The 111,577-nt window shown below is 61.0% G+C and carries 109 protein-coding genes and 1 pseudogene; 50 read left to right on the forward strand and 60 right to left on the reverse strand.

The window, feature by feature from the left end; all coding sequences use genetic code 11:
• Positions 1 to 207: 207 nt before the first annotated feature.
• Entirely contained in the window at positions 208 to 1,443 is a 1,236-nt protein-coding gene (locus OK411_RS11395) for a M20/M25/M40 family metallo-hydrolase (protein ID WP_130889028.1), read from the forward strand.
• A 357-nt stretch (positions 1,444 to 1,800) separates the two neighbouring features.
• Positions 1,801 to 2,103: a hypothetical protein gene (locus OK411_RS11400; RefSeq protein WP_264364899.1), complete on the forward strand. Its 303-nt coding sequence runs from the start codon at positions 1,801 to 1,803 to the stop codon at positions 2,101 to 2,103.
• A gap of 105 nt (positions 2,104 to 2,208) precedes the next feature.
• Here OK411_RS11400 and OK411_RS11405 read toward each other — a convergent pair whose 3' ends face one another.
• From OK411_RS11405 to OK411_RS11440, 8 genes are all read right to left on the reverse strand, one after another.
• Positions 2,209 to 3,078 (reverse strand): isocitrate lyase/PEP mutase family protein, encoded by an 870-nt coding sequence (locus tag OK411_RS11405; protein WP_016774123.1) that lies wholly within the window; start codon positions 3,076 to 3,078, stop codon positions 2,209 to 2,211.
• A 154-nt stretch (positions 3,079 to 3,232) separates the two neighbouring features.
• On the reverse strand, positions 3,233 to 4,267 hold the full coding sequence (gene astA, locus OK411_RS11410; protein ID WP_136494013.1) for an arginine N-succinyltransferase: 1,035 nt from the start codon (positions 4,265 to 4,267) through the stop codon (positions 3,233 to 3,235).
• A 49-nt stretch (positions 4,268 to 4,316) separates the two neighbouring features.
• Complete coding sequence (locus OK411_RS11415; RefSeq protein WP_123441710.1) at positions 4,317 to 5,333, reverse strand: arginine N-succinyltransferase; 1,017 nt, start codon at positions 5,331 to 5,333, stop codon at positions 4,317 to 4,319.
• A 118-nt stretch (positions 5,334 to 5,451) separates the two neighbouring features.
• Positions 5,452 to 6,801 (reverse strand): APC family permease, encoded by a 1,350-nt coding sequence (locus OK411_RS11420; RefSeq protein WP_264364900.1) that lies wholly within the window; start codon positions 6,799 to 6,801, stop codon positions 5,452 to 5,454.
• A 54-nt stretch (positions 6,802 to 6,855) separates the two neighbouring features.
• Positions 6,856 to 7,608 (reverse strand): N-formylglutamate amidohydrolase, encoded by a 753-nt coding sequence (locus OK411_RS11425; protein ID WP_136494015.1) that lies wholly within the window; start codon positions 7,606 to 7,608, stop codon positions 6,856 to 6,858.
• On the reverse strand, positions 7,592 to 8,923 hold the full coding sequence (locus OK411_RS11430) for a glutamine synthetase (RefSeq protein WP_264364901.1): 1,332 nt from the start codon (positions 8,921 to 8,923) through the stop codon (positions 7,592 to 7,594). The genes OK411_RS11425 and OK411_RS11430 overlap by 17 nt, the downstream gene beginning before the upstream one ends.
• A complete protein-coding gene (locus OK411_RS11435) occupies positions 8,920 to 9,564 on the reverse strand; it encodes an isochorismatase family cysteine hydrolase (protein ID WP_110645847.1) in 645 nt (214 codons plus the stop codon). Before OK411_RS11435 ends, OK411_RS11430 begins: the two co-directional genes overlap by 4 nt.
• Positions 9,565 to 9,566: 2 nt before the next feature.
• Complete coding sequence (locus OK411_RS11440; protein ID WP_056784613.1) at positions 9,567 to 10,421, reverse strand: MurR/RpiR family transcriptional regulator; 855 nt, start codon at positions 10,419 to 10,421, stop codon at positions 9,567 to 9,569.
• Between the two features lie 318 nt (positions 10,422 to 10,739).
• Here OK411_RS11440 and OK411_RS11445 point away from each other — a divergent pair, with 318 nt between their 5' ends.
• Both OK411_RS11445 and cobF read left to right on the forward strand, forming a co-directional pair.
• Complete coding sequence (locus tag OK411_RS11445; RefSeq protein WP_217879738.1) at positions 10,740 to 11,309, forward strand: histidine phosphatase family protein; 570 nt, start codon at positions 10,740 to 10,742, stop codon at positions 11,307 to 11,309.
• Positions 11,309 to 12,064 carry a precorrin-6A synthase (deacetylating) gene (gene cobF, locus OK411_RS11450; RefSeq protein WP_217879739.1) on the forward strand — a complete coding sequence of 252 codons (756 nt, stop codon included), beginning with the start codon at positions 11,309 to 11,311 and terminating at the stop codon, positions 12,062 to 12,064. Before OK411_RS11445 ends, cobF begins: the two co-directional genes overlap by 1 nt.
• Positions 12,065 to 12,283: 219 nt before the next feature.
• Here the strand turns inward: cobF and OK411_RS11455 are convergent, their stop codons facing one another.
• The 3 genes from OK411_RS11455 to OK411_RS11465 are packed head-to-tail and all read right to left on the reverse strand — an operon-like array spanning position 12,284 to position 14,865.
• Complete coding sequence (locus tag OK411_RS11455; RefSeq protein ID WP_264364902.1) at positions 12,284 to 13,465, reverse strand: acetyl-CoA C-acetyltransferase; 1,182 nt, start codon at positions 13,463 to 13,465, stop codon at positions 12,284 to 12,286.
• Positions 13,466 to 13,476: 11 nt separating this feature from the next.
• Entirely contained in the window at positions 13,477 to 14,142 is a 666-nt protein-coding gene (locus OK411_RS11460; protein ID WP_016774134.1) for a CoA transferase subunit B, read from the reverse strand.
• 24 nt (positions 14,143 to 14,166) lie between these two features.
• On the reverse strand, positions 14,167 to 14,865 hold the full coding sequence (locus OK411_RS11465) for a CoA transferase subunit A (protein ID WP_016774135.1): 699 nt from the start codon (positions 14,863 to 14,865) through the stop codon (positions 14,167 to 14,169).
• A gap of 295 nt (positions 14,866 to 15,160) precedes the next feature.
• Between OK411_RS11465 and OK411_RS11470 the strand changes: the two genes are divergently transcribed.
• Positions 15,161 to 16,096, forward strand: coding sequence for a LysR family transcriptional regulator (locus tag OK411_RS11470; protein WP_073475336.1), 936 nt, complete (start codon positions 15,161 to 15,163; stop codon positions 16,094 to 16,096).
• A 44-nt stretch (positions 16,097 to 16,140) separates the two neighbouring features.
• Here OK411_RS11470 and OK411_RS11475 read toward each other — a convergent pair whose 3' ends face one another.
• Both OK411_RS11475 and OK411_RS11480 read right to left on the reverse strand, forming a co-directional pair.
• Positions 16,141 to 16,758 (reverse strand): DNA-3-methyladenine glycosylase family protein, encoded by a 618-nt coding sequence (locus OK411_RS11475; protein ID WP_264364903.1) that lies wholly within the window; start codon positions 16,756 to 16,758, stop codon positions 16,141 to 16,143.
• A 58-nt stretch (positions 16,759 to 16,816) separates the two neighbouring features.
• On the reverse strand, positions 16,817 to 17,899 hold the full coding sequence (locus tag OK411_RS11480) for a bifunctional transcriptional activator/DNA repair enzyme AdaA (RefSeq protein WP_264364904.1): 1,083 nt from the start codon (positions 17,897 to 17,899) through the stop codon (positions 16,817 to 16,819).
• Between the two features lie 109 nt (positions 17,900 to 18,008).
• Here OK411_RS11480 and OK411_RS11485 point away from each other — a divergent pair, with 109 nt between their 5' ends.
• A complete protein-coding gene (locus OK411_RS11485) occupies positions 18,009 to 18,440 on the forward strand; it encodes a VOC family protein (protein ID WP_024012478.1) in 432 nt (143 codons plus the stop codon).
• Here OK411_RS11485 and OK411_RS11490 read toward each other — a convergent pair.
• On the reverse strand, positions 18,422 to 19,540 hold the full coding sequence (locus tag OK411_RS11490; RefSeq protein ID WP_264364905.1) for a carboxylate-amine ligase: 1,119 nt from the start codon (positions 19,538 to 19,540) through the stop codon (positions 18,422 to 18,424). The two genes, OK411_RS11485 and OK411_RS11490, sit on opposite strands and share 19 nt — an antisense overlap.
• Positions 19,541 to 19,701: 161 nt before the next feature.
• Between OK411_RS11490 and OK411_RS11495 the strand changes: the two genes are divergently transcribed.
• The 4 genes from OK411_RS11495 to OK411_RS11510 all read left to right on the forward strand — a co-directional run bounded on the left by OK411_RS11495 (position 19,702) and on the right by OK411_RS11510 (position 23,781).
• On the forward strand, positions 19,702 to 19,977 hold the full coding sequence (locus OK411_RS11495) for a hypothetical protein (RefSeq protein WP_071171834.1): 276 nt from the start codon (positions 19,702 to 19,704) through the stop codon (positions 19,975 to 19,977).
• Positions 19,978 to 20,171: 194 nt separating this feature from the next.
• Positions 20,172 to 20,777 carry a biliverdin-producing heme oxygenase gene (locus tag OK411_RS11500; RefSeq protein WP_016774141.1) on the forward strand — a complete coding sequence of 202 codons (606 nt, stop codon included), beginning with the start codon at positions 20,172 to 20,174 and terminating at the stop codon, positions 20,775 to 20,777.
• Positions 20,774 to 23,011, forward strand: a complete 2,238-nt coding sequence (locus tag OK411_RS11505; RefSeq protein ID WP_136494019.1) for an ATP-binding protein — start codon at positions 20,774 to 20,776, stop codon at positions 23,009 to 23,011. The genes OK411_RS11500 and OK411_RS11505 overlap by 4 nt, the downstream gene beginning before the upstream one ends.
• 182 nt (positions 23,012 to 23,193) lie before the next feature.
• Entirely contained in the window at positions 23,194 to 23,781 is a 588-nt protein-coding gene (locus OK411_RS11510) for a LysE family translocator (protein ID WP_217879743.1), read from the forward strand.
• Positions 23,782 to 23,925: 144 nt separating this feature from the next.
• Here the strand turns inward: OK411_RS11510 and OK411_RS11515 are convergent, their stop codons facing one another.
• Positions 23,926 to 24,759: an AraC family transcriptional regulator gene (locus tag OK411_RS11515; protein ID WP_217879744.1), complete on the reverse strand. Its 834-nt coding sequence runs from the start codon at positions 24,757 to 24,759 to the stop codon at positions 23,926 to 23,928.
• A gap of 34 nt (positions 24,760 to 24,793) precedes the next feature.
• Positions 24,794 to 24,871: pseudogene (locus OK411_RS11520) on the reverse strand (VOC family protein); the annotation flags it as partial.
• A 55-nt stretch (positions 24,872 to 24,926) separates the two neighbouring features.
• Between OK411_RS11520 and OK411_RS11525 the strand changes: the two are divergent.
• Positions 24,927 to 25,319 carry a GFA family protein gene (locus OK411_RS11525; protein WP_217879745.1) on the forward strand — a complete coding sequence of 131 codons (393 nt, stop codon included), beginning with the start codon at positions 24,927 to 24,929 and terminating at the stop codon, positions 25,317 to 25,319.
• Between the two features lie 309 nt (positions 25,320 to 25,628).
• On the opposite strand, the gene OK411_RS11530 is transcribed toward OK411_RS11525, so the two are convergent.
• Entirely contained in the window at positions 25,629 to 26,459 is an 831-nt protein-coding gene (locus tag OK411_RS11530) for an alpha/beta fold hydrolase (RefSeq protein WP_110599003.1), read from the reverse strand.
• Between the two features lie 248 nt (positions 26,460 to 26,707).
• Here OK411_RS11530 and OK411_RS11535 point away from each other — a divergent pair, with 248 nt between their 5' ends.
• Genes OK411_RS11535 through OK411_RS11550 form a run of 4 tightly spaced genes read left to right on the forward strand, consistent with a single transcriptional unit; the run spans position 26,708 to position 30,945 of the window.
• Positions 26,708 to 27,163, forward strand: coding sequence for a (2Fe-2S)-binding protein (locus OK411_RS11535; RefSeq protein ID WP_010459764.1), 456 nt, complete (start codon positions 26,708 to 26,710; stop codon positions 27,161 to 27,163).
• 22 nt (positions 27,164 to 27,185) lie between these two features.
• Positions 27,186 to 29,348, forward strand: coding sequence for a xanthine dehydrogenase family protein molybdopterin-binding subunit (locus tag OK411_RS11540; RefSeq protein ID WP_264364906.1), 2,163 nt, complete (start codon positions 27,186 to 27,188; stop codon positions 29,346 to 29,348).
• Between the two features lies 1 nt (position 29,349).
• The gene (locus tag OK411_RS11545) at positions 29,350 to 29,928 is read left to right on the forward strand and encodes a hypothetical protein (protein ID WP_264364907.1); all 579 of its coding nucleotides are present in this window, start codon (positions 29,350 to 29,352) and stop codon (positions 29,926 to 29,928) included.
• A gap of 54 nt (positions 29,929 to 29,982) precedes the next feature.
• Positions 29,983 to 30,945, forward strand: a complete 963-nt coding sequence (locus OK411_RS11550) for a sensor domain-containing diguanylate cyclase (protein ID WP_071171843.1) — start codon at positions 29,983 to 29,985, stop codon at positions 30,943 to 30,945.
• A gap of 239 nt (positions 30,946 to 31,184) precedes the next feature.
• Here OK411_RS11550 and OK411_RS11555 read toward each other — a convergent pair whose 3' ends face one another.
• From OK411_RS11555 to gloB, 9 genes are all read right to left on the reverse strand, one after another.
• Positions 31,185 to 34,307 (reverse strand): hypothetical protein, encoded by a 3,123-nt coding sequence (locus OK411_RS11555; protein ID WP_264364908.1) that lies wholly within the window; start codon positions 34,305 to 34,307, stop codon positions 31,185 to 31,187.
• 150 nt (positions 34,308 to 34,457) lie between these two features.
• Positions 34,458 to 35,252 (reverse strand): enoyl-ACP reductase FabI, encoded by a 795-nt coding sequence (gene fabI / locus OK411_RS11560; RefSeq protein ID WP_003202751.1) that lies wholly within the window; start codon positions 35,250 to 35,252, stop codon positions 34,458 to 34,460.
• 19 nt (positions 35,253 to 35,271) lie between these two features.
• The gene (locus tag OK411_RS11565) at positions 35,272 to 36,882 is read right to left on the reverse strand and encodes an ABC transporter ATP-binding protein (protein WP_039763245.1); all 1,611 of its coding nucleotides are present in this window, start codon (positions 36,880 to 36,882) and stop codon (positions 35,272 to 35,274) included.
• Position 36,883: 1 nt separating this feature from the next.
• Entirely contained in the window at positions 36,884 to 37,903 is a 1,020-nt protein-coding gene (locus tag OK411_RS11570) for an ABC transporter permease (RefSeq protein ID WP_016774153.1), read from the reverse strand.
• A 1-nt stretch (position 37,904) separates the two neighbouring features.
• Positions 37,905 to 38,978: a microcin C ABC transporter permease YejB gene (locus OK411_RS11575; RefSeq protein ID WP_016774154.1), complete on the reverse strand. Its 1,074-nt coding sequence runs from the start codon at positions 38,976 to 38,978 to the stop codon at positions 37,905 to 37,907.
• A gap of 4 nt (positions 38,979 to 38,982) precedes the next feature.
• Positions 38,983 to 40,824, reverse strand: coding sequence for an extracellular solute-binding protein (locus OK411_RS11580; RefSeq protein ID WP_264364909.1), 1,842 nt, complete (start codon positions 40,822 to 40,824; stop codon positions 38,983 to 38,985).
• Positions 40,821 to 42,653: an extracellular solute-binding protein gene (locus OK411_RS11585; RefSeq protein WP_024012490.1), complete on the reverse strand. Its 1,833-nt coding sequence runs from the start codon at positions 42,651 to 42,653 to the stop codon at positions 40,821 to 40,823. The genes OK411_RS11580 and OK411_RS11585 overlap by 4 nt, the downstream gene beginning before the upstream one ends.
• A gap of 330 nt (positions 42,654 to 42,983) precedes the next feature.
• The gene (locus tag OK411_RS11590) at positions 42,984 to 44,447 is read right to left on the reverse strand and encodes a transglycosylase SLT domain-containing protein (protein ID WP_122610190.1); all 1,464 of its coding nucleotides are present in this window, start codon (positions 44,445 to 44,447) and stop codon (positions 42,984 to 42,986) included.
• Positions 44,448 to 44,546: 99 nt separating this feature from the next.
• The gene (gene gloB / locus OK411_RS11595; RefSeq protein WP_264364910.1) at positions 44,547 to 45,314 is read right to left on the reverse strand and encodes a hydroxyacylglutathione hydrolase; all 768 of its coding nucleotides are present in this window, start codon (positions 45,312 to 45,314) and stop codon (positions 44,547 to 44,549) included.
• Between the two features lie 66 nt (positions 45,315 to 45,380).
• On the opposite strand from gloB, the gene OK411_RS11600 reads away from it, so the two are divergent.
• The 4 genes from OK411_RS11600 (at position 45,381) to OK411_RS11615 (ending at position 48,567) form a co-directional block, all read left to right on the forward strand.
• On the forward strand, positions 45,381 to 46,139 hold the full coding sequence (locus tag OK411_RS11600; RefSeq protein WP_024012492.1) for a class I SAM-dependent methyltransferase: 759 nt from the start codon (positions 45,381 to 45,383) through the stop codon (positions 46,137 to 46,139).
• Positions 46,140 to 46,229: 90 nt separating this feature from the next.
• Positions 46,230 to 46,700, forward strand: coding sequence for a ribonuclease HI (rnhA, locus tag OK411_RS11605; RefSeq protein ID WP_007910572.1), 471 nt, complete (start codon positions 46,230 to 46,232; stop codon positions 46,698 to 46,700).
• A 201-nt stretch (positions 46,701 to 46,901) separates the two neighbouring features.
• A complete protein-coding gene (dnaQ, locus tag OK411_RS11610; RefSeq protein ID WP_024012494.1) occupies positions 46,902 to 47,660 on the forward strand; it encodes a DNA polymerase III subunit epsilon in 759 nt (252 codons plus the stop codon).
• A 292-nt stretch (positions 47,661 to 47,952) separates the two neighbouring features.
• Entirely contained in the window at positions 47,953 to 48,567 is a 615-nt protein-coding gene (locus OK411_RS11615; protein WP_264364911.1) for a GNAT family N-acetyltransferase, read from the forward strand.
• Here the strand turns inward: OK411_RS11615 and OK411_RS11620 are convergent.
• The gene (locus tag OK411_RS11620) at positions 48,533 to 49,426 is read right to left on the reverse strand and encodes a LysR family transcriptional regulator (RefSeq protein ID WP_264364912.1); all 894 of its coding nucleotides are present in this window, start codon (positions 49,424 to 49,426) and stop codon (positions 48,533 to 48,535) included. The two genes, OK411_RS11615 and OK411_RS11620, sit on opposite strands and share 35 nt — an antisense overlap.
• 85 nt (positions 49,427 to 49,511) lie before the next feature.
• Complete coding sequence (locus OK411_RS11625) at positions 49,512 to 49,742, reverse strand: hypothetical protein (protein ID WP_071171849.1); 231 nt, start codon at positions 49,740 to 49,742, stop codon at positions 49,512 to 49,514.
• 183 nt (positions 49,743 to 49,925) lie between these two features.
• On the opposite strand from OK411_RS11625, the gene OK411_RS11630 reads away from it, so the two are divergent.
• On the forward strand, positions 49,926 to 50,483 hold the full coding sequence (locus OK411_RS11630; RefSeq protein ID WP_024012496.1) for an NADPH-dependent FMN reductase: 558 nt from the start codon (positions 49,926 to 49,928) through the stop codon (positions 50,481 to 50,483).
• A 150-nt stretch (positions 50,484 to 50,633) separates the two neighbouring features.
• On the forward strand, positions 50,634 to 51,917 hold the full coding sequence (locus OK411_RS11635; RefSeq protein WP_136494211.1) for an arsenic transporter: 1,284 nt from the start codon (positions 50,634 to 50,636) through the stop codon (positions 51,915 to 51,917).
• A 116-nt stretch (positions 51,918 to 52,033) separates the two neighbouring features.
• Here the strand turns inward: OK411_RS11635 and OK411_RS11640 are convergent, their stop codons facing one another.
• Positions 52,034 to 52,984, reverse strand: coding sequence for a DUF1853 family protein (locus OK411_RS11640; protein ID WP_136494212.1), 951 nt, complete (start codon positions 52,982 to 52,984; stop codon positions 52,034 to 52,036).
• A gap of 114 nt (positions 52,985 to 53,098) precedes the next feature.
• Here OK411_RS11640 and OK411_RS11645 point away from each other — a divergent pair, with 114 nt between their 5' ends.
• The 6 genes from OK411_RS11645 to pepN are packed head-to-tail and all read left to right on the forward strand — an operon-like array spanning position 53,099 to position 59,617.
• Entirely contained in the window at positions 53,099 to 53,989 is an 891-nt protein-coding gene (locus OK411_RS11645; protein ID WP_016774212.1) for an NAD(+) kinase, read from the forward strand.
• Complete coding sequence (locus OK411_RS11650) at positions 53,989 to 54,960, forward strand: metallophosphoesterase (protein WP_264364913.1); 972 nt, start codon at positions 53,989 to 53,991, stop codon at positions 54,958 to 54,960. The genes OK411_RS11645 and OK411_RS11650 overlap by 1 nt, the downstream gene beginning before the upstream one ends.
• On the forward strand, positions 54,957 to 55,826 hold the full coding sequence (locus OK411_RS11655) for a rhomboid family intramembrane serine protease (RefSeq protein WP_123441680.1): 870 nt from the start codon (positions 54,957 to 54,959) through the stop codon (positions 55,824 to 55,826). The genes OK411_RS11650 and OK411_RS11655 overlap by 4 nt, the downstream gene beginning before the upstream one ends.
• A gap of 35 nt (positions 55,827 to 55,861) precedes the next feature.
• Positions 55,862 to 56,122, forward strand: coding sequence for a YeaC family protein (locus OK411_RS11660; protein ID WP_264364914.1), 261 nt, complete (start codon positions 55,862 to 55,864; stop codon positions 56,120 to 56,122).
• Complete coding sequence (locus OK411_RS11665; protein WP_016774216.1) at positions 56,119 to 56,949, forward strand: DUF2797 domain-containing protein; 831 nt, start codon at positions 56,119 to 56,121, stop codon at positions 56,947 to 56,949. Before OK411_RS11660 ends, OK411_RS11665 begins: the two co-directional genes overlap by 4 nt.
• A 10-nt stretch (positions 56,950 to 56,959) precedes the next feature.
• Positions 56,960 to 59,617: an aminopeptidase N gene (gene pepN / locus OK411_RS11670; RefSeq protein WP_122708264.1), complete on the forward strand. Its 2,658-nt coding sequence runs from the start codon at positions 56,960 to 56,962 to the stop codon at positions 59,615 to 59,617.
• A 183-nt stretch (positions 59,618 to 59,800) separates the two neighbouring features.
• On the opposite strand, the gene katG is transcribed toward pepN, so the two are convergent.
• Both katG and OK411_RS11680 read right to left on the reverse strand, forming a co-directional pair.
• The gene (gene katG, locus OK411_RS11675) at positions 59,801 to 62,077 is read right to left on the reverse strand and encodes a catalase/peroxidase HPI (RefSeq protein ID WP_264364915.1); all 2,277 of its coding nucleotides are present in this window, start codon (positions 62,075 to 62,077) and stop codon (positions 59,801 to 59,803) included.
• A gap of 218 nt (positions 62,078 to 62,295) precedes the next feature.
• On the reverse strand, positions 62,296 to 64,506 hold the full coding sequence (locus OK411_RS11680) for an LTA synthase family protein (protein WP_264364916.1): 2,211 nt from the start codon (positions 64,504 to 64,506) through the stop codon (positions 62,296 to 62,298).
• 327 nt (positions 64,507 to 64,833) lie between these two features.
• Between OK411_RS11680 and OK411_RS11685 the strand changes: the two genes are divergently transcribed.
• A complete protein-coding gene (locus tag OK411_RS11685) occupies positions 64,834 to 65,850 on the forward strand; it encodes an ABC transporter substrate-binding protein (protein WP_264364917.1) in 1,017 nt (338 codons plus the stop codon).
• 59 nt (positions 65,851 to 65,909) lie between these two features.
• Here the strand turns inward: OK411_RS11685 and OK411_RS11690 are convergent, their stop codons facing one another.
• The 4 genes from OK411_RS11690 to OK411_RS11705 form a co-directional block, all read right to left on the reverse strand.
• Positions 65,910 to 66,125 (reverse strand): helix-turn-helix transcriptional regulator, encoded by a 216-nt coding sequence (locus OK411_RS11690; RefSeq protein ID WP_073475280.1) that lies wholly within the window; start codon positions 66,123 to 66,125, stop codon positions 65,910 to 65,912.
• Positions 66,122 to 66,496, reverse strand: a complete 375-nt coding sequence (locus tag OK411_RS11695) for a hypothetical protein (RefSeq protein ID WP_073475277.1) — start codon at positions 66,494 to 66,496, stop codon at positions 66,122 to 66,124. Before OK411_RS11695 ends, OK411_RS11690 begins: the two co-directional genes overlap by 4 nt.
• Before the next feature lie 166 nt (positions 66,497 to 66,662).
• Positions 66,663 to 67,142, reverse strand: a complete 480-nt coding sequence (locus OK411_RS11700; RefSeq protein ID WP_136494217.1) for a copper chaperone PCu(A)C — start codon at positions 67,140 to 67,142, stop codon at positions 66,663 to 66,665.
• Entirely contained in the window at positions 67,142 to 67,747 is a 606-nt protein-coding gene (locus OK411_RS11705) for an SCO family protein (protein ID WP_016774221.1), read from the reverse strand. Before OK411_RS11705 ends, OK411_RS11700 begins: the two co-directional genes overlap by 1 nt.
• A gap of 273 nt (positions 67,748 to 68,020) precedes the next feature.
• Between OK411_RS11705 and OK411_RS11710 the strand changes: the two genes are divergently transcribed.
• The 3 genes from OK411_RS11710 (at position 68,021) to OK411_RS11720 (ending at position 70,051) form a co-directional block, all read left to right on the forward strand.
• Positions 68,021 to 68,947 (forward strand): Gfo/Idh/MocA family protein, encoded by a 927-nt coding sequence (locus tag OK411_RS11710; protein WP_264364918.1) that lies wholly within the window; start codon positions 68,021 to 68,023, stop codon positions 68,945 to 68,947.
• A gap of 129 nt (positions 68,948 to 69,076) precedes the next feature.
• Positions 69,077 to 69,706, forward strand: a complete 630-nt coding sequence (gene ycaC, locus OK411_RS11715; protein ID WP_264364919.1) for an isochorismate family cysteine hydrolase YcaC — start codon at positions 69,077 to 69,079, stop codon at positions 69,704 to 69,706.
• Between the two features lie 144 nt (positions 69,707 to 69,850).
• Positions 69,851 to 70,051 carry a hypothetical protein gene (locus OK411_RS11720; protein WP_207807298.1) on the forward strand — a complete coding sequence of 67 codons (201 nt, stop codon included), beginning with the start codon at positions 69,851 to 69,853 and terminating at the stop codon, positions 70,049 to 70,051.
• A 70-nt stretch (positions 70,052 to 70,121) separates the two neighbouring features.
• On the opposite strand, the gene OK411_RS11725 is transcribed toward OK411_RS11720, so the two are convergent.
• Positions 70,122 to 70,748 carry a helix-turn-helix domain-containing protein gene (locus OK411_RS11725; protein ID WP_016774227.1) on the reverse strand — a complete coding sequence of 209 codons (627 nt, stop codon included), beginning with the start codon at positions 70,746 to 70,748 and terminating at the stop codon, positions 70,122 to 70,124.
• Positions 70,749 to 70,794: 46 nt separating this feature from the next.
• Between OK411_RS11725 and OK411_RS11730 the strand changes: the two genes are divergently transcribed.
• Entirely contained in the window at positions 70,795 to 71,490 is a 696-nt protein-coding gene (locus tag OK411_RS11730; protein ID WP_024012509.1) for a B3/4 domain-containing protein, read from the forward strand.
• 549 nt (positions 71,491 to 72,039) lie between these two features.
• Here the strand turns inward: OK411_RS11730 and OK411_RS11735 are convergent.
• The gene (locus OK411_RS11735; RefSeq protein WP_024012510.1) at positions 72,040 to 72,777 is read right to left on the reverse strand and encodes an SDR family oxidoreductase; all 738 of its coding nucleotides are present in this window, start codon (positions 72,775 to 72,777) and stop codon (positions 72,040 to 72,042) included.
• Between the two features lie 126 nt (positions 72,778 to 72,903).
• Positions 72,904 to 73,785 carry a helix-turn-helix domain-containing protein gene (locus tag OK411_RS11740; RefSeq protein WP_264365069.1) on the reverse strand — a complete coding sequence of 294 codons (882 nt, stop codon included), beginning with the start codon at positions 73,783 to 73,785 and terminating at the stop codon, positions 72,904 to 72,906.
• Between the two features lie 258 nt (positions 73,786 to 74,043).
• Between OK411_RS11740 and OK411_RS11745 the strand changes: the two genes are divergently transcribed.
• Both OK411_RS11745 and OK411_RS11750 read left to right on the forward strand, forming a co-directional pair.
• Positions 74,044 to 74,808 (forward strand): SDR family NAD(P)-dependent oxidoreductase, encoded by a 765-nt coding sequence (locus OK411_RS11745; protein ID WP_264364920.1) that lies wholly within the window; start codon positions 74,044 to 74,046, stop codon positions 74,806 to 74,808.
• Positions 74,809 to 74,982: 174 nt separating this feature from the next.
• The gene (locus tag OK411_RS11750; protein WP_125915957.1) at positions 74,983 to 75,900 is read left to right on the forward strand and encodes an AraC family transcriptional regulator; all 918 of its coding nucleotides are present in this window, start codon (positions 74,983 to 74,985) and stop codon (positions 75,898 to 75,900) included.
• Here the strand turns inward: OK411_RS11750 and OK411_RS11755 are convergent, their stop codons facing one another.
• Entirely contained in the window at positions 75,901 to 76,830 is a 930-nt protein-coding gene (locus OK411_RS11755) for a LysR family transcriptional regulator (RefSeq protein ID WP_264364921.1), read from the reverse strand.
• A gap of 94 nt (positions 76,831 to 76,924) precedes the next feature.
• Entirely contained in the window at positions 76,925 to 77,635 is a 711-nt protein-coding gene (locus tag OK411_RS11760; protein WP_016774234.1) for an SDR family NAD(P)-dependent oxidoreductase, read from the reverse strand.
• Between the two features lie 265 nt (positions 77,636 to 77,900).
• On the opposite strand from OK411_RS11760, the gene ycaC (OK411_RS11765) reads away from it, so the two are divergent.
• Positions 77,901 to 78,530, forward strand: coding sequence for an isochorismate family cysteine hydrolase YcaC (gene ycaC / locus OK411_RS11765; RefSeq protein ID WP_016774235.1), 630 nt, complete (start codon positions 77,901 to 77,903; stop codon positions 78,528 to 78,530).
• A gap of 193 nt (positions 78,531 to 78,723) precedes the next feature.
• Here ycaC (OK411_RS11765) and OK411_RS11770 read toward each other — a convergent pair whose 3' ends face one another.
• From OK411_RS11770 to OK411_RS11780, 3 genes are all read right to left on the reverse strand, one after another.
• Positions 78,724 to 79,422, reverse strand: a complete 699-nt coding sequence (locus OK411_RS11770) for a tRNA (adenine(22)-N(1))-methyltransferase (RefSeq protein ID WP_319636908.1) — start codon at positions 79,420 to 79,422, stop codon at positions 78,724 to 78,726.
• Positions 79,423 to 79,552: 130 nt separating this feature from the next.
• Entirely contained in the window at positions 79,553 to 80,602 is a 1,050-nt protein-coding gene (locus OK411_RS11775; RefSeq protein ID WP_264364923.1) for an NAD(P)-dependent alcohol dehydrogenase, read from the reverse strand.
• 148 nt (positions 80,603 to 80,750) lie between these two features.
• The gene (locus tag OK411_RS11780; protein ID WP_110645810.1) at positions 80,751 to 80,978 is read right to left on the reverse strand and encodes a hypothetical protein; all 228 of its coding nucleotides are present in this window, start codon (positions 80,976 to 80,978) and stop codon (positions 80,751 to 80,753) included.
• Positions 80,979 to 81,142: 164 nt separating this feature from the next.
• On the opposite strand from OK411_RS11780, the gene OK411_RS11785 reads away from it, so the two are divergent.
• Entirely contained in the window at positions 81,143 to 81,352 is a 210-nt protein-coding gene (locus OK411_RS11785) for a DUF2945 domain-containing protein (protein ID WP_136494225.1), read from the forward strand.
• Here the strand turns inward: OK411_RS11785 and OK411_RS11790 are convergent.
• The 5 genes from OK411_RS11790 to OK411_RS11810 all read right to left on the reverse strand — a co-directional run bounded on the left by OK411_RS11790 (position 81,349) and on the right by OK411_RS11810 (position 87,824).
• On the reverse strand, positions 81,349 to 82,602 hold the full coding sequence (locus tag OK411_RS11790) for an NAD(P)/FAD-dependent oxidoreductase (protein ID WP_264364924.1): 1,254 nt from the start codon (positions 82,600 to 82,602) through the stop codon (positions 81,349 to 81,351). The genes OK411_RS11785 and OK411_RS11790 overlap by 4 nt on opposite strands.
• Positions 82,592 to 84,184: an aldehyde dehydrogenase (NADP(+)) gene (locus tag OK411_RS11795; RefSeq protein ID WP_136494227.1), complete on the reverse strand. Its 1,593-nt coding sequence runs from the start codon at positions 84,182 to 84,184 to the stop codon at positions 82,592 to 82,594. Before OK411_RS11795 ends, OK411_RS11790 begins: the two co-directional genes overlap by 11 nt.
• 63 nt (positions 84,185 to 84,247) lie before the next feature.
• Complete coding sequence (locus tag OK411_RS11800) at positions 84,248 to 85,195, reverse strand: dihydrodipicolinate synthase family protein (RefSeq protein ID WP_110599051.1); 948 nt, start codon at positions 85,193 to 85,195, stop codon at positions 84,248 to 84,250.
• Between the two features lie 54 nt (positions 85,196 to 85,249).
• Positions 85,250 to 86,176 carry a 4-hydroxyproline epimerase gene (locus tag OK411_RS11805; RefSeq protein ID WP_264364925.1) on the reverse strand — a complete coding sequence of 309 codons (927 nt, stop codon included), beginning with the start codon at positions 86,174 to 86,176 and terminating at the stop codon, positions 85,250 to 85,252.
• A gap of 22 nt (positions 86,177 to 86,198) precedes the next feature.
• Complete coding sequence (locus tag OK411_RS11810) at positions 86,199 to 87,824, reverse strand: APC family permease (protein ID WP_130000026.1); 1,626 nt, start codon at positions 87,822 to 87,824, stop codon at positions 86,199 to 86,201.
• Positions 87,825 to 88,045: 221 nt separating this feature from the next.
• Here OK411_RS11810 and OK411_RS11815 point away from each other — a divergent pair, with 221 nt between their 5' ends.
• Positions 88,046 to 88,816 (forward strand): AraC family transcriptional regulator, encoded by a 771-nt coding sequence (locus tag OK411_RS11815; RefSeq protein ID WP_207807289.1) that lies wholly within the window; start codon positions 88,046 to 88,048, stop codon positions 88,814 to 88,816.
• Here the strand turns inward: OK411_RS11815 and OK411_RS11820 are convergent.
• Positions 88,813 to 89,409 carry a LysE family translocator gene (locus tag OK411_RS11820; RefSeq protein ID WP_264364926.1) on the reverse strand — a complete coding sequence of 199 codons (597 nt, stop codon included), beginning with the start codon at positions 89,407 to 89,409 and terminating at the stop codon, positions 88,813 to 88,815. The genes OK411_RS11815 and OK411_RS11820 overlap by 4 nt on opposite strands.
• A gap of 54 nt (positions 89,410 to 89,463) precedes the next feature.
• Positions 89,464 to 90,300, reverse strand: a complete 837-nt coding sequence (locus OK411_RS11825; RefSeq protein WP_264364927.1) for an AraC family transcriptional regulator — start codon at positions 90,298 to 90,300, stop codon at positions 89,464 to 89,466.
• A gap of 1,033 nt (positions 90,301 to 91,333) precedes the next feature.
• On the opposite strand from OK411_RS11825, the gene OK411_RS11830 reads away from it, so the two are divergent.
• On the forward strand, positions 91,334 to 91,630 hold the full coding sequence (locus OK411_RS11830; protein ID WP_264364928.1) for a hypothetical protein: 297 nt from the start codon (positions 91,334 to 91,336) through the stop codon (positions 91,628 to 91,630).
• Between the two features lie 77 nt (positions 91,631 to 91,707).
• Here the strand turns inward: OK411_RS11830 and OK411_RS11835 are convergent, their stop codons facing one another.
• From OK411_RS11835 to OK411_RS11845, 3 genes are read right to left on the reverse strand one after another with little or no spacing between them, the layout of a single operon-like run.
• Positions 91,708 to 92,946, reverse strand: a complete 1,239-nt coding sequence (locus OK411_RS11835; RefSeq protein WP_264364929.1) for a nucleoside permease — start codon at positions 92,944 to 92,946, stop codon at positions 91,708 to 91,710.
• A 42-nt stretch (positions 92,947 to 92,988) separates the two neighbouring features.
• Positions 92,989 to 94,071 carry a sugar phosphate isomerase/epimerase family protein gene (locus tag OK411_RS11840; RefSeq protein WP_264364930.1) on the reverse strand — a complete coding sequence of 361 codons (1,083 nt, stop codon included), beginning with the start codon at positions 94,069 to 94,071 and terminating at the stop codon, positions 92,989 to 92,991.
• A complete protein-coding gene (locus tag OK411_RS11845) occupies positions 94,061 to 95,224 on the reverse strand; it encodes a Gfo/Idh/MocA family protein (RefSeq protein ID WP_217879770.1) in 1,164 nt (387 codons plus the stop codon). The genes OK411_RS11840 and OK411_RS11845 overlap by 11 nt, the downstream gene beginning before the upstream one ends.
• Before the next feature lie 203 nt (positions 95,225 to 95,427).
• Between OK411_RS11845 and OK411_RS11850 the strand changes: the two genes are divergently transcribed.
• Entirely contained in the window at positions 95,428 to 96,441 is a 1,014-nt protein-coding gene (locus OK411_RS11850) for a LacI family DNA-binding transcriptional regulator (protein ID WP_264364931.1), read from the forward strand.
• Positions 96,442 to 96,446: 5 nt separating this feature from the next.
• On the opposite strand, the gene OK411_RS11855 is transcribed toward OK411_RS11850, so the two are convergent.
• Positions 96,447 to 98,828, reverse strand: a complete 2,382-nt coding sequence (locus OK411_RS11855; RefSeq protein WP_264364932.1) for a DUF3772 domain-containing protein — start codon at positions 98,826 to 98,828, stop codon at positions 96,447 to 96,449.
• Positions 98,829 to 98,993: 165 nt separating this feature from the next.
• Here OK411_RS11855 and OK411_RS11860 point away from each other — a divergent pair, with 165 nt between their 5' ends.
• The 6 genes from OK411_RS11860 (at position 98,994) to OK411_RS11885 (ending at position 102,149) form a co-directional block, all read left to right on the forward strand.
• Positions 98,994 to 99,503, forward strand: coding sequence for a CinA family protein (locus OK411_RS11860; RefSeq protein WP_264364933.1), 510 nt, complete (start codon positions 98,994 to 98,996; stop codon positions 99,501 to 99,503).
• Positions 99,500 to 100,018, forward strand: coding sequence for a hypothetical protein (locus OK411_RS11865; protein WP_264364934.1), 519 nt, complete (start codon positions 99,500 to 99,502; stop codon positions 100,016 to 100,018). The genes OK411_RS11860 and OK411_RS11865 overlap by 4 nt, the downstream gene beginning before the upstream one ends.
• Positions 100,019 to 100,025: 7 nt before the next feature.
• Entirely contained in the window at positions 100,026 to 100,481 is a 456-nt protein-coding gene (locus OK411_RS11870; RefSeq protein ID WP_024012534.1) for a DUF421 domain-containing protein, read from the forward strand.
• An 86-nt stretch (positions 100,482 to 100,567) separates the two neighbouring features.
• The gene (locus tag OK411_RS11875; protein WP_024012535.1) at positions 100,568 to 100,795 is read left to right on the forward strand and encodes a PLD nuclease N-terminal domain-containing protein; all 228 of its coding nucleotides are present in this window, start codon (positions 100,568 to 100,570) and stop codon (positions 100,793 to 100,795) included.
• Positions 100,796 to 100,836: 41 nt separating this feature from the next.
• Positions 100,837 to 102,006 (forward strand): zinc-dependent alcohol dehydrogenase, encoded by a 1,170-nt coding sequence (locus OK411_RS11880; RefSeq protein ID WP_264364935.1) that lies wholly within the window; start codon positions 100,837 to 100,839, stop codon positions 102,004 to 102,006.
• The gene (locus tag OK411_RS11885) at positions 102,003 to 102,149 is read left to right on the forward strand and encodes a hypothetical protein (protein WP_016774259.1); all 147 of its coding nucleotides are present in this window, start codon (positions 102,003 to 102,005) and stop codon (positions 102,147 to 102,149) included. Before OK411_RS11880 ends, OK411_RS11885 begins: the two co-directional genes overlap by 4 nt.
• Positions 102,150 to 102,261: 112 nt before the next feature.
• On the opposite strand, the gene OK411_RS11890 is transcribed toward OK411_RS11885, so the two are convergent.
• A complete protein-coding gene (locus OK411_RS11890) occupies positions 102,262 to 103,488 on the reverse strand; it encodes an MFS transporter (protein WP_264364936.1) in 1,227 nt (408 codons plus the stop codon).
• A gap of 107 nt (positions 103,489 to 103,595) precedes the next feature.
• Between OK411_RS11890 and OK411_RS11895 the strand changes: the two genes are divergently transcribed.
• The gene (locus OK411_RS11895) at positions 103,596 to 104,051 is read left to right on the forward strand and encodes a winged helix-turn-helix transcriptional regulator (protein WP_264364937.1); all 456 of its coding nucleotides are present in this window, start codon (positions 103,596 to 103,598) and stop codon (positions 104,049 to 104,051) included.
• Positions 104,052 to 104,209: 158 nt separating this feature from the next.
• Positions 104,210 to 104,635, forward strand: coding sequence for a VOC family protein (locus OK411_RS11900; RefSeq protein WP_264364938.1), 426 nt, complete (start codon positions 104,210 to 104,212; stop codon positions 104,633 to 104,635).
• On the opposite strand, the gene OK411_RS11905 is transcribed toward OK411_RS11900, so the two are convergent.
• Positions 104,636 to 105,550 (reverse strand): LysR family transcriptional regulator, encoded by a 915-nt coding sequence (locus OK411_RS11905; protein ID WP_264364939.1) that lies wholly within the window; start codon positions 105,548 to 105,550, stop codon positions 104,636 to 104,638. It lies immediately after the preceding gene.
• A gap of 202 nt (positions 105,551 to 105,752) precedes the next feature.
• Between OK411_RS11905 and OK411_RS11910 the strand changes: the two genes are divergently transcribed.
• From OK411_RS11910 to OK411_RS11920, 3 genes are all read left to right on the forward strand, one after another.
• The gene (locus tag OK411_RS11910) at positions 105,753 to 107,093 is read left to right on the forward strand and encodes a nucleobase:cation symporter-2 family protein (RefSeq protein WP_264364940.1); all 1,341 of its coding nucleotides are present in this window, start codon (positions 105,753 to 105,755) and stop codon (positions 107,091 to 107,093) included.
• A gap of 33 nt (positions 107,094 to 107,126) precedes the next feature.
• A complete protein-coding gene (locus OK411_RS11915) occupies positions 107,127 to 107,636 on the forward strand; it encodes a nucleoside deaminase (RefSeq protein ID WP_016774265.1) in 510 nt (169 codons plus the stop codon).
• 178 nt (positions 107,637 to 107,814) lie between these two features.
• A complete protein-coding gene (locus OK411_RS11920; RefSeq protein ID WP_122750668.1) occupies positions 107,815 to 108,549 on the forward strand; it encodes a class I SAM-dependent methyltransferase in 735 nt (244 codons plus the stop codon).
• On the opposite strand, the gene OK411_RS11925 is transcribed toward OK411_RS11920, so the two are convergent.
• The 4 genes from OK411_RS11925 to OK411_RS11940 form a co-directional block, all read right to left on the reverse strand.
• Positions 108,546 to 108,794, reverse strand: a complete 249-nt coding sequence (locus tag OK411_RS11925; protein ID WP_041480580.1) for a DUF6555 family protein — start codon at positions 108,792 to 108,794, stop codon at positions 108,546 to 108,548. The genes OK411_RS11920 and OK411_RS11925 overlap by 4 nt on opposite strands.
• 84 nt (positions 108,795 to 108,878) lie before the next feature.
• Entirely contained in the window at positions 108,879 to 109,085 is a 207-nt protein-coding gene (locus OK411_RS11930; protein ID WP_050977883.1) for a hypothetical protein, read from the reverse strand.
• A 178-nt stretch (positions 109,086 to 109,263) separates the two neighbouring features.
• A complete protein-coding gene (locus OK411_RS11935) occupies positions 109,264 to 110,196 on the reverse strand; it encodes an MBL fold metallo-hydrolase (RefSeq protein ID WP_016774269.1) in 933 nt (310 codons plus the stop codon).
• A gap of 39 nt (positions 110,197 to 110,235) precedes the next feature.
• Positions 110,236 to 111,438 carry an NAD(P)/FAD-dependent oxidoreductase gene (locus tag OK411_RS11940; RefSeq protein WP_264364941.1) on the reverse strand — a complete coding sequence of 401 codons (1,203 nt, stop codon included), beginning with the start codon at positions 111,436 to 111,438 and terminating at the stop codon, positions 110,236 to 110,238.
• Between the last annotated feature and the right edge of the window lie 139 nt (positions 111,439 to 111,577).

The following is a 111,577-nucleotide window of genomic DNA, read 5'->3' on the forward strand; positions in this document are numbered from 1 at the left end:
ACGTTAATCGTCGGCAGCGTCAGATGTGTATAAGAGACAGGCGCTGGGTCAGTCGGTATCAATATCGTTTGCCACGACGCCTTCGCGAGCAGGCTCGCTCCCACCTGGGTATGTGTTGTCGGTTAGATCAGTGTCGCATCCGCTATAGAGCCTTGCGCCGATGTCGGTTACGGTTGAATCCCTCCGACACGAAACAAGGACTGCTTCATGACGTTCTCATTTCCCCGCTCTCTGATGGCCGCCAGCCTCGGTCTGTCCCTCGCATTCTCGGCCGCAAACGCCGCCGAACCGCACAAACAAGTGCTCGCCGATGCCGAGCAGTATCAGCCCGAAGCCCTGAAATTGTTGGAGCGACTGGTCAATATCGACTCCGGCTCAGGTTATGAACCGGGCCTGAAACAGGTCAGCGAGATCGCCATTGATGAGCTGAAGAAACTCGGCGCCACCATCGAGTTGGTACCCAACACCCCGGAAAAATCCAACCACGTGCTGGCCACGCTCAAAGGCACCGGCAAGGCGAAAATCCTGCTGATGGCGCACATGGATACGGTGTTCAAGGAAGGCTCCGCGGCCGAGCGGCCATTCCACATCAAGGACGGCCGTGCCTACGGGCCGGGGGTGATGGACGACAAGGGCGGGATCGTCGCCGGCATCTACGCGCTGAAAGTGCTGAAGAACCTCGACTTCAAAGACTACGCGCAGATCACTTTCCTGCTGGACGCCAGCGAAGAAACCGGCTCGGACGTCGCCACCGACCTGATCAAGAAAACCGCCAAACAGCACGATGTGACCCTCAACCTCGAACCGGGCCGCCCCGCCGATGGCCTGGTGGTGTGGCGCAAGGGCAGTGCGACGGCGCTGGTCGAAGTCAAAGGCAAGGCCGCCCACGCCGGCGTCGCGCCAGAGCTTGGACGGAACGCGGCGATGGAAGCGGCGCACCAGATTCTGCAACTGGGCAAGCTCGGCGATGAAGCGAAGAAAACCACCATCAACTTTACCGTGCTCAAGGCCGGCGATCGCACCAACGTGATTCCTGATCAGGCCACGGCCAAAGCGGATGTGCGTGCGGCAGTGCCGGAGGAATTTGATCGCATCGAGAAGGATCTGGCGCGGGTATCGCAGGACAAGTTGATTGCCGATACCGAAGTGAAAACGTCCTTGCAGCGCGGTTTACCGCCGATGCCGCAGACCGCTGAGTCGGATCGCTTGATGGCCATGGCCCAAGGCATTTACGGCGAAATTGGCCGCAAGCTCACCGAGGAGGGCAGTGGTGGCGCGGCGGATGCCAGTTTGTCCGCAGGCGTAGGAACGCCGACGCTGGATGGCTTCGGCATTGTCGGCGGCAATATTCACACGCCGGAGGAATATGCCGAAGTGGCGAGCGTGGCGCCGCGGATTTATCTGTTGTCGCGGATGATCATGGAGTTGGCGAAGCCGCGGTGAAGGAGCGATCGTTCCCACGCTCTGCGTGGGAATGCCTCAACGGACGCTCCGCGTTCGGCTTTGTGTGGGACGCAGAGCGTCCCGGGCTGCATTCCCACGCGGAGCGTGGGAACGATCATTAGTAGCTCCCGAGCATCCCCCAATCGGTTCCTTCTCCCTCCGGGAGAGGGCTAGGGTGAGGGGCTTTTTGTGGGAAGTGTGGAAGTCGAGGGCGGCGTACAAAAAATACCGAAAAGTCCGACAGAAGCTCTGGTTGCGGCCGTTGGGCGCGACTTTTATAGTCTCCGTTCGCAGATAACTCTGCGACGATCTTGGCCGGTCGAATACAGCACCAGACCCCTCTTTGGAGTGAACTTTATGACCGACCAAGTAATGCCGCGCTATCTCCCCATCGACACCTACGACGCCGAATCCCCGGTGCTCTTCATCAATACCCACACTGAACTCAGCGACATGGCCGCCTGTGCGATGCACCGGTTTGTGGTCGTGCGCGATCTGGCCGACACCGTTGCCAGCCTTAACCTCAAGGGCATTTCCGATTGTGATCTGACGCGGGTGACCAGCGCGGTTCATCTGCTGATGCGCGAGGGCTGCGCGATTTTGAATGTGATTCAGGCGCGGGCGGCGCAGCGGGAGGCGGGGTACAAGGCGCCGGTTTAGCGGTGTAGCGGCTGTCGCTATCGCGAGCAGGCTCGCTCCCACAGGGGAGTGCATTTCAACTGTGGGAGCGAGCCTGCTCGCGAAGGGGCCGGTACAGCGTATGCATCACTCCTTGACGCTCATGTATTCCTTGGCCCAGAGGATGTATTCCTCCGGCTGGGTATAGGTGTGGGTCAACTCGGTCGCGCTCAGATCGGAGGCCTGGGTGAAGATCTGCCGCTGTTCGCGCAGGCTGTCGTAGGTTGCCTTGATCGCGGCGAAGTAGGCGCCGTGGCCGTCGATGGTCACGCGTACACCGAGTTCGGCCAGGCGTTTGTCGTCGCGCAGGGCCGGGTTGCCGTAGGTGACCAGCATCAGCGGCACGGTCAGGTGCTCGGCGATTTGTTCCAGTTGATCAAAGTCCTGCACGCCGACCATGCAGATGCCGTCAGCGCCCGCCGCCTGATATTGGCGGGTGCGGCTGATGATTTCCTGGTTCGGCAGAATGCCGGCATTGGTGCGGGCGATGATCGCCATTTCCGTATCGACCCGGGCTTCCAGCGCCGCGCGGATCTTGCCGACGCCTTCGGCCACGGTGATCAGGTCGGTGGATTTGCGCCCGAATTGCGCGGGCAGCAGGGTGTCTTCGATGGTCAGTGCAGCGACGCCGGCGCGTTCCAGTTCGACGATGGTGCGCATCACGTTGAGGGCATTGCCGTAGCCGTGGTCGGCGTCAGCGATCACTGGCAATTGGGCGACGCGACCGATGCGCGTGGCCTGTTCGGCGAATTCGCTGAGGGTGATCAGGGCGAAGTCCGGTGCGCCAAGCACCTGCAGCGAGGCCACGGAGCCGCCGAGGATACCTACTTCAAAACCCAAGTCAGCGGCGATGCGGGCCGACATCGGGTCGAACACCGAAGCGGTGTGGTAGCAGGTGTCGGAGGCCAGCAGCTGACGGAAATTGCGGCGCAAATCTTGATGGGAAAGCCTGGTCATACGAGTTCCACCAATACATAAGGAATGGAAAGGCTTGAGCAAAGGTGTCAACGCCGAAGAATGAAAAGGCTATCACGCGAATGGGTCAAGAATCATGACGAATTTGCGCGGCAGGACTGGCGGCTGAAAGGTTTAATCTCCCGTGCTGGAAATATCAGGCCGCCACGGCATGTTGCTGTTGATGGGGCAGGAGCACCGCACGCACCGAATTGCCCGGCTGCAATTGCAGGCGTTTGGCGGTGAGACGATCAACCACCAAGCTGTTGCCCACCAGTCGACCGCGGGCCGCGGTGATGCGGCAGTTTTCCAGCCGGCGGTTGTGAATCAGCCACAGCGGCGCCTGCTCGTCGGGGGTGCCGAGGCTCAGGGTCAGTTCGAGGCTGTCGCGCACCGTGCGGATGCTGCGGATTGGCGCCTCGATGACCGGGCCACCGTCGAAAATGTCGATGTAGCCTTTGTGCGCAAAGCCTTCAGCTTGAAGAATTTTCAACGCTGGTTGAGTGTTCGGATGCGTCTGGCCGATCGCCGCCTGCGCCTGTTCGGTGAGCAGGCAGGTGTACAGCGGCTGGCGCGGCATCAGTTCGGCGATAAAGGCTTTGTTGCCCAGGCCGGACAAGTGATCGGCGTGGGTGAAATCCATCTGGAAAAAGTGTCGGCCCAGGCTGTCCCAGAACGGCGAGCAACCGTTTTCATCGGCACTGCCGCGCAGTTCGGCGATCATCTTCTCGCCAAACAGGTGCGGAAATTCGGCGACGAACAGCAAGCGACCCAGCGACAACAGGCGGCCATTGCTGCCGTTGCGCTGGTCATGGCGCAGGAACAGCGAGCACAGCTCCGATTGGCCGGTCAGTTCATTGTTGAGGAACAATGTCGGGATCTGCCGCTGAATGCCCAGGTCCGGTGCCGAACTGACGGTGACGCCGAGCCGGTAGTTGTACCAGGGCTCGCGCAAGCCAACGGCGCCGGCCATCGCGCTGACACCGACCACGCGCTGCTCATCATCCTCGAGGACAAACAGGTAATCGGCATCGGCGCGCTCCACCTGTTCTGCGAACGCCCGTTGTGCCCAACGCACCCGGTGCGCCAAGCGGTCTTCGTTGGCAGGAAGGGTGGTGAAACCTGGCCCTGCCTGTTCGACGAGGGTCATCAAGGCAGGCAGGTCGCTGACTTTTACCGGACGGACAATCATGCTCCAACTCCTTTGGCGTACCGATTCAGGCGCGGATGGCTAACGCGGCTCACAGAGCGACCAGCCGTATCGAGCTGCCATCGCTGACCTTCAGCGCCGCGCAGATGGCGGGTGTCAGGGACAGCGGCTGACCGGGGTGATAGTCGAGTTCGGTGACCATCGCGCGGTAGTCATGCAGGGCGTCGTTGCTCAGCAGGTAACGGCCACGGGCGTCGGTCGATGCTTGTTGGCGGACGCTGGCGGTCTGGCTGTCGGCGATCGAGCGAATGTTCGCGGTGCGCGCATACAGGGTCGGGCCGGCGTCGAACAGGTCGATGTAGCTGTTGGTTTCGAAGCCTTCCCGCGCGAGGATGTCGAAGGCTTCCTGGCCGTCCGGGTGCACGCGGCCGATGCAGTCCTGCGCCGCTGGCGGCAGCATCGGCACGTAGATCGGGTATTGCGGCATCAGTTCGGCAAGGAACGTGCGGCTCTGCAAACCGCAAAGACGCTCGGCTTCGGCGTAGGGCAGGTCGAAAAAGTGCTTGCCCAGCGCATCCCAGAATGGCGAGTGACCCTGCTCGTCGCTGTAGCCGACGATTTCGGTGATCACCGCCTCGGAGAAGCGTTGTGCATGCGCAGCAATGAACAGCAGGCGCGCCCGCGACAGCAGTTCAGAAAACGGCGTGCGCACCAACGCGGCATCAATGTGGAAACCGCGCAGCAAGGTATGCCCGCTGAGGTCATGGCACAGCGACAACGCCGGTACGCCGTGCTCGATGTTCAATTCCCGCGAAGCGCTGGTGAAATGGCGGTTGCGCAGGCTGTAGAACGGCTCCTTGAAGCCGGCGGTGGCAAGGATTTCCGAGCAGCCGACCAATTGCCGGCGTTCGAGATCTTCCAGCACGAAGAAGTAGTTCTCCGGCCCCTGCGCCTGAGCGGCGCTATCGAAGGACGCGCACGACGCGGCGATTTTTTCGCGCAGGTGTTCGCTGTCATCCGGCAGCGAGGTCACGCCGATCAGGCTCTCGCGGGCCAGGCGCTGTAGCTGGGGCAGATCATTCTGCTCGACTGGGCGTAAGACCAGCATGGATGTACTCCTGTATCAAAAGGTTCGGCCCATTCGCCGAACCTGACTATCACTGTCGGTTTCCACGCGTTGAATCGGCGGTCGCCTGATTTGTTGTCAGACGCCGCTCTTTTTCTTGTCAGCCTTTGCTCGGATCGGGCAGCGCTGTGCTGGCGCCGAGCTTGTTGAGGAAAAACAGGTACACCAGGCCCAGGGCAATCCAGATCAGGCCGAGTTTCTGCGCATCGACGCCCATGTTGTACATGATGGCGGCAACGATGACGAAGCCGATCACCGGGCAGAGCAGATGGCGCACAAACTGCCGCGACTTCTGCCGACGCCAGTAGTGGTTGATCACCGTCAGGTGCAGCAGCATGAAACCGCTGAGGGCGCCGAAGTTGATCAGTGAGGTGAGAATGTCGACCGCGTCGATGAACAGGTAGCAGATCAGCAGCGACAACACCGCCACCAGATAAATGCTCAGGTACGGCGTGTTGTGTTTCGGGTGGACCTGGGCCAGCACCTTCGGCAGCTTGCCGTCGCGGGCCATGCCGAACAGCAGGCGCGAGACGGCGGCCTGCGAGGTGATCGCCACCGCGACGCCCCAGGCCAGCGCCGTGGCGACGGCGGTCAGGGTCGCCAGCCAGCTGCCGGCGGCGATTTCAGCGATTTCATAGAACGCGGTGTCGGCGGATTTGAAGCCCATGCCCGCTGCCAGATCGGTGGCTATCCACGTTTGTACGACGAAAATCGTGCCCATCACTGCCAGAGTGATCAGCGCTGCCTTGCCGACACTGCGGCCCGGATCTCCCTTGATTTCTTCGGCGAGGGTGGAGATCGCGTCGAAGCCGAGGAACGACAGCACGGCGATCGACACGGCTTGCATCAGCAGGGCGAAGTTTAAGGTTTGCGGGTGATACAGCGGCGCCAGCGTCAGCTCACCGTTACCGCCACCGTTGTGCAGGGCGTTCCAGGCGTAGAACAGGAAGATGCCCAGCACGACCAGTTGTGCCAGCAGGAACAGCATGTTCATCCGCGCGGTGAAGGTGATGCCGCGCAGGTTGACGAACGTCGCGCTGACCAGAAACGCCAGGATGAAGCCGACCTTGGGAATGTCCGGGTACAAATGGTTGAGCGCCATCGCCGAATACAGGTACAGCAGCGGTGGAATCAGCAGGTAATCGAGCAGCATCAGCCAGCCAGCGATGAAACCGACATGTTGATTGAGGCCGCGCTGGGCGTAGGAATATACGGAGCCGGCAATCGGAAAGGCCTTGGCCATGCTGCCGTAACTCAGCGCGGTGAACAGCATTGCCACCATGCCGATGATGTACGCCAGCGGCACCATCCCCGGTGCTTCGGCGTTGACGTAGCCATACACACCGAACGGGGCGATGGGGATCATGAAGATCATCCCGTACACCACCAGATCGGTCAGCGTCAGGCTACGTTTCAACTCTTGCTTGTAGCCGAATTCTTCAATTTCCATGAAGCGCAACTCCTTGTCAGCCATCGGTCGGTTTATGTTTTATCGGTCCGTCATTTACAGCAAAGGTGCGAGGTAACCTGCCCAGCGCGAAACCGCTTCGGGACTGCGCAGCAGATCATTGCGCACCTCGATCAGCACCGCCTCAAGGCCCCTGGCATCACCGTGCACGGGCACGGTCATGTCGCCCAAGGGATCAATTTTGTACGGCTGGTTGCCCGCGACTTTAAGCGGGTGCGCTTGCAGCCCGTCGAGCAGGCGCTGAGCATAGTCCTGGGCCTGGCCGAACAACACGCCGACTTCCAGTGGTCGCGGCTGGCCGTAATACACCGGGGTGAAACTGTGAACACCGACCACCCGCACCGGCAGACCTTTGGCAATGCGCTCGTCGATCAACATCTGCAAGCGCGCATGAAAAGGTTTGAACAACGTCTGGCGCCGGTACTCGCGGGTCGCCTCATCCAGCTCGCGATTGCCAGGTATCGGGTAGATCTCGCTCTGCAGCGGGATGCTGTCCGGCGCATGGCGCGGGCGGTTGAGGTCGATCAGCAGCCGTGAATAACTGGCGCTGAGCAACGTGGCGCCGAGTTGTTCCGACAACTGTTCGGCCAGTTGCAGCGCACCGATGTCCCAAGCGATATGTTCGCGCGCGGCCGCCTCGTCCAGGCCCAGATTGTTCAGGGCTTCGGGAATGTAGCGACTGGCGTGTTCGCACACCAGGATCAACGGATTCGTCGAGTCCTCGCGGCTCAGGTTGTAGACCGGGCGGGTATACAACCCCAGCTCAGCGGATTCAGTACAGGCGTGCATAGTGCTCACACAAGTCAGCGGGCGAGAGCTGTTCCGTCAGCGCCAGTTCCTCGGTTTTCAGGGCGTAATAAGTGTCGAGCAACGGCTTGGGCAGCCATTCGTTGAAGGCTGCGCTGTCACGCAGGCAATCCAGCGCCTGGGCCAGCGAGGCGGGCAGGGCGACGATGCCCCGGGCCTTGCGTTGCTCGTCGTTGAGTGAATCGGGAATATCATCGGTAACCGCGTTCAGCGCCAGACGCTGTTCGATGCCCAGCCGCCCGGCAATCAGCAGCGCGGCCATGGCCAGATGCGGCGAGGCAGTGGCGTCCATGGCGCGGAATTCCAGGTTGAACTGCTGCGCGGCAGACTTGCCGCCCAAGGTCACAGTCGGGCAGATGCGCAGCGCCGCTTCACGGTTCTGCTGCCCCAGGCATGCATACGACGCGCTCCAGTGGTGCGGCTGCAAACGCTGGTAGGACAGCGGCGTCGGCGCGGTGAACGCGCACAGCGCCGGCAGAAAATGCAGGACTCCGGCAGCCCAGTGCTGGCCGATGCTCGACAGGCCGTTGCTGGTGCCAGCGTCGTAGAGCATCGGCTGGCCGGCCAGATCGAGCAGGCTGACGTGCAGATGGACACCGTTGCACACCGCCTCGGCGGCAGTCTTCGGCGCAAAACTCAGATCCAGGCCCATTTGCCGGGCGATTTCCCGGGTGATTTCGCGCACGTTGACCGCGCGATCCGCCGCCGCCACGCCAAGCGTCGGGCGGCAGGTGATTTCGTATTGGTGCTTGCCGTATTCCGGCAGGAACATTTCCGGCTCGACGCCGCCGGCGCGCAGGGCGCTGAGCAGCCAGCCGCCGAATTCGGCGCCTTGGCGCTGCGCCTCGAGAGAGAACGCCGCGTGTTCGGCAATACCTGCGTGCAGGTTGAATTCATGTTCGAAGGCGGCGTTGACCTGCAACCCCAGCTCATCGTGATAGCGCTCGATTTCATCGCGCAGCAATGTGCGTGGGCAGGCGCCCCATGCCTGGCCGTCGGTCTCGCGAATATCGGCGTGAATGAAATCCAGCACCGGCGCATTGGCATCCGGACCGCTGCCGACAGTGACGCGGCTGCTCAGATCGGGAATCAGCCGCAGGTCGCCATACGCGCCCCACGGATTGCTCGAAGCGATGATGTCTTGCGGCGTCAACGCACTGTTGGCCGGTACCCAACCGCAACCCGCGGCCTGATAGTGCTCCAGCTCATCGCTGGGAAACGAGCGGCCACGGGTGATGCCGATCAGGTCGGTTGTCACCAGCGTGGTCATCGGTAAAGGCGTCAGGCGCGGGCTCATGGCTGCATCTCCTGCAAGCGACCGAGCACGGTGTCGGTGTCGGTGATCCAGCAGTAACCCTTGATCGCGTTGAGGCAGGCGTGATGGCGTTCAGCTGTGTAAGTGGCGCAGGCATCCTCCACCAGCGTGACCAGATAGCCACGGTCGGCGGCGTCGCGCACAGCCATGTCGACGCACTGGTCGGTGACGATGCCGGCGATGATCAGATGCCGGGTTTGCAGATTGCGCAGCACGTAATCGATGTTGGTTGAATTGAACACCCCGGAGGAGGTCTTCGGCAGCACGATTTCGTTTTCGGTCGGGGTCAGTTCAGCGATGACCTGAGCTTGCACGCTGCCCTTGGGCAGGTGCATGTCCGACAGTTTGTGATCCAGCGAGCGGTCGCGACCGTCGGCGGTCAGGCTTTCGATAATCGTGTGCAGCACGTTCTGCTGCGCCTGACGAAAGGCGCCAAGCAGACGCTGTTGGTTGGGCACCACCTGGCTGCGCGTGCGCTGGAGAAAATACTCGGCATCCGGCTCGCTCAGGTGCGGGTCGAATTGCGGTTCGAGCCAGGCGCGCTGCATGTCCACCAGCAACAAAGCGGTATGGTCGGTCGCAAACGGCAGGTCCCGAGGCGAGCGGTGGGGAAGGCTGAACATCCTTATTTGTCCTCCAGCAGGTGAGTCGCAAAGTCGTTGCGCAGGGCATCGATGCCTTCCAGGCGATCCGCCGGGTCCGGCACGCGCAAGGTCAGGCAGGCGATCAACGCCTCGACCTGCGCCAGCGCCGGCACCATGGTGTCGAACGGCGACGCCGATTCCACCGGCGCGCTGATGATCAGGTCGGCCAATTCGCGCAGCGGCGAGGCGTAGACATCGGTGAACAGCACCACTCGCGCGTTGTTGTTTTTCGCCGCCTGCGCAACGCGCAGGGCTTGGGTCTGGTAGCGCCGGTAGTCGAACACCAGCACCACGTCCTGACGTTGCAAATCGTACAAACGGTCGGGCAGCAGGGCGTTGTCTTCCAGGGCGAAGCAGCCGGGGCGCAGCAGACGCAGGTGGTTGAGCAGGTAATTGGCCAGCAGAATGCTGAAGCGGCCACCGAAACAGTAGACCTGATGGCGGCTGTCGAGCAGCCATTCCACGAGGATGCGCACGTCCTCAGGCTGGGTCAGGGCTTGGGTGTCGATCAGCAAGCGCTGGCTGTCCGCCAGGTAATGCGCCCAGGCATCGTCCTTGTTCTGCTGCGAGCGCGGCTGCAACAAGGTGCGCGGTGAACGCAGGCGATGGTCCATGTCGCTGAGCAGGGCTTCCTGGAATTCGGCATAACCGCCGAAACCGAGCTTTTTCACCAGACGCACGATGGTCGGATCGCTGACGCCGGCATGTTCGGCCAGTCGCGCCATAGGCCCGAGACCGTTGCGTGGATACTGATCGAGCAGGGCGCGAACGACTTTGCGCTCCGATGGCGTCAGGTCCAGGCCGGGGTCGGTGATCAGGTCTCTGAGAGGGGGCATCCGGGCTCCTGCTGGATGGGGTGTCGAATTCGTTTCACAATCCGTTAAACGAGTATTTAAGTAATGGGTGTTACATGTCTAGCTAATTTTTGTACAGGTTTTTCGAGCACCAAAAGTGTGCAAGGTGCCCGTGTAATAAGGGCTACGTCGAAGTAGCGCGCTGTTGTAGTCCTTTGCCGATTGCTGTGTCAGACATTACCTATCCCAAGCTCAGCGACGCGCCGGTGACAACCCTGAACGCCGAGGTTTTACGGCACAATGCGACGCGTATCGGCTGTGTGCCATTGTTTGTTTTATCTTTCGACCGAGAACCTGCTTGTGCCAAGTAGCCGTTTGACACTGATTTGCCATGCGCGAACCGTCGCACAGAAACTGGCGCGTTTTCCTACGGACGAGCCTGTTGAAAATCTGGCTGTTCCGTCCGACGCGTTCAGGGCGCGATTGGCGGTAACACGGCGGCTGGTGTGTGCCCCGGAGTTGAGAACTCAGCAAACGGCGGCATGGTTTGGCGTCGATGCGCAGATTGATCAAGCCCTGCGCGATTGCGATTGGGGACGCTGGCACGGCCAGTCGATCAAGGATCTGCAAGCCAACGAAAACCAGGCTTTGCAAGCCTGGCTGGCCGATCCTGAAGCGGCATCCCATGGCGGCGAATCAGTCAGGCAACTGACGCAGCGGGTGGCAAAGTGGCTGGACACAATCGCTGCAACGCCTGGACATGTCGTGGCGGTGACTCATCCGTTCGTCATGCGCGCGGCGCTGATGCAGGTGCTGCAAGGCGCGGCGTTCCACGCAATCGACGTTGAGCCGCTGGCGATGATCGACTTGCGCTTCAATGGCATCTGGCGACTACGCTTGCCGGGCATGGCCCTTGACGAGGAATCCTGATGAAACAGCTGCTGGTCATCGGCATTGGCGCCGGCAATCCGGACTACATCACCATGCAGGCGGTGAAAGCGCTGAATCGGGTCGATGTGTTCTTTCTGCTGGATAAAGGCCAGAGCAAGCAGACGCTGATCGACCTGCGCCGAGAGATCTGCGAGCGCTACATCACCGACCACGCTTATCGCTTTGTCGAAGCCAGCAGCCCAGAGCGCGAGCGCGGCGATGTCGACTACACGGCGAGCGTCGATGCACTGAATCGCGCCAAGCAGCAGACATTCGAACAGCTGATCAATGAAGAATTGTCCGACGGCCAGTGCGGCGGATTCCTGATCTGGGGCGATCCGGCGTTATACGACAGCACATTGCGGATTCTTCAGGCGATTCAGGCATCATGCCGCTGTCAGTTTGAATACGAAGTGATACCGGGGATCACCAGCGTTCAGGCCCTGGCTGCGCAGCACAAAATATCCTTGAACTCGATTGGTCGCTCGGTAGAAATCACCACAGGCCGGCGATTGGCGGCGGGGCAGGTGAGTGAAGCGGACAGTCTGGTGGTGATGCTCGATGCCGAGGATTCCTACCAGCGGGTGGCGGATCGGCAGACCGAGATTTTCTGGGGCGCTTACCTGGGCACACCGGACGAGATACTGCTCAGCGGCCGGCTGGCGGATGTCGCCGATGAGATCGAACGGGTGCGCAAAGCGGCGCGGGCGGAGCATGGGTGGATCATGGATACCTATTTGCTGCGCAAGCCTTGAATTCTCGGTGGCTGATCTGGCTCCTTCGCGAGCAAGCTCGCTCCCACAGGGAAATGCGTTGCAGAATGTGGGAGCGAGCTTGCTCGCGAAGAGGCCAGAACATTCACCACCGATTTGGGACAGGCAAAAAGAAACCCGGTGCAACGCAAATCGCACCGGGCTTTTTGTTGCCAGCCAACAGCGGATGTCGTGGATCCGCCGTCAACCTTGAACTCTTTATCAGCCGCGTTCCAGCGCCAAAGCCACGCCCTGACCGCCGCCGATGCACAAGGTCGCCAGACCTTTCTTGGCATCGCGCTTGAGCATTTCGTGCAGCAATGTCACCAGCACGCGGCAGCCTGATGCGCCGATCGGGTGGCCGAGGGCAATGGCGCCGCCATTGACGTTGACCTTGTCCAGATCCCATTGCAGGTCCTTGGCCACGGCCAGCGATTGCGCAGCGAACGCTTCGTTGGCTTCGATCAGGTCGAGCTGGTCGATGTTCCAGCCGGCCTTATCGAGGCAGCGGCGGGTCGCCGATACCGGGCCGATGCCCATGATCGCCGGGTCGACGCCAGCGTTGGCGTACGCAGCAATTTTCGCCAGAACCGGCAGGCCCAGCGCTTTGGCTTTCTCGGCACTCATCAGAATCACGGCGGCGGCACCGTCGTTCAGCGACGAGGCGTTGCCAGCGGTGACGCTGCCGTCCTTTTTGAACGCCGGACGCAGTTTTGCCAGAGATTCTGCGCTGGTATCGCCGCGTGGCTGCTCGTCGACCTTGAACGCCACCGGATCGCCTTTGCGCTGCGGGATCAGGATCGGCGTGATTTCATCAACGAAGCGCCCGGCCTCGATAGCGGCGGCGGCTTTCTGCTGAGACGCGGCAGCAAAGGCGTCCTGCTGTTCGCGGCTGATCTGGTATTTGTCGACCAGATTCTCGGCAGTGATGCCCATGTGGTAATCGTTGAACGCATCCCACAGGCCATCGCTGATCATGGTGTCGACGATTTGCGCGTGGCCCATGCGCAGACCGGTGCGCGCGCCCGGCATGATGTAGTTGGACAGGCTCATGTTTTCCTGACCGCCGGCGATGATCACCTCGGCGTCGCCGCAACGGATCGCTTGCGCGCCCAGGTGCAGAGCCTTGAGGCCCGAACCGCAAACCTTGTTCAGGGTCATGGCCGGTACGGCGTGTGGCAGGCCAGCCTTGATTGCGGCCTGACGTGCCGGGTTCTGCCCGGCGCCAGCGGTGAGCACCTGGCCCATGATCACTTCATCGACCTGCGTCCCGTCGAGGCCGGTCTGCTCGAGCAACTGGCGGATCACCGCCGCGCCCAGGTCTACAGCGGATACATTGGCCAGGGAGCCCTGAAAACTGCCGATCGCGGTACGCGTGGCGGCAACAATGACGACGTCTTGCATGTGCGAATTCCTCACTGGGCAGCGAACTGCATTTCCGGTACATGATCCGGGACGATCAGTTTACCAGCGGTTTTGGCGACGATTTCCTCAACACTGACGCCAGGAGCGCGTTCCTTGAGGACAAAAGCGCCATTTTCGATTTCCAGATAGGCGAGGTCGGTCAGCACGCGCTTGATGCAGCCGGCACCGGTCAGCGGCAGGCTGCACTTGGCCAGCAGCTTGGACTCACCGTCCTTGGACGCGTGGGTCATGATGACAATGATGTTGTCGGCGCCGGCCACGAGATCCATCGCACCGCCCATGCCCTTGACCAGTTTGCCGGGGATCATCCACGAAGCGATGTTGCCTTCAACGTCGACTTCAAATGCACCAAGGACGGTCAGGTCGACATGGCCGCCGCGGATCATCGCGAAGGATTCGGCGGAATTGAAGATCGACGCGCCGATCCGCGCCGTCACCGTTTGTTTACCGGCGTTGATCATGTCGGCATCGATGGTTTCTTCGGTCGGGAACGGGCCCATGCCGAGCAGGCCGTTTTCCGATTGCAGCATGACTTCCATGCCTTCGGGGATGTAGTTGGCGACCAGGGTCGGAATGCCGATGCCGAGGTTGACGTAGTAGCCGTCCTGCATTTCGCGGGCGACGCGTTGAGCCATTTGTTCGCGGGTAAGTGCCATGTTGTTGTTCTCCGTAGGCCTGAATTATTTGCGGATGGTGCGCTGTTCGATGCGTTTTTCGAACGTGCCGCAAATGACCCGGTCGACGTAGATGCCCGGGGTGTGGATCTGCGTCGGGTCGAGTTCGCCGGGCTCGACGATTTCTTCGACTTCGACCACGGTGATCTTGCCGGCGGTCGCGGCCAGCGGGTTGAAATTCTGCGCGGTGTGACGGTAAACGACGTTACCGAAATGGTCGGCCTTCCAGCCTTTGACGATGGCGAAGTCGCCGGTGATGGATTCTTCCATCAGGTACTTTCGACCTTTGAATTCGCGTACTTCCTTGCCTTCAGCAACCGGGGTGCCAACGCCAGTGGCGGTGAAGAACGCCGGAATGCCGGCGCCGCCCGCGCGCATTTTTTCGGCGAGGGTGCCTTGCGGGGTAAGGATGACTTCGATCTCGCCCTTGAGCAGTTGCTCTTCGAACAGCTTGTTTTCGCCGACGTAAGAGGCGATGACCTTGCTGATCTGGCGGTCGGTGAGCAGCACGCCAAGGCCGAAACCATCGACGCCGCAGTTGTTGGAAACGACGGTGAGATCACGCGTGCCCTTGCGCTTGATCTCGGCGATCAGGTTTTCCGGAATGCCGCACAGGCCAAAGCCGCCGGCGATAACGGTCATACCGTCTTCCAGTCCGGCCATTGCTTCCTCGTAGGAATACACACGCTTGTCGAAACCTGCCATAGGCACCTCTTTTATTATTTGCGGGCGGCTGGCTAGCCGAATGACTGGAGTGTCTCTCTGTGGAATATATTTGTTAAGTTGATTTTTGCGGTTGATTGATTGATAAATCTCACTAATACGCGTTCGTCGATGATCGTTCCCACGCTCCGCGTGGGAATGCCTCCAGGGACGCTCCGCGTCCAGTGACGCGGAGTGTCACGGGCTGCATTCCCACGCAGGAGCGTGGGAACGATCAGGGCCATCGCATCACGGCTTGCAGCTTGACGCTTGCAGCTTGCAACTGGAGCAAAGCGACATGACCATCAAACAGATCCGTGCCTTTCTCGCCGTGGCCCATAGCCTGAGCTTCGCCGTGGCCTGCGAGCGTCTGCACCTGTCGCAGTCAGCGCTGAGCCTGACCATCAAAGCGCTGGAAGAGGGCCTGGGCGGGCGCCTGTTCAGCCGCAACACGCGTAACGTGGCGTTGACCCCGGAAGGCGAGTCCCTGCTGCCGCTGGCGCGCCGCTTGATCGCCGATTGGGACAACGCCGAAGACGAGATGCGCCAGCGTTTCAGCCTGCAACGCGGACGCGTGACGCTGGCGGCGATGCCGTCATTTGCCGGCAATCTGCTGCCGCCGATTCTCAAGAGCTTCCGCGCGCGTTATCCGAACGTCAACGTGACGGTCAACGACGTGATCAACGAGCAAGTGCTGGAAATGGTCCGCGATCGTCAGGTTGAACTCGGTGTGGCGTTCGCGCCGATGCAGAGCACGTCGATGACATTCACGCCGCTGTATGTTGATCGCTTTGTCGCCGTTGTGCCGGCCGATTCAGCGCTGGCCGGTCGCGCCGACATCGATTGGCAGACTTTGCTGGAGCAACCGTTCATCACCCTGCAGCGGCCATCGACCGTGCGGGTCATGCTCGAAGAGCATTTGCAGGCGCGCGGAATGAAGTTGCCGGTGGAGTTCGAAAGTCATCAATTGGCGACGGTTGGCCGAATGGTTGCCAGCGGGCTTGGGGTCAGCGCGGTGCCGGCATTGTGCGCGGGGCAGATGCGCGAGCTCGGTGCGCATTGCCTGACCTTGAATGATTCTGTCGAACGGGCGATTGGCGTGTTGACCGAGCCGGGCAATGAGCTGTCGGCGGCGGCGCAGGCGTTGTTCGAGATTCTCAAGGCTGAAGATTTGCAGCGCCAGTTCGATTTCCCCCTCACTCCAGAAGCGCGGAAACAGAGCGCCGAACGCTGATTCAGTGTGCGAGCGAGCCTGCTCGCGAAGAACGATAACGCGGTCTAAGCCTTGGCCACGCGCCACAGATACCAGGCTGCAACCGTCCGATAAGGCTTCCACGCCTGGCCAATCTCGATCATCTGCTTGCGCGTCGGCTGCACCTCCAGTCCCTTCAAGCGCCGATATCCCTCACGCACGCCAAAATCATCCGCCGGCAGGACGTCCATGCGTTCGAGGCTGTAGATCAACAGCATCTCCACGGTCCAGCGGCCGACACCGCGCAAACTGGTCAGGCGTTCGATCAGGGTTTCATCGTCCATCGCCCGTGCAGTCGGGTAATCGGGCACCACGCCGTCCAGCGTCGCCTGGGCGATCCCTTGAATCGTCGCGATCTTGCTGGCTGAAAATCCGCAAGCGCGCAGTTGCTCGACCTCAGTCGCGAGAATCTGCTCCGGGCGTGGAAACACCTGACCGGGAAACAACCCCACTAAACGCCCAAGGATCGCATCGCCGGCCATGGCGTGCAGTTGCTGATAGGCAATCGCCCGTACCAGCGATTCATACGGGTCGCGCGCCGGATGTGGCTGATGCAGACATGGGCCGACGGCGCTGACATGGCGCTGCCAGTCAGTGTCTATCGCGGCCAGAAAAGCGCTGGCCATCTCATACATGTCAGCCATGTTGCGGTGATTCGGACATACCCATCGAAATCCCTGTTTGCGTGTTGGATTGCATGGCTCAAAAAGCCAATTGTTGAGTCATTTGCAGTGCGGCGTTTTCCAGCCTGAGCAGGAACGCCTTGCGCGGTTGTCCGCCACCATAACCGGTCAGCGAGCCGTCTGCGCCGATCACTCGGTGGCACGGGACCACGATCGACAGCCGATTGTGCCCGTTGGCCAGGCCGACCGCACGGCTGGCGCCGGGTTTACCCAAGCCCGCCGCGATGGCGCCGTACGTGCTGGTGTGGCCGTAGGGAATTTGCAGCAGCGCCGCCCACACCTCGCGGGCGAACGCGCTGCCGGGCAGGTGCAGCGGCACGCTGAATCGACTGAGTTTGCCGGCAAAGTAATCCGCCAGTTGCACCTCGATCTGCTGCAAGTGGGCGTTGTGCCCCGGCGCAACCGCGTAGCCGTAACGATTTTGCAGCGCTTCAACTTCACGGGTCAGCGCCGGGCGATCGAGAAATTCCAACAACACCAGCCCACGGCGCTCGGCCATGGCGATCATCGGCCCCAGCGGCGTGGTCAGGCGGGTGAACAGCAACGGTTCACTATTGGCCGCGCGGCCCGGGGTGATGTGGAAGGACTTCTGAAACGCGTCGCGAAAACCACTGAGCGATTCATAGCCGGAGTCGAACGCGGCGTGATCGATCGAAGTGCCTTGCCTGATTCCGCCCAGAGCCATGCCGAGGCGCCGTGTGCGCAGCCAGGCGTGGAAAGTCATACCGAAGTGCTGCTTGAACCAGCGTCGCAGTTTCAGCGGTTCGATGCCCTCGGCGAGCAATTGCGCATCGCTCCAGCGCCGTTCGGGATCGGCGTCCACCGCATTGAGCAGGCGCTGCACCCAGTCAGGGGCGATGGCCGCTGCGTCCAGCGGTTTGCAGCGCAGGCAGGCGCGGTAACCGGCGCACAGGCACTCGTCGGCGTGGGCGAAGAATTCGACGTTCTCCGGTTTCGGCTTGCGCGCCGTGCAACTGGGACGGCAAAAGATCCCGGTGGTTTTCACGGCGGTGAAGAACACGCCTTCATAGGCAGTGTCGCGCTCGAGCATGGCGCGAACCATTTCGGCGTGGGGCGGCAGGACAGCGGCTGGTATGTTCATGGCCAGAGAGTAAATCCGCTTTGTCGATGGCTCCACCGAAAAATCGACAGTGAATTTTTTCCCTTGTGCAGCACAATGAGCGGGTCGCCGCTTTCGAGGAAGCCAAACCATGCAGCCGTTTTCCATTCAGCGCATCGATCATATCGTCCTGCGCGTCGCCGACCTGCAACGCAGCATCGATTTCTACGCCAGGGTGTTCGGCGCCGAAGTGGTCAGGCACAACCAGCCGCTGGGGCTGGTGCATTTGCGCGCTGGTACGTCGATGATCGATCTGGTCGACTTGCACGGCGAACTCGGGCGCAAGGGCGGTGGCGCGGCGCAGGCGCAGCGACGCAATGTCGACCACTTCTGCCTGCGCATCGAACCGTTCGACGAAGCCGCGCTCATCGCTCACCTGCAATCGTTCGGGCTGACCGTTGAACAAGCCGCCAGGCGTTTTGGCGCCGAGGGTTACGGCTTGTCGCTTTACTGTTTCGACCCGGACGGCAATCAGGTCGAACTCAAAGGCCCGTCCGAGAGCGATCAGCCAGCGGTCTCCTGAAGCAGCAGCTCGGCCACTTGCCCGAGGGCCGAACGGCCGTTTTGCGGTTGTTCAGACGCCAGGTTGAATAGCGCCAGTTGCCGATCGGCGCTGGTGCCGCTGTCGATGATCGTCCGCGCACGCTCGAACAACTGCGCCGCGCCCAGTATCTGCGCCGTCTCGGCAAAGCGCTGCTCGGCCAGCTCCAGCCACTGCGCGAGCGAACAGTCGCCGTCGATGCCTTCGACCAGAAAGCGCGCATGAATCCCCTGATGTTTGGCCCGCCAGCGATTTTCCTCCAGCATCGAACGCGCGGTCTGGTCGTACAGCAAACCGGGCCGCCGCTGTGCACTGGCATGAGCCACCAATACGCGGAAAAACGCCGCCAGGGTCAGCGCATCGTCGACCCGAGGGCAAGCGTCAGTCATACGCAGTTCCAGGGTCGGAAAACGCGCGGCCGGACGCACGCCCCACCAGCACTCGCCGGGCTGGCTGATCGCGCCGATGCGCGTGAGAAACGCCAAGTGCTCGTCGTAATGGCGCTGATCGGCGAACAGCGGCGGGATGCCCATGCGTGGCCACTCGTCACACGCGGTCTGCCGGTAGCTCATGAAACCGCTGGCGGCGCCGTCCCAGATCGGCGACGAACAACTCAGCGCCAACAGCAGCGGCGTCCACGGCAGCACTTCGTTCATCACGGCGATGCGATCCAGCGGCTCTGCCACCTCGACGTGCACATGCAGGCCCGACAGCGCGCTGCGCCGGGCGACATGGCCGTAGCGCTCGAACAGATACCGGAAATGTTCCTCGTCGGTCGGAACCTGCTCGCGCCAGTCGGCCAGCGGATGACTGCCGGCGCTGAGCATGCCCAGAGCAAATGGCTCCAGGGCCGTGCGCAAGACCTGACGGCTGCCACGCAGAAAATCACTGGCGTGTTCGAAATCGCTGAATACCGGCGAAGCCACCTCGATCTGGCCCTGAAACATCTCCGTGGCAAACCACACACCCAGCGCCGCCCGGCAAGCCTCGATGGCCTGTGGCGGCGGACTACCGATCATGCGCAGGCTCTGCAGGTCAGTGAGAAAGTACTCTTCCTCAATGCCGAATCGCGGGTGGCTCATGACAGTGCTCGAGCAAGTGTTTCTCTTGAGAACCGTGCGCCGTTGCGGTGGTTCACGCCAGGCGACCAGTGCCCCGCGAATGCACCGTTGGTCTTGTCCATTGCACTTGAGCGGCCAAGGCATTTCCAAACTAGTCCGATCAACGTGTTCTGGAGGCAGACATGAGCAACCCATCCAGCAACGACAAAGCGCTTAACCAAACCGTCAATCCCAACGACGACGGCTTCGCCATCGGCACGGCCGGGCGTGATGAAGACCCCAACGCCACCACCGACTGGGACGTTAGTCGCGATAACGAGGATGTCATGACGCCGGACGATACTCGCGGTCTGCCCGGTTATCCCGGGGCCGAAAAAAACAATCCTTCGAAACCCGTTGTCGACAGCAGCGTACCGGCCAACGGCGATCCATCGGTGCAGAACGACGGCGCTGATTGAGGTGGTCAGCAGTGGCAGGATAATGGCGTCGGTCGAACTTTTCTGATCCGGCGCCACTCTGAACCTGTCATAGGGTCGCAGTTCGACAGAAAAAACGCTTCGGCAGGCAGAAAAAGCTGCGTGGCGTGATAAATTCCCCCCACGTCGAGCCCACCCAGAATGGCCCCTGCCGGGTCCCACCAAGAGCGATCTACATGCAAGCAAAGGCCCGTGAGGTTTATGTGCCACCGGTGCTGCAAGATCTGCGGGCCGGCACAGCCGAACTGCACATCGCACTGGAAAAACGCCTTCCTTTTTTCTCCGACACCCTCGATACCCCCGCTTTCGAGCGCTTGATGCAGGCCTATTACGGGTTCTATCAGCCGCTCGAACAGGCGTTGCTCGCCAGTGGCGCGGTCCCGGACGATTTCAATCTGCTGCCTCGTCTGAAGGCTGACACCCTGCGCGCCGACCTGCGCGCACTGGGGGCAACCGCTGATGATTTGCCGCTGTGTGAAGATCTGCCAGTCATTGACTCCAGCGCCGCCAGTCTCGGTGTTTTGTACGTGCTCGAAGGCGCGACTCTCGGCGGGCAGATCCTGCGTCGCGAGATCGCCGCGCGGCTGAATCTGGACGCCGACAATGGCGCTGCCTTCCTCGATGTCTACGGCGCGGCCACCGGGCGGCGCTGGCGCGAGTTCATCGAATACCTGAGCAACCGGCCCATGGCGGCCAGCGAACGCGCGGCCGTGGTCAGCGCAGCACAAATCACATTCAGCTGTTTCGAGCAGTGGCTCGAGCGCCAGGAGGTACTGGCATGAACCCGCAAGACCAACAAGCCTTTGAAGAACTGCTGGCCAACTGTGCCGACGAGCCGATCCGCTTTCCCGGCGCGATCCAGCCCCATGGTCTGCTGCTGACCCTGACCGAGCCTGCGCTGCAGATCATCCAGGTCAGCGCCAACGTCGAAACCCTGCTGGCCCGCGCGCCCGAATCCCTGATCGGCCAGCCGCTGCACAGCCTGATCGGCGCCGAACACACCGCGCAAGTGCTGCAAGCCTTGCAACAGGCGACGTTCTCCGAGGCGGCGCCCCTGCGTTTCGAGCTTAACGGCACTGAATTCGAAGGTTTGCTGCACCGCCATCAGGGCGTGCTGATTCTCGAGCTGGAAATTCACGTGAAGAATTTCCAGCCGCGCAACGTCGCCGGGGTCAATACCCACTTGGGCCGCATGCTCCAGCGCCTGCAAGCGGCGACCACGCTGCAGGCCCTGTACGACATCAGCGTCAAGGAAATCCAGGCGATGACCGGTTACGACCGGGTGCTGATCTATCGCTTTGAGGAGGAGGGCCACGGTCAGGTCATCGCCGAAGCGTCCGATCCATCGATGGAAGTGTTCAATGGCCTGTTCTTCCCGGCCTCGGACATTCCCGAGCAGGCGCGCGAGCTGTACCGCACCAATTGGCTGCGGATCATCCCCAACGCCGATTATCAGCCGGTGCCGCTGGTGCCGAAGCTGCGCCCGGACACGCAGACGCCGCTGGACCTCAGTTTCGCCACGCTGCGCAGCGTCTCGCCGATTCACTGCCAGTACATGAAGAACATGGGCGTGCTGTCGTCGATGAGCATTTCCCTGCTCAAGGGCGACAAGCTCTGGGGCCTGATCAGCTGCGGCAACCGCCAGCCGCTGCACGTGCCGCATGAATTGCGCATGGCTTGCCAGACCATCGGCCAGGTCCTTTCATTGCAGATCAGTGCCATGGAAACCCTTGAACTGACCCGCCAGCGTGAAGAGAAGGTCGAAGCGCTGGCGCGGCTCAATCAGGCGATGGTCGATTCGCCGCAAAATGTTTTCGACGGCCTCGCCCAGCAGCCAGCGACGCTGATGGCGCTGGTCAATGCCGGCGGCATTGCGATCATCGAAGACAAGCAGTTGCACCGTTACGGCAACTGCCCTGAACCGGAAGAAATTCGCGCGCTGCACAAGTGGTTGCAGGCGCGCGGCGAGCCGGTGTTCGCCAGCCATCACCTGTCCAGCGTTTACCCACCTGCGGCGCAGTATCAGTCGGTAGCCAGTGGTGTGCTTGCCATGAGCCTGCCGAAACCGGTGGACAACGGCGTGCTGTGGTTCCGTCCGGAAGTGAAGGAAAACATCAACTGGAGCGGCGACCCGCGCAAGCCGCTGGATCTGGAAAACTCCGACGCCGGGATGCGCTTGCGTCCGCGCACCTCGTTCGAGATCTGGAAGGTCGAGATGGCCGGGATCTCCGCCAAGTGGAGCCACGGTGACCGGTTCGCCGCCAATGACCTGCGCCGTTCGGCGCTGGAAAACGATCTGGCCCGCCAGGTCCGTCGCGAGCAGGCGGCTGTGCAGGCGCGCGATGATCTGGTAGCGGTGGTTTCGCACGACCTGCGCAACCCGATGACGGTGATTTCCATGCTCTGCGGCATGATGCAGAAAGCCTTCAGTTCGGAAGGTGCGCACACCTCACGGCGCATTTCCACGGCGATCGACACCATGCAGCAGGCCACGGCGCGGATGAACACGTTGCTGGAAGACCTGCTCGATACCTCGAAAATCGACGCCGGGCGCTACTCCATCACCCCGCAGGCGCTGGAGGTCGGGCACATCTTTGAAGAGGCCCAAGCGTTGCTGTCGCCGCTGGCCCATGACAAGGACATCAGCATTTCCTTCCAGGCCGATCCTGACCTGCGCATCCACGCCGACCCCGAGCGGCTGTTTCAGGTGTTGTCGAACCTGGTGGGCAACGCCATCAAATTCACCCCGCGCATGGGCACCGTCGGCGTGCACGCGAAATCGGTGGGCGACGAGATCGTGTTTATCGTGCGTGACAGTGGCGAAGGCATTCCCAAGGAGCACTTGCCGCATGTGTTTGATCGCTACTGGACGATAAAGGAAGGCAACCCGACCGGAACGGGCCTGGGTTTGTACATCACCCAAGGCATCGTCGAAGCCCATGGCGGGCAGATCGTCGCCGAGAGCGAGCCGGGGCAGGGCAGCGAATTCCGCTTCACCGTGCCGCGCCTGGCCTGATTGCCCCTTGTAGGTTTCGATCGTTCCCACGCTCTGAATGGGACGCAGAGCGTCCCGGGCTGCATTCCCACGCAGAGCGTGGGAACGATCAGATTCGCATCCTCAGGGTCATTTTCTTCAATACCGCAAATCCCCCGCTCGCTACCGTAGCCACCTCGTTCCTCGTTTGAAGCAGGTGTGCAATGAGTCTGATTCTTTCCATGGCGGCGTTTGCCCTCGCCGCATCCATCACGCCGGGGCCGGTCAATATCGTCGCCTTGAGTTCAGGCGCGCAGTACGGTTTCCGTGCCAGCCAGCGGCATGTCGCCGGGGCGACGCTGGGGTTTGTGCTGTTGCTGGTGCTGATGGGCCTGGGCCTGCATGAAGTTCTGCAGTTGTGGCCATTCATGACCCGCGTGGTGCAATGGGCCGGAGTGGCGTTTCTGTTGTTCATGGCCTGGAAACTGGCCAGTGATGACGGCCAACTGAACACCAGCGAGTCCGGCCGTGCGCCGTCGATGCTCTATGGTGCGGTGATGCAATGGCTCAACCCCAAGGCCTGGCTGGCATGCGTGGCCGGGATGGGCGCATTTGTCGCCGACGGCGAGGCGCTGCTGGTCTGGCAATTTGCGGCGGTGTATCTGGTGATCTGCTATCTGTCGGTGGGCTGCTGGGCGTATGCCGGGACGTTCTTGCGCGGGTATCTGAGCAATGCCGCCGGGATGCGCTGGTTCAACCGGTTGATGGCGTTGTTGCTGGCGGTGAGCGCGCTTTATTTGCTGTTCACTTGATTGGCGGGTCAATTACAAAACCCTTGTGGGAGCGAGCCTGCTCGCGAATGCGGTGGATCAGTCAGTGAAGTGTTGAATGACACACCGCGTTCGCGAGCAGGCTCGCTCCCACAAGGGGGGCAGGGTTCAACTTCGAGTATGGAGTCAGCCGCGATACTGCCCCGGCGTCGCCGCCAGATGTTGTTTGAACGCTCGTTGAAAATGCGCCTGATCGGCAAACCCGGCCTGGAGCGCGACATCGGCAATCAACTGGCCGCTGCGCAAGCGCTCGCGGGCGAACTGGATGCGCTGGTTGACCAGGAAGGCATGGGGCGTCATCCCGTAGCGCTGTTTGAACGCACGAATCAGGTATGACGGCGACAGTTGCGCCGCCGCGCAAATTGCCTCGAGGCTCAGCACTTCGGTGCAATGTCCACGGATGAAATCAGCGGCGCGCTCCAGCTTGAAATTCGGCTCGGCAACGGGCTCGTCCGCTGGATTCAGGCGGACCTGCAAATCAATGAAAAACTCAACCGCTGCGCTGTGTTTCGCCAGCGTTTCCATTTGGTCGTCGAGCAAAACCTCATACAACCCCATCAATTTGCCAAACAGCTCGGCATCAGTCAGATGCGTGTCGCTAAACCGGCGAAATTCCAGCTCCCCGGCAAACCCCAATTGATGCTGCAAATCCGTCAGCCACGGCGTTTCGACATACAACATCACGTACGACCAGGGCTGATCATCGATCGGATTGCAGGCATGCACATCGCCGGGATTCATCAGCACCACGGTGCCGGCCGCCACCTCATATTGCGCGTACTCATGCACATAGGTGCTGCGCCCGGCGGTGATTGCGCCGATAGAAAAGTGCGCATGGGAATGCCGCGCATAACAGACTTCACGCCCATCCGCGATGGCCCGCGCTTCGATGAAGGGCAGGGCGTCGTCGCGCCAGAAGCGCGGGGCTTTCTCGGGGTTTTTCGCTCTGGGGTGTTTCATCGTGATCGTCCCGGCAGGTCAGCGTCTGAGTGTATTAGCTCTGGCCGGCGAATGCCCGTTGCAGTGTCGCCACATCAAGCTTTTTCATCTGAAACATCGCCTGCATTGCAGCACCGACTGTTATAGGCTCTGGGGGCGTGACACTACGAGCGCGATGGAGCTGAACCATGACTGCATTTACCGGCGGATGCCTGTGCGGCGATGTGCGTTTTCGAGCCTCTGGCGAGCCTTACCGAGTTGGATTGTGCCATTGCCTGGACTGTCGCAAGGTTCACGGCGCGCTGTTTCATGCCTCGGCGATTTTTCCTGAGGACGCGGTGACCATCAGCGGTGAAACCCATGAGTATCAAGGGCGGCACTTTTGTCCGCGCTGTGGTTCTTCCGTGTTCAACCGCAGTGGTGATGAGGTCGAGGTGAACCTCGGCGCGCTGGATGCGCCGGATCAGTTGAAGCCGACCTATGAGAGCTGGATTGTGCGGCGTGAATCGTGGTTGCCGGATTTTCCGCTGGCCAGGCATTACCGTGGTGATCGTGAAGGCAAAGGGCGGGCAGAGGGGTAGGGGATTGATTCAGCCTTCAGCACGCTTGCGATTTCTGTGGGAGTGAGCCTGCTCGCGATAGCTATCTCAAAGATACGAATGAATAGCGGATCTACCCTGATCCCTGTGGGAGCTTGCTTGCCAGCGATGGCGGCCTTCCAGCCGACCAGTCTCTGACGGGCATACCCAATTTCAACTGTGGGAGCGAGCCTGCTCGCGAAGGCGTTGGGTCAGTCAATACGTAAGTGGCTGAACGAACGCTTTCGCGAGCAGCTCGCTTTCACAATTTGTTTTGTGCTGTCCGCTGCTATGGGTACATCCTCAGCTCTGTTACCCGCGAATAAACGCCAACAAATCCGCATTGATGGTTTCAGCCTGCGTCGTCGGCATGCCATGCGGGAAGCCGGGATACGATTTCAGCGTGCCGTTGGGCAGCAGTTTCGCCGATAACGGTGCGGAGTTGGCGTAGGGCACGATCTGGTCATCCTCGCCGTGCATGACCAGCACCGGCACGGTGACTTTTTTCAGGTCTTCGGTGAAGTCGGTCTGCGAGAACGCGACGATGCCGTCGTAATGCGCCTTGGCGCCGCCGATCATGCCCTGGCGCCACCAGTTGGCGATGATCCCTTCCGCCGGCTCGGCGCCCGGGCGGTTGTAGCCGTAGAAAGGTCCGCTCGGCACATCGCGATAAAACTGCGCGCGATTCGCCGCCAACTGCGCTTGAAAGCCATCGAACACCGATTTCGGCAAGCCGCCGGGGTTGCTTTCGGTCTGCACCATCAGCGGTGGCACGGCGCTGATCAATACCGCTTTGCTGACTTTGTCCTGACCATGCCGGGCGATGTAATGGATCACTTCGCCGCCGCCGGTGGAATGGCCGACGTGCACCACGTTGCTCGTACCCAGATGATTGACCACGGCCAGCACATCGTCGGCGTAGTGGTCCATGTCGTGGCCGTCCCAGACCTGGCTCGATCGGCCGTGTCCACGTCGATCATGGGCAATCACCCGAAAGCCCTGCGTGAGAAAGAACAGCATCTGCGCATCCCAGTCATCCGAACTGAGCGGCCAGCCGTGGTGGAAGTGGATCACCGGCGCGTCGCGCGGGCCCCAGTCCTTGTAGAAGATATCGACGCCGTCTCGAGTGGTGACAAAGCCCATATTCGTTACTCCTGACCTGTGATGGACAACCGCGATGTACGCGGACCGTTTGCGCAGAGGTACGACGACTCAGTGCGAGCCGTTATCAACTGTAGGAGCAATGCCGGGGTCTGCATGACCGCTGGTCACAACGTCTGGCTTCAAGCGCAAATTAGGCTTTGCTGAAAGGGATAAGCGCGGGCGTCCGTAGGTTTTTGCGACCACAGCGACGCCCCTTCGCACCACCGTGAGCCTGAGGAAATCCGCCGATGCTGACCCTGAATATCAATGGCAAGGATCAGGAGCTCGATGTCCCCGCCGACATGCCGCTGCTCTGGGTTCTGCGCGATGTCGCGCACCTGACCGGAACCAAGTTCGGTTGCGGCATGGCCCAGTGCGGCGCCTGCACCGTGCACGTCGACGGCGCGCCATTACGTTCCTGTATCACTCCGGCGACTGCCGTCGCCCACGGGCAGAAAATCCTCACCATCGAGGGCCTTTCCACCGATGGCTCGCACCCGGTGCAGCAAGCCTGGGCCGAGCTGGACGTGGTGCAGTGCGGTTACTGCCAGTCCGGGCAGATCATGTCCGCCGCCGCGTTGCTGGCGAAGATTCCCAAGCCCACCGACAGCGATATCGATCAGGCGCTCTCCGGCAATATCTGCCGCTGCGGCACCTATCCGCGCATTCGCGCAGCGGTCAAACGCGCCGCCGAAATCGGCTGAGTCATTCTCTGGGAGAGGAACGATGAACAGTCCCGTATCGCGTCGCGGGTTTCTCAAGGGCAGCGCACTGTTAAGCGGCGGCTTGATGGTGGCGTTCGTGGTGCCCGGGGCCAATCGCTTTGCCCGGGCGGCAGAAAATCAGAACAAGACCTTCGCGCCCAACGCGTTCCTGCGCATCGCGGCGGACAACAGCGTCACCGTGCTGCTCGGCCATTCGGAAATGGGCCAGGGCATCTGGACCGGCCTGACCATGCTGATCGCCGAAGAACTGGACGCCGACTGGTCGAAAATCAGCGTGCAACACTCGCCAGCCTCGGCGGCCGATTACGGCTTGCCGGCGTTTGGCGGCATGCAGATCACCGGCGGCTCGACGTCGACCTGGATGGAATTCGACCGCTACCGACTGGCCGGGGCGACGGCGCGGCAGATGCTCGTGGAAGCGGCTGCGAAACGCTTCGACGTCGCGCCGTCGACGATTCGCACGGAGTCCGGCGTGGTCATCGCCGGGAATCAACGCGCGACCTACGGCGAACTGGCCGATGCCGCCGGGCAACTGCCGGTGCCGGATCCGAAAACCATCACCTTCAAGGAGGCCAAGGACTGGAAAGTCATCGGCAAACCGACCAAGCGCCTCGACACCCCGGAAAAGATCACCGGCCGCGCCAAGTTCGGCATGGACGTGCAGTTTGAAGGCCTGATGACCGCGATGGTCGCCCGCGCCCCGGTGTTCGGTGCCACGGTGAAATCCTTCGAAGGCGCCGCAGCGCTGGCGATTCCCGGCGTGCACAAGGTGGTGCAGGTACCCAGCGGCGTGGCGGTGGTGGCCGAGCATTTCTGGGCGGCGAAGCTGGGCCGTGATGCGCTCAAGGTTGACTGGGATCTCGGGGCGCTGGCCGACATGAGCAGTGAAAAACTGCTGGAGAGTTTCCGCAAACTGGCGGCGACGCCGGGCACTTCCGCCACGCAGGCCGGGGACGCCAAGGCCAATTTCGGCAAAGCCGCGAAGAAAATCGAGGTCGAATACAGCGTGCCGTATCTGGCCCACGCGCCGATGGAACCGCTCAATTGCACGGTAAAAATCAGCGCCGGCAAATGCGAGATCTGGACTGGTACGCAATTTCAGACGCTGGACCAAATGGTCGCCAGCAAGATCACCGGGCTCAAGCCCGAACAGGTCGAGATTCATACCGAATTCCTCGGCGGTGGTTTTGGTCGCCGCGCCAATCCGACCTCGGATTTCGTCGCCGAAGCCGTGCAAGTGGCGAAAGCGGCGGGCCTGCCGGTGAAAACCGTGTGGGCGCGCGAAGATGACATTCGCGGCGGCTACTACCGCTCGATGTATCTGCACAAGGCGCAGGTCGGGCTGGGCGCCGATGGTTTGCCGATGAGCTGGCAGCATGTGCTGGTCGGCCAGTCGATCATGGCCGGGACGATGCTTGAGGCGACGATGGTCAAGAACGGCATCGATGCCACCTCGGTCGAGGGCGTGGCTGACAGTCCGTACATCAAGGATCTGCCTCATCATCAGGTCGACCTGCATTCGCCGCAGACCGGCATCAATGTGTTGTGGCTGCGCTCGGTGGGCCATACCCACACGGGTTTCGTCATGGAATCGCTGATCGATGAACTGGCGACGGCGGCGGGCAAGGATCCGGTGGAGTACCGGCGAACGTTGCTAAAGGCGCACCCGCGCCACCTTGGCGTGCTCAATCTGGCGGTGGAGAAGGCCAACTGGGGCGCGCCGTTGCCGGACGGGCATGCTCTGGGCGTGGCGGTACACGAGTCGTTCGGCAGCTACGTGGCGCAAGTGGCGGAGGTGTCTCAGGACAATTTGGCGATCCGCGTGCATCGGGTGGTCTGCGCGGTGGACTGCGGCATTGCGGTGAATCCGCAGAGCATCGCCGCGCAGATGGAATCGTGCATCACCTTCGGTCTCGGCATGGCCTTGCACAGCAAACTCACCGTCAAGGACGGCGGCGTCGTGCAGTCCAACTATCACGATTATCAGGTGTTGCGGCTCAACGAAATGCCGGCGGTGGAAGTGCATATCGTCGCCAGCAGCGAAAAACCCGGCGGCATCGGCGAGCCCGGCGTGCCACCGACCGCGCCGGCCGTGGCCAACGCCGTGTTCGCCTTGACCGGGCAACGCCTGCGCGAACTGCCACTGCAACTGTCGGGGGTGTGAGATGAAACGACATCTTGTGTTGGGCACCGTCGTTTTGCTCGGTCTCGGTGGCTACGCCTCGGACCTGTTTGCCGAAGATCAGGAAGCTCTGAAAGCCTTTGGCACGGTGCAGAAAGTCTTTCAGAGCCCGCGCTGCCAGAATTGCCACATTCCCGGCGATTCGCCGTTGCAGTTCGACGCCGGCATCCCCCACGCGATGAATGTGGTGCGCGGCATGGACGGCAAGGGCGCCGCCGGTTTGCCCTGCGCGACCTGCCACGCCGAAAGCAACCCGCCGGCCAGTTACGGCCCTCATGCGCCGCCGGGTGCGCCGCACTGGAGCCTACCGCCGGCGGCGCACAAAATGGCCTGGATCGGCCTGCCCTCGGACAAGCTCTGCGCGATGATCAAGGACCGTGCGAGCAATGGTGATCGGGATTTCGCCGCGCTGTTAAAACACGTCAGCGAAGACAGACTGGTGCTCTGGGGCTGGAATCCCGGGGCAGGGCGCGCACCGGTGCCAGTGCCGCACGATATTTTCGTCGCGCAATTCAAACTCTGGGCCGATGCCGGCGGGCCGTGTCCGGTGGCGCAAATGTGAAGCCTCGGCGATTTAGCGCTACGCTCAACGCATGACTGTCTACGGAGTGTGCGCATGCTGGTGCCCGGAAAGCCTGCCAATGAAGCTGCACGTATCGACGCGCTGCATGGCCTCAACCTCGACTCGGCCCCTGAAGAGCGCTTCGATCGTCTGACGCGCCTGGCCAAGCGCCTGTTCAACGTGCCGATCGCCCTGGTCACGCTGGTCGACACGGATCGCCAGTGGTTCAAATCCTGTGTGGGCCTGGATGTCAGCGAGACATCGCGCGATGTCTCGTTCTGCGGCCATGCGATTTTGCAGAACGAGCTGATGCTGGTCCCCGATGCGCTGGAAGATCTGCGCTTCCATGACAATCCGCTGGTCACCGGCGCGCCGAATATTCGCTTTTACGCCGGGTACCCACTGACCGTGCCGGACGGTAACAAAATGGGCACCTTGTGCCTGATTGATACCAAGCCTCGCCATCTCGATGACGAAGAGCGCGCGCTGCTGCGTGACCTCGCGGAGATGGCCGAGCAAGAGTTGATGGCGGTGCAAATGGCAAGCATGGACGAACTGACGCTGCTGTCCAATCGCCGTGGTTTCAAGCAACTGGCCCAGCATGCACTGGATGCCTGCGCGCGTCTGAACCGGCCGGCGACGCTGCTGTTTTTCGATCTCAACGACTTCAAGCAGATCAACGATCTGTATGGGCATGCCGAAGGCGACAGTGCGCTGAAGACCTTCGCCGATGTGCTGCGCATTGCCTTTCGCGAAAGCGACGTGGTCGGACGCCTGGGCGGCGATGAGTTCGTCGCATTGCTGACTGGCTCCAGCCACGTTGAAACCACGCGGATCATGGCCCGGCTCAAGGAAATCCTCGAAGAGCGCAACGCCACGCTGCACCGTGGTTATGCGATTCGCTTCAGCGTCGGCCAGATCGAATACGACCCCACGCGCCACGAAACCGTTGATCGGCTGCTCGCCGATGCGGATGGCGCGATGTATGCGCACAAGCAAGCTCTGAAAGGCTGCTAGCACCGCCACCATCGCTGGCGAGCCAGCTCCCACAGACTCCCTTGAATCCCGTGGGAGCGGGCTTGCCCGCGATGGCGGTGGGTCAGGCAATTTGATGCTGGCTGATCGAATGTCTTCGCGAGCAGGCTCGCTCCCACAGGTTTCGATGGCGCGGAGGATTTTTCAGTTCAGCACCATCTCTGTGGGAGCGAGCCTGCTCGCGAAGGCGTCAGCCGATTCATCGCCGGATTCGCCAGTGCTCAGCGCTTGGGCGGGCTCAGCTTCTGGTAAAACGCCAGCCATTTCTCGTGACTGGCCGCGGCATCCTCGAGTTCGGGCATGCGCAACGCGTCTTGCAAGGCTTTCGCTGCATAAGCATCGAACAGATGCCGGACGGCGGTGCTGGCAATGGCGTTGACTCTGTTGGAGGCGAAGGTATCGGGCACGGCGGTGCGTGCCTGTTGCGCCAGTGGTGCGCCCTCAATATCGAGGCGAGTGATAAACGCCTTGCAGGTGGCGTTCAAGCGAGGCTGGGAGCCGTTTTTGTAGGCTTCGGCGTCGAGGGGCAGCGTTTTCGCCGCTTCTTTCGCCACCGATGGTTTGAGTAATGCGATGTCGATATCGCGACGCAGCACCACTTCATCTCTGCTGGTGAAAATCTCGAAGACTCTGGTTGGCCGCCCATGCAGCAGTGCCAATATGCCAAACGGCGCCGTGCCGGCCTTGGCAAGTTTGTCCGTGGCTGCCGATACTGGCCGCAGGGCGAGCAATTCCAGCGTGTTGTCTTCGAGGTCGAGCCGTTGCGCCAACGGCAACCGGCAGAACGCCTCCTTGAGAATCGCGACATGCGCGTCCTTCATATGCTTGAGGCGCGCCGCCAGCGCTGCATGAAAAGCGCTTGCCACGTTGTTCAGTCTGGGCAGCGAGGCAATCATCGATGGCAGTTGCAATTGTGCATTGCTCGATTGCCATCCCTGCATGTCACCCGTTAGCTTGCCGGCGATGTGTAATTGGCTCAGGGAATAATGTGGCCCGGTTGTATCAGCGTCCGAGGCTGGAACAAACAGCGCCTTCTCTGTCAGGTGAGGGGAATCAGCGAAGATCTTGCGCAGATCCGCGAGGGCAATAGTGGCGGGGGTGGGTGGTGACGACTGGAAGGCCCGGCGGTAAAAATCGTAAATCAGACGATTGTGGTTGCGAAAGAGCAGATCGGCTTGCTTGAGCGTGGCGGCGTCATAGACCGTGACTTGAAAATCGGCATCGCGCTGGATTAGTCCTCGTGCAACCGCCCAGTCCACTACGACCGAGGCACACGGCTCCTCGCGCAGAAACTTGTAGAAATCAGCCGGCGCCGGGCCTTTCGTCAGCTCGCGCAATTGCTCGTAGGTCATCAAGCGCGCCGCGCCCGGCAGGCGTCTTTCGATATACAGCACGACCTGTTTCAGCCTCACCCAGCGCAGGCAACTCATATAAGGCAGTGATCGAGGAATGCCCCGGATGAGAAACTCCGGCGAGATGCCGGACAATAACAGGTGGGTCGCCAATGTCTTGTTCTTGACCAGTGCGAGTTGGGGTTGCCGGTCGATGAACCGGCGCACTTCGTCATAACTGTCGCCCCAGAAATCACTGCCCTCCAAGCGCTGGGCGACGATTCGGTTTATATCCTCACCGGCGCTCGGTTCCAGGTTGAGAATCAATGCAGCGAGCAACAGGCGTTCGCGGTTGGTGGCCAGAAGGCGTTTTTTGTGAGACGGCGCTCCGAGGTTCTTCACCAACTGATTGCCCAGCGTCCGTGCGCGCGACGTGATCAGGATACGACTGATCAGGTAGTCGGCTTTTGCCTTGAGGGTATTGAGCGGCAGATCGGTGTCGACCCCTTCACTGAGGTAGTCGATCAGTGGCGGCGAGTCTTCGGGCAAAAAAGCCTGGGTGGTGTCGATGATGCTCTGGCGTTGCTGCGCGGTGAACCGCTCGGTCTTCGTCCAGGGTTGACCCAGCAGATACCACTGATTCATGTGCCCGGGACGCATGTGCAGATTGATCTTGTCCCATTTCGCCAGGGACAGGGCTTGCTCGACAGTTTTTGGCAACGGTAGCTCGTAGAAACGCAACATTTGCCCGAGGGTGACTTTACCGCTCGAGCGCAGGGCGCCGCCGGCTTCGCCTGCCTGAGCTTTAAGCTGGTCGCGATGAAGTTTCAGATCGGAATGCTTTTCCACCTCAGTCGTCAGGTTGACCCAGCCTTTGGCGCTGGCCGTGCCGACATGACCGGACTCGGTCACCAGCAATTGACTGTCGGCGGGTAACCCGTGCTGTTGCAAGATGGCTTGAAAATCCGCGTTGGAGCTGAATATCTGCAAGCGCTCCTGGCCCAGCGCCATCTGCACCGCGAGCGTTGAATCCGGATGAGGCTCGCTGAATTCCTCGTAATCGATTCTGGCTTTGGGTGCCTTGTTCCAGCTCAAAACTTCCAGGCGTCGCACAATATGCCGGACGTCCTCCAGATCGCCGAAGTCTTCGCGATAGCTGCGGATAGGGGTGCCGGTCTGCACGTAGTCACTGACGTAGGGCAGCTCAGGCCAACTGTGCTGTCGCAGGCGTTGCGCAAGCGCTTTGGCTTGTCCCGCATCTTCCGGCAGCGCAAATTCATAGCGACGCAGCAGCTCGCCCAATTTCAGGCGCGGGCCTCTGACAGGAGCGGAAACAGAGGCCGAAGCAAGCGTTACCGGCGTATCGAGAAAGCCTCGTTGCTCAAACGGATCGCTCGCCAGCAACACCGCATCGATTCGATCGGCGATCGCCCTGAAATCCTCCAGTTGCGCGTTGCGTTCCTTCACCACAGCCGACGTGCTGTGGCCGTTTTCATCGATGGCAGCCAGCCCGGTTTTCTTCAGTTCGGTGAGGATGACGCGGGCCTGAATCTGGTTTTGCGGTTCCGGGTAACCGTAGAACGCCAGCACCACTTGCCGTGGGAAGCGATACAGCGGGTTGGCGGATTTACCGCCGATATAGGGCAGGCCCAGCCCCGCAGGATCGATACGCTGGGAAATCGACAGCAGCATCGGCGCCATCTGCCACCAGCCCGAATCATCTTCCAGAGTGAACGTGCGAACGTCGCTGGAACCGTTCGAGGGTGTTTGCGCTTGCAGGGTATCGCCTTTGATTTGCAAGGTATCCAGGTCGATGTGAAAACGACTGGCCCAGTCGAGAAACTCGGGGCGTTCGAGGGCGGTCCAGTAAAGCTCCATCCATTCGCGCAGCAGGCATGGACGAGGAACCTCCAGCGTGCGTGCCGGCGTGGCGGCGGTGACCACCGGTACGGCGGTCAATTCTGCGATGAGATTGTGGATCAGCGTCTGTTCATGTACCGGTGTGTCGTTCATCTGCGCCTCCCTGGCGGCTGATAAGCATCGAGCGCCGAGTATCAAAGGCAGGGCAGGGTCGGTGGCGGTACATATGTAGTGCGGCAACCGTTCTGCAGGCATAAAAAAACCCGCCGGATCCGGCGGGTTTTTCTATTGGCTACAGGAAGATCACTCTTCGATGTTGCCCATCGCGGTGGTGTTGAAGCCGCCGTCGACGTACATGATTTCACCGCTGATGCCCGACGCCAGGTCGGAGCACAGGAAGGCGCCGGCGTTGCCGACTTCTTCGATGGTGACGTTGCGGCGCAGCGGAGTCTGCGCTTCGTTGGCAGCCAGCATCTTGCGGAAGTTCTTGATGCCGGAAGCGGCCAGGGTGCGGATCGGGCCAGCCGATACGCAGTTGACGCGGGTACCGTCCGGACCGAGGGAACCGGCCAGGTAACGGACGCCGGCTTCCAGCGAAGCCTTGGCCATGCCCATCACGTTGTAGTTCGGCATGGTGCGCTCGGCGCCCAGGTACGACAGGGTCAGCAGGCTGCCGTTGCGGCCTTTCATCATTTCGCGGCCGGCTTTGGCCAGGGCCACGAAGCTGTAGGCGCTGATGTCGTGAGCGATGCGGAAACCTTCACGGGTAGTGGCTTCGGTGAAGTCGCCGTCCAGTTGATCGCCCGGGGCGAAGCCGACGGAGTGCACGATGCAGTCCAGGCCGTCCCACTTCTTGCTCAGCTCTTCGAAGACCTTGGCGATTTCTTCATCGCTGGCCACGTCGCACGGGAAGCACAGCTCAGGGCTCGAACCCCAGCCTTGTGCGAATTCTTCGACGCGACCCTTGAGTTTGTCGTTCTGATAAGTGAAGGCAAGCTCAGCGCCCTCGCGATGCATGGCGGCAGCGATGCCGGATGCGATGGACAGCTTGCTGGCGACACCGACGATCAGTACGCGCTTACCGGCGAGAAAACCCATGTGTTGCTCCTCTTTCAGGTTATTGCGCAGTGGCTGGTGCCAGAAAAGCGGCTTCCAGCAACTGCTGTGTATACGGATGTTGGGGGGCGGCAAAGATACTTTGCGCGTCTCCCTGTTCGACCACTTGGCCATGCTTGACCACCATCAGCTGGTGGCTCAGCGCTTTGACGACAGCCAGGTCATGGCTGATGAACAAATACGTCAGGTTGTACTTGGCTTGCAGTGAACGCAACAGCTCCACTACTTGCCGCTGCACCGTGCGGTCGAGCGCCGAAGTCGGCTCGTCCAGCAGGATCAGCGCCGGTTTCAGCACCAAGGCCCGGGCAATGGCGATTCGCTGCCGTTGCCCTCCGGAAAATTCGTGGGGGTAGCGGTGCCGGGTTTCCGGATCCAGACCTACCTCCTTCAATGCCGCAATGATCGCCGCTTCCTGTTCGGTCGCGGTGCCCATCTTGTGTATCCGCAGGCCTTCGCCAACGATGTCATTGACGCACATGCGCGGGCTCAGGCTGCCAAACGGGTCCTGAAACACCACCTGCATCTCCCGCCGCAGCGGGCGAACCTCACTCTGCGTCAGGCAGTCTAGCTGCTTGCCTTCAAAGCGGATCGCGCCTTTGCTGCCGATCAGCCGCAAAATCGCCAGACCAAGGGTGGATTTGCCGGAACCGCTTTCGCCGACGATCCCCAGGGTCTGCCCCTGCGGCAGGCTGAAATTGATGCCGTCCACTGCCTTGACGTAATCCACCGTGCGCTTGAGCAGGCCTTTCTTGATCGGGAACCAGACTTTGAGGTCCTCGACTTCGAGCAGCGGCGCGCCGATTTCATTGCTCGCCGGGCCGCCGCTGGGCTCCGCGCCGAGCAATTCCCGAGTGTACGGATGCTGCGGCGAACGGAACAGCTCTGCGCACGATGCCTGTTCGACGATGCAACCGCGCTGCATGACACATACGCGATGCGCAATTCTTCGCACCAGGTTCAAATCGTGACTGATCAGTAACAGCGACATGCCCAATCGAGCCTGAAGATCCTTGAGCAAATCGAGGATTTTCAGCTGAACGGTCACGTCCAGCGCGGTGGTCGGTTCGTCGGCAATCAGCAATTCCGGCTCGTTGGCCAGGGCCATGGCAATCATCACCCGCTGGCGCTGGCCGCCGGACAATTCATGGGGCAGGGCCTTGAGACGCTTGTGCGGCTCGGGGATGCCGACCATCTCCAGCAGCTCCAAAGTGCGCTTGGTCGCCACTTTGCCACTCAGGCCCTTGTGGATGCCGAGCACTTCGTTGATTTGCTTTTCGATCGAATGCAGCGGATTGAGCGAGGTCATCGGCTCCTGAAAGATCATCGCGATGCGGTTGCCACGAATATGGCGGATGGTCTTCTCGCTCAAATCCAGCAGGTTCTGCCCGGCGTAATTGATGCTGCCGGCCGGATGCCGCGCCATGGGGTAGGGCAGCAGGCGCAGGATTGAATGCGCCGTGACCGATTTGCCCGAGCCCGATTCACCGACCAGCGCCAGGGTTTCGCCGCGCTTGATGTCGAAGCTCACGCCCTCGACCACGCGGTGGACGCGCTCGCCGAAACCGAATTCGACGGCGAGGTCGCGCACTTCGATCAGATTGTCCTGATTCATTTCACTTCCTCGGGTCGAAGGCATCGCGAGCGGACTCGCCGATAAACACCAGCAGACTCAACATCAGCGCCAGCACGGCAAACGCGCTCATGCCCAGCCATGGCGCCTGCAAATTGGATTTGCCTTGCGCAACCAGTTCGCCCAGCGACGGGCTGCCGGCCGGCAGGCCGAAGCCGAGGAAGTCCAGCGCGGTCAGGGTGCCGATGGCGCCGGTGAGGATGAACGGCATGAAGGTCATGGTCGAGACCATGGCGTTGGGCAGGATGTGGCGGAACATGATCGCGCCGTTCTGCATGCCCAGCGCGCGGGCGGCGCGCACGTATTCCAGATTGCGCCCGCGCAGGAACTCGGCGCGCACCACATCGACCAGGCTCATCCACGAGAACAGCAGCATGATGCCCAGCAGCCACCAGAAATTCGGCTGGACGAAACTGGCGAGGATGATCAGCAGATACAGCACCGGCAGCCCCGACCAGATCTCCAGAAAACGCTGCCCGGCGAGATCGACCCAGCCGCCATAAAAGCCCTGCAGCGCCCCGGCAATCACGCCGATGATCGAGCTCAGCACGGTCAGCGTCAGCGCAAACAACACGGAAATGCGGAAACCGTAGATCACCCGCGCCAACACGTCGCGGCCCTGATCGTCGGTGCCCAGCAGGTTATCCGCCGAGGGTGGCGCCGGGGCCGGGACTTTCAGGTCGTAGTTGATGCTCTGGTAGCTGTAGGGGATCGGCGCCCACAGAATCCACGCGTCCTTGGCCTTGAGCAGCTCACGGATGTACGGACTCTTGTAGTTGGCTTCCAGCGGGAATTCGCCGCCGAACGCGGTTTCCGGGTAGCGCTTGATCGCCGGGAAATACCAGTTGTTGTCGTAATGCACGACCAGTGGCTTGTCGTTGGCAATCAGCTCGGCGCCCAGACTCAGGCCGAACAGGATCAGAAACAGCCACAGCGACCACCAGCCACGCTTGTTGGCCTTGAACAGTTCGAAGCGCCGGCGGTTGAGAGGGGACAGGTTCATCTCAATGCTCCCGGCTGGCGAAGTCGATACGCGGATCGACAAAGGTGTAGGTCAGATCGCCGATCAGTTTCACCACCAGTCCGAGCAGGGTGAAGATGAACAGCGTGCCGAACACCACCGGGTAATCGCGATTGATCGCCGCTTCGAAACTCATCAGGCCGAGGCCGTCGAGGGAGAAAATCACTTCCACCAGCAACGAGCCGGTGAAGAAAATGCCGATGAACGCCGAAGGAAAACCGGCAATCACCAGCAGCATGGCGTTGCGGAACACGTGGCCGTAAAGGACGCGATGGCGGGTCAGGCCCTTGGCCTTGGCGGTGACCACGTACTGTTTGTTGATCTCGTCGAGAAAGCTGTTTTTGGTCAGCAATGTCATGGTCGCGAAGTTGCCGATCACCAGCGCCGTCACTGGCAATGCCAGGTGCCAGAAATAATCGAGGATCTTGCCGCCCAGGCTCAGCTCATCGAAGTTGTTCGAAGTCAGCCCGCGCAGGGGGAACCAGTCCAGATAACTGCCGCCGGCAAATACCACGATCAGCAGGATCGCAAACAGGAACGCCGGGATCGCATAGCCGACGATGATCGCCGAACTGGTCCAGACATCGAAGTGGCTGCCGTGCCGCGTGGCCTTGGCGATGCCCAGCGGGATCGACACCAGGTACATGATCAGTGTGCTCCACAGCCCCAGCGAGATCGACACCGGCATCTTTTCCTTGATCAGGTCGATGACCTTGGCGTCGCGGAAGAAACTGTCGCCGAAATCCAGCTGCGCGTAGTTCTTGACCATGATCCACAGACGTTCCGGGGCCGATTTGTCGAACCCGTACATGTGCTCGATTTCCTTGATCAGCGCCGGGTCCAGCCCCTGCGCGCCACGGTAGGACGAGCCGGCCACCGCCACTTCGGCACCGCCGCCGGCAATCCGGCTGGTGGCGCCTTCGAAGCCTTCGAGCTTGGCGATCATCTGCTCGACCGGCCCGCCGGGCGCGGCCTGAATGATCACGAAGTTGATCAGCAGGATGCCGAACAGGGTCGGGATGATCAGCAGCAGTCGCCGAAAGATATACGCCAGCATCTGATTACTCCGTGCCCGCAGGGTCGGCTTGCAGTTGGGTTTCGACTTCTACGGCAGGCTTGGCGTCAGGCTTGACCCACCAGGTGTTGATGCCGATGTCGTACTTGGGCGAGGTTTTCGGGTGGCCGATGTGGTTCCAGTAGGCCACGCGCCAGCTCTTGATGTGCCAGTTGGGCACCACGTAGTAGCCCCATTGCAGTACGCGATCCAGCGCGCGGGCGTGGGCCACCAGACTTTTGCGCGAGTCGGCGTTGATCAGGCTTTCCACCAGTTGGTCAACGGTCGGATCCTTCAGACCCATGCTGTTGCGGCTGCTCGGTTTGTCGGCGGCGGCGCTCATCCAGTATTCGCGCTGCTCGTTGCCCGGCGAGTTGGATTGCGGAAAGCTGCCGACCATCATGTCGAAATCCCGCGAGCGCACGCGGTTGATGTACTGCGAGACGTCGACGCGGCGGATCACCAGATCGATACCGAGGTCGCTGAGGTTGCGCTTGAACGGCAGCAGCACGCGTTCGAATTCGGTCTGGGCGAGGAGGAATTCGATCACCACCGGTTTGCCGGTGGCGTCGACCATTTTGTCATCGACGATTCTCCAGCCGGCCTCTTGCAGCAGTTGATAGGCCTCGCGCTGCTGGGTGCGGATCATGCCGCTGGCGTCGGTCTTGGGATTTTCGAAGGCTTCGCTGAATACCTGAGCCGGCAGTTTGCTGCGGAACGGTTCGAGGATCTTCCGTTGCTCGGCGTCGGGCAGGCCGGTGGCGGCCATTTCCGAGTTCTCGAAGTAACTGCGGGTGCGCACGTAGGCGCCGTTGAACAATTGCTTGTTGGTCCATTCGAAATCGAACAGCAGCCCGAGAGCCTGACGCACGCGCACATCCTGGAACACCGGGCGGCGCAGGTTGAAGACGAAGCCCTGCATGCCGGTCGGGTTGCTGTTGGGGATCAGTTCCTTGATCAACCGGCCCTCGGTGACCGCCGGAACGTTATAGGCGCTGGCCCAGTTCTTCGCGGTCATCTCCAGCCAATAATCGAACTGCCCGGCCTTCAGCGCTTCGAGGGCGACGGTGTTGTCGCGGTAGTAGTCGGTGGTCATCGTGTCGAAGTTGTAGAAGCCACGGTTGACCGGCAAGTCCTTGCCCCAGTAATCCTTGACCCGCTCGTAACGTACCGAACGGCCGGCCTTCACTTGGGTGACCTTGTACGGGCCGCTGCCCAGCGGGATTTCCAGATTGCCCTTGTTGAAGTCGCGGCTGGCCCACCAGTGTTTCGGCAGGACCGGCAACTGGCCGAGGATCAGCGGCAGCTCGCGGTTGTTGCTGTGCTTGAACTTGAACAAGACCTTCAGCGGGTCTTCGGCGATGGCTTCGGCAACGTCGTTGTAGTAGCCGCGAAACATCGGCGAGCCTTCCTTGGTCAACGTTTCGAAGCTGAACACCACGTCTTCGGCGCGCACCGGGTGGCCGTCATGGAAGCGTGCTTCCGGGCGCAGGTAGAAGCGCACCCAACTGTTGTCGTCGGCTTTTTCGATCTTGCTGGCAATCAGGCCGTACTCGGTGAACGGCTCGTCGAGGCTGTGTTTGGTCAGGGTGTCGTAGATCTGGCCGATGTCATCGGCGGGCACGCCTTTGTTGATGAACGGGTTGAGGCTGTCGAAGCCGCCGAACCCGGCCTGACGAAACACGCCGCCCTTGGGCGCATCGGGATTCACATAGTCAAAATGCTTGAAATCGGCCGGGTATTTCGGCGGCTCGTTGTACAGGGTCACGGCGTGTTGCGGGGCGGCCCAGGCCAGCCCGGCGAACAGCAAGCCGCCGGCCTGCACGAGCAGGGTGCGCACAGCGTTCATCGATCTTTCTCCGAAGACTTCAGCCACCATGCGCTCAGGCCCAGGGTGTAGGGCGGCGTGGTGACAAAGGCCAACCGGTTGCGGTAGGCCAGACGGTGATAATTGAGGTACCAGTTGGGAATGCTGTAGTGCTGCCAGAGCAGCACGCGGTCGAGCGCCTTGCCGGCGGCGACCTGCTCGTCGCGGGTGCGCGCGGCGAGCAACTGTTCGAGCAGGTGATCGACCACGGGATTGGCGATGCCCGCGTAATTCTTGCTGCCCTTGACGTTGACCTGGCTGGAGTGGAAGTACTGCCACTGCTCAAGGCCCGGGCTCAGGGTCTGGCCGAGGGTCATCGAGATCATGTCGAAATCGAATTGGTCGAGGCGCTGTTTGTACTGGGCGCGATCAACGGTACGCAGGCGCGCGTCGATGCCGATGCTGTTGAGATTCTCGATGTACGGCTGATAAAGCCGCTCCAGGCTCGGATTGACCAGCAGCAGTTCGAAACGCAGCGGCTGGCCGTCTTTGTCTTGCAGGCGCTGGCCGTGGAGCTTCCAACCGGCCTCGGCGAGCAGGGCGAGGGCTTTACGCATGGTCTCGCGCGGGATGCCACGGCCGTCGGTTTTCGGCAGGGTGAACGGCTCGGTGAACAGCCGGGCTGGCAACTGCTCCTTGTAAGGCTTGAGCATCAGCCATTCATGCCCGACCGGCAAACCCGAGGCGCTGAATTCACTGTTGGGATAGTAGCTGGTGGTGCGTTTATAGGCATCGCTGAACAGCGCGCGGTTGGTCCATTCGAAGTCGAACATCAGACCCAACGCTTCGCGCGTCCTGACATCGGCGAAGGTCGCGCGGCGGCTGTTCATGAACAGGCCTTGAGTCTGGGTCGGGATCTGATGCGGGATCTGCACCTTGATCACTTCGCCACGACGTACAGCGGGGAAGTTGTAACCGTTGACCCAGTTCTTCGCCTGATGCTCGATGTAGATGTCGAACTCGCCGGCCTTGAACGCTTCGAAGGCGACATCGCTGTCGCGGTAGAACTCGACTTCCATGCGATCGAAGTTGTACTTGCCGCGATTGACCGGTAAGTCCTTGCCCCAGTAATCCTTGACCCGCTCGAAAATCAGCTGCCGACCCGGCGTGACCGACGTGATGCGGTACGGCCCGCTACCCAGCGGCGGCTCGAAGGTGGTGGCTTTGAAGTCGCGGTCTTTCCAGTAATGCTGCGGCAGTACCGGCAATTCGCCCAGGCGCAGGATCAACAGCGGATTGCCCGAGCGCTTGAACACGAAACGAATGCGTTGTTTGTTGAGGATGTCGACCCGTAGCACTTCCTGCAGGGCCGTGCGATACAGCGGATGACCGTCCTTGAGCAGCGTTCGATAGGAGAACGCCACGTCGTAGGCGGTGACAGGCGCGCCGTCGTGAAAGCGCGCTTCGGGGCGCAAATTGAAGACGACCCAGCTGCGATCTTCGCTGTACTCCACCGATTGTGCGATCAACCCGTAACTCGACGCGGGTTCGTCGCCGGACGGCGAATACTGCCCGGTGCCAACCATCAGCGGCTCGTTGAGCTCGTTGATGCCGTACTGGAGAAAATTGGCGGTGGTGACCGGGCTGGTGCCCTTGAAAGTGTACGGATTGACCGTATCGAAGGTGCCGAACGCCATCACCCGCAACGTACCGCCCTTGGGCGCTTGCGGGTTGACCCAGTCGAAGTGGGTAAATCTGGCCGGGTACTTGAGCGTGCCGAACTGCGCATAACCATGACTTTCGGTAATCGTCGCGCTTGCGGGTGAGCTCAAGGCCAGGCTGATCAGGAGCAGGGAGAGGGCACGCTTCAAGTCAGATCCGATCCAGCGGCTTGGGCTTTGTGGGCCGTACAGTAACAGCTTGTCTGGACAGGAAAAAGATGCGGGTTAATGCCGGGTTAATCGTTTGCGCGAAGAGCCCCTCACCCTAACCCTCTCCCGGAGGGAGAGGGGACTGATCGTGGTGTCTGGGCGAATTGCACCGAGGTGCGATACCGAGTCGAACTCAGTTTCTGAAAAGCCCCCGATCGGCTCCCTTTCCCCCTCTCCCCCTTGGGGGAGAGGGCTGGGGTGAGGAGGATGGATCTAAAGCACACCAAAAACTTCATCCAAAAAAAGCCCCTGAATTCAGGGGCTCTTCTGTCAGTGCGGCTGATAAACCGTAAGCATCTGCCCCGGCTTCAACGCCTTGCCCGCACCCGGGTTCCAGCGCTTGAGATGTTGCATCTCGACGTTGAAGCGCTTGGCCACCACATACAGGGTGTCGCCGCGCTTGACCTTGTACCGGGTCTGCTGCTTGCTCTCTTCCTTGCCTTTGCTCTTGGTATTCGCCGCGACCACGGTGTTGACCCGGCCGGACTTGCGCGCCGGTGCACGCTTGGTGTTGTCCTGCATGACCAGCGTCTGGCCAACCTTGAGGTTCTTGCCGGTCAGCTTGTTCCAGCGCTGCAGATCCTTGACTTCGACCTTGTTGGCCTTGGCGATGGAGCCGAGGTTGTCGCCACGCTTGACCCGATAGGCGCGTTTGAGCTGTGCCACTTCCGACGGATCGGCGCCTTCGAACACCGGTTTCAGCGAGCGCGGGCTGATCAGTTCGTCCGGGCGCATGGTCTGCAGACTCGCGGTCAGCAGTTGCGCCTTGGACGTCGGCACCAGCAGATGCTGCGGGCCGTCGATGGTGGTGCGCTGTTTGAACGCGGGGTTGAGCTGGAACAGTTCGTCTTCATCGATGTTCGCCACCGCAGCGACCTTGGACAGGTCCATGCGCTGGTTGATTTCGACGACCTGGAAGTACGGCTCGTTGGCGATCGGGTTGAGGTTGACGCCGTAGGCTTCCGGCGCCAGTACCACTTGCGACAGTGCCAGCAACTTCGGCACATAGGCCTGGGTTTCCGCCGGCAGCGGCAGGTTCCAGTAGTCGGTGGGCAGGCCGAGCTTCTCGTTGCGCTCGATCGCACGGCTGACGGTGCCTTCACCGGCGTTATAGGCCGCCAGAGCCAGCAGCCAGTCGCCGTTGAACATGTCGTGCAGGCGAGTCAGGTAATCCATCGCTGCCGTGGTCGAGGCGGTGATGTCGCGACGGCCATCATAGAAACGCGTCTGGCGCAGGTTGAAGTAGCGCCCGGTGGACGGAATGAATTGCCACAGGCCCACCGCATCGGCGCGGGAGTAGGCCATCGGGTTGTACGCGCTCTCGATCACCGGCAGCAGGGCCAGTTCCAGCGGCATATTGCGCTCTTCGAGGCGTTCGACAATGTAATGAATGTAGAGGCTGCCGCGTTCGCCGGCATTCTCGAGAAAAGAGGGATTACTGGCGAACCACAGGCGCTGTTGCTCGATGCGCGGGTTGACGCCAAGGCCTTCCTGCAACTGGAAGCCCTGGCGCATGCGTTCCCAGATGTCCTGGGGCGCCACGGGAGTGGGCTTCTCGGTCAGCCAGATCGGCTTCTGCTTGGCTCGCGCAGCAATGTTCGGCGTGTGCGTCGCTTCAGTCTGCGGAGCGTGGCTGGAGCAACCCGCCAGCGTGGCGGACACAGCCACCGCGATGGCTTGCGCCAGGCGGGTCAAAGCATCTGAATTGACGGACTTACGTATGGATGACGACATTGGCTGGAAGTAAGTTCCGGGCAAAAATGTCGGGCGATTCTAGAAAGCGCACCCCCTGCGGTCAACCATTGAGAATTTTTGTCCCGGCCGGCGTGGTCGTCAGAACTTGTCTTTCCATGCTCGCAGAGCCGCAAATACCTCGCTCGGCTCCCGGTTTTGAGCGCCTTCCCGTTCGTCCACTTTTTGTGTAACCAATGTTTCAGAAGTGCGTAAAAACGGATTGGTAAGCTTTTCCAGGGCCAAAGTCGACGGCAATGTCATCACGCCGTTCTGCCGTTGCTGGGTGACCTTTTCCAGACGGGCGGCGATGTCCGGGTTGCCCGGCTCGACGGCGGCGGCAAATTTCAGATTGCTCAAGGTGTATTCATGGGTGCAGTAAACCAGCGTATCTTCCGGCAAGGCCGCAAGACGGCTGAGCGAGCGGTACATCTGCTCGGGTGTGCCTTCGAACAACCGGCCGCAACCGGCGGCGAACAGGGTGTCGCCGCAGAACAGCAGGCCATGGTGGTAATAGGCGATGTGCCCCAGGGTGTGACCGGGCACCGCATAGACGTCGAAGTCCCAGCCGAGCACGCTGACGCTGTCGTTGTCCTTGAGCGCTACGTCACGCGCCGGAATGCTTTCGCTGGCCGGGCCGTAGACCTTGGCGCCGGTCGTGGCTTTCAGGCGCTCGACGCCGCCGACATGGTCATGGTGATGGTGAGTGATCAGAATATCGCTGAGCACCCAGCCCGGATGCGCATCAAGCCACGCCTGCACCGGGGCGACGTCGCCCGGATCGACCACCGCACAGCGCTGGGTCTGATGATCCTGTAACAACCAGATGTAGTTGTCGGTGAACGCGGGCAGGGCACTGATCTGTATCATCGTCGGAATTCGCCAAGCGGAAAACATTGGCGCATCTTAGTAGTTCCTGGCGCGTTGGAGAATGACATGACCGATAAAGCGTTCGCTCAGGCCGATCCCGACTGGCTGGCATTGATCAGCGCCGCCCGCGAATGGCTGTCGGGGCCGCTCGGGCAATTTCTGCTGGATGAAGAGCGGCGCATGCTCGACGACGAGCTCGGCCGCTTCTTCGGCGGTTATCTGGTGCATTACGGGCCGTCCGCCGAAACCCCGCCGGCCGCGCCGCAAGTGCAGCGCAACGTGCGTCTCGGCGCACCGTTGCCCGGAGTCGAGATCGTTTGCGAAGAGCAGGCCTGGCCGTTGAGCGAGCACGCCGCCGACGTGGTGGTGATGCAGCATGGCCTGGATTTCTGCCTGTCGCCCCACGGTTTGCTGCGTGAAGCAGCGAGCAGCGTGCGCCCCGGCGGGCATCTGCTGATCATCGGCATCAACCCCTGGAGCACTTGGGGGCTGCGGCATTTCTTCGCCAATGATGCCCTGCGCAAGGCGCGCTGCATCTCGCCGTCGCGGGTCGCCGACTGGCTCAATCTGCTGGGCTTCGCGCTGGAGAAACGCCGCTTCGGGTGCTATCGTCCGCCGCTCGCGTCGGCCAAGTGGCAGCACCGCCTGGCCGGCTGGGAACGCAAGGCCGGTGACTGGCAGCTGTCCGGCGGTGGCTTCTATCTGCTGGTGGCGCGCAAGATCGTGGTGGGGCTCAGGCCGTTGCGCCAGGAACGCCGCGAGCCGATGGGCAAGCTGATTCCGCTGCCGATGGCCAAGGTCAACCGCCGCCGCATCGAACCGTAAATCTTCTTTTATTTGTGGCCGGGCTTGTCCCGGCCGCGGTCATTGTCGATCCGTGATTGGCAGGACAGGCATTTTTCTGGAAAGACTGGCATGAGCGAAAGCGTGGAAAGCGTCGACACCGTAGAACTGTTCACCGACGGTGCCTGCAAGGGCAACCCCGGCCCCGGCGGCTGGGGCGCGCTGCTGGTGTGCAAGGGCGTCGAAAAGGAACTGTGGGGCGGCGAGGCCAACACCACCAACAACCGCATGGAGCTGCTCGGCGCGATTCGTGGCCTCGAAGCGCTCAAGCGCCCCTGCGAAGTGCTGCTGGTCACCGACTCGCAATACGTGATGAAAGGCATCAACGAGTGGATGGCCAACTGGAAGAAGCGCGGCTGGAAAACCGCTGCGAAAGAACCGGTGAAAAACGCCGATCTGTGGAAAGAGCTGGACGAGCAGGTCAATCGCCACAAAGTCACCTGGAAATGGGTGCGCGGGCACATTGGCCATCATGGTAACGAGCGGGCGGACCAACTGGCCAATCGCGGCGTTGACGAAGTGCGTGGTTACAAGCAGAGCTGATTTCGCTTCTAACCGTGGCGTGGCCGTTCGCGAGCAGGCTCGCTCCCACAGGGAAATGTATTCCAGGCCTTGAATTGGAATGCACTCAGTGTGGGAGCGAGCCTGCTCGCGAAGGACCCGCCACGGTCTGACTGAAACACCCCGCCGAGCGTGTTAACATCCGCGCCTTTGCCCGATTGACCCGTTGAGAGCTGAGCACTGATGGCCACCAGATCCGTTGTACTCGATACCGAAACCACCGGCATGCCGGTGACCGATGGTCACCGGATCATTGAAATCGGTTGCGTCGAACTGATCGGTCGGCGCCTGACGGGCCGGCATTTCCACGTTTACCTGCAACCGGATCGCGAGAGCGACGAGGGTGCGATCGGTGTGCACGGCATCACCAACGAATTCCTCGTCGGCAAGCCGCGCTTTGCCGAAGTCGCCGACGAGTTCTTCGAGTTCATCCAGGGCGCACAGCTGATCATTCACAACGCGGCGTTCGACGTTGGCTTCATCAACAACGAATTCGCCTTGATGGGCCAGCACGATCGCGCTGACATCACCCAGCATTGCACGATCCTCGACACCCTGATGATGGCTCGGGAACGTCACCCGGGGCAGCGCAACAGCCTCGATGCGTTGTGCAAGCGTTACGGCGTCGACAACTCCGGCCGTGAACTGCACGGCGCCTTGCTCGACTCGGAAATTCTCGCCGACGTCTACCTGACCATGACCGGCGGCCAGACCAGCCTGTCGCTGGCCGGCAACGCCTCCGATGGCAATGGCACGGGCGAGGGTGCCGACAACTCGGCTACCGAAATCCGCCGCCTGCCGGTCGATCGTCAGCCAGCACGCATCATCCGGGCGACTGAAGAAGAACTGGCGGCGCATCTGGTGCGGCTGGAAATCATCGCCAAATCGGCGGGAGCGCCGGCGTTGTGGACGCAGATTGCCGAGGCTGATGCGCAGGCCTGAAAAAACCGAAGATCAAAAGATCGCAGCCTTCGGCAGCTCTTACCGGGATTGCATTCCATAGTGGGGACCAGGAAGGCAGCGATTTTTTGCGTTTGGCGACATGGAGCCAAGTTGCCACTCTCGCCACATTCGTCGCAACCCTCTACCCTGAGTGCACTGGTCAGGTGCAAATCTGCCGCCTCAGGACACTGAGCCTCATGTACAAAGAGTTCAAATTTGCGCTGGCAATCATCCATCGCGACAGCAAGGTCGACACTGTCGGCTGCGTCAAGGAATGAGGACTTTTCCCAGTATGCAACCGGTCATGAATCCGAAATACCCAGGGTTGTCGGTGCGGGTCGCCGATGAAGGTTTTGCGCCGTATATCTGGGGCAGCGACTTCAGTTTCGAGGTGGCCGCCTATGGCGCTGCCGTGATCGGCAAGCCGGTCGAGCAGTGGCCGGTGACGCCAATCGTGCCGTACCGCAAGTGCTACGGCATCGATCCGGAAGAGTTCAGCGCCTTTCACAACGCGCCCGACAGTGCGATTTTCATGGCGTACCTGGACGACGAGCCGGTCGGTCACCTGGTGATCAGCACCAACTGGAACGGCTTTGCCCACATCGATGAACTGGCGGTGCATGCCCCGGCCCGTCGTCACGGCGTGGCCAAGGCGTTGCTCGATGTCGCGCAGTTCTGGAGTCGCAAGAAGAAGCTGCCGGGCATCATGCTCGAAACCCAGAACAACAATCTCGGCGCCTGTCGGCTGTATGAGCGCTGCGGTTATGTGATCGGCGGCATCGACCAGTTGCGCTATCGCGGCATCGATCCGCACACCGCCGAAGTCGCATTGTTCTGGTATCGCCTGTTCGATAATCCGCTGGAAAAACCACTCAGCTCGACAGCATCGCCTCGGCTTGTTCCGTGACGATGGTCAGCAGTGTCTGAATCGCCGCCGACGGCGTGGCATGTTTGAAGGTCAGGGCGTAGAGGTTGATCGGCACAGCCGGTGAGAGCGGGCAGACGTCAAGCCCACCGGCGCGGGCGCCCACCGCGGTGAAGGGGTCGACGATCGCCAGGCCTTCGCCGGCCTCGACCATGCTGCGCATCATCTGATGGGTCTGCACGCGGGTCTGAATGCTTGGCGCCGGGCGCAAGGCCTGGAGTTTGTTTTCCAGTGCCGGGCTCAGCGGATCATGCCCTTCGAGACCGACCATGGCCTGACCGGCCAGATCTGCCAGGGATATGTATTTCTGTTTCGGTTGCAGCCAGCCGTGCGGCGCGAGCAATTGCAGCTTGCCCTGGGCCAACGGCTGGCAATGGATATCGGGATGTTCGGGATCGTGCAGGCTCAGACCCAGATCGCTTTCGCGCAGTAACAGGCTGCGGACGATGTCGCGAGTCGGCGCGCTGAGCAGGCTGCACGGTGCGTCGGGCAGGCGTCGACGCAGAGTCGCAAGGCTTTGTGGCAGCAATTGCTGGGCCAGCGGCGGGGTGCCGATGATGCGCAAGGGCGGGGCGAGGTATTGCTTGAGGCTGCTGGCCAGACGCTGCACCGGTTCCAGCGCCTCATAGATGTGCGCGATTTCCACTTGCAAGGCGCGCGCTTCAGGGGTCGATTGCAAACGCCCGCGAACGCTGGCAAACAGCATGAACCCCAGCTGACTCTCGGCTTCGCGCAAACGCTCTTCGACCTCGGTCACCGGCAGTTGCAGCCATTCGGCGGCGGTGCCCAGGTGACCGGTCTGCAAGAGCGCCTGAATCACTTCGATGTGGCGTAAACGCATGCGTGAAGTCCATGTTCAGCAGGTGGGGTCAGACGCTGAATCCTACCCCAAGTCCGCTCGCATGACTTCTGCTCATAACGCTGGGTTATTGAGCGACGGTTGGCTCAGGTTCGCGAATCAGGGTAATGCCTGATTGAACCAGGAGAAACTCGCTGTCACTGACCTTGTTGACCCGATCGCCAATGGCGAGTTTGTAAATGGGCTCCGAGCCAGTGGATCCGTCTGCAGACGGGTTCGATTCCTGGAATTCATGCACGGAATAAACGCGGCCTTCCGCATCTCTTGCATGAAACTGACCGACGAGTACTGCTGCCATCTGCTTAGAACCTCTGGAGATAAAACGCTTGATTTGCGGCTTTGTAGACCGTCACCAAGCTCGGTAAGTTTTCCTACAGGAAAAAAATATTCGCCGCGCAGGAAAAACCAATGACCACTGGTGAAAATGTCACTGGATCATCTATAACTAGCGACTCTTCCCACGGACCATCGAGAGTCATCCATGAGCAATGTCTACAACGTCGCTGTAGTGGTCGGTAGCCTGCGCAAAGCATCGATCAATCGCAAAGTCGCACTGGCCCTCGCCGAACTGGCACCGGCCAATCTCAAGCTCGAGATCGTCGAAATCGGTGAGCTGCCGCTGTACAACGAAGACATCGACGGCGCTTCTCCGCCGGCAGCCTACAGCACTTTCCGTCAGAAAGTGGCGTCATCCGACGCGGTGCTGTTTGTTACCCCCGAGTACAACCGCTCGATCCCGGCACCGTTGAAGAACGCCATCGACGTCGGTTCACGCCCTTATGGCCAGAGCGCTTGGAGCGGCAAACCCGGTGCGGTGATCAGCGTATCGCCAGGCGCCATCGGTGGCTTCGGCGCTAACCAGCACCTGCGTCAGACATTCGTTTTCCTCGATATCCATTGCCTGCAACAGCCGGAAGCGTATCTGGGGGGTGCGGGCAACGCGTTTGATGAAGCGGGCAAGCTGAGCGACTCGGTGAAACCGTTCCTGCAGAAATTCATCGATGCGTACGGCCAGTTCGTCGAGCAACACAAGAAATAACCGCGTACACAAAACCTGTGGGAGCGAGCTTGCTCGCGAAGGCGTCGTCAGCCGTTGCAAAATTGCTGATTGACCTACCGCTTTCGCGAGCAGGCTCGCTCCCACATTTGTTCGATTTCCACCCGTTTCGCTATTTGAAGGCTTCTGCGAATGCTCGCTGCGTCACTGATTTTCCTGCTGACCATCACTCTCGTCATCTGGCAACCCAAAGGTCTCGGCGTCGGCTGGAGTGCAACGCTGGGCGCCGTGCTGGCGTTGATTTTCGGCGTCGTTCACCTCACGGATATCCCACTGGTCTGGCAGATCATCTGGAACGCGACCGGCACCTTCGTGGCGCTGATCATCATCAGCCTGTTGCTCGACGAGGCTGGCTTTTTCAATTGGGCAGCGCTGCACGTGGCGCGTTGGGGGCGGGGCAGTGGGCGCAAACTGTTTGCCTTCATGGTGCTGCTTGGTGCGCTGGTCTCTGCGTTGTTCGCCAATGACGGCGCGGCGCTGATTCTCACGCCGATCGTGATTTCGATGCTGTTGGCGTTGCGCTTTTCACCGGCGGCGACGCTGGCCTTCGTCATGGGCGCCGGGTTCATTGCCGACACGGCAAGCCTGCCGCTGGTGGTATCGAACCTGGTCAACATCGTTTCGGCGGATTTCTTCCACATCGGCTTCAACCGCTATGCAGCTGTGATGGTGCCGGTCAACTTCGTCAGCGTGGCGGCGACGCTGGGTATGTTGCTGTGGTTTTTTCGCCGCGACATCCCGGCGGCGTACGATCCTGCACAACTGGAAAACCCGCAAACCGCGATCCACGACAAGGCGACGTTCTATGCCGGTTGGGCGGTGCTGGTGATCCTGTTGATTGGCTGCTTTGCCCTCGAACCGCTGGGCATCCCGATCAGCGCAATTTCGGCGGTGTGTGCTGCGCTGCTACTGGGCATCGCTGCGCGCGGCCACAAGATCTCCACGCGCAAGGTTATGAAAGAGGCGCCGTGGCAGATCGTGATTTTCTCGCTGGGCATGTACCTGGTGGTGTACGGCCTGCGCAACGCCGGGCTCACCAGTTACCTCGCCGGGTGGCTGGACGTGTTCGCCGGTCACGGGGTTTGGGGCGCGGCCATGGGCACTGGGGTGCTGACGGCGCTGCTGTCGTCGATCATGAACAACTTGCCAACGGTGTTGATTGGCTTGCTGTCGATCGACGCCAGTCAGGCCAGCGGGGTGATCAAGGAAGCGATGATCTACGCCAACGTGATCGGCAGCGACCTGGGGCCGAAGATCACTCCGATCGGCAGTCTGGCGACCTTGTTATGGTTGCATGTGCTGGAGCGCAAGGGCATTCACATTGGCTGGGGCTATTACTTCCGCGTCGGGATTGTGCTGACGGTGCCGGTGTTGCTGGTGACGTTGGCGGCGTTGGCGGTGCGGTTATCCCTATAGATCGAGTTGCTCTTTTCGCGAGCAGGCTCGCTCCCACAGGGGATCGCATTCCACATTTGAAATGCATTCTCTGTGGGAGCGAGCCTGCTCGCGAATTGGGTCGGACACCACAAATCTCAGGTTTGGCCGGGCACATTCGGCCAAAGATCCGCCACCAGAAACAACCGCTCCGCCTCTTCCCATTCGCCCAGGGCATTCTCGGTCAGGCGCACCATCAACTGCGCCGGGGCCAGTGCTGGCAGGTCTGCCAGCCACAAACGCAGGTGCTCATCTGTCCAGACCTGATCCGCCGGGTAATGCGCCGGCGCCAGCCACGCATGGCGGGGCAGGGGTTGCCAGCGGCCCGGCGGGCGCTGCGCGACAAACGCCGGCCAGTCCTTCTGATGCAGCCAACTGCCACGCAGATGTTGCGGATGGGCGCCGTGCGGTGAGTCGGCCTGCCCGGGCCACGGATACAGCAGATAACCGCCCAGCCACAGCTGCGCGCTGAAGGTTTCGATATCCAGCGCCGCGAGCACTTCGCGGCTTTCCGGGCGCGCCGAGATCGGCAATTGATGCTCGGCCAGATGCGCCAGTTTGCGATCCAGCCGATCATGACAACCCGGCCCCAGCCACTGCGCGGGATCGCGGCCATTGCCATCCTGCGGGCCAAGGTAGAGCTTGATCGCCAGTTCCAGATGATGCACGCCGTCGCGGTCACGCAGCAGCATGTCCAGCTCGCCGAGGGTGTGCCCGGCGCGGCGGATTGGCAGGTTGGCGGCGACCAGTTCGATGCCCGGCGCATGCGAGACGGCGAACTGCCACAGGCGCTCGTAATACAGACCCAGACGGCGGGTGCGCGCCTGCGCCAGCCATTGCAGCAGGGCGTAACTGTCGAGGTCGAGCTGGCGCAGCCAGTGTTCGAGGCGCTGTGGGTCTTGTACCCAGTCGCTGCCGGCGAGCGGATGGCGCTGCGGCCATGGCGTGGCGGCGAGCATCGGCGGCGCGAGGATCACCCACGCCAGGTCCCGCACTTCGGGATGGCGTAACTGATGGGGCAACTGCAACAAATCGGGAAACAGGATCATCTTGCGAGCATAGCCTTAAACCTGAGCGCACCCTTGAGGCTGAAAGGATTTTGTCTATCTGGCGCTTTCGCCCATAATCGGGTTTTCGCGTTTTCGATTGTCCGCAGAGGTCCCATGGAGCAATTTCGTAATATCGGCATCATCGGTCGCCTGGGCAGCTCCCAGGTGCTGGATACCGTCCGCCGACTGAAACGCTTTCTGCTCGACCGTCACCTGCATGTGATCCTCGAAGACACCATCGCTGAAGTCCTGCCCGGCCACGGCCTGCAAACCTCGTCGCGCAAGATGCTCGGCGAAGTCTGCGACATGGTCATCGTCGTCGGCGGTGACGGCAGCCTGCTCGGCGCTGCGCGGGCGCTGGCCAAACACAATATTCCGGTGCTCGGCATCAACCGTGGCAGCCTCGGCTTCCTCACCGATATTCGCCCGGACGAGCTGGAAATCAAGGTCGCCGAAGTGCTCGACGGCCACTATCTGGTAGAAAACCGCTTCCTGCTGCAAGCCGAAGTGCGTCGCCATGGCGAGGCCATCGGCCAGGGCGATGCGCTCAACGACGTGGTGCTGCACCCGGGCAAATCGACGCGGATGATCGAATTCGAGCTGTACATCGATGGCCAGTTCGTCTGCAGCCAGAAGGCCGACGGGCTGATCGTCGCCACGCCCACCGGCTCCACTGCCTACGCCTTGTCTGCCGGCGGGCCGATCATGCATCCCAAGCTCGACGCTATTGTGATTGTGCCGATGTACCCCCATACCTTGTCGGGACGGCCGATCGTGGTCGATGGCAACAGTGAGCTGAAAATCGTCGTGTCCAAAGATATGCAGATCTATCCGCAGGTGTCCTGCGACGGCCAGAACCACTTCACCTGCGCACCGGGCGACACCATTACCGTGAGCAAAAAGGCACAGAAGCTGCGCCTGATTCATCCGCTCGATCACAATTACTACGAGGTGTGCCGCACCAAGCTTGGCTGGGGCAGCAAGCTGGGGGGCGGAGGCGACTGATGCTCGATCCCGCGCGCAGTTACGACCTGATCGGTGACGTGCACGGATGCGCTTTGACCCTCGAACACTTGCTGGACCGTCTCGGTTATCACAAGCAGGGCGGGGTCTGGCGGCATCCGTCACGCATGGCGGTGTTCGTCGGCGACATCATCGACCGTGGCCCGCGCATTCGCGAGGCGTTGCACATCGTTCACGACATGGTCGAAGCGGGGCAGGCGCTGTGCATCATGGGCAACCACGAATTCAACGCGCTCGGCTGGGTCACCCCGGCGCCACCGGGCAGCGGCAAGCAGTTCGTGCGCGAACACACCAAACGCCATGCGCGGCTGTTGCAGGAAACCCTGACTCAATTTGAAGACCATCCCGGCGACTGGCATGACTTCCAGCAGTGGTTCTACGAGCTGCCGCTGTTCGTCGATGCCGGTCGCTTCCGCGTGGTGCATGCGTGCTGGGATGCCGGTCTGATCGAGCCGTTGCGGGCGTTGTTCCCCAATGGCTGCGTCGATGAGCATTTCCTCCAGGCCTCGGCGGTGCCCGGCAGCTTCGCCTGCACCGTGTTCGATCGCCTGCTGCGCGGCACCGACATGCGCCTGCCTGGTGGCCTGACCATGACCAGCGGCGACGGTCTGGTGCGTTCGTTCTTCCGCACCAAGTTCTGGGAAGACGACCCGAAAACCTACGGCGACATCGTCTTCCAGCCCGATGCACTGCCGGAACCTGTCGCGCAGACGCCGCTGACTTCAACCGAAAAGAATTCCCTGCTGCGCTATGGCGTCGACGAGCCGTTGCTGTTCGTCGGCCACTACTGGCGCAGCGGCAAACCGGCGCCGATCCGCCCGAACCTCGCGTGCCTGGATTACAGCGCCGTGCTCTACGGCAAACTGGTGGCCTATCGTCTGGACCAGGAAACGCGCCTGGATCCGCAAAAATTCGTCTGGGTCGATGTCGAGCGGCCGGAGGTCCTGCGATGAGTGCGGTAGCGGTATTGCGCCTGCCGTTGGCGGTGGATTTGAGCGGTTTTGTCAAACTGCTGCAACGCATGCAAGTGCCCCATCGGGTCAGCGAAGAGGCGGGCGAACAGGTGTTGTGGGCGCCGGAGGAAATCAGCGAGGACGTGCGCTCCTTGTACGAGCGCTTCCCGGCCGGCGACCCGGATCAGCAACTGGACATTCCCGTGGGCCAGACCTTCAAACGGCCAAGCTTCGCCGAACAGCTGAAACACGCCAAAGCCACCGGATTGATTCTGCTGTTGAGCCTGATCGTCGGTGGTCTGACCTTCCTCGGCGAAAACCTGGAAACGCTGCGCTGGCTGACCTTCCTCGATTTTCGCGTGATCGGCGAGTACATCCACTTCACGCCCCTGGCCGACAGTCTGGCGGCAGGGCAGTGGTGGCGGCTGGTCACGCCGATGCTGATCCACTTCGGCATCCTCCATCTGGCCATGAACGGCATGTGGTACTGGGAGCTGGGGCGGCGTATCGAGTCGCGCCAGGGCAGCATCAACCTGATCGGCCTGACGCTGCTGTTCAGTCTGGTGTCCAACTACGCGCAGTTCGTCTGGAGCGGGCCGAGCCTGTTTGGTGGGCTGTCCGGCGTGCTTTACGGCTTGCTCGGGCATTGCTGGATTTTCCAGCTGCTGGCGCCGAACCCGGCCTATCGTCTGCCGCGCGGCGTGCTGGTGATGATGCTGGTGTGGCTGGTGGTGTGCATGTCCGGGCTGATTTCGCTGATCGGTTTCGGCCAGATCGCCAACGCCGCGCACCTGAGCGGGTTACTCATCGGATGCTTCACCGGTTTGTTGGGCGGTTTGTATAACCGCCGTAAACTGGCCGTCTAACATTTTTTGTTTCAGCAAAGAGCACGGAGACCCTGATGTCCTCTTTCAACGACATGATCAACAACATCACCCCGGACATCTACGAAAGCCTGAAACTGGCCGTGGAAATCGGCAAATGGTCCGACGGCAACAAACTCACTGCCGAACAGCGCGAGCTGTCGTTGCAGGCGATGATTGCCTGGGAAGTCCAGAACCTGCCTGAAGACCAGCGCACCGGTTACATGGGCCCGCAAGAGTGTGCGTCGAAGTCGATCGAAGTGCCGAACATCCTGTTCAAGTCGGATGCCATCCATTGATCGAGATTGGCCGCGGTGCAATCAGCAAAATGTCGGCGCGCCTGGACGGGTCGAACGTGCAATACGCGTTTCGTCTGGATGACGTCGAGGTGCCGGTCAATCCGTTGATCGGCAGCACGTTGCGTCTGGAATTCCTGGGGGCGATCCACTGCACCCATTGCGGGCGCAAGACCAAGACCAGTTTCAGTCAGGGTTATTGCTACCCGTGCATGACCAAACTGGCGCAGTGCGACCTGTGCATCATGAGTCCGGAGCGTTGCCACTTCGACGCCGGCACCTGCCGCGATCCGGTGTGGGGCCAGCAGTTCTGCATGACCGATCATGTGGTTTATCTGGCCAACTCGTCGGGGATCAAGGTCGGCATCACCCGTGCCACGCAGTTGCCGACCCGCTGGCTCGATCAGGGCGCGAGTCAAGCCTTGCCGATCATGCGTGTGTCGACACGCCAGCAATCGGGCTTTGTCGAGGACCTGTTCCGCAGCCAGGTGGCGGACAAGACCAACTGGCGCGCATTGCTCAAGGGCGATGCCGCGGCGGTGGATCTGGCGCAGGTGCGCGATCAGTTGTTCGAAAGCTGCGCCGAAGGCCTGCAAGGGTTGCAGGAGCGATTCGGCCTACAGGCGATTCAGACGATTGCCGATGTCGAACCGCTGGAAATCCGCTATCCCGTCGAGCAATACCCGGCGAAAATCGTCAGCTTCAACCTGGACAAGAACCCGATTGCCGAAGGCACGCTGCTGGGGATCAAGGGTCAGTACCTGATCTTCGACACCGGCGTGATCAACATTCGTAAATACACGGCTTATCAGCTCGCCGTGCATCAATAAGGATTCCAGCATGCGCACCGAACAACCGAAGATGATTTACCTCAAGGACTATCAGGCGCCCGAGTACCTGATTGACGAAACGCACCTGACCTTCGAGTTGTTCGAGGACCACAGCCTGGTTCACGCGCAACTGGTGATGCGCCGTAATCCTGAACGTGGCGCCGGACTGCCGCCGCTGGTGCTCGACGGCCAGCAACTTGAGCTGCTCTCGGTGACGCTGGCGGATCAGGAACTGAGCGCTGCTGACTATCAAGTCTCGGACAGTCACCTGACCCTGCAACCGACCAGTGAAACGTTCACCCTCGACACCAGCGTACGCATCCACCCGGAAACCAATACCGCGCTGGAAGGCCTGTACAAGTCCGGCACGATGTTCTGCACCCAGTGCGAAGCCGAAGGCTTTCGCAAGATCACCTATTACCTCGACCGCCCGGACGTGATGAGCAAGTTCACCACCACCGTCGTGGCCGAACAGCACAGCTACCCGGTGTTGCTCTCCAACGGTAACCCGATCGCTTCCGGCCCCGGCGAAGATGGCCGGCACTGGGCGACTTGGGAAGACCCGTTCAAGAAACCGGCGTATCTGTTTGCGCTGGTCGCCGGTGATCTGTGGTGCGTCGAAGACACCTTCACCACCATGAGCCAGCGCAACGTCGCGCTGCGCATTTATGTCGAGCCGGAAAACATCGACAAGTGCCAGCACGCGATGAACAGCCTGAAGAAGTCCATGCGCTGGGACGAAGAGGTCTACGGTCGCGAGTACGATCTGGACATCTTCATGATCGTCGCCGTCAACGATTTCAACATGGGCGCGATGGAGAACAAGGGCCTCAATATCTTCAACTCCAGCGCCGTGCTGGCCCGCGCTGAAACCGCCACCGACGCCGCGCACCAGCGGGTCGAGGCGATTGTCGCCCACGAATACTTCCACAACTGGTCGGGCAACCGCGTCACCTGCCGCGACTGGTTCCAGCTGTCGCTCAAGGAAGGTTTCACGGTGTTCCGCGATGCCGGTTTCTCCTCGGACATGAACTCGGCGACAGTCAAGCGCATTCAGGACGTGGCGTACCTGCGTACCCACCAGTTCGCCGAAGATGCCGGGCCGATGGCCCACGCGGTGCGCCCGGACAGCTTCATCGAGATTTCCAACTTCTACACCCTGACCGTGTACGAAAAGGGCTCGGAAGTGGTCGGCATGATCCACACCTTGCTGGGCGCCGAAGGCTTCCGCAAGGGCAGCGATCTGTACTTCGAACGCCACGACGGCCAGGCCGTGACCTGCGACGACTTCGTCAAGGCCATGGAAGATGCCAATGGCGTTGACCTCAGCCAGTTCAAGCGCTGGTACAGCCAGGCCGGCACACCGCGTCTGGCCGTCAGCGAGTCCTACGACGCTGCGGCGAAAACCTACAGCCTGACCTTCCGCCAGAGCTGCCCGCCGACCCCGGACAAGGTGGAAAAACTGCCGTTCGTGATCCCGGTGGAGCTCGGCTTGCTCGACAGCCAGGGCAATGAAATCGCTCTGCGTCTGGCTGGCGAAGCCTCGGCACAAGGCACCACTCGGGTGATCTCGGTGACCGAAGCCGAGCAGACCTTCACTTTCGTCGACATCAACGAACAGCCGTTGCCGTCGCTGCTGCGCGGCTTCTCGGCGCCAGTGAAATTGAGCTTCCCGTACAACCGCGATCAACTGATGTTCCTGATGCAGCACGACAGCGACGGTTTCAATCGCTGGGATGCCGGTCAGCAACTGTCGGTGCAAGTGCTTCAAGAGTTGATCGGCCAACATCAGAAAGGCGAGAGCCTGAAGCTCGATCCGCGTTTGGTGTCGGCGCTGCGCACGGTGCTGTCCGACGAGTCGCTGGATCAGGCGATGGTTGCCGAAATGCTCTCGCTGCCGGGGGAGGCCTATCTCACCGAGATCAGCGAAGTGGCTGACGTCGAGGCGATTCACGTCGCTCGCGAGTTCGCCCGCAAGCAACTCGCCGAAGGCTTGTTCGAAGCGCTGTGGCTGCGTTATCAGGCCAACCGCGATCTGTCGAAAAAGACTCCGTACGTCGCCGAGGCAGAGCACTTCGCTCGTCGCGCCTTGCAGAACATTGCCCTGTCGTACCTGATGCTCAGCGGCAAGCCGGAAGTGCTGGCGGCGGCGCTGGAGCAGTTCGAGACCGCCGACAACATGACCGAGCGCCTGACTGCCCTGGCGGTGCTGGTCAACTCGCCGTTCGAAGAACAGAAGGCCCTCGCCTTGGCCAGCTTCGCCGAGCACTTCAAGGACAATCCGCTGGTCATGGATCAGTGGTTTAGCGTGCAGGCTGGCAGCACCTTGCCGGGCGGTTTGGAGCGGGTGAAGGCGTTGATGCAGCACCCGGCATTCAACATCAAGAACCCGAACAAGGTGCGGGCATTGATCGGCGCGTTCGCCGGGCAGAACCTGATCAACTTCCACGCGGCGGACGGTTCAGGTTATCGCTTCCTCGCCGATCTGGTGATCGAACTGAACGGCTTCAACCCGCAGATCGCCTCGCGCCAACTGGCCCCGCTGACCCGCTGGCGCAAATACGACAGCGCGCGCCAGGCTCTGATGAAGGCTGAGCTGGAACGCATTCTGGCGTCCGGGTCGCTGTCCAGTGACGTCTATGAAGTGGTGAGCAAAAGCCTGGCGTAACCCGTTCCGGTAGGAACCGTCGAGTTGATCGTTCCCATGCTCTGCGTGGGAATGCCTCTCTCGACGCTCTGCGTCGGCTTTGGGACGCAGAGCGTCCCTTGCTGCATTCCTTTGCTACGCGTGGGGACGATCAACAAAAAATGCCGCTCAACGAGCGGCATTTTTATTTGGCACAACAAACAGCTATTTGCGCAGATCAAACCGATCCAGATTCATCACCTTCGTCCATGCCTTGACGAAATCGTTGACGAACTGCGTCTTGGCATCGGCGCTGGCATACACCTCGGCCAATGCGCGCAATTGCGCATTGGAGCCGAACACCAGATCCACCCGAGTCGCCGTCCACTTTGGCGCCCCGGTCTTGCGGTCACGGCCTTCGAACTCATCTGCATCCCTTGAAGTCGGCGTCCACTCCACGCCCATGTCCAGCAGGTGGGTGAAAAAGTCGTTGCTCAGCGTTTCGGTTTTGTCGGTGAACACGCCATGCCGCGTCTGGCCGACATTGGTGTTCAATACCCGCAAACCACCCAGCAGCACGGTCATTTCCGGTGCCGTGAGCGTCAGCAACTGCGCCTTGTCGATCAGCAGGGTTTCCGCCGCAACCGTGTATTTTCCTTTGCTGTAATTGCGGAAGCCATCGGCAATCGGTTCGAGGAAGCCGAACGATTCGACATCGGTCTGCTCCTGCGAAGCATCGACGCGGCCCGGTGAAAACGGCACCGACACTGAATGCCCGGCGTTCTGCGCGGCTTTTTCCACTCCGGCATTACCGGCCAGGACGATCAGGTCCGCCAGCGAGATCTTCTTGCCGCCAGCGGCCGAACCGTTGAACTCGCTCTGAATGCCTTCCAGTTTGCTCAGCACCTTGTCCAATTGCTCGGGCTGGTTGGCCTGCCAGAACTTCTGCGGGGCCAGACGCAAGCGTCCGCCGTTGGCGCCACCGCGCTTGTCCGAACCGCGGAAGGTCGATGCTGCAGCCCACGCGGTCGAAACCAGTTGCGACACTGACAACCCTGAAGCCAGCACCTTGTTTTTCAGCGCAGTGGCGTCGCTGTCATCGATCAGCGGGTGCGTCACGTCGGGCAGCGGGTCTTGCCAGAGCAATTCCTCTTGTGGCAATTCCGGGCCGAGGTAGCGAGAGAGCGGACCCATGTCGCGATGGATCAGCTTGTACCAGGCGCGGGCGAACGCGTCGGCGAGCTGATCGGGATTGGCCAGAAAGCGCCGCGAGATTTGTTCGTAGGCAGGATCGAAGCGCAACGCCAGATCGGAGGTGAGCATGGTCGGCGAGAGCTTCTTGTTCGGATCGTGAGCGTGGGGAACGGTGCCTGCACCGGCGCCGTTTTTCGGTTGCCACTGATGGGCGCCCGCCGGGCTTTTGGTCAGCTCCCACTCGAAGCCGAACAGGTTTTCCAGATAGTTGTTGCTCCACTGCGTTGGTGTGGTGGTCCAGGTCACTTCCAGACCACTGGTGATGGTGTCGGCGCCTTTACCGGTGCCGAAGGCGTTTTTCCAGCCCAGACCCTGTTGCTCCAGACCGGCCGCTTCCGGCTCTGGGCCGACATTGTCGGCCGGGCCGGCGCCATGGGTCTTGCCGAACGCGTGGCCGCCGGCGATCAGCGCCACGGTTTCTTCATCGTTCATGGCCATGCGGCCGAAGGTTTCGCGAATATCCTTGGCCGAGGCCACCGGGTCCGGGTTGCCTTCCGGGCCTTCCGGGTTGACGTAGATCAGACCCATCTGCACGGCGGCGAGGGGATTTTCCAGATTGCGTTCGCCCTGATCGGTGCGGCTTTCTTCACGGCCATGCAGATCGGGCTCAGCCACCAGCGTGCCGTCGCCGGGCTCTTGCACCGGGCCATTGCTCTTGCCGTAACGGTTATCGCCGCCCAGCCACTCGGTTTCCGAACCCCAGTACACGTCTTCATCCGGTTCCCAGACATCGGCGCGGCCCCCGGAAAAACCGAAGGTCTTGAAGCCCATGGATTCCAGCGCGACGTTGCCGGTAAGCACGATCAGGTCGGCCCAGGAAATATTGCGTCCGTATTTCTGCTTGATCGGCCACAGCAGGCGGCGGGCCTTGTCGAGGCTGACGTTGTCCGGCCAGCTGTTGAGCGGGGCGAAGCGTTGCTGTCCGGAGCCGGCGCCGCCACGGCCGTCGGCGGTGCGATAGGTCCCGGCGCTGTGCCAGGCCATGCGCACGAACAGCGGGCCGTAATGGCCGAAGTCGGCTGGCCACCAGTCCTGAGAATCAGTCATCAGTGCTTTGATGTCTTGTTTCAGCGCCTGGAAGTCGAGGCTTTTGAAGGCTTTGGCGTAGTCGAAGTCCTGGCCCAGCGGATCGGACTTGGGGGAATGCTGGCTGAGGATTTTCAGATTGAGTTGATTCGGCCACCAGTCACGGTTTGTCGTACCGCCGCCGGCGGCGTGGTTGAACGGGCATTTCGATTCGTTTGCCATGTTCGGATCCCTATCAGGTCTGCGGCCGGCTCGTGCCGACTTCGGACTGGTAAGGCTAGACCCGAGTTGGCAAGTCGGCTAATAGCCCGACTATTGGATACCGATAGGCAAACTCTTTCACCGCACAGGCAGGAGCTGCCGAAGGCTGCGATCTTTTGATCTTTGTTCACCAAAAAATCAAAAGCAAAGATCGCAGCCTTCGGCAGCTCCTACAGGGGTTAGCTCGATTGTGCGGTGTCGTCCTCTGGCACGTCGTCGAGGATGTCTTCCTGGCCGGGCAGTTCAGTGATCACGCTGAAGTCCGAGACCTCGACCGCGCCATTGCCATACCCCAGCAAATGAAACGAGAACGCTTTGCGCGGCTGGGGGTTTTCAAAGCTGAAGTCCAACTCCAGTGGCTGGTCCGCCGTGGCGACCATTTCCGTAGGCAGGCCCAGTTGCACGTCCTGTTCGAATTGCTTGGCCTTGAGCTGAATGTACGCCGCCTGCTGCGGATCGACCGAGCGCACGGTCAGGCGCACGCGGGTGTGCGAGCCTTTGGGCATTTCCAGGTATTGCGCGCCGATCAGGTTGTCGGCCCAGTCATCCTTGATCTGCGCTTGCAGAGGGATGATGTTGTTGCTGCCGAACTGGTAGCGATGATTGAGCGGTGTGCGCAGCAAGGACAGGTCCAGCGCATCGGCGCGCGCGGCGATCTGCCGGGCCGGGTGGCCGCTGTAGGTGCCTTTGTAGGTGGCACTGTCAGCAATGAAACCGGTGCTTTGGTAATAGCGGCAGCGGCGCGGCAGGTCGCACTCGGAGAAGATGCCCTGACCGTTGTGGTAACGCAGTTTGCCGTTGGTGAACGAAATGATCTCGCGCCCCGAATCGTAGTCGCGAAACAGCGAGCGGCCGCTCAGCGCAGTCGGCACCGGCAGGTCGAAATAGTCGAGGATCGAGGTGCTCAGATCTACGTGGCCGTAGACTCCGGCATTCAGACGCGGCAGTTGCGCCTGCTCCGGTGCCAGCGTCAGGTTGAAACCCCACGAGGAGGCCAGTCGCACACCGTCGATGCCGTGGGATTCATCCGAGGTGATCACCACCAGTGTGTCCTTGAGAACGCCCTGGCGCTCAAGTCCGGCAAGAAACTGATCCAGCGCATCGTCGAGATAACCGACGGCAGCCTGCTTGGGCGTCTCATAACGCTGCAGATAATCGTCCGGTGCCGAGTAGGGCTGATGGGTGCCGACCGTCAGCAGCGTGAGCATCCACGGCTGTTTTTGCTTCTTCAGTTGGCCGACGTAATCCAGCGCACCTTCGAAAAATGCCCTGTCATCCTTGCCCCACGGGAACTCCAGATAGTTGCTGTTGCTGAACCATTCCAGGCCATGGGTCGCATCGAAACCGATGTGCGGCATGATCTTGTCTTTGGCCATGAAGCGCAGGCCGGCGCCCTGCAAGTAATGAGTGCTGAAGCCGTGTTCGCGCAGCTGCGCCGGCAGGCAGGCCTGATTGCGTTCGTTGAGGGTGAGCATTTCCACGCCTTTGGGCGTGCCATTGTTGAGCTTGTCGTAGTCACCGCACAGCATGGCGTACAGACCGCGAATGGTCTGATGGGTGTGCAGCACGTAATCCGGGGTGTTCATGCCGCGCTCGGCCCAGCGGCTGAGGTTGGGCATCAGATCTTCCTGATAATGACTGCCGATCGCCTCACGGTTGGCACGGATGTAGGCGCCGGGAATGCCTTCGAGCGCGATGATCAACACATTGCGCGCCTGGCCTGGCGCGGCGAGCAGCTTCTGGCCATTGAGATCGACGTCGGTGAGCCCGGCCATCGCCGGTGTGGGTTCTTCAACGTCGCCGTCGAGCCATTCCTCGGCCTGGATCTGCAGGTCGGCGACTTCACTGGCGAGCAACTGATGCGGCAGGTTGTACAGGCGCCAGGCGTCGCCGTCATTCGGCCACAGGTTTTGCGCGCCCCAATGGGCGGCGAACAACACAATAGGCGCGGCCCAGACGGAGCGAGGCAGAGCAGGGCGAGACAAGCCGCGACCAACAAACTGAGTCAGCAGCCAGAAAGCCAGGGCACCCAGCAAAGCCATGGCCAGGGCAGGGTGCGCAAGTCCGCCGCCAGTGGAGTTTTCGACGAATTGCGGGTCGATCAGGTAGTGAATATCCGAAGGCGTCGGCAGGCGGCCGACGGCGCTGACCAATTCTGCCGTGGCGATCGCCAGCAGCGCCCAGAACATCAGCACCGGCAAGGCCAGCCACCATGCGCGGCGATGCAGCGTTACCACCAGCAAACTGCCGACGGCCAGATCCGACAAAAAGCCCAGCGGGTTCGACCAGCCCAGCGCCGCCCGCAGGCACACCGGCACGACCAATACCAGAACGATGAGAGAAAGAAGGCGGGCATTCGGCCGCCGCAGCCAGTTGAAAAGAGCGCTCACAAAAAAGGCCTGCTTGTCATCAAAGGGTCAAAAAAGTGTGGGTGATGATACCAAGGGCAGAAAGGCTGATCGGCTTTTAAAACCTGCGGCTGGCGATCGCTGAAACGGCGCGTGCCCATAGCGGGCGTGGGTTGTGGGACGTATGGCTGTTTTTCGGAGGGGCAGTTTTTTGTTTCAGACTGTTGTAGGTCCATCCACTGCTCCTGAATTTCAGCAGCAGACGCTAAATCGCGGAGCGCTATCGATATTCGATAAAGATATTTAATTTACGTTTGTTATAGCTATAAAGTCATGCCTTTCAGCCCACCCCCATGCTGCGAGGTTGTCATGGCCACACCGTTCAAACGTTCTGCGCTGACTCTGTTGGCCGCTACTCTGGCAGCGGGCGCGCTGTTCAGCAGCGGCGCCCAGGCCGAGGGCAAGATCAGCATCGCCCAGCAATTCGGTATCGGTTATCTAATCCTCGATGTCGTGCGCGATCAACAGCTGATCGAGAAACACGGCAAGGCCCAGGGCCTGAAGATCAAGGTCGACTGGAACAGCATTTCCGGCGCTACGGCCATGAATGAGGCGCTGCTCACCGGAGCGCTGGACGTCGTCTCGGCCGGCGTGCCGCCGATGCTCACCGTGTGGGATCGCACCAAGGGCAAGCAGAACGTCAAAGCCATCGCCGCGCTGGGGTCGATGCCCAATTACTTGCTGACCAACAACCCGAACATCAAAACCCTCAAGGACTTCAGCGACAAGGACCGTATCGCGGTGCCGGCCGCAGGCGTAGGCTTCCAGTCGCGTACCCTGCAGATAGAAACCGCCAGGGAATTCGGTGATGACCAGTTCAAGAAGTTCGACAACATTTCGGTCAGCCTGCCGCACCCGGACGCCACCGCTGCGCTGATCGCTGGCGGCTCGGAAATCAACTCGCATTTCTCCAGCCCACCGTTCCAGTACCAGGCGCTGCAAAACCCCAACGTGCATAAAGTGCTCAGCTCCTACGACATCCTCGGCGGCCCGGCGACGTTCAACGTGCTCTACACCACGGAAAAATTCCACGACGAAAACCCGAAAACCTACAAAGCTTTCTATGACGCACTGGCGGAAGCGGAGAACATCATCAAAGCCGACAAACCCGCCGCCGCCCAGGCCTACATCCGTGTAGAGCAATCGAAACTGCCGCTGGCCCTGGTCGAGCAAATCGTCAAAGACCCGGAAATCGACTTCACCGTTGTACCGCAACGCACGTTCATCTACGCCGAGAAACTGCAGGAACTGGGTGTGTTGAAAAACAAGGCGGGGAGCTGGAAGGATTACTTCTTTGAAGAAGCGCATGGTGGTGCGGGGAGTTGAGGGGAGGGGAGTGCGGCAGGCTCCTGTGGTCTGCCGCTAATACTCGTCAGTGGCAGCGCTCACAGCGAGTCGGAAATGGACGTTTCCCCATCCTCGAAAATGCTTTCAATCGGCAACCCGAACGCTCGCGCGATCTGGAAGGCCAGCGGCAGGCTTGGGTCATAGCGTTCATTTTCGATGGCATTGATGGTCTGACGGGAGACCTTCAAGCGCTGCGCCAGATCGACCTGTGACCACTTGCGCTCGGCGCGCAGCGCCTTGAGGTGATTTTTCATTGATAGCGACGTCGGGCGATTTGCAGACCGAGGATCCACATTGCGCCCATCACCGGCCATACGCAGGTCCACGGGATGTGCGGGGCGCCGATATTTTCGAGAAAGCCATAGCTGAACGTCAGCAACGCGGAAGCGGCGAACGCAAAGCCCAGCGCTTCAAACTGGATGCGCAGGTGCATCTCATCCAGGCGCCGCAGGTTGCGCACGATAGCCCAGCACATCAATCCGGCGGGGATCATCGGCGCCAGCGCGACGGCTGAACGCAACAGCAGATGGGCGTCCAGCAAATGTTGGCTGGCAACCACCGAGGCGATCAGCACGAGTGTGTACAGCGTCAATGCGGCGCCCATTTCGAGGTAATAGCGATTCATGTTTAACTCCATGTAAAAGACCCTTTACATCCTCGTCGAAATCTTTGCTTATGTAAAGCAAGCTTTCCATTCGGTCAGAGCATCGCTTCCATAAAAAACGGGGCGGCACGATCATCGATCAAGCCGCCCCGCTTATTTGTCGGGCGAACAGTCTTTCAGTCAGCGATCAATGCATCTTGCTGTGATCGTGGCCGCCCATGTTGGTCAGCGCGCGAACCGGTGCTTTGACTTCGATGGTTTCTTTCTCGCCCTTGGCGTTTTCCACGGTCAGGGTCAGCGGCACGCTGTCGCCTTCCTTCAACTGACCGCTCAGGCCCATCAGCATGACGTGGTAGCCGTTCGGATCGAAGCTGACAGCTTTGCCAGCCGGCAGCTCAACTGATTTCACCGGGCCCATGGTCATGACGTCGTTCTTCATGCTCATTTCATGAATCTGCACGTCATTGGCCACTGGCGAGGCAACGCTGAGCAGCTTGCTGTCGCTGTCGGCAGTGACGGTCATGAACGCGCCGCTGGCGGACTGGGTCGGCACGGTGGCACGGACCCAGGCGTCGTCGACTTTGGTCTGCGCCGACGCCTGAAAGGCCAGGCCGAGCAGGGACAGTGCACATACGGTGCGTTTGAGGTGATTCAGAACGGGATGCATCAGCAGACCTCCATAACAGTAAGCAAATCTTCCGTGCACTCTTGGGCTGTCAGCGAAGTGGACAGGCCCAGGCGCAACTCACCACGCGAGTCGTAGACATAGCTGGTGGACGTATGGGAGATGGTGTAGGTGTCGCCGGCCGGGACTTTCTCGTAGAACACGTCGAATTCCTTGGCGGTGGCCTTGGTTTCCTCAAGCGTCCCGTACAGCGCGACGAAGCTCGGGTCGAAGGCTTTGACGTAGGCGTCGAGGATCTGCGGCGTGTCGCGTTCCGGGTCGAGGGTGATGAACACCACTTGCAAACGGTCGCCGTCGCGGCCCATCAGTTTTTTGATCTGTGCGGCGCGGGCCAAGGTAGTGGGGCAAACGGCCGGGCACTGGGTGAAGCCGAAGAAGATCATCGGCATCATCCCGCGAAAGCTCGACAGCGACATGGTTTCGCCTTCGGGATTCTTCAGCTTGAATGTGCGTCCGAGAATCTTGTCGCTCAGATCCTTGCCGTACTTGTACGACAGTTGGCCACGGGTATCGCAACCGGCGAGCAGGCCGAGCCCGAGCACGCCCATTCCCGCAAGTACCTTGCGGCGAGTCAACAAAGCCGTCATCTAATACCGCCTTTTGCAGCCCGCCAGTCGGCAGGACTGGCGAGGGGTTAACCGTAAAAGCGCCGCATGATAGCAAACTGAGGCTGATCGCCGGCTGCCGATCGCCGCGCGGTGCGGGAGTGGACGACAAAAGGTGTAAGAAGAAATGACGAATAAGCCATGCGTTCGCCGCGATCAAACTTGATTTAAATAGTATGACGATTGGAGGCGGGCGCAGAAACACGTACTCTTGCCGCTGCGCTGCAAAGACCAAAACAACAACAGGAGTCTGTAATGCAACCGATTCGTCTCGGCCTGGTGGGCTACGGCAAGATCGCCCAGGATCAACACGTTCCCGCCATCCTCGCCAACCCGGCGTTCCAGTTGGTGGCGGTCGCTACCCAGGGCAAACCTTGCGCCGGGGTGGAGAACTTCCAGTCGCTGGGCGAACTGCTCGAAAACGGCCCGACTGTCGACGCAATTGCGTTCTGCACGCCGCCACAGGGGCGCTTCGCACTGGTGCAACAGGCGTTGGCGGCCGGCAAGCACGTGCTGGTGGAAAAACCGCCCTGTGCGACATTGGGCGAGGCCATGGCCCTGGTCGATCAAGTCGCCGATCAAGGCGTCAGCGCTTTGTTCGCCTGGCATTCACGCTACGCACCGGGCATCGCCGCCGCCCGCGACTGGCTTGCCAGCCGCACCCTGCAACGCGTGCAGATCGACTGGAAGGAAGACGTGCGCAAGTGGCATCCGGGTCAGGCATGGATTTGGCAACCGGGCGGCCTCGGCGTCTTCGACCCGGGAATCAACGCGCTGTCGATCGTCACCCACCTGCTGGCGCTGCCGCTGTTTGTCGAAGCCGCCGAAATGCGCGTGCCGAACAATTGCCAGTCGCCGATTGCCGCCTCGATCAAAATGTCTGATGCACATCAGCTCGACGTACGAGCCGAGTTCGATTTCGACCATGGCCACGATGAACTGTGGAGCATCGAAATCCGCTGCGTCGAAGGCGTCCTGCGCCTGGACAATGGCGGCGCGGTGCTGAGCATCGACGGCGTGCGCCAAAGCGTCTTGGAGGAGGGCGAGTACGCAGCGGTCTACCGCCACTTCCAGCAATTGATCAGCGACAAGGCCAGCGACCTGGATCTGCAACCGTTGCGCCTGGTGGCGGACAGTTTCTTTGTCGGTAGTCGGGCGTTGGTTGAACCGTTCTACGATTGAAGTGGATTGTCCGGTTTGAGTGGACGGTGTAACCCTTTTCAAGCGATTTATCCCTTTGCTGTGCGTCAGTAATCTGTACCCAACTTGAACGCAACAACAAAACTCCAAACTTGAAAAGGGACGCACACCATGACCACTCCAACCTACAACCGCCTGAACAAAGACGACGCTATCGTGCTGCTGGTTGACCACCAGACCGGTCTGATCTCGCTGGTGCAGGACTTCTCGCCGAACGAGTTCAAGAACAACGTGCTGGCGCTGGCGGATCTGGCCAAGTTCTTTGACCTGCCGACCATCCTCACCACCAGCTTCGAACAAGGCCCGAACGGCCTGCTGGTGCCGGAGCTGAAAGAGATGTTCCCGGACGCGCCGTACATCGCTCGTCCAGGCCAGATCAACGCTTGGGACAACGAAGACTTCGTCAAGGCAATCAAGGCCACCGGGCGCAAGCAGATCATCATTGCCGGTGTGGTCACGGATGTCTGTGTAGCGTTCCCGACGCTGTCGGCGCTGGCGGAAGGGTTTGATGTGTTCGTGGTCACCGATGCGTCCGGCACCTTCAACACCACCGTGCAACAAGCCGCATGGAGCCGCATGACTCAGGCCGGCGCGCAGATGATGAACTGGTTCTCGGTGGCCTGTGAGCTGCACCGCGACTGGCGCAACGACATTGAAGGTCTGGGTAACCTGCTGTCGCAGCGCATTCCCAACTACCGCAACCTGATGAACAGCTACTCGGCGTTGACGCAGCAGAAGTAAGCGTTAAATCCAAAGCGAAAGCCTGCCTCGAAAGCAGGCTTTTTGCGTTTTCTACAGAACGCCGTTCGTCCATTGTCGGGCACTTGTCACGCAAGGGCATTTCACACGTTCAGGTACTTATCGCTGAACACCTCGGAGAACGACATGGACATTGATGAAAACGCACCGGGCAACCAGTCGCAACAAGCCGTGACGCGCCCCACCGACAATGAGACCGGGCACGATCCCAAGCGCGAAAACTCCGAGGTGCCTTTGCCGCCGGACGATGAGGCGCCTGTAGAAGAAGACATGTCGGATGTGGATGCGGCCAATTCGGTTTCGACGGAGCATCCGCCGTCACGCTGACCGTGCTGTTTGAAGGGGAACGCTCCCTGTGATGGTCAACCCGGACAGTTCCCTCTCCTCGGGGAGAGGGCTAGGGTGAGGGGCTTTCCCTGGCACCCTGATGCAGTTCAGTCACCGACATCGTGAAAACCAGTTTCGCTCGCCCATGGTTGGCATACCCATGCGCCACATCGGTCCGCGCCACCGCCGAACACCCAGGCCCGACAATCAGCTCGGCATCGCCAACGTGCAAATGCAACGTGCCTTTCTCGACATGAAACAGCTCTGTGGTGCCATTCGGGTGACCGGCTGAAGAAAACGACTCGCCGGGAAACAATTCCCAGCGCCACAACTCGAGCATGTTCGGGCCGCTGGTGCCGGCCAGCAGGCGCGCCGATCCGCCCAGTTCACCGGTCCACAGCGTGGGGATGTCATCACTGTCGATCAGATGCGCCGCCGGAGTGTCGGCGACATTGACGAAGTCCGCCACGGACAAGCCCAGCGCTGCGGCGATTTTGCACAATGTCGCGATGCTTGGGTTGGCCGAGCCTTTCTCGATCTCGACCACCATGCCTTTGCTCACGCCCGAGCGTCGGGACAGTTCGTCGAGGGTGATGCCCTGTTGTTTGCGCGCCTGTTTGAGCGTGCGCGACACCGCCGCGCTGACGGTCTCGACGTCGGCGCCGGCTTCGGTCGATATATTGACTTTCTTGGTCATTGATCGCTAGCATCGTTTGAAATTCGGGTATGAGGGGGATTCTGGGATGCTGTCTGTCGTGCCGTCAATCGATCCGGCTGTTGCGCAACTCGCGCCGGGCTTCAGAGCGCTGAGTATTGTCGTGCAAGCGGCGCCGATTACTCAGGCATACGTGGCCGGTGAAGCACTGGCCAAAGCCTGCCAGATCGTCGCCGACGGTGGCCCGTCATGGGCGCCCGCGCACTTGCAGGCCTGGGCGGACGTGTTTCGCCAGTTCGGTGCCAAGCCGCAGCGCACGCCTTGCTCGGCCGAGGCTCTGCGCAAACGGGTGTTGCGCGACGGCGAGTTGCCGAGCATCGATCCGGTGGTTGATCTGTACAACGCCATCAGCCTCGAGTACGCGATTCCGGTCGGCGGCGAGAATGCGCAAGCCTACATAGGCTCACCGCGTCTGGTCGTCGCCGATGGCAGCGAACCGTTCGACACGATGAAAGAAGGTCTGCCCGCGCATGAGTTTCCGGACGCCGGCGAAGTGGTCTGGCGCGATGACCAAGGCGTGACCTGCCGGCGCTGGAACTGGCGCCAAGGCGTGCGAACTCGCCTCGATGCGCAGGCGCAGCACATGTGGTTCATCCTCGAAAGCCTTCCGGCCATGCCGCTGGAAGCGCTGACCGAGGCCGGCGACAAGCTCATCGAAGGCCTGCAGCAAATGATGCCCGGCGCCGAGATCGAAAGCATGTTGATCGGGCCGGGAGCGCGTTAGGTTAGATATGAGTGCCAGCCCATTTCGTCAGCGGCACCGCGATTCCCTGTGGGAGCGAGTCTGCTCGCGAAGACGGCGGCACATTCAACATCTTTGCCGGCTGATCCAGCGCTTTCGCGAGCAGGCTCGCTCCCACAATGTTCCGTGTTGACCAATGATTTGGTGGTGCCACAAAAACCCTGTGGGAGCGGGCTTGCCCGCGAAGACGGCGGTACATTCAACATCTTTGCCGGCTGATCCAGCGCTTTCGCGAGCAGGCTCGCTCCCACAATGTTCCGTGTTGACCAATGATTTGGTGGTGCTACCACCTCTGTGGGAGCGAGTCTGCTCGCGAAGGCGGCGTCACATTCAACTTCATATTCGCCTGAACCACCGCTTTCGCGAGCAGGCTCGCTCCCACAATTTTTCCGTGTTGACCAATGATTTGGTGGTGCCACAAAAAACCTGTGGGAGCGGGCTTGCCCGCGAAGACGGCGGCACATTCAGCATCTTGCCGGCTGACCCAGCGCTTTAGCGAGCAGGCTCGCTCCCACAGATTGACTCCGGGTCTCAGTAGGGGCTCGCGGTCGGGCGGACGATCAGTTCGCTGACGTCCACGTCCGCCGGTTGTTCGACGGCATACGCAATCGCGCGGGCGATGGCTTCGGCGGGGATGGCGATCTTGCGGAATGACTTCATCTCTTCGCGGCCGCCTTCATCGGAAATGCTCTCGGCCAGTTCCGATTCAGTCACGCCCGGTGCGATGACGGTGACGCGGATATCGCCACCGACTTCCTGACGCAAGCCTTCGGAAATCGCCCGTACGGCGTATTTGGTCGCGCAGTACACCGCCGCAGTAGGGCTCACCGCGTAAGCACCGATCGAGGCGATGTTGATGATTTGCCCGGCGCGCTGGCGCTGCATCAACGGCAGGCTGGCGGCTATGCCGTGGAGTACGCCACGGATGTTGACGTCGATCATGCGGTTCCACTCATCGACCTTCAGCGCATCCAGCCGTGACAACGGCATGACCCCGGCGTTGTTGACCAGCACATCGACGCGGCCGTAGTGCTCCACGGCAAAATCGACGAAGCGCTGCACATCCTGCTGATCGGTGACGTCCAGTGCGCGGAACTGCGCGTGGCCACCGGCGCCGTTGATCTCTTCGGCAATCACGGCCAGACGCTCGGTGCGCCGTGCGCCCAACACCACTTTGGCGCCACGTTCGGCGAGCAGGCGTGCGGTTGCTTCTCCGATGCCGCTGCTGGCGCCGGTAATCACGATCACTTTGTCTTGAATGTTCAGCATGATGTCGTCCTCTTCTGTGTGCCCGTGAGTGGGCTTGGAAGAAGATTAAGTGCGGGGGCGCATGGGCTATTAATCGATTCCTCCACGGGATTTGCCCAATTCTGCTGCGTCGCTTTTCGACAGGTTTCAGGCCCCGCGTGGCGCATCGCGGTAGGCGCTCGGGGTGACGCCGACTTCACGGCGGAACACCTGGGAAAAGTGGCTGGGGCTGGAGTAGCCAACCTCCAGGCCGATGTCGATCACGCTGTGGGCGGTTTCCAGCAACAGATGACGCGCGCGGCTCATGCGCAGGCGGATGAAGTATTGCGAGGGCGATAAACCGGTGGCGCGCTTGAAGGTGCGGCTGAAGTGGTAGTCGCTCAGCCCGGCGATGGCGGCCAGATGACTGAGACTGAAATCCTCCGCCAGATTCGCATTCATGGCTTCGATCACCCGGCGCAGTTTGTAGGCGGGCAGGGCGTTGTCGCGGCGCGGGTTGCTGCCGGGGTCGAGGTAATGACGCAGCAGATGGATCGCCAACGCCTGAGCCAGGCTGTGCACCAGCAGTGCGCTGGGTTGGCGCTGTTCGGTCAGTTCGATGCGCAGTTGCTCAAGGATGAAGCTGACCTGCTCGTCACGCGCACCGGACACATCGACAAACGTCACTGCACCGGCCTGTTCGCCGAACGCTTCGCGCGCCGCTTGTTCGATCAGGCCCAGACCGAGGTAGAGGTGCATGACTTCGAAGACCTCACAGCCTTCGGTTTGCCAGCGCATTTCATAGGGTTCGCGAGTGTTGGTCAGGAAGAAGTCGCCCGCCGTGACCTGGCTTGCCTGCCATTCTCCGCCCAACGAACGTTCTTCGACCCGGGCAGTGCCGGCCAATACCAGCACCAGCAGCGGTTCGGCCACGCAGGGCACGCGGATCGGTTCGAGCAGAGTCTGATGGCGGAACAGTTGCACCACTGCATCCTTGATCTGCGGCCGCGGCGTGGTCGTTTCCGCAACACCGGGCAGATGCTCCGGCATGGCTTCGGCGGCGATGCGCGCGGGCTGGCTGATTGTCGGTGTAGCGGGGCTGGCAGAGGGCACAGGACGCTCCATGAAAAGCTTCGGCTGCGAATGATTTTGCAGGTTAGGGCGGGCGAATGAGAAATTCCAGCGCAAAACTCCGACAGTCCCGGCAATCGCCCGAAAGCCCGGCGGCGGACAGTGCGCGACAGTGAAGCCGTGTTTACGAGCGCGCCATCAGGCGCAACACCGATTCGCTATCGAGGAGTTAAAACCATGACTGATTTCAACCACACCCTGCCACAAGAAGTCGCCGGTAAAGTTGCACTGGTCACTGGCGCGGCCAGTGGCATCGGCAAGGCGATTGCGCTGATGCTGCACGCTCGCGGCGCCAAGGTGATTGCCGAAGACCTCAACCCGGCTGTCGTAGAACTGGCTCGTCCCGATCTGGTGCCGCTGGTGGCGGACATCACCGAGGACGGCGCCGCCGAACGTGCAGTAGGCCTTGCCGTCGAGCAGTTCGGGCGCCTGGATATTCTGGTCAACAACGCCGGGATCATCATCAACAAAGCCGTGATCGACATGAGCCGCGACGACTGGGAAAAGATCCAGGCAGTCAATGCCACGGCCGCCTTCCTGCACTGCCGCGAAGCGGTCAAGGCGATGATCCCGAACAAGTCCGGCGCGATCGTCAATATCGCTTCCTATGCGTCGTACTTTGCCTTTCCGACCATTGCCGCTTACACCGCCTCGAAAGGTGCGCTGGCGCAATTGACCCGCACGCTGGCCCTGGAAGTCATTGAACACGGCATTCGCGTCAACGCCATCGGCGTCGGCGATGTGGTGACCAATATCCTCAATGACGTGGTCGAGGACGGTCCGGGCTTCCTCGCCCAGCACGGCGAAGCGGCGCCGATCGGTCGGGCGGCGCAGCCGGAAGAAATCGCCGAAATCGTCACCTTCCTCGCCTCCGACCGCGCCAGTTTCATGGTCGGCTCGGTGGTCATGGCCGATGGCGGCATGACGGTAACGGCAGGTTGATAGTGGTGTGAGAAGCCAAGGGCGCGTGTGATAACGCGTCCATGGCTTTGCCACGATCACGAGCACGCAGAATCAGGCAAATCTGCAGCATCTTTGAACTAGTCGCCGCTGGGTAAAACTGGCTAATCTTCCTCCGCAGTTGACCCACCTTCGTCTGCATTCGAGACCCTTTGCATGGATAACCACGACGCTTCCATCCTCCACGACACGGCGGTGTATCGCGCCGAACTGGTGCGCCTGCTGACTCAACGCTTTGACGCGCCGGGCACCTACGAAACCGCGATTGCGCCACTGCACGTGATCCGTCTCGATGGCCCGACCGAGCTGATTCACGTTGTGCACCGGCCGGCGCTGTGCCTGATCGTGCAGGGGCGCAAGGAAGTCGGGTTGGGTGACGAACGCTTCCTCTACGACCCGCTGAATTATCTGGTGGTGTCGGTGACGTTGCCGGTGTCGGGACGGGTGATCGAAGCCTCGCCCGAGGCGCCGTATTTTTGCGTACGGCTGGATTTCGATCCGGCGCAACTGACGCAACTGATAGCCGAATCGCCGCTGACCGGCATGCCACAGGACGCCGGTCGCGGGATGTTTCTCGACAAGATCGACGTGACATTGCTCGATACCATGCTGCGTCTGGTGCGCCTGCTGGATAATCCACGCGACATCGGCATGCTCGCGCCGATGGCGTTGCGCGAGCTGTATTACCGCCTGCTGCGCGGCCAGCACGGGCATCTGCTGTATGAAATCGCCGTCAGCGATTCGCAGACCCACCGGGTCACGCGCGCTATCGACTGGCTGAACAAGAATTTCACCGAGCCGCTGCGTATCGACGCGCTGGCGCAGGTGGCCAACCTGAGCAACTCGGCGCTGCATCACCGCTTCAAAGCCGTCACCGCGATGAGCCCGCTGCAATATCAAAAACAGCTGCGCCTGCAAGAGGCGCGGCGGCTGATCATCAATGAAGGGCTGGACGTCTCGAGCGCCTGTTACCGCGTCGGCTACGAAAGCGCTTCGCAGTTCAGCCGCGAATACAACCGCCAGTTCGGCTGCCCGCCGTCGAAGGAACTCAGCCGCCTGCGTCAGACCGGTTGATTACCGCGGGTGTCCCGCCCATTCATCACGAAACCCCAACAGAAAATCCACAAACGCCCGCACCCGTTGCGGCACATAGCGGCCGTGCGGGTAGAGCAGGGTGTAGGGGCGCGAACGTCCGGCGTACGGCTGCAGCACTTCAATCAGGCGGCCATCGGCGAGTTCCTGCTCGACGATGAACCGGTAAGTCTGAAACAGCCCGGCGCCGTGCTTGGCCAGCGTCACACCGCCGAGCACATCGTCGGAACAGGAATAGCCACCGTCGGAAATCACTTCCAGGTCCCGGCCGTTTTCCTGAAACAGCCAGGAAATCCGCCGCCCGCTGCTGGGCAATTCGAACTGGATGCACTCATGCGCGATGATATCGTCCAACGTCTGCGGCGTGCCGGCTCTATGCAGATATTCGGGGGCGGCGACCACCACCAGGGCGGCGTCTTCCAGCAGGCGCGCGATCAGGGTCGAGTCCGGTTGCGCGCGCACGCGTATCGCCAGGTCGTAGCCCTCTTCAACGAAGTCGATATTGCGGTTGCCCAAGTGCACGTCGACCGTGACCTCGGGGTACAACGCGCGAAATTTCGGCAGCAGCGGCAGGATGCGGTGATGCCCGTAGGTGGTTGGCAGGCTGATGCGCAGTCGACCCGATGGCGAAGTCTGCGCGCCCATGACTTCCTGCTGCGCTTCGACCAGTTGCGTCAGCGCCTGGCTGCACTGTTCGAAGAAGCTGCGGCCGGCGTCGGTGAGGCGGATGCTGCGCGTGGTGCGCGCGAACAGTCGCGAACCCAGGCGTTGCTCCAGACGCAGAATTGACCGGCTCACCGCAGCGGGCGTGACCCCGGCCAGTTGCGCGGCGGCGGTGAAGCTGCCGGCTTCGGCGGCCAGGCAGAACAGTTCGATACTGCCTAACTGCAAATCTTCAAAATGGCGTTTCATTGTGGCTCGCACCGAGGATCGACGGACGTTCATCCTCTGTGTACCACAACCAACGACGCCGCCGGTATCCACCGGCGGCGTTGCAGGGTTTCGATCAATGGCCGGCGCTCTGGCCACCGTCGACATGCAGGATCTCGCCAGTGACGAAATTGGCGCCGTCGAGGTAGAGGATCGCTTGCACGATGTCGTCGATTTCGCCCATGTGGCCGACCGGGTGCAGGCTGCCCAGCGCCTGATGGGTTTCCTCGGCGTGCATCGGCGTTTTGATGATGCCCGGCGACACGGCGTTGACCCGAATCCCGCGCTTGGCGTACTCGATCGCCAAGGATTTGGTCGCGGCGTTGATGCCGCCCTTGGTCAGCGACGCCAATACCGAAGGCACGCCGTCGATTGCATGATCGACCAGGCTGGTGGTCACGCTGACGACGTGGCCGCTGCCGTGTTTTTCCATCTCGGCGATGGCCAGTTGCGAGATGTAGAAGAAACCACTCATGTTGGTCGCCACGACCTGGGCATAGTCCGCCTGACTGTAAGCGGTGAACGGCTTGGCCAGAAAGATCCCGGCATTGTTGACCAGCGTATCGACGCGACCGAAGCGGGCAACAGCGGCGCGAATCACGCGCTCGGCGGTTTGCGGATCGGCAATGTCGCCGGCGACGGTCAGGACATCCGGGTCGCTCGATTCTTTGATCGAGCGCGAGGTAGCGACCACTTGATGGCCAAGGGCGCGAAAGCCTTCGACCAGACCTGCACCAATGCCTTGTGAAGCGCCGGTGATGACAACTACTTTTTTCGATGTGCTCATGATGATTTCCTCTGTCGCTGGCCCGTCAGGATGGCGGGTGGCTGTTGGAGGAGACTTTAGGAAGTTGTGCCGAGTTGATAAATGGGGGCTGAGGTACATCATTTGTACTGTGGTGTATCTAATCAGAGCGGACCTCAAATGATTGTCCCGTTTGAGTGGACGGTGAAACGCTTTTCAGCCGATTTATCCCTTTGCTGTGCGTCAGTAATCTGTACCCAACTTGAACGCAACAACAAAACTCCAAACTTGAAAAGGGACGCACACCATGACCACTCCAACCTACAACCGCCTGAACAAAGACGACGCTATCGTGCTGCTGGTTGACCACCAGACCGGTCTGATCTCGCTGGTGCAGGACTTCTCGCCGAACGAGTTCAAGAACAACGTGCTGGCGCTGGCGGATCTGGCCAAGTTTTTCGACCTGCCGACCATCCTCACCACCAGCTTCGAACAAGGCCCGAACGGCCCGCTGGTACCGGAGTTGAAAGAAATGTTCCCGGACGCGCCGTACATCGCTCGCCCAGGTCAGATCAACGCTTGGGACAACGAAGACTTCGTCAAGGCGATCAAGGCCACCGGTCGCAAGCAGATCATCATCGCCGGTGTGGTAACGGATGTGTGTGTAGCGTTCCCGACCCTGTCGGCGCTGGCAGAAGGCTTTGATGTGTTTGTGGTCACCGATGCGTCCGGCACCTTCAACACCACCGTGCAGCAAGCCGCATGGAGCCGCATGACTCAGGCCGGCGCGCAGATGATGAACTGGTTCTCGGTAGCCTGTGAGCTGCACCGCGACTGGCGCAACGACATTGAAGGCCTGGGTAACCTGCTGTCGCAGCGCATTCCCAACTACCGCAACCTGATGAACAGCTACTCGGCGCTGACGCAGCAGAAGTAAGTTCACCACCCACGAAAAAGCCTGCTTTTAACAGCAGGCTTTTTGTTTTTCCGACGGCTGCGGCCAACTTGGTTGCTGTGTAGCTTGACCCACCGCTTTCGCGAGCAGGCTCGCTCCCACAGTTGACCGTGTTCCCTCAGGAGAAATGCAATTTCCTGTGGGAGCGAGCCTGCTCGCGAAGACGGCGGCACAGTCACCCGAGCAATTCACTGATCCACTGCATCTCTTGCTTCAGCGCAAGAATTTTGTCCTCCGGCAGCGCTTGTTGCGCTCGCGTAAACTGCCCCAACGTCTTCTGCCGCTGCTTCAGCCTGCGTTGCCATTTGTGCAGAAATGCCGGGCAGCGTGCCTGCAGGTGCAGCGGACCGAAAAACAGTTCCCTGGCATCGTAAGTCACCGGATCAGAGGCCGGCTCGGCAACGATAATTTCGTAGTCGAAGCGGTTCTCATGCAGCACCTCTTCACAGACGATGCGGTAGCCGTTGTCCATCAACCATTGGCGCAGCGCTTGCTCGCCGCCGTTGGGCTGCAGGATCAATCGTTCGTGGCCGCTGAGATGGGCTTTGCCACTGTCGAAAATATCGCGAATGGTTTCGCCGCCCATGCCGCACAGGGTGATGGCGCTGATGGCGTCGTCAGGTTTGATTGCCGCCAGGCCGTCGGCCAGACGCACGCTGATCTGGCCTTGCAGGTCGTTGTCATTGACGGTGCGTTGCGCTGCGTGGAATGGCGTCAACGCGACCTCGCCAGCCACCGCCGCTGTAATAAGTCCTCGGCGCATCAGGGCAACGGGCAAATAGGCGTGATCGGAACCGATATCGGCCAGTCGTGCGCCGACCGGCACGTGAGCGGCGACGCGTTCAAGGCGCATGGACAATGTCTGTTGGTTCAACGGCGACCCCTGTTCACCCAGCGGTGGAAAAAGGGGTGCGACTCTGGCGAGCAACGCAGGCGCTGTCAAATCGCGCCGATGGAATCCTTCAAGCCATCGGCAGCACGGCGCTGCCGATGGACGTTGGCGCTTAGCCGGCGAGCGTTGCGTTGTCGATGACGAAGCGGTATTTCACGTCGCCCTTGAGCATGCGCTCGTAGGACTCGTTGATCTGATCGGCGCGGATCAACTCGATGTCGGAAACGATGCCGTGCTCGGCGCAGAAATCCAGCATTTCCTGAGTTTCGGGAATGCCGCCGATCATTGAACCGGCAATGGTGCGGCGCTTGGTGATCAGGTTGAACACGTTCGGCGACGGATGCGGCGATGCGGGCGCTCCGACCAGGGTCAACGCGCCATCGCGCTTGAGCAGCACGAGGAACGCGTCGAGATCGTGCGGCGCTGCGACGGTATTGAGGATGAAGTCGAAACTCTTGGTGTGTGCTGCCATTTCCTCGGCATTGCGCGACACCACCACCTCATCCGCACCCAGCGCCTTGGCCGCTTCACGCTTGGATTCGGAGGTAGTGAACGCGACCACGTGGGCGCCCATGGCGTGGGCCAGTTTGATGCCCATGTGACCCAAGCCACCGATGCCGACCACGCCGACTTTCTTGCCGGGGCCAGCGTTCCAGTGGCGCAGCGGCGAGTAGGTGGTAATGCCGGCGCAGAGCAGCGGCGCGACGGCGGCCAGTTGCGCCTCGGGATGACGGATGCGCAACACATAGCGCTCGTGCACGACGATGTTTTGCGAATAGCCGCCGAGGGTCCAGCCCGGTGCGTCCGGGGTCGGGAAATTGTAGGTGCCGATCATGCCGTCGCAGTAATTTTCCAGACCGGATTCGCAGTCATCGCACTGCTGGCAGCTGTCGACGATGCAACCGACACCGACCAGATCGCCGACCTTGTAGTTTTTGACGTGATCGCCAACCGCCGAGACGCGGCCGACGATTTCATGGCCGGGCACGCAAGGGAATTGCGTACCAGCCCATTCGGCGCGCACCTGATGCAGGTCGGAATGGCAGATGCCGCAGAAGGCGATATCGATCTGTACGTCGTGCGCCGCCGGGGCACGGCGGTTGATCTGCATCGGCTCAAGAGGTTTGTCGCCAGCGTGGGCGCCATAGGCTTGTACGAGCATGTGAGCATCCTCCATGGGGTTGTCGGACGCCCATTGTTGCGCCTGGGGCGGAGCGCGAAGTAGTGCATTTCTGTGAAATGCTTGCCTGATTCTGCTGTTGATTGCGCAACCGAAAGGCAGCCGCATGGCGACGGCTGCCTTTTCAGGCTCAACGCGGATTGGGCTGGTCGTCCATCTCGGCGTTATCGGTTTCCTGACGTACGCGCTCCGGATCCAGACCGGTATCGTCATCATCCAGCGGGATTTCGCCCTCGTTGTCGGGCAGTTCGTCGATGCCGCGTTCCTTCATCGGATCGACCTCGGTACGCCCCGGACTCAGCGGGTCGGGCGTGGTTGGGAGCGGATCGTCACCTTGCTTGCCTTGATCGTTGTTCATCTCACACCTCGTCATTGCCGTTTTCTATGGCTTGTGGAAGTTGGAGGTGCGGGCGATTTTCGCCGTTCGATTTTTTTGCCTGCCTTCGGTCGCCTCTCAAAAAAGCGGAATTTCTCCGACGCGCGCGGCTCCATAAACCAACAGCCAGAGGCGAGGAGGCAATGATGAGCAGTTCATTCAAAGTCGGCGATGCGGTGCGCTGGAAATCCGAGGCCGGCGAGATTCACGGCAAAGTGGTCAAGGTGCACACCCGCGACACCGAGTTCATGGGCCGCCACCGGCCGGCTTCGAAAGACGCGCCGCAGTACGAGGTCAAGAGCGACAAGACCGGCCACCTGGCCATGCATCACGGCGACGCGCTGAAGCACGCTTAGAAACGTGCCAGTCGGTAGGCGTCGACACTCGGCAGCGCGAGAGCCGCGCCTGAGACCATCTGCCCGATCAATTCCGCCGTCAGCGCCGCTTGAGTCAGGCCCAGATGCTGGTGACCGAAGGCAAGCAGGACCTTGCCGTCGCAAACCTGATCGATCACCGGCAGCGAATCCGGCAGCGACGGGCGAAAGCCCATCCACGGCGTCGCGGCATCAGCGTTCAGGTCCTTGCGAAACAGACCTTGGCTCAGGCGCTGCAATTGCCAGGCGCGTGCCATGTTTGCTGGCCGCTCCAGCCCGGCGAACTCGACTGTGCCGGCCAGGCGCAGGCCATCGCGCATGGGCGTCATGATGAATTTGCGTTCCAGTGAGGTGACGGGGAAGGGCAGGCGATCATGCTCGTGCGGCAGCATCAGGTGATAGCCGCGTTCGGTGTCCAACGGTACTTGCTTGCCGGTCAGCGCGGCGGTGAGTGTCGCCGAATGCGCACCGCAGGCCAGTAACACGCGGCTGGCCGTCACACCGCCGTTGCCCGTCACCAATAAAACGCCGTTTTCCTGCACGTAGCCGCCTTGAACCTGCTGCTTTAGAAAACTCACGCCGCTGCTGCGAGCCGCTTCGACCAGTGCGCAGACCACCCGATAGGGATCAAGGAAATGCCCTGTGCGCGGGAAAAACAGTCCGCCCTGAATCTGTTCGCTGAGCTGCGGCGCCGTTTCGCGGATCGCACCGGCCTGCCAGTAATCCACCGGCACCTGCTGCTGATTCAGGCGTGCCTGCAAGGCTTCGATGGCCTGACGGGATTCAGGTTTTTCGAAGACCAGTAACGAGCCGTCAACCTTGAGCAGATCCGTGCGCTGGATATCGCTGAGCAAGCGCTGCCACGAGTCGAGACTGCTTTCATTGAGCGCGCGCAGGCCGGCGACGGTTTTCTGAAAAGGTTCAGACCGCAGATTCAGCAGCAAGCGGGTGAACCACGGCAGGGCGCGCGGCAGGTATTTCCAGTCCAGACGCAGCGGCCCCATCGGGTCCATCAGCATGGCTGGCAAACGCTTGAGGATCGACACATCAGCAATCGGAAACACTTGCTCGGTAGCCAGATGCCCGGCGTTACCGAACGAAGCGCCATGCCCCGGTTCCTGCTGATCGATGACCACCACGCGCAAACCCTGGCGGGCCAGGCGCAGTGCGCAAGCCACGCCAATGATCCCGGCGCCGACCACGGCGATGTCGTGCGAAGGATTATTCGCCATGGCGTGTCGCTTCCCGTTGGCCATCGAGCAAGCGCCGAAGGTTGAGCGGATTGGTCTGTTGCAGCGCCGTTGGCAGCAGACTGTCGGGGAAATCCTGATAGCACAGCGGTCGCAGGAAACGCAGGATCGCCGCAGTGCCCACCGAGGTGCTGCGCGCATCCGAGGTCGCCGGGTAAGGCCCGCCATGCACCATTGCATCGCAGACTTCCACGCCGGTCGGCCAGCCATTGACCAGCAAGCGACCGGCCTTGCGCTCCAGGGTTGGCAGCAACGAACGCGCCAGTGCAAGGTCGGCGTCATCCATGTGCAGGGTAGCGGTCAGTTGGCCTTCCAGATGTGCGCAGACCTGACGGATTTCTTCGTCACTGCTGCATTGCACGATCAGCGCTGTCGCGCCGAAGACCTCGGCTTGCAAGCTTTGATCGGCAAGAAAATCCGCTGCATCGGTGCTGAAGACATGCGCCTGACACTGATTCGGGCCGCCGCCGACTTGGCCAACCGCTACCGCGCGTGCACGGGGATTGCCTTGCAGTGCCGTCACGCCTGCTTGATAGGCACCGAAGATGCCGGGCGTGAGCATGGTTTGCGCCGCGCTGCGCGGGATCAGTTCCGCTACCGCGCTGAGGAACCCGTCGAGCGCCGGGCCTTTGCGGGCAATCAGCAATCCCGGGTTGGTGCAGAACTGCCCGGCGCCCAATGTCAGCGACGCGACAAACCCTTCGGCCAGCGCCTGCGCGCGATTTTCCAGCGCGGCGGGAAACAGCAAAACCGGGTTGATCGAGCTCATTTCCGCATACACCGGGATCGGCTCGGGCCGCGCTTGCGCAGCTTTCATCAAGGCCAGACCGCCAGTGCGCGAGCCGGTGAAACCAGCGGCTTTGATGCGCCAGTCGCTGACCAATGCGATGCCGACTTCGTAGCCAGAATCGAACAACAAGGAAAACACGCCCTCGGGCAGAGCGCAGGCTTTGACCGCTTGCGCGACTGCGCGGCCGACCAGTTCGCTGGTGCCCGGATGGGCGCTGTGCGCCTTGACGATCACCGGGCAACCGGCCGCCAGTGCTGCGGCGGTGTCGCCACCGGCCACGGAAAATGCCAGCGGAAAGTTGCTCGCGCCGAACACCGCGACCGGCCCCAAGGCAATCTGCCGCTGGCGCAAGTCGGAGCGCGGCAGCGGTTGGCGTTGCGGTTGCGCACTGTCGACGCGCACGTCCAGCCATTCACCGGCGCGCACGGTACGGGCGAACAGGCGCAATTGCGAGCAGGTGCGGCCACGTTCGCCCTGAAGGCGTGCAGGCGGCAGACCGGTTTCGGCGTGGGCGCGTTCGATCAGTTCATCGCCAAGGTTTTCGATGTGCTCGGCAATGCTTTCGAGAAATGCCGCACGGGCGCTCAGGCTGGTTTCGCGATACGCATCTTGCGCCGCACAGGCCAGGGCGCAGGCCTGTTCCACCTGTTCGGCTGATGCCCCGGCGAACTGCGGTTCAAGTGCCTGGTTGGTCGCCGGATCAATCCCGCGAAAGGCCGGACGATTGCCCGCCACGGATTGTTGGCCGATCAGCATGTTGCCCGTCAGAGTCATGGTGTCTTCCTGTGAAATGAGCGAGGCCTGCCGCGAATCGTGATGACTCGCGGCAGGTGGCGGTCAGGCGAAGTTCTGCTCGGCGGACCAGTTTTCGTACCAGTGACGGAACAGCGAATACTGCTTCTCGGCATAGCGCCGTTGCGAGTCGCTCAGCACGTCGCTTTCATTGAAGTGCAGGGTGTATTCCTTGTCGCCGTTGAGCACCATCAGGTGCTTGTAATACAGCACCAGATCGCAACCTTCGTCGAACGATGACAGCACGGCTAGCGCCGACTCCAGTTCCCGCGCCTGGCGCCGGGCCTTGGCATCGCCTTGCGCGGCCTGCTTGCTCAGCGCCACCAGTTGCAGCACTTCGCGAGGAAGGGCGTTGCCGATGCCGGTAATGGCGCCGGTAGCGTTGCAGTTGACGAAGCCGTGCACCACTTGCGTGTCGACGCCGACCATCAGCGTCACGTCGTCATCCTTGGAGGTGATGTTCTCGGCCGCGTAGCGCAGGTCCGCGCCGCCGCCGAATTCCTTGAAACCGATCAGGTTCGGGTACTCGCGGCGCAGTTCGAAAAACAGATCGGCGCGGGTGGCGAAGCCGTAATAAGGGCTGTTGTAGATCACCGCCGGCAAGTTCGGTGCGGCTTGCAGGATCGCGGCGAAGTGGGCCTTTTGCGCCGTCGCCGAAGCGCCACGGGACAGCACGCGCGGGATGACCATCAAGCCTTGCGCGCCGACTTTCGCCGCATGCGCTGCGTGGGAAACCGCTTCACGGGTATTCACTGCACCAGTGCCGACGATGGTCGGCACCCCGGCAGCGACCAGGCGCGCCACGCCTTCCTGACGCTCGGCTTCGGTGAGCAGCGGCCAGTCGCCCATCGAGCCGCAGTAGACCACGGCGCTCATGCCGACATCGATCAGCTCGCGTCCCTTGGCCACCAGCGCATCGAAGTCCGGTTTGCGCTGGGCGGTGCACGGGGTCATCAGGGCCGGCATGCAACCGGTGAAGATGTTGTCGCTCATGGTTCAACTCCTTGGCATTTCGTTTGATTCGTAGTGAAAAATCGGCGTGGCGGCTCAGATGCCCCACGCGAACGGGTCGCTGTCGTCGATCAGCAAGGTGCTGTCGGCGGTCATGTAGGCGCGGCCGGTGATGAACGGGCGAATGCGTTCACCTTCCCATTCGAAGCGGCCTTCGAACTGGCTGCCGGTGATGCTCGCCTGGATCCACGGTGCGCCCGGTTGCAGCTTGTCGTCGGCGGCCAGGCAGGCAAGTTTGGCGCTGGTGCCGGTGCCGCATGGTGAGCGGTCATAGGCTTTGCCGGGGCACATGACGAAGTTGCGGCTGTCAGCCTGATCGTCATCGGCGAACAGTTCGATGTGGTCGATGACCGCGCCGTCTTCGCCACAAATGCCTTGGTCTTCCAGCGCCTTGAGCATCGCCCAGGTGTACGCAGTCAGGTGTTCGACGTTGTCCATCGTTAACCTCTGGCCATGCTCGGAGACCAGATAAAACCAGTTGCCGCCATAGGCGATATCGCCGACCACGCGGCCGAAACCGGGTACGTCCACCGGCACATGTTTGCGATAGCGGTAGGCGGGCACGTTGCCCAGGGTGACCGAGCCATCGTCATGCAAAGTCGCGCTGACTTGCCCCACCGGCGTGTCGATCTTGTGCACGCCCGGCTGGATTTTCCCCAGATACTGCAACGAATTGATCAGGCCGATGGTGCCGTGGCCGCACATGCCCAGGTATCCGGCGTTGTTGAAGAAGATCACCCCGCAGGTGGCATCAGGCGACACCGGCGGGCAATACAGCGCCCCGACCAGCACATCGTTGCCGCGGGGCTCGAGCAGACAGGCGCGGCGCCACTGGTCATGCTGGTTGCGCAAGGCATCGCGTTTCTCGGCCATGCTGTTGCCGGACAGCTCGGGGAAGCCGCTCATCACCAGCCGTGTCGGCTCGCCGCCGGTGTGGGAATCAATGACGTGTACTCGTTTCATGAAGAGATCCCGTTGGATGATTTCAGTAGGCGCCGGCAGGGCGGGCGCTGACGGTGGACGAGGGCGCAGGGCTGTCGCTTTCTTCGTCCTCATCGTCCAGGCGCAGCAGATGGGCAGGCACGCCGGTCGCTGCGCCCCAGTAGTAAATACCGGTGGCGCAAGCGGCGACGACGATCGTGTCGAACGGATGGGTGAGGATACCCAGGCCACCGAAGGTGCCGAGTTTCGACAGCACGATGGTCACCGCGTAGAAGGCGATCAGCCACGCCGATGATCGCACCTGACGCGCCAGACTCAGATGGGCGGTGGGCACGAAACGACCGCAGAACAGATAGATGACAAACATCAGGATTTGCAGGCCGAGCAGCCACGACACGGTGTTCCAGCCCGACCAGTAGACGATCAGCGCGGCGATGATGAACGACACCGGCCCGAGCAGGCCCATGCTCTTGACCCGGAACGGGCGCGGCATGTCCGGCGCATTGCGCCGCAGCGCCGCAACCGATACAGGCGCCACCGCATAGCTCAACACCAGCGCGGCGGAGACCACGTTGATCAGCGCTTCCCACGACGGGAATGGCAGGGTCCAGAACACCGACAGGGCGAAAGTCAGCCACAGCGCCGGACGCGGGATGCCGGACTTTTCATCGATGTGGGTGAAGACCTTGAAGAAAGTGCCGGTCTGCGCCCAGCCGTAGATCACGCGCGGCGTTGCGTTCATGTAAATGTTGCCGCAGCCGCTCGGCGAGATCACCGCATCGGCGACCACCAGATACGCCAGCCAGCCGACACCGAGCGCCAGGGCGATGTCGCGATAGGGCAGGGCGAATTCCTTGCTGATACCGGCCCAGCCGTTGGCGAGCATCTCAGTCGGGATGCTGCCGAGAAAGGCCATTTGCAGCAGCACGTAGATCAGGGTCGACAGCAGCACCGAGAGAATCAGCGCGATGGGAATGGTGCGCTGTGGATTCTTCACTTCGCTGGCCACGGAAATGATCGGCGTCAGGCCCAGGTAGGCAAAGATGATCCCCCCGGCAGAGACCGCCATCTCCACGCCGGACAGGCCGAATGGAGCGAATCCCTGAACCTGGAAATTCTCCGGTTTGAAGAAGGTGAACAGCACGCCGATCACCAGCAACGGCACGATGAATTTGAACACGCTGACCAGATTGTTGGCCTTGGCGAAGGTCTTCACGCTGCGGTAGTTGAGCAGGAAAAACACGCAGAGCAGGCCGAACTGCACCAGCCAGCCGAGGATCGTCGGATCGCCACTGCCAGCCTTGGTCAGGCCGGGAAACCACGCCGCCGCGTATTGGCGCGAGGCGACCACTTCGATCGCCACCAGACTGGAAAACGCAATCAGCGTAATGAAGCCCATCAGGTAGCCGAGCAGCGGACCGTGGGAATAAACCGGGTAGCGCACCACGCCGCCGGCACGGGGCAATGCGGCGCCCAGTTCGCAGTAGACGATACCCAGCAGCAACACGGCGAAACCGCCCAGCAACCAGGAGAAAATCCCCGCCGGACCGGCAATCGCCGAGACGTGGCTGGCGGCGAACAACCAGCCGGAGCCGAAGATCGCGCCGAGTCCGATAAAGGTGAGGTCGATCAATGAAAGCTGTTTTTTGAACTTGCCTTGGCCTGACATGGCATCGCCTTCTTGTGAGTTATTGGATAGGCAGTTGTGTCACGGGGACGAGCAGACTTTGCACGGGTCGACGGCGGCGGCGATTGATGTTTTATGCCGGGATCGATGACGAATTCAGCACAATGGCGCCGATGAATCCGCGGCCTCGACAGGGCCGCGACGTTGCTGCAATCTGCTGGCGAGTGATATTTGCGGTGGTTCAGCTCGAGGGGAAGTGTTTGATGCAGTCAGCGTTTTCGATCCTGTGCCAGGGCACTGACGGCTTGCGTGCGCAGACCCTCGAAGCGATGGTCGCCGGTGCCGCGCAGCTGTTGCCGATACTCGATGTGATCCCCAATGCGGCGATCTTCATCAAGGATCTGCAAGCGCGCTATGTGCTGGCCAACCGTACGCTGGTGCAGCGTTGTGGCTTGAAGGACCTGCGCCCGTTGCTCGGCAAAACCAGTGCGCAGGTGTTCCCGGCGCAGTTGGGCCCGGGTTATACCGAGCAGGATCGCAAGGTGCTGGAGGAAGGATTTGTGCTGGAGGATCAGCTCGAACTGCACCTGTATGGCAGTCGCGAGCCGGGCTGGTGCCTGACCCACAAGCGGCCGATCTACAACCGTGACGGGACGATCATCGGCCTGGTGGGGATTTCGGTGGATCTGCAATCAGCCAGCGAAACCCACCCGGCGTTCGAGCGCCTGGCGGCGGTCGATGAATACATCCGCGGCAACTTCAACCGGCGGGTGACGCTGGGTGAACTGACGCGGATCGCCGGGATTTCCGTGGCGCAACTGGAACGCTACTGCAAACGCGTTTTCCACCTGACACCAAGGCAGATGATTCAGAAAGTCCGCCTGGAACACGCGCATCGATTGCTGCACAGCGACTTGCCGATTACCGAGGTTGCGCTGCAATGCGGCTACACCGATCACAGCGCTTTCACCCGTCAGTTCAAGGCCTCAACCGGGTTTACACCACGCGAATACCGGCAAGCCACCGGGCATTAGACCAACACGGCCAGCCAGGCCGAGAGCAGCAGAAGAAGGGCCAGTGCCGCGTTCATTCGCTTGAACGCTTGCGGTGTGCTGAGCAACCGCGCGCTGCCAACGCCGAGCAGCGCCCAGAGCGTCATGCACGGCAGTGACACCAGCAGAAATGCCAGCGACAACACCAGCAGGCGTAGCGTCTTGTCGCCGCCGCCAACGAATACGCTGACCACCGCCACAGCCATCATCCACACCTTCGGGTTGACCAGTTGTAGTAGCGCCGCGCCGAAGACGCTCAAGCCTTGTTCCTGCGCAGATTTCGGGTCCAGCGATGGCGGCGGGCAGCGAAAGATCTGCCACGCCAGCCAGCTCAACCAGAGCACGCCAGCCCAGGCCATTGCTTGCTGCACGCGCGGAAAGCGCAACAGGGTTTCGCCAGCACCGAGCCCGACCACCAGCACAATCAACGCCGCCGCCGCACAGGCGCCGAAAATGATCGGCAACGTGGCAATCAATCCGCGCCGCGAACTGTGGCTCAGCACCAGAATATTGGTCGGCCCCGGAGTGATCGAGGCGACGAAAGCAAACAGCAGAAAGGGCAGTAAAGAAGCCATGGTGCAGATTCCTGAGAGTCGAAACAGGACACCATGATCGTCAGTGGGCAGGCCTCAGTCTGGAAGATTTGAGCAGCGTCTGCGGTAGTCCGCCGGGGTCAATTGATAGGCGCGGCGGAACCAGCGCCCCAGATGACTCTGATCGGCAAAACCAAGCACGCTGGCCACCTGCGCTGGCGTCTCGCCGCGCGCGAGCAATTGCCGTGCCTTGGCCAGGCGCAGTTGGATCAGGTAGGCGTGGGGTGCCAAACCGAAAGCGGCCTTGAACGCGCGGGTCAGGCGAAAACGATCGGCACCACAGGCTTGCGCTAGGTCGTCGAGGCCGATGTCTTCGTAGGTGTGGGCATGCAGATAGTCGCGCGCAACCTGCGCAACCAGTGGCAGGCGCGGATCGAAGTCCTGACGCTTGCGCCAGTCGAGATGACGGGTGAGGGACGCCAGCAGGCCATCCAGCGCAGTCTGCCGGACGATGCGCAGATCGCCGTCATGTAACACGTGGAAGGCTTGCACGATCGCCGTCGACAGGTGCGGATCGTGGCTCAGGGTGTCGGCAAAGCCTGGCTGGCTGTCGGCCGGTGCCTCTTCGAACAGCGCGTGCAGTTCGCGCTCCAGCCAGTGCGGATCGAGGTACAGCATCGAGTAGGTAAAGCCATCCTCGGTCGGCGCGTGGCCATCGTGGATTTCTCCCGGCTCAAGCAGAAACACATGCCCCGGCGTACTGCGATGACGCACCCGGCGACAATTGAACTGCTGCACGCCTTGCTCGGTCACTCCGACGAGAAAACTGTCATGCCAGTGCGGATCGTAGGCATGCCCACGGAAATGCGCACGAATCGACTCGATCCCGGTATCGACATCCTGGGAGAGAGAGATCCAGTTGCGTTTGTCCATGGGAGGATTCCATAGGTCGGTTGAGCAGGGGCGTTTCTAAAATACCGCGTGGCGGAGGAGAGTGTTTAGAAGATTTGTGCAGGTGCGCAGGGGGATCGAGTCAGGCAATGTGTCCTGGATGGGGTGGGACCACAAAACGCAGACGAAAAAAAACCGCCTTCGCGGGGCGGTTTTTCAATCCTCGGTTTGGAGCCGAGGCCATGTGCTTCACTAGCCACACCAACATGTCCGCGCATGGTATTGAGTTTCTCCCGTCAGTGCAACGAAGGTTTAGCGTGATGTGCGAGGTTTTTTCGGAACGTCCAACGCATGTAACTGAATTCAGGTCTGTCAATAAACATTGTCAGAAATACGGTTTTACAAAGGTTCAGGCGTAGCCGCAGAATAACCTTGGCTACTCGGGTTTTCTCTTCTGATTTCTGCGTTAAGATGCCTGCGCTCATCTTGTTGGTAGAGCTGTGAGGTTTGGCTGGGGGCGCAAAAGGTTTCACGCCCTCTGACGCGGATTCGCACCCGCGCCGGAATGATGTCTCGGAGGGATTTCAACCGGCCGCCTCACTAGCTACACCAACATGTAGGCTGAAGGCACGCATGGTCCGGTAAGTTTGCTGGAGGTTTGACCGCCAGCCCTGGAGGCCAAAACGTATGAAGCTTTTGCTGCGTACGCTGAGCCTTGTATGGAGATTGTTGAAAGCTTTGCGCTTTTACGAGTTCCTGCGAGATCACTTTGATGACTTGAAATAAGGGTCGTCTGAGTGGGAAAGACCCGTTTCGGTTTCGATCGATTCGGGTCTTTTTTTTGCTTGCGTAAAGCTGTCAGAAATACGATTTGTCAGTTTTGTGCTTTAGACGTTGTAGGGCGTTTCGTTTGGACGCGTAAGCACCAGCTTAACGGTTAGATAAGCAGCTGCTTTTACTCCACTCAATCATTGATTGCGTCAATAACAACCATTAAGTCAATGAGGTTCTCATATCCACGGTGCGGCGTAAGATCGGCTCCATACCCAACCACTGCACCTCGGAGCACACCATCATGAAACGCCAGACTATCCTCGGTATCGCTTTCTCGGTTTTTGCACTGAACGCCTTCGCCGCCACCGAAACCGACCCACTGTTCAGCGACGCAGTCGCCGCCACTCAAACGGACCGCTTGTTCAGCGATGCAGTCGCTGCAACTGAAACCGACCGGCTGTTCAGCGATGCAGTGGCCGCAACCGAAACCGACCCATTGTTCAGTGACGCAGTAGCCTCTGATGGCTCCGATCATCTGCAAGGAAATCGGGTCGCCGAAGGTGGCGCTGACCGTCTGCTCGAACGTCGCACCGCTTGAGCGCAACCATGAGCATCGATAACGAATGCCGCCTCAACCACAGGCGGCATTCGATCTATTCATGCATTACAACTGCTCTAAACCGCGCTCGGCAACACAGCCTTGTCGCGATCGCGGCTCTTGAATGTCGCCCAGAAACACAGCAACACCGCCACGGAAAAACCGGCGGGGAACAGCCAGATGCTTCTCCAGTCATGCCCTGCGCTTGATGTGAAGTGGTCGGTAATCCGTCCCGCGATCCAGAAACCAATCAACATGCCCAATCCGTACGTAGCCAAGGTGATCAAACCTTGCGCCGAGCTGCGGAAGCGTTCCGGTGCCTTGGCATCGGTGTAGATCTGCCCGGACACGAAGAAGAAGTCATAGCACACACCGTGCAGGGCAATGCCGATCAGCAGCATGAATGCCTGATCGTCGTTATTGCCGAACGCAAACAGCACGTAGCGCAACGCCCAGGCAGCCATGCCGACCAGCAGGGCGATCTTGATGCCGAAACGATGAATGAACAGCGGCAACAGCAACATGAACAGCACTTCCGACACCTGACCGATGGCCATCTTCGCTGTCGGGTTGGTCACGCCTATCTCGGCCAGAAACGGGTTGGCATTCTGGTAATAGAAGGCCAGCGGAATGCAGATCAGGATCGAGGCGAGGAAGAACACTAGATAGCTGCGATCCTTGAGCAAACCCAAGGCATCGACGCCGAGCATCTGCTTGAGGCTTGATGAGCCCGCTGCGCTTTTCAGCGGCGCAGTGTTTGGCAGACTGAAGCTGTAAAGCCCCAGCAACAGCGACGCGACGGCGGACATCAGGAGCGTATTGCGCAAGCCTCCGGCCGCGATGCTTTGCTGAGAGTCCCAGGCAAATACGAAGCTGATCACCACGCCGGCGACGATCCAGCCCACCGTGCCCCACACGCGAATGCGCGAGAACTCCAGCGCCGGGTCTTTGATCTGGCGGAACGCCACGGCGTTCACCAGTGCCAATGTCGGCATGTAGACCATCATGTAGGCGAGCACATAGGGATAAAACGCGCTGAAGTCTGCCGCGCGATAGAGCTGATAAAGCAACACTGCTCCAAGCAGATGCAGCACTGCCAGAATGCGTTCGGCATTGAAGAACCGGTCGGCAATCAAGCCAATGACAAACGGCGCCAGAATCGCGCCCCAGGATTGCGTGGCAAAGGCCATGCCGACCTGACCACCGCTGGCGGCCAGCGTTGTTGCCAGAAAAGTGCCGAGGGTGACGAACCAGCCGCCCCAGATAAAGAACTGCAAAAACATCATCACGCTGAGTCGCGCATTCATTACGTTCATTTCAGATCACCGTATTGTTTTTATGTCGGTAACGCGGATGAATCAATCGTCAGTCAGACCGAGCAGGCGTCGGTTGGAAGCAGCGTCAGCGCTGACTCCGGCGAAATCGTCGAAGGCCTTGGCGGTCTTGCTGATCATGTGTCGCTCGATGAACGCCGCGCCTTCCGCCGCGCCCTGTGCGGAGTCTTTCAGGCAGCACTCCCACTCCAGCACGGCCCAGCCGTTGAAGTCGTATTGGCACAATTTGCTGAAGATCGATTTGAAATCGATCTGGCCGTCGCCCAGCGAGCGAAAGCGCCCGGGACGCTCGACCCAGCCCTGATAGCCGCCATAGACACCGGAGCGCGCATCGGGGCGGAACTCGGCATCCTTGACGTGGAACATGCGGATGCGTTGGTGATAGCGATCGATGAAGCCGAGGTAATCCATTTGCTGCAGCAGCAGGTGGCTCGGGTCATACAGAATTGCGGCGCGGGGGTGATGATTCACCGCTTCGAGAAACTGCTCGAACGACGCGCCGTCATGCAAGTCTTCGCCGGGATGGATTTCGTAGCACAGATCAACGCCGGCCTCTTCGAAGCAATCGAGGATCGGCAGCCAGCGCTTGCCCAGTTCGGCGAAACCTTGCTCGACCAAACCGGCCGGACGCTGTGGCCACGGATAGACGTATGGCCAGAGGAGGGCGCCGGAGAAGGTTGCATGGGCCGTGAGTCCCAAACGCTGGCTGGCACGGGCGGCCAGTTTCAACTGCTCAATGGCCCACTCGGTGCGCTCCTGAGGTTTGCCGCGCAGCGCGGGCGGGGCGAAGTCGTCGAATAGGCTGTCGAACGCCGGATGCACCGCGACCAATTGCCCTTGCAGGTGCGTCGACAACTCGCTGATCACCACACCGGCGCGGGCGCAGACGGCGATGAGTTCGTCGCAGTAATCCTGGCTCTCAGCGGCGCGCTGCAAATCGATGAACCGTGTGCCGAGGGTCGGTACCTGGATGGCTTTGTAGCCTTGCGAGGCCGCCCACTCGGCAATGTTGGCGAGGGAGTCGAAAGGCGCTTCGTCGGCGATGAATTGCGCGAGGAAAATCCCCGGACCTTTCAGGCCAGTCGAATTTTGCTGATCACTGTTCATTGTGCTGGGCTCCTGTCAGTGGGCCGGGTATCTCGCTCCACTTTGCATTGCCAAGGTGATTGGCGATCGCGGTTTCAATGAAGGCCATGCCGCGCAGGCCGGTATCGATGCCCGGTACGCCCGGTGCCAGATGGCCCTCGGCGCCATGCACAATCGCTTCGGCGAGATCGCCGTACAGGTTGGCCATGGCTTCCAGATAACCTTCCGGATGCCCCGCAGGCAGGCGCATGCGTTGGGTTGCGGCGGCACACAGCCACGGCTGACCGACTCCGGAGCGCAGAACGCGCATCGGCTCGTTCAACGGTCGATGAATCAGGCTGGCCGGTTCCTCTTGGCGCCACTCCAGCCCACCCTTGTCACCGTAGACGCGGATCTTCAGCGGGTTTTCCTCACCGGCGCAGACCTGGCTGGCGAGCAATACACCACTGGCGCCGTCGCGCATTTTGAACAGCATCGCGACATCGTCATCCAGTTGCCGACCCTCGACATGCGAGCCGAGCATCGCGCTGATGAACTGAATCGACTGGCCGGCAACGAACTCGGCGAGGGAAAACGCATGGGTGCCGATGTCGCCGATGCAGCCGCCGATCCCGGATTGCGTCGGGTCGTCGCGCCAGCCGGCCTGCTTGTTGCCTTGCCCGGCGACATCGGTGCTGAGCCAGCCTTGCGGGTATTCGACGAGGACTTTGCGCACGCGTCCGAGCACGCCGCTGGCGACCATTTCGCGGGCCTGCCAGACCATCGCGTAACCGAGGTAGGTGTGCGCCAGCCCGTAAATTCGCTGGCTGTTGATGACCACCGAGTGCAGCGCCTGCACCTCGGCGAGGTTCAGCGCCGCGGGTTTCTCGCTGAACACGTGAAAACCGGCGCTCAATGCCTCACGGGCAATCGGTGCGTGCAGATGATTGGGAGTGACGATGACCAGCAATTGCATGCGCTGCTCGGCGGGCAGGGCGGCCTCGCGGGCGAGCAGGGTTTGCCAGTCGCCGTAACAACGCTCGGCCGCGACACCCAAGGACGCAGCGGTGCGCTGATTATTCTCCGGGTCGCGGCTGAATGCGCCGCAGACCAGTTCGAAGCGTCCGTCGAGGCCGGCGGCTTGCCGGTGGGCACGGGCAATGAATGAACCTTCACCGCCTCCAACAAAACCCATTCTTATTTTTGCGGCAGCGTACATGGCAGTCGTCTCGGTAGCTGGATGCAATGTTGATGAGCGATGTAACCGGTTACATCATGGGCGAAATCTAGGCTTGAATTAGCCGAGTGTCAAATGGCAGCGGATGATCGACAGCGTTTCGATCGCTCGTCGCCTGCGGTAAGCTCCGCGCCTGATCGGCATGAAACAACGAGGTGTTTTTGTCCAATATTCGCGAAGTGGCTCGGCTGGCCGGGGTTTCCGTGGCGACGGTTTCGAGGACTTTGAAATCGCCCGAGCGCGTGCTCGCGCCAACCCGTGAGCGCGTCATGGCCGCCGTGGAGCAGGCCGGCTATCGGCCGAACCTGATGGCCGTGCAGTTTCGCTCGCGGCGCACCGGCAATCTGGTGATTCTGGTGCCGACCATCGCCAACACCTTTTTTGCCCGGGTCATCAGCGGCGCGCAGCAAGCGGCGCAGGCGGCCGGTTATCGCCTGCTGCTGTGCGACACCCAGGGCCGGGAAGAACTGGAGCGACAATTCGCCGAGCTGGTTTACGCCTATCAGGCCGACGGGGTGATCCAGTTGCGCGCTTACGATCCTTTCGAAAACGCCCCGGCCGACGCCGATGTGCCGCCGATCGTTAACGCCTGCGAAGTGCTCAAGGCCGGACGATATCCAACCATCAGCCTGGACAACGTCGCCGCCGCCAAAGCCATGACCGACCACCTGATCGCCTTGGGACACCGACGCATCGGCCTGATCAAAGGCTCAAAAAACAGTCCGCTGACTTTGGATCGATTGGCAGGCTACGAAGCGGCGCTGCGCGAGGCCGGGATTGCCTTCGATGAAGCACTGATCTGCCATGGCAATTTCAGCCTCGAGGCCGGTTTTGCCGGAGCGCAAAAGATGCTCGCATTGGCCGAGCGGCCGAGCGCGCTGTTCTGCGAAAACGATGAAATGGCCATTGGTGCGCTCAAGCGCATCCGGCAGGCCGGGCTGCGTGTGCCCGAGGATATTTCAGTGGTGGGTTTCGATGACATTCCCATGGCTGCGTACTGCGATCCGCCGCTGACCACCATCTCGCAACCAGCCGAGGCCTTCGGGGCCAGGGCGGTCGAAATGTTGATTGCCCTGATCGAAAAACAGCCGCTGACAGAGCGGCATGTCGTCTTGCCGTTCGAGCTGACGCCACGCAGCAGCACGGCCCGCATCGACAACTTGGGCAAGCGCTAACCGAATCACGCCGCTGGCGGCTTCGCCAGCGCAATCCCCGCTACGCCCAACCGCTTCAACACTTCGAACAACAAATCGCTCTTGGTCAGCCCGACAATCCTCGGGCTGCCGACATAGCCGGTGACCGTGAGGGTTATGCCGTCCGGCGACAATTTGCTGAAGCGTACGAATGGCGCCGGTTTATCGAGGATGGTTTCGTTCTCGTGATACGCATCCAGCAGCAGTTGTTTGACCTGCTCAGGATCGATATCCAGCGGGAACACCAGCTCCAGCGATGCCACGCCTTGAGCACTGCCGCCGAGGGTAACGTTGCGCAGGTTCTGCGAGATCAGCTGCGAGTTGGGCACGATCACGATCGAGCGGTCGCTGAGCTGGATTTCCGTGGCACGCACGTTGATCCGGCGGATGTCGCCCTCGACGCCGCTGATGCTGATCAGGTCGCCGACTTTCACCGGGCGCTCGGTGAGCAGGATCAGGCCGGAGACGAAGTTCTTGACGATCTCCTGCAAGCCAAAGCCGATACCCACGGATAGCGCACTGACGATCCACGCCAGATTGGTCCACTGCACGCCCAGCGACGACAGCGTCAGCAGAATTACAAAGGCGTAGCCGATGTTGGAAAACAGCGTGCTCAGTGACGCGCACATGCCCGGGTCCATGTCGGTCTTGGGCAGGAATTCGTTGTCGAGCCAGCGGCTTAATGCACGGATCAGCCAGATGCCAATCAGCAGTGCCAGCAGTGCGTTGAGCAGATGCGCCGGGACAATATTCAGCTTGCGCAAACCGGCGCCGCCAAGAATCGACATGATGTTGGTGACCAGTTGGCCAAGCGTGGTACCGATGCCGCCGACAAACAACGAAATCAGCGCCATCAGCATCAGGCCGGCGCGGCTGACGCCGGACAACAGAATCGACGTCTGCTCAAGGCGCCGATCGCTGACGCCGAGCAATTGCTTGAGCGCCTGGCCGCTCGCGTGTTTCGGCGAAAACAGGTGCTCACAGGCGTCCTTGACCAGCTGAATCAGCAAGTAGAAGCCCGACAGCACGACATAGCCCCACACCAGCTCATAGCTGATGAACCGTGCCAGCGAAACATAGCCGGCAAGCAGGGCGATGGCCGTCACCAACATCGAGAGACTGGCGACGCTGTAGATCAGCCCGGCGAACACGCTGTTCGTAGCCGACGCGTCATTGGCTGCGACCAAGGCCTTGCGCACTTTGCCGACGCGCAACAGCATCGTGCCGATGATCGCCAGCACCACCATGGAAATCACGCCGCGCCCGGCCATCACGATGTGGCTGCTCATGCCTGTGGCATTGGCGACTTGCACCAGCGTCACCAACACCAGCAACGAGCAGGCGAGGATTCGCGGATAAGGCTTGAGGGCCAGCGCCACTGGATCGGCAATCGCCGGCAGGCGCCAGGACGGGTGCGCGGTGGAGAGCAATGCGCGGCTGAGGCCGGTGATCAGCACGCAGGCATAGACGACTTTCTCGAATTCTTCGGAGAAGGTTTCCAGCACCGGCGGCAGTGCGTCGTGGCGGGTGCAGGCGTAGAACAACAGCTTCAGGGCGATGGCGGTGGTGACGAACGTCGCGATAGCTGAGGCGAAGGCCAAGGCGCTTCTGCGCAGTCGGCCCTCCGCCACGCGATGAATGCAGAACCAGGTCAGCCCGCGCTCAGCCAGACGTCGGCCGAAGGTCCAGATCAGCAGCGCCAACAGCACCAGTACGCAGGTGTAAAACCGCTCGCCCGGCGCCCAGACCGTGGCCCATACGTCAGCCACCTGCTCGACGAACAGTCGCAGGCGCTGGCGGTCGTCTTCGCTTGGATTGACCAGCGGTGTCCAGAAATACGGGCTCAATACGCTGCGGGTGCTCAGGGTCAGTTCGCTTTCCAGCAGGGTGCGGCGGATGCCGGCGATTTGCGTGATCAGGTCGGCGGCGTTCTGTTTCAGTGCGGCTAGGCTTTTCAGCGTGCCATCGACCTTGCTTTTCTGCTCCGCCAGCGCCGCCCGCTGGGCGACGATATCGGCTTGCTCGGCGGCCACCTCGGCGTCGGGCGCCGTGCCGAGCACGCCCAGTTGCACCGCCAGTTGCGCCTGTTGCGGCAACAGCGCTGCCGACAACCGATCGACATCGAGAATGAACGCCTGCACCCGATCCTGCGGGCCTTCGAGCTGGTTGTAATTGTTTGCCGCCGAAATCTGCTGCTTGAGCCCGTCGAGGCGTTGTTGCAGGGCTTGCAGATCGCTTTGCGAAATCACCGGCATTGGCGCTGCGCCGGAGTTTGCCGGCGCGGCAACATCCGCCGCCCACAGCGCAGCGCTGCCCGGCATCAGTAGCAGCAACAGAATCAAAAACAATGACTTGAATGAACAACGCATGGGGGCGGCGGGCTCGAGTGGATTACACAGTCTATGAGGGTAGGTGATCGCGCCGAACGGGGCGGAAAACTTTCTCTGCAAGAGGCGCTTACACGCTCATCCAATCCGGCGGAATGATCCGCGCAGCGAGCGGTCAACCGGCAATAACAGCTTCGAGAGCATGCCATGTCCATTGCCAAGGAAACGATTGAATACCTGCGCCAACATTCACTGATCATCACCACCGCCGAATCCTGCACGGCCGGGGAGATCGTCATGTTGCTGTCGGAAGTACCCGGCAGCGGCGAGCTGATCGAGTGCGGCTATGTGGTCTATTCGCCGCAAGCCAAGCAGCGCCTGCTGCACGTCAGCCCGGCGACCATGGCCACCTTCAATCTGACCAGCGTGGAAGTGGCCAGTGAAATGGCCATCGGTGCGTTGCGCGACAGCACCGCCAACGTTGCCGTCGCCACCACCGGCATTCTCGGACCCGACGATATGGACGGCATCAAGGCCGGTACGGTGTGTTTCGCCTGGGCGTTCCAGTTCGATGACAAACATTTTCTGTTCAGCACCCAGCAATGGTTTGCCGGATCGCGCAGTGAAGTGCAGACCCTCGCTTCTGAATTCGCCCTGCAGCAGTTGCCCGATTATCACCGTCGCGCCTTGCGCGGCGAAGGAGGGTGGCGCCGATGAAGCACGACGCTGACCATCCCGATCTGCGCAGTCGGCAGTTCCCGGTGCAGGAGGACATGGCCTATCAGTTGAAGGTCTGGCGCTTCGAGCACATCGGTTGGTACCTGTTGGTGCTGTGCATGCTGCTGGGCCTGCTGGGGCTGTTTTCCCGGGGCGTGCTCAGTTCGCAGGACGCTCGCAGCGATGACGGTAAAGTCCAGATCGAATACGAGATGTTCCATCGCAACGGCTCGACCAACCCGCTGAAACTCAGCGTGCACACGGCGCCTGATGCCACTGTCGAACTCGACATCGGTGGCGAGATGCTCGATGGCTTCAGCGTCGAAACCATGCAACCGGCCCCGGTGCGTATGCGCAGCTCAAAACAGGGCATGCGCTTGTGGTTGCAGGCAGATGCCCAGGGCCAGGCGACGCTCTATGTGACGCTGCGCGGTGACGGATTGGGCCTGTTTCGCAGCCATATCCGCGTGCCGGGCTCGAGCGAAGTGAAGCTCACTCAATTCATTTATCCATAGGTGACCCATGGACTCGGTGTTGCGCGCACTCGCGATGTATCTGGCACTGATGGTGCTGTTCAAAATTGCCGGCCGGCGTTCGCTGGCCGAGCTGACGACGTTTGATTTCGTCCTGCTGATGATCATCGGTGAAGCCACCCAGCAAGCGCTGCTCGGTGATGATTTTTCTCTAACCAATGCGTTTCTGGTGATCATTACGCTGATCGCTGTGGATGTCGGTTTTTCCCTGCTCAAACAACGTTCCAGTTGGGTGTCGCGGCTGATTGATGGCGAGCCGACGATCATTGTCGAGAATGGCAAGCTGTTGCACCGACGCTTGCGTCATGCGCGGCTGGTCGAGGCGGATGTCATGGAGGCGGCACGCTCCAGTCAGGGCATAGAAACCATCGACCAGATCAAATTCGCAATCATCGAGCGCAACGGCAAGATTTCCGTGATCCGCCAGGATCCGGAAGGCGGCTGAACCTTTGACGCCCCAGGGCCGCAATTTTTTTGAACGCTGAAAAAGCCTCACAGCCCAATGCTTACAAGTCATCGGAGGATTGCGAAATGAACGAGGCAGCCAGTTATTTTTCCATCGCCGTGGCGGTGATCATTCTGCTGGTCGACCTGTGGGCGATCGTCAGTGTGTTTCGCAGCAACAAAAGCGTCGGCGTCAAAGCCGCATGGGCGATCGGTTTGATCGTATTTCCGGTGCTCGGCCTGATCGTGTGGGGCATCGCCGGCCCGCGCGGCGTCAAGGAAGGGCCTTCGTCGCCGGAGCACAGTAAGGGTTAAGAACCCTGATTTGCGCACATCCGGAAAATGGGAGGTGAACGATGAAAGCTGTTGTATTTCATGGCGTCGGCGATATCCGCCTTGACGATGTGCCCGAGCCAACCATTCAATCGCCGACCGATGCCATTGTCAGGCTGACCGCGTCGGCCATTTGCGGCACCGATCTGCATTTCATTCGCGGCAGTGCGCCGGACATGCAGCCCGGGACGATCCTTGGGCATGAAGGTGTGGGGATCGTCGAAGCACTTGGCGAAGACGTGCGCAACCTCAAGGTTGGCGATCGCGTGCTGATTCCCTCGACCATTGCCTGCGGCAACTGCTCTTACTGCCGCGCCGGCTATTTCGCCCAGTGCGACGTGGCCAACCCCAACGGTAAAACCGCTGGCACGTCATTTTTTGGCGGGCCGAAAACCACCGGGCCGTTCGATGGCCTGCAAGCCGAGAAAGCGCGCATCCCTTTCGCCAACATTGGTCTGATCAAACTGCCGGACGCCATCACCGACGATCAGGCGATTGCCATGTCGGATATTTTTCCCACTGCCTGGTTCGGCGCCGACATGGCCCGGATCAAGGACGGCGACACGGTGGCGGTGTTCGGCTGCGGGCCGGTCGGGCTGTTTGCGATTATCAGCGCGAAGCTGATGGGCGCCGGCCGGGTGTTCGCCATTGATGGCCTGGAAGATCGCCTCGCTCGCGCCCAGGCATTGGGTGCCGAGTGCATCAACTTCGAGAAAGAAGATCCAGTTGAAACCATTGCGCGCCTGACTGCGGAAATTGGCGTCGATCGGGTGATCGAGGCCGTGGGCATCGACGCCAACCATTCCCATCATGGCCATCATCATCCTGCGCAGTGGCAACCGGGTGATGCGCCGGCGCAGGCGCTGGAGTGGGCGGTCAAGGCTGTGGCCAAGGCCGGCACGATTTCCATCATCGGTGTCTATCCCGCCGGGTTCGACAGCTTCCCGATCGGCGAGGCGATGAACAAGAACGTACGCATCAATATGGGCAACTGTCATCATCGCAAATACATTCCCAAGCTGATCGAAATGACCCTCGCCGGGCGCGTCGATCCAGCGAAAGTGCTGACTCAGGATGAGCCTTTGACTGACGCGATTTCGGCGTTCAAGGCGTTTGATCAACATCAATCCGGCTGGATCAAGGTCAAGCTGGAACCGGGTAGCGATACCACTGCTGACAGGAGATCGTCATGAAAAAAATCTGTGTATGTCTGGGGTTCTGCTCGATGTTTCTGTTGAGCGGCTGCTTCGATTCCAACGATGCACCCAACAAGGACGGTGACAAAAGCAAACCGTCGGTGCAGATGCAGACCGAGAAGCCTGAGGAGGGCAAGTAACTGCTGGCAAATAATCCCTGTAGGAGCGAGCCTGCTCGCGAAGGCGTCAGGTCGGACAACTCTGTGCTGACTGATGCTCCGTCTTCGCGAGCAGGCTCGCTCCCACATTGGTTCATTCGTGTGAATAAACGTACTCCAGCCACACCCAATACATCAGCGCCACAGCACTGATTCCGCCTCCGAGAAAACACACCGCCACCCAGCCAGAGTGCGCATAGGTATACGTCGCCGCGATAGCGCCCAAACCACTGCCCACCGAGTAAAAGCACATATACGCACCGACCAGTCGACTCTGCGCATCGGGCCGTGCGGCGAAGATCAGGCTTTGGTTGGTGACGTGCACCGCTTGCACGGCGAAGTCGAGCAGGATCACTCCGACAGCCATGGCCAGCAGCGAACTGTCGACAAATGCGATGGGCAGCCAGGACAGCGTCAGCAGCGCCAAGGCGATGCCAGTGGTGCGATTGCCCAAGCCGCGATCGGCCAGGCGCCCAGCCCGTGCGGCGGCGAGCGCGCCCGCCACTCCGGCCAGACCAAACAGGCCGATCTGCGTGTGGGACAACGACAGGGGCGGGGCGCTGAGCGGCAGCACCATCGACGTCCACAACACACTGAAGGCGGCGAAAATCAGCAGGGCGAAGATGCCGCGGACGCGCAGTACCCGCTCAGTCAAAAACAATTCCAATACCGAGCGCAGCAGTCGCCAGTAATTGCCCTGTGCGGGCGGTTTTACCGAGGCGGGCAGGGTGCGCCATAACAGCAGGGCCAAGCCGATCATCATGACTGCCGAGACAAAATACACGCCGCGCCATCCGGCCAGATCAGCCACTACGCCGGAAACGAAACGCGCCAGCAAAATGCCCAGTACCACGCCACTGGTGACGGTGCCCACCGCGGCGCCGCGCTGCTGCGGGCGTGCAAAGCTGGCGGTGCAGGCGACCACCACTTGCACCACCACCGCCAGCAATCCCACCAGCATCATGGCACCGAGCAACACTCCCCAGCTCTCGGACAGGCCCACGGCACACAGCGCCGTCGCAGACAAAAGCAGTTGGCTGACGATGAGTTTCTTGCGATCGAGCAGATCACCCAGCGGCACAATGAACAGCAGCCCGACCGCATACCCGGCTTGCGTGGCCGTGACCACAACGCCGATTGCACCGGATGAAACGCCGAGGCTGGCGGCCATCGATTCCAGCAATGGCTGTGCGAAGTAGACATTGGCCACCGCCATGGCGCAGGTGATTGCAAAAAGAAAAGTCTGCAAACGACTCAGCCCGGTCGTTGCGCTGTCAGTTGCGGCTTGCGCATTGACCAGGGTTTGCGTCTGGCAGGGCATCCTTGCTTCCTCTAAGTGTGGTTTTGAATTGAAACCGATACGTTGATCTTTATTCATTCGGGTTGTTAAATGCAACCACATTCAATAGCCGATCCATCAGGAACCACATGGCCCGACAACAAACATTGGCGCAGAGCGAATGCCCGGTGGCCCGAACCCTCGAAGCCATTGGTGATCGCTGGGCCTTGATGATCATTCGCGATGCGTTCGATGACGTGCGCCGTTTCAGTGAATTCCAGAAACGTCTGGGCCTAGCCAAGAACATCCTCACGGTCAAACTGAAAATGCTCGTCGAGCTCGGCGTGTTACGGATTCAGCCCGCGTCCGATGGCAGCGCCTACAAGGAATACGTGCTCACCGACATGGGCCGCGCGGTGTTCCCAATCGTGGTCAGCCTGCGGCAGTGGGGCGAGCGCTTCCTGTTCGCGGAAGGCGAGGAGCATTCGGTGCTGCTCGACAACGAGGGGGCCGAGCCCGTTGAAACCATTGTCGTACGCTCCAGAGCCGGTGCCGTGCTGAGCCCGGAGGATTGTCACCGACAGGTTGTCAGGCGCGGGCAGTGAAACCGGGCGGATAGCCGTGGCACGTATCGATAGCCGCGCCTTCTCGTGACATGTCGGGTCGGCGTCTGGCGGGTTTTTGATCTAGGCTGTTTTCGATCCTCGATCAGCAGCGGTACGCCGTTGCCATATTTCCAGCAACGCGACTACCGGAGTGCCTGATGAGCCTTTCACCTTTCCACCTCGCCATCACGGTCTACGATCTTGCCGCTTGCCGGCGTTTTTACGGTGAAGTGTTCGGCTTGGAGGAGGGCCGGTCCAGCGCGCAATGGGTCGACTTCAACTTCTACGGCCACCAATTGGTGATCCACGAACAGCCGAAAACGGCTGCCCAGCAAAGCATTAATAGCAACCCGGTAGACGGTCACGACGTACCGGTCCCGCACTTCGGCATCATTTTGCAGTGGGAGCAATGGGAGGCACTGGCTGAGCGACTGAAATCATTCGGCACGCAATTCGTGATCGAGCCCTACATTCGATTCAAGGGTCAGGTCGGCGAACAGGCGACCATGTTTCTACTCGATCCCTGCGGCAATGCGTTGGAATTCAAGGCGTTCAAGGACATGAGTCAGGTGTTTGCCAAATGATCAGAGCGTAGTGGTCTGGCCGTTGCGATCGCGCTCATAAACCTTGTTGGCCTGCAGCTTTTCCTTGAGCCAGCGCTCGGCCGTGCCCAGCGGCCGTTGGCGTGCCCATAACAGGTCGACGCCGATTTGCCAGTCGGTATGCGGGTACGCCGACAGCTGCAACTCGACCAGTTCGCCATTGCCCAGTTCACGCTGGATCAGTTGGCGCGGCAAGGTCGCCCAGCCGAGGCCGGCGCGGACCATTTCCAGCAGCGCCAGATAGCTTTCCGCTTGCCACAGCTGCGTCGAACGCAGGTATTCACTGCTCGGCAGTTTGCTGGCGTGCGCACTGAACGCCAGGCGCCGGTGCACGTGCAAATCGTCGAACGTGACGTTGTCCAGTTGCGCCAGCGGATGATCGGGATGGCAGACGTGCAGCATGATCAGTTTGCCCAGTTGCTGGAACGCCAGTTCCCGAGGATAGCCCGGTTGCGAAAACGCCACCCCCAGCACCGCCTCGCCACTGCTGACCAGTTCGCTGACATCGCCGTAGACCGGGTGACGAATGATTAGATCGACAAACGGGAAGGCCTGCTCGAACGCTTGCAGCACCGGCATGATCGGGCCGTACGGCGTTTCAATCGCCAGGGTCAGGCTCGGTTCGACGCTATCCGAGAGGCAATCAGCGTGGGCCTCGAAGGTCATGCAGCGCTCCAGTACCGCTTCTGCCTGCACCAGTAATTTATGCCCGCTGGCGGTGAGGGCAGGGCTGCGATTGCGGCGGTCGAACAGCTCGACGCCAAGGTCGGTTTCAAGATTGGCGATCGCTGCGCTGATGGTCGATTGCGTCTTGCCCATCTTGCGCCCGGCGGCGGAGAACGAGCCGCTTTTCACCACTTGGACGAACATCAGCAACTGATCGAGTGAGAAGCGCACGCGGTGTACTCCGAGGTTGAGCGAGACGGCGATTGTGCCGCGTCTTTGCCATCGAAAAAAGCGATGGTTGCCAATTTGTTTCATCGTTAAAAACATTCAAGGATGACCCCGCGTCTTCGAACGCCGGGGCCGATTCTCTCTGTGCATCTGTCCCTGAGCGCCCGCGATTACAACCAACGCTGCCCCTTCAGGAGCTTGTGCCATGACTACACAACGCGTTCACCCGGTCGACGAGGTGTTGCCCCTGCGGCAGCTTTTCACCTTCGGTCTGCAGCATGTTCTGGTGATGTATGCGGGAGCGGTGGCGGTGCCGCTGATTCTCGGCAGTGCGATGGGGCTGACGTCGGCTCAGGTGGTTTTACTGATCAACGCCAACCTGCTGACGTCCGGTGTGGCGACGTTGATTCAGACCCTCGGCTTCTGGAAGTTCGGCGCGCGGTTACCGTTGATTCAGGGCTGCTCGTTCATTGCGCTGGCGCCGATGATCATGATCGGCAAGGAGTTCGGCCTCAGCCAGATCTTTGGGGCGGTGATCGCCGCCGGCTTCCTGACCATCGCACTGGCGCCGGTGTTCAGCCGCTTGCTGCGATTCTTTCCACCCGTGGTGATTGGCAGCCTGATCACCATCATCGGTATTTCACTGATGCCGGCGGCGGCAATCTGGCTGGGTGGCGGTGATCCCGATTCGCCTGACTTCGGTCGCCCGGCCAATCTGCTGCTGGGCCTGGCCACGGTCAGTGTGACGCTGGTGATTTATGCGAAATTCAGCGGTTTCATCGGCAATCTCAGTGTGCTCATCGGCTTGTTTGTCGGCAGCCTGATCGCTGCCGCCTGCGGCATGACGCACTTCAATCGGGTCAGCGAGGCGGCGTGGTTCGAGTTGAGCGCGCCAATGGCGTTCGGTCCGCCGGAATTTTCTCTGGTACCGATTCTGATCATGACCCTGGCGATGCTGGTGATCATGGCCGAGACCACTGGCAACTGCCTGGCCATCGGCAAACTGGTCGGCAAACCGACTACGCAGCAGACCCTCGGCAACGCCTTCCGCGCCGACGGCTTGTCGACCATGCTCGGTGGTGTGTTCAACAGCTTTCCCTATAACGCCTTCACGCAAAACACCGGCCTGATTGCTCTTTCGAGCATCAAGAGCCGCTTCGTCGTCGCCGCCGCTGGCGCAATCATGGTGTTGATGGGCTTGTTCCCCAAGCTCGGCGCGCTGATTGCGGCGGTGCCGACGCCGGTGCTGGGCGGCTGCGCGATCGTCATGTTCGGCATGACCACGGTGGCGGGCATTCAGGAATTGTCACGGGTGCAGTTCGAAGGCACGCGCAACGCCATCATTGTTGCGGTGTCGGTCAGCGTCGGCGTCTTGCCAATGTCGTTTCCGGCCCTGTTCGAACACGTCGGCCCGCCGCTGAAACTGGTGCTCGATAGCGGCATTTTTCTCGGTGCGATCACCGCCATTCTGCTCAATGTACTGCTCAACAAACAAAAACCATCGACCGACGCCGTCGGCGCTTCCACGGCCGAACTGGCTGACTGACCTTTGTCTTTTCCCACTGCCCAGGAGTTACCCATGAATCAATTCACTCAGCTTGTCCCGGCCGGCGTCAGCGATCTGGACCTGGCATTGCTGCGCCAGACCATCGCCCTGTCGCAGGCGTCGAAACAACGTGGCCGGCACCCGTTTGCTGCGCTGGTGGCGGACCGCGACGGCAAGGTCATTGCCGAAGCGGGCAACAATTCGATGCCGCCGGAGGGTGATCCCACCCAGCATGCCGAACTGGTCGCGGTCGCTGCGGCGGCGAAGCGGTTGTCACCCACGGAGCTGGAGGCGTGCACGCTGTACACCAGCGCCGAACCTTGCTGCATGTGCGCGGGCGCGGTGTATTGGACCGGAGTCGGGCGAGTGGTGTATGCGTTGTCGGAACATGCTTTGCTCGGGCTGACCGGCGATCATCCAGAGAACCCGACGTTCTCGTTGCCGTGTCGCGAAGTGTTTGCCAGAGGGCAGCGCACGGTGAGCGTTTTCGGGCCGATGCTGGAGGCAGAGGCGGCTGAACCGCATAAAGGATTCTGGTCTTAGTTGTTATGGATCGTTCCCACGCTCCTGCGTGGGGACGCATCCGCTGACGCTCTGCATCACTTTTACTTCGCCGGGATGACATCCACACATTCCCCAGCGGAATGCCCCCCATGAAATCATTGGATTTTTCTTCTCCACGCTCACCGCGTAGCGTGTCGCAAAGACAAGGAGAATCGCCATGACCCAACCCGCCACTGACGCCGCCGGCAAATTCGACACCTCCCGCGCCAATGAATATGCCCGGCAAAGCCGCATTGCCTTGGCTGGCTACGATGCCTGTCACGACCTGTCGGCCTGCATGCTCGCCGCCAGCCTTGGGCAGTCGCGTCCGGCAAACGTGCTGGTGGTGGGCGCGGGGGGCACCGCGCAGGAAATCATCGCCATGGCCGCGCTGGAGCCGGATTGGCACTTCACTGCGGTCGATCCTTCCGGGCCGATGCTCGATGCTGCGACCGAACATCTGCGCGCCAATGATCTATTGCACAGAGTCCAGATACATCTCGGTCATGTCGAAGACTTGCCGGCCGACGCATCTTTCGACGCCGCCACCCTGATCGGTGTACTCCATCACCTGGGCGGTGATGAGGCCAAGCAACAAATACTGCGCTCCATTCAGGCCCGCCTCAAACCCGGCGCGCCATTGATCGTGGCCGGCAATCATTACGCTTACGCCAGTCAGCCGTTGCTGCTGCAAGCCTGGAGCCAGCGCTGGCGACAGCAGGGCGCAACCGCTGACGAGGTGCAGGCGAAACTCGGTAAGATTTTGCAGGGCGCTGATCCGCCGCACTCGGAGGCGGCGGTGCAGGCCTTGTTACATGGTGCCGGATTCGGCGATGCCACACGGTTTTTCAGCAGTCTGTTCTGGAGCGCCTGGCTGACGTGCAAGCTCAGCCAGGCGACCCGATTTGCCTAAGCCTCCGTCCAGTCCAGCGCAGCCGTCTCGCGCCATTTCACCTCCGTAATCCCATAACGCTCGGCCTGGGGTTTGGAAACCACTTTCAACGGTGGTTTTCCCGGCTTCGGAATCGGCGCAATACCGGCGTCACAGCTCGCCCAATGCCAAGCGTCGGCGTTGCGCATACTCTTGGCGCGGATGACGAATGATTTTGGCTGGTCGTGATGTTTGTATTCGATGACGAAAATATCGGTGCTACGCATGAGTTCCTCCTTACGCTCATACGTAAATGATTTTGTCCGACAAGAAAAATTCAAAGGATTTTCTGGCCGGATGATCAGCGTCACTCAGCGCTCTAAAACGCGGTTCTTCATGAAGCCGCGCAGGTTCATCAGGAACAGGCAAAGCTGCAGAACGATCAGCGCGTAAGCCCCGGCATGGACGCCCCAGATCACCCACAGCAAATTGCTCAGACTGAAACAAACGAAGCCGCTCATGCGCCGTTGCGGTCGTTGCGAACCGATCAGCCACGCGGCCAGAACGGTGACCAGCATCGCCGGCCATTGCACCCAATCCAGATATGCCAACGCTCTGTCCTCTGCACAGATTTGTTTGATGCAGAAAGGGTACACAGCAACCGAAGGATGGTCACCGCCCGCACGGCTCTGCGTAGCAATGGCGGTGAAAAAGGTTTCGCCCGGCAGAAGCCGGGCGAAGATTTCAGGCGCGCAATCAGTAATCCCAAATCGCAGGTATCCAACGGAAAGCAGCACCATTGATCGCGACCCTACCCACCGAAGGGAAGGCCAGATGCGTGGCGACGAACAGCTCGCCGCTGGCGGCGGCTTCCTTGAGCATGCGCACGCGCACTTCCACCGATTTGGCCGGATCGTGTTCGAAACCGTTGTGCCAGTCGGGGTGATCGAACGCCACCGGGAACAATGCGTCACCGGCAAAGGTCAGGCGCTCGCCACCGGAGTTGACGTAGACCACGCAGTGCCCTGGCGTATGACCACCGGTGAGTTTTGCAACTACGCCAGGTGCAACCTGACATTCGTCTTCGAAGATGTGCAACTTGCTTTCATAGTGGTCGATGAACGCGTTGGCGGTGCTGCGCAGGACGTCTGGTACTGGTGCGGGCATGTCGGTGCTGGTGAAGTCTGGCGTGGACCAGAAATTCACTTCGGCCGCGGTGACGTGGATGCGCACGTCGTGACGCAGACGGCTCTTCACCGAGTCGACCAGCAGGCCGCCGATATGGTCCATGTGCATGTGCGTGATGACGATATCAGTGATGTCGGCGAGATCCACCCCGGCAGCGGCCAGGCGCTTGGGGAACTGCCCGGCACGCGGGAAACCAGGGAATTGGCCACCGAGGCCGGCGTCGACGAGGATGACTTGTTCGCCGCTACGCACCACCAGCACGTTGAGCGCCCAGTCGAAGGCGTCAGGGCCCAGATACATTTCCTTGAACCAGGCGGCACGGTCGGCGGGGTCGGCATTGGTTGACATGGTCTGGGTCGGCAACGGCAACACGCCGTCGCTGATCACCATCACGTCAATGTCGCCCAGGCGCAGGGCGTAGCGCGACGGCACCAGTTCTTCGCTTTGCGTTTGCAGGGCCACCGCGCGGTTGGCGGTGAAGGAATCCAGATGCAGGGTCATGGTGTTCTCCTTGTTTTCAGGGCTAAAGCGGAGGTGAAATCAGGCTACAGGAATCAGCGGATCGGCGGCCGCGAGGGCAGCGCGACGATCTGCGGCGGGCGGGTAGATCCACACCGTGTTGATCTGCGTCTTCAGCTCTTTGGCTTCGGCCTTCACCAGTTTCAGCTGACGATCCCAGCCTTCCGTGTACACCGCGCCCCAGGCGCCCAGATCCAGGCAAGTCACGTACTTGGGCTGGCGATACATTGTCGGAGCGACGCCGAGGAGATCGGCGGCGGCGTTGTTGCCGGCGTAGCGACCCAAGCTGATCGCGTGCTGGCAAGACATCGCGGCATAGTTGCCGAGGTCGTCTGTGGCGGCGCGAGCGACATCACCAGCGGCAAAGACGTGATCGATGCCTTGCACCTTGAGGTTGCCATCGACGTGCAGGCGGCCCTGGCCATCGCGTTCGGCGTCGAGTTGTTCGGTGAGCGGGCTGGCGCGGAAACCTACGGTCCAGATCACGGTCTGGCTTTCGATGTGGCGGCCATCGGCGAGGGTGACGCCATTGGCATCCACAGCGGCAACGCTGGCATCGACGATCCATTCGATACCCAGGTCATTGGACGCCTCGATGATCGACGGGCGAATGCCATCACCCATGGTCGCGGCGATGTCCTTGCTGCGATCGACAATGATCACGCGCAGGTCTTGATCCTCACCGAGGATCGCACGCAGGCGCGCCGGCATTCCCGTCGCAGTTTCAATCCCGGTGAAACCGCCACCCGCGACCACCACGGTGTTGCGCGCAACGCTGGGCGGTTGGTTGCCGAGGGCGATGAGATGACGTTCCAGACGCGCCGAGGATTCGATCTGATCGACATCGAACGCATGCTCCTTGAGGCCAGGCACCGGAGGCCGAGCGAGCTGGCTGCCGCTGGCGAGAACCAGCCGATCGTAGGCCAGTTCATCCGGACGCCCGGCCTCGTCGCGGTAGCCGACTCGGCGCGCCCGGGCGTCGATGCTTTCAGCGGTGCCTTTGACGAAGCGCACACCCACCGCATCGAACAGCGCGTCGAGCGGCGCGTACATGCTGTGCACGTCCGGCTCGTAGAAGCGCGGGCGAATACGCAATTCGGCTTGCGGGGCGAGCAGCGTGATCTCGACATCCTGACGGGCATGCATATCCAGCAAACGCGCAGCGCTCAGCGCACTCCACAGCCCGCCGAACCCTGCACCGATCACCAATAATTGCTGTTTCATAATGTGCTCCCTGACGCTGATGGATGGATGACACCCGAGTCCGATGCGGACTCTGGCGTGACGATCACTGGCCGCCGTAACTGCTTGCCGTACTGCCTGGCGCTCAATCGCCCGCTGTGTAGAGCCATGCTAGGGCGGG

Origin of the sequence: Pseudomonas sp. RG1 (assembly GCF_025910115.1) — a bacterium.
GTDB lineage: Bacteria > Pseudomonadota > Gammaproteobacteria > Pseudomonadales > Pseudomonadaceae > Aquipseudomonas > Aquipseudomonas atacamensis.

Excerpts from the sequence above, each read along its gene's own strand:
- OK411_RS11490 (WP_264364905.1), bottom strand. The coding sequence starts at position 19,540 with ATGAGCCACCCGCGATTCGGCATTGAGGAAGAGTACTTTCTCACTGAC.
- gloB (WP_264364910.1), bottom strand. The coding sequence starts at position 45,314 with ATGATACAGATCAGTGCCCTGCCCGCGTTCACCGACAACTACATCTGG.
- OK411_RS11710 (WP_264364918.1), top strand. The coding sequence starts at position 68,021 with ATGCAACCGATTCGTCTCGGCCTGGTGGGCTACGGCAAGATCGCCCAG.
- OK411_RS11930 (WP_050977883.1), bottom strand. The coding sequence starts at position 109,085 with ATGCTGGTCACCGTTCTGGCCGCGTGGCTGATCGGTTCGCAACGACCG.
- OK411_RS11655 (WP_123441680.1), top strand. The coding sequence starts at position 54,957 with ATGAGTGCGGTAGCGGTATTGCGCCTGCCGTTGGCGGTGGATTTGAGC.
- OK411_RS11590 (WP_122610190.1), bottom strand. The coding sequence starts at position 44,447 with ATGTCGTCATCCATACGTAAGTCCGTCAATTCAGATGCTTTGACCCGC.
- OK411_RS11935 (WP_016774269.1), bottom strand. The coding sequence starts at position 110,196 with ATGACCCTGCATCTGGATTCCTTCACCGCCAACCGCGCGGTGGCCCTG.
- OK411_RS11875 (WP_024012535.1), top strand. The coding sequence starts at position 100,568 with ATGAACGAGGCAGCCAGTTATTTTTCCATCGCCGTGGCGGTGATCATT.
- OK411_RS11420 (WP_264364900.1), bottom strand. The coding sequence starts at position 6,801 with ATGGAAATTGAAGAATTCGGCTACAAGCAAGAGTTGAAACGTAGCCTG.
- OK411_RS11805 (WP_264364925.1), bottom strand. The coding sequence starts at position 86,176 with ATGAAACGAGTACACGTCATTGATTCCCACACCGGCGGCGAGCCGACA.
- OK411_RS11495 (WP_071171834.1), top strand. The coding sequence starts at position 19,702 with ATGAGCAACCCATCCAGCAACGACAAAGCGCTTAACCAAACCGTCAAT.
- OK411_RS11800 (WP_110599051.1), bottom strand. The coding sequence starts at position 85,195 with ATGAGCGACAACATCTTCACCGGTTGCATGCCGGCCCTGATGACCCCG.
- OK411_RS11730 (WP_024012509.1), top strand. The coding sequence starts at position 70,795 with ATGCTGTCTGTCGTGCCGTCAATCGATCCGGCTGTTGCGCAACTCGCG.
- OK411_RS11790 (WP_264364924.1), bottom strand. The coding sequence starts at position 82,602 with ATGGCGAATAATCCTTCGCACGACATCGCCGTGGTCGGCGCCGGGATC.
- OK411_RS11735 (WP_024012510.1), bottom strand. The coding sequence starts at position 72,777 with ATGCTGAACATTCAAGACAAAGTGATCGTGATTACCGGCGCCAGCAGC.
- OK411_RS11465 (WP_016774135.1), bottom strand. The coding sequence starts at position 14,865 with ATGGCAGGTTTCGACAAGCGTGTGTATTCCTACGAGGAAGCAATGGCC.
- OK411_RS11695 (WP_073475277.1), bottom strand. The coding sequence starts at position 66,496 with ATGAATCGCTATTACCTCGAAATGGGCGCCGCATTGACGCTGTACACA.
- OK411_RS11415 (WP_123441710.1), bottom strand. The coding sequence starts at position 5,333 with ATGCTGGTCTTACGCCCAGTCGAGCAGAATGATCTGCCCCAGCTACAG.
- OK411_RS11785 (WP_136494225.1), top strand. The coding sequence starts at position 81,143 with ATGAGCAGTTCATTCAAAGTCGGCGATGCGGTGCGCTGGAAATCCGAG.
- cobF (WP_217879739.1), top strand. The coding sequence starts at position 11,309 with ATGAAACAGCTGCTGGTCATCGGCATTGGCGCCGGCAATCCGGACTAC.
- OK411_RS11455 (WP_264364902.1), bottom strand. The coding sequence starts at position 13,465 with ATGCAAGACGTCGTCATTGTTGCCGCCACGCGTACCGCGATCGGCAGT.
- OK411_RS11830 (WP_264364928.1), top strand. The coding sequence starts at position 91,334 with ATGAAACGCCAGACTATCCTCGGTATCGCTTTCTCGGTTTTTGCACTG.
- OK411_RS11540 (WP_264364906.1), top strand. The coding sequence starts at position 27,186 with ATGAACAGTCCCGTATCGCGTCGCGGGTTTCTCAAGGGCAGCGCACTG.
- ycaC (WP_264364919.1), top strand. The coding sequence starts at position 69,077 with ATGACCACTCCAACCTACAACCGCCTGAACAAAGACGACGCTATCGTG.
- OK411_RS11685 (WP_264364917.1), top strand. The coding sequence starts at position 64,834 with ATGGCCACACCGTTCAAACGTTCTGCGCTGACTCTGTTGGCCGCTACT.
- OK411_RS11920 (WP_122750668.1), top strand. The coding sequence starts at position 107,815 with ATGACCCAACCCGCCACTGACGCCGCCGGCAAATTCGACACCTCCCGC.
- OK411_RS11925 (WP_041480580.1), bottom strand. The coding sequence starts at position 108,794 with ATGCGTAGCACCGATATTTTCGTCATCGAATACAAACATCACGACCAG.
- OK411_RS11845 (WP_217879770.1), bottom strand. The coding sequence starts at position 95,224 with ATGGGTTTTGTTGGAGGCGGTGAAGGTTCATTCATTGCCCGTGCCCAC.
- OK411_RS11860 (WP_264364933.1), top strand. The coding sequence starts at position 98,994 with ATGTCCATTGCCAAGGAAACGATTGAATACCTGCGCCAACATTCACTG.
- OK411_RS11740 (WP_264365069.1), bottom strand. The coding sequence starts at position 73,785 with ATGCCGGAGCATCTGCCCGGTGTTGCGGAAACGACCACGCCGCGGCCG.
- OK411_RS11840 (WP_264364930.1), bottom strand. The coding sequence starts at position 94,071 with ATGAACAGTGATCAGCAAAATTCGACTGGCCTGAAAGGTCCGGGGATT.
- OK411_RS11810 (WP_130000026.1), bottom strand. The coding sequence starts at position 87,824 with ATGTCAGGCCAAGGCAAGTTCAAAAAACAGCTTTCATTGATCGACCTC.
- OK411_RS11900 (WP_264364938.1), top strand. The coding sequence starts at position 104,210 with ATGAGCCTTTCACCTTTCCACCTCGCCATCACGGTCTACGATCTTGCC.
- OK411_RS11890 (WP_264364936.1), bottom strand. The coding sequence starts at position 103,488 with ATGCCCTGCCAGACGCAAACCCTGGTCAATGCGCAAGCCGCAACTGAC.
- OK411_RS11660 (WP_264364914.1), top strand. The coding sequence starts at position 55,862 with ATGTCCTCTTTCAACGACATGATCAACAACATCACCCCGGACATCTAC.
- OK411_RS11565 (WP_039763245.1), bottom strand. The coding sequence starts at position 36,882 with ATGAATCAGGACAATCTGATCGAAGTGCGCGACCTCGCCGTCGAATTC.
- ycaC (WP_016774235.1), top strand. The coding sequence starts at position 77,901 with ATGACCACTCCAACCTACAACCGCCTGAACAAAGACGACGCTATCGTG.
- pepN (WP_122708264.1), top strand. The coding sequence starts at position 56,960 with ATGCGCACCGAACAACCGAAGATGATTTACCTCAAGGACTATCAGGCG.
- OK411_RS11635 (WP_136494211.1), top strand. The coding sequence starts at position 50,634 with ATGCTCGCTGCGTCACTGATTTTCCTGCTGACCATCACTCTCGTCATC.
- OK411_RS11700 (WP_136494217.1), bottom strand. The coding sequence starts at position 67,142 with ATGCATCCCGTTCTGAATCACCTCAAACGCACCGTATGTGCACTGTCC.
- OK411_RS11630 (WP_024012496.1), top strand. The coding sequence starts at position 49,926 with ATGAGCAATGTCTACAACGTCGCTGTAGTGGTCGGTAGCCTGCGCAAA.
- OK411_RS11400 (WP_264364899.1), top strand. The coding sequence starts at position 1,801 with ATGACCGACCAAGTAATGCCGCGCTATCTCCCCATCGACACCTACGAC.
- OK411_RS11525 (WP_217879745.1), top strand. The coding sequence starts at position 24,927 with ATGACTGCATTTACCGGCGGATGCCTGTGCGGCGATGTGCGTTTTCGA.
- OK411_RS11835 (WP_264364929.1), bottom strand. The coding sequence starts at position 92,946 with ATGAACGTAATGAATGCGCGACTCAGCGTGATGATGTTTTTGCAGTTC.
- OK411_RS11405 (WP_016774123.1), bottom strand. The coding sequence starts at position 3,078 with ATGACCAGGCTTTCCCATCAAGATTTGCGCCGCAATTTCCGTCAGCTG.
- OK411_RS11750 (WP_125915957.1), top strand. The coding sequence starts at position 74,983 with ATGGATAACCACGACGCTTCCATCCTCCACGACACGGCGGTGTATCGC.
- dnaQ (WP_024012494.1), top strand. The coding sequence starts at position 46,902 with ATGGCCACCAGATCCGTTGTACTCGATACCGAAACCACCGGCATGCCG.
- OK411_RS11545 (WP_264364907.1), top strand. The coding sequence starts at position 29,350 with ATGAAACGACATCTTGTGTTGGGCACCGTCGTTTTGCTCGGTCTCGGT.
- OK411_RS11480 (WP_264364904.1), bottom strand. The coding sequence starts at position 17,899 with ATGAACATACCAGCCGCTGTCCTGCCGCCCCACGCCGAAATGGTTCGC.
- OK411_RS11885 (WP_016774259.1), top strand. The coding sequence starts at position 102,003 with ATGAAAAAAATCTGTGTATGTCTGGGGTTCTGCTCGATGTTTCTGTTG.
- OK411_RS11815 (WP_207807289.1), top strand. The coding sequence starts at position 88,046 with ATGCAGTCAGCGTTTTCGATCCTGTGCCAGGGCACTGACGGCTTGCGT.
- OK411_RS11760 (WP_016774234.1), bottom strand. The coding sequence starts at position 77,635 with ATGAGCACATCGAAAAAAGTAGTTGTCATCACCGGCGCTTCACAAGGC.
- OK411_RS11645 (WP_016774212.1), top strand. The coding sequence starts at position 53,099 with ATGGAGCAATTTCGTAATATCGGCATCATCGGTCGCCTGGGCAGCTCC.
- OK411_RS11895 (WP_264364937.1), top strand. The coding sequence starts at position 103,596 with ATGGCCCGACAACAAACATTGGCGCAGAGCGAATGCCCGGTGGCCCGA.
- OK411_RS11640 (WP_136494212.1), bottom strand. The coding sequence starts at position 52,984 with ATGATCCTGTTTCCCGATTTGTTGCAGTTGCCCCATCAGTTACGCCAT.
- OK411_RS11615 (WP_264364911.1), top strand. The coding sequence starts at position 47,953 with ATGCAACCGGTCATGAATCCGAAATACCCAGGGTTGTCGGTGCGGGTC.
- OK411_RS11530 (WP_110599003.1), bottom strand. The coding sequence starts at position 26,459 with ATGGGCTTTGTCACCACTCGAGACGGCGTCGATATCTTCTACAAGGAC.
- OK411_RS11600 (WP_024012492.1), top strand. The coding sequence starts at position 45,381 with ATGACCGATAAAGCGTTCGCTCAGGCCGATCCCGACTGGCTGGCATTG.
- OK411_RS11910 (WP_264364940.1), top strand. The coding sequence starts at position 105,753 with ATGACTACACAACGCGTTCACCCGGTCGACGAGGTGTTGCCCCTGCGG.
- OK411_RS11870 (WP_024012534.1), top strand. The coding sequence starts at position 100,026 with ATGGACTCGGTGTTGCGCGCACTCGCGATGTATCTGGCACTGATGGTG.
- OK411_RS11575 (WP_016774154.1), bottom strand. The coding sequence starts at position 38,978 with ATGCTGGCGTATATCTTTCGGCGACTGCTGCTGATCATCCCGACCCTG.
- OK411_RS11650 (WP_264364913.1), top strand. The coding sequence starts at position 53,989 with ATGCTCGATCCCGCGCGCAGTTACGACCTGATCGGTGACGTGCACGGA.
- OK411_RS11915 (WP_016774265.1), top strand. The coding sequence starts at position 107,127 with ATGAATCAATTCACTCAGCTTGTCCCGGCCGGCGTCAGCGATCTGGAC.
- OK411_RS11780 (WP_110645810.1), bottom strand. The coding sequence starts at position 80,978 with ATGAACAACGATCAAGGCAAGCAAGGTGACGATCCGCTCCCAACCACG.
- OK411_RS11555 (WP_264364908.1), bottom strand. The coding sequence starts at position 34,307 with ATGAACGACACACCGGTACATGAACAGACGCTGATCCACAATCTCATC.
- OK411_RS11510 (WP_217879743.1), top strand. The coding sequence starts at position 23,194 with ATGAGTCTGATTCTTTCCATGGCGGCGTTTGCCCTCGCCGCATCCATC.
- OK411_RS11535 (WP_010459764.1), top strand. The coding sequence starts at position 26,708 with ATGCTGACCCTGAATATCAATGGCAAGGATCAGGAGCTCGATGTCCCC.
- OK411_RS11940 (WP_264364941.1), bottom strand. The coding sequence starts at position 111,438 with ATGAAACAGCAATTATTGGTGATCGGTGCAGGGTTCGGCGGGCTGTGG.
- OK411_RS11580 (WP_264364909.1), bottom strand. The coding sequence starts at position 40,824 with ATGAACGCTGTGCGCACCCTGCTCGTGCAGGCCGGCGGCTTGCTGTTC.
- OK411_RS11755 (WP_264364921.1), bottom strand. The coding sequence starts at position 76,830 with ATGAAACGCCATTTTGAAGATTTGCAGTTAGGCAGTATCGAACTGTTC.
- OK411_RS11515 (WP_217879744.1), bottom strand. The coding sequence starts at position 24,759 with ATGAAACACCCCAGAGCGAAAAACCCCGAGAAAGCCCCGCGCTTCTGG.
- OK411_RS11505 (WP_136494019.1), top strand. The coding sequence starts at position 20,774 with ATGAACCCGCAAGACCAACAAGCCTTTGAAGAACTGCTGGCCAACTGT.
- astA (WP_136494013.1), bottom strand. The coding sequence starts at position 4,267 with ATGATTGTCCGTCCGGTAAAAGTCAGCGACCTGCCTGCCTTGATGACC.
- OK411_RS11720 (WP_207807298.1), top strand. The coding sequence starts at position 69,851 with ATGGACATTGATGAAAACGCACCGGGCAACCAGTCGCAACAAGCCGTG.
- OK411_RS11475 (WP_264364903.1), bottom strand. The coding sequence starts at position 16,758 with ATGGCTGACATGTATGAGATGGCCAGCGCTTTTCTGGCCGCGATAGAC.
- OK411_RS11620 (WP_264364912.1), bottom strand. The coding sequence starts at position 49,426 with ATGCGTTTACGCCACATCGAAGTGATTCAGGCGCTCTTGCAGACCGGT.
- OK411_RS11430 (WP_264364901.1), bottom strand. The coding sequence starts at position 8,923 with ATGAGCCCGCGCCTGACGCCTTTACCGATGACCACGCTGGTGACAACC.
- OK411_RS11460 (WP_016774134.1), bottom strand. The coding sequence starts at position 14,142 with ATGGCACTTACCCGCGAACAAATGGCTCAACGCGTCGCCCGCGAAATG.
- OK411_RS11855 (WP_264364932.1), bottom strand. The coding sequence starts at position 98,828 with ATGCGTTGTTCATTCAAGTCATTGTTTTTGATTCTGTTGCTGCTACTG.
- OK411_RS11690 (WP_073475280.1), bottom strand. The coding sequence starts at position 66,125 with ATGAAAAATCACCTCAAGGCGCTGCGCGCCGAGCGCAAGTGGTCACAG.
- rnhA (WP_007910572.1), top strand. The coding sequence starts at position 46,230 with ATGAGCGAAAGCGTGGAAAGCGTCGACACCGTAGAACTGTTCACCGAC.
- OK411_RS11880 (WP_264364935.1), top strand. The coding sequence starts at position 100,837 with ATGAAAGCTGTTGTATTTCATGGCGTCGGCGATATCCGCCTTGACGAT.
- katG (WP_264364915.1), bottom strand. The coding sequence starts at position 62,077 with ATGGCAAACGAATCGAAATGCCCGTTCAACCACGCCGCCGGCGGCGGT.
- OK411_RS11485 (WP_024012478.1), top strand. The coding sequence starts at position 18,009 with ATGCAGCCGTTTTCCATTCAGCGCATCGATCATATCGTCCTGCGCGTC.
- OK411_RS11470 (WP_073475336.1), top strand. The coding sequence starts at position 15,161 with ATGACCATCAAACAGATCCGTGCCTTTCTCGCCGTGGCCCATAGCCTG.
- OK411_RS11425 (WP_136494015.1), bottom strand. The coding sequence starts at position 7,608 with ATGCACGCCTGTACTGAATCCGCTGAGCTGGGGTTGTATACCCGCCCG.
- OK411_RS11825 (WP_264364927.1), bottom strand. The coding sequence starts at position 90,300 with ATGGACAAACGCAACTGGATCTCTCTCTCCCAGGATGTCGATACCGGG.
- OK411_RS11500 (WP_016774141.1), top strand. The coding sequence starts at position 20,172 with ATGCAAGCAAAGGCCCGTGAGGTTTATGTGCCACCGGTGCTGCAAGAT.
- OK411_RS11440 (WP_056784613.1), bottom strand. The coding sequence starts at position 10,421 with ATGCCCCCTCTCAGAGACCTGATCACCGACCCCGGCCTGGACCTGACG.
- OK411_RS11570 (WP_016774153.1), bottom strand. The coding sequence starts at position 37,903 with ATGAACCTGTCCCCTCTCAACCGCCGGCGCTTCGAACTGTTCAAGGCC.
- OK411_RS11705 (WP_016774221.1), bottom strand. The coding sequence starts at position 67,747 with ATGACGGCTTTGTTGACTCGCCGCAAGGTACTTGCGGGAATGGGCGTG.
- OK411_RS11550 (WP_071171843.1), top strand. The coding sequence starts at position 29,983 with ATGCTGGTGCCCGGAAAGCCTGCCAATGAAGCTGCACGTATCGACGCG.
- OK411_RS11395 (WP_130889028.1), top strand. The coding sequence starts at position 208 with ATGACGTTCTCATTTCCCCGCTCTCTGATGGCCGCCAGCCTCGGTCTG.
- OK411_RS11725 (WP_016774227.1), bottom strand. The coding sequence starts at position 70,748 with ATGACCAAGAAAGTCAATATATCGACCGAAGCCGGCGCCGACGTCGAG.
- OK411_RS11625 (WP_071171849.1), bottom strand. The coding sequence starts at position 49,742 with ATGGCAGCAGTACTCGTCGGTCAGTTTCATGCAAGAGATGCGGAAGGC.
- OK411_RS11775 (WP_264364923.1), bottom strand. The coding sequence starts at position 80,602 with ATGCTCGTACAAGCCTATGGCGCCCACGCTGGCGACAAACCTCTTGAG.
- OK411_RS11745 (WP_264364920.1), top strand. The coding sequence starts at position 74,044 with ATGACTGATTTCAACCACACCCTGCCACAAGAAGTCGCCGGTAAAGTT.
- OK411_RS11865 (WP_264364934.1), top strand. The coding sequence starts at position 99,500 with ATGAAGCACGACGCTGACCATCCCGATCTGCGCAGTCGGCAGTTCCCG.
- OK411_RS11795 (WP_136494227.1), bottom strand. The coding sequence starts at position 84,184 with ATGACTCTGACGGGCAACATGCTGATCGGCCAACAATCCGTGGCGGGC.
- OK411_RS11820 (WP_264364926.1), bottom strand. The coding sequence starts at position 89,409 with ATGGCTTCTTTACTGCCCTTTCTGCTGTTTGCTTTCGTCGCCTCGATC.
- OK411_RS11435 (WP_110645847.1), bottom strand. The coding sequence starts at position 9,564 with ATGTTCAGCCTTCCCCACCGCTCGCCTCGGGACCTGCCGTTTGCGACC.
- fabI (WP_003202751.1), bottom strand. The coding sequence starts at position 35,252 with ATGGGTTTTCTCGCCGGTAAGCGCGTACTGATCGTCGGTGTCGCCAGC.